Annotated in this window: 115 protein-coding genes (1 of these 115 only partly in view); 56 read left to right on the plus strand and 59 right to left on the minus strand. The window is 59.9% G+C overall.

What is annotated here, in order from left to right; translation table 11 throughout:
• The 3 genes from ACXHXG_RS01625 to ACXHXG_RS01635 form a co-directional block, all read right to left on the minus strand.
• On the minus strand, positions 1-598 hold the beginning of the coding sequence (locus ACXHXG_RS01625; RefSeq protein WP_457898313.1) for an MATE family efflux transporter. It extends 770 nt beyond the left edge of the window; the window shows 598 of its 1,368 coding nt (coding positions 1-598); it begins with the start codon at positions 596-598; its stop codon lies off the left edge, out of view.
• A 68-nt stretch (positions 599-666) separates the two neighbouring features.
• A complete protein-coding gene (locus ACXHXG_RS01630) occupies positions 667-1,104 on the minus strand; it encodes a glyoxalase superfamily protein (RefSeq protein ID WP_104822490.1) in 438 nt (145 codons plus the stop codon).
• Between the two features lie 241 nt (positions 1,105-1,345).
• On the minus strand, positions 1,346-1,792 hold the full coding sequence (locus ACXHXG_RS01635) for a baeRF12 domain-containing protein (protein ID WP_104822489.1): 447 nt from the start codon (positions 1,790-1,792) through the stop codon (positions 1,346-1,348).
• A 228-nt stretch (positions 1,793-2,020) separates the two neighbouring features.
• Between ACXHXG_RS01635 and ACXHXG_RS01640 the strand changes: the two genes are divergently transcribed.
• Together ACXHXG_RS01640 and ACXHXG_RS01645 are read left to right on the plus strand one after the other, a co-directional pair.
• Positions 2,021-2,419: a pilus assembly protein PilZ gene (locus tag ACXHXG_RS01640; protein ID WP_104822488.1), complete on the plus strand. Its 399-nt coding sequence runs from the start codon at positions 2,021-2,023 to the stop codon at positions 2,417-2,419.
• A 91-nt stretch (positions 2,420-2,510) separates the two neighbouring features.
• Complete coding sequence (locus ACXHXG_RS01645; RefSeq protein WP_457898314.1) at positions 2,511-3,623, plus strand: pyridoxal phosphate-dependent aminotransferase; 1,113 nt, start codon at positions 2,511-2,513, stop codon at positions 3,621-3,623.
• Between the two features lie 133 nt (positions 3,624-3,756).
• Here the strand turns inward: ACXHXG_RS01645 and ACXHXG_RS01650 are convergent, their stop codons facing one another.
• Positions 3,757-4,020, minus strand: a complete 264-nt coding sequence (locus ACXHXG_RS01650) for an SEL1-like repeat protein (RefSeq protein WP_104822486.1) — start codon at positions 4,018-4,020, stop codon at positions 3,757-3,759.
• A 459-nt stretch (positions 4,021-4,479) separates the two neighbouring features.
• On the opposite strand from ACXHXG_RS01650, the gene ACXHXG_RS01655 reads away from it, so the two are divergent.
• The 4 genes from ACXHXG_RS01655 (at position 4,480) to ACXHXG_RS01670 (ending at position 7,170) form a co-directional block, all read left to right on the plus strand.
• On the plus strand, positions 4,480-4,818 hold the full coding sequence (locus ACXHXG_RS01655) for a DUF2147 domain-containing protein (protein ID WP_285168117.1): 339 nt from the start codon (positions 4,480-4,482) through the stop codon (positions 4,816-4,818).
• A 182-nt stretch (positions 4,819-5,000) separates the two neighbouring features.
• The gene (locus tag ACXHXG_RS01660; RefSeq protein WP_181316024.1) at positions 5,001-5,177 is read left to right on the plus strand and encodes a hypothetical protein; all 177 of its coding nucleotides are present in this window, start codon (positions 5,001-5,003) and stop codon (positions 5,175-5,177) included.
• A 118-nt stretch (positions 5,178-5,295) separates the two neighbouring features.
• Positions 5,296-6,801, plus strand: coding sequence for an AMP nucleosidase (locus ACXHXG_RS01665; RefSeq protein ID WP_104822484.1), 1,506 nt, complete (start codon positions 5,296-5,298; stop codon positions 6,799-6,801).
• Between the two features lie 51 nt (positions 6,802-6,852).
• The gene (locus tag ACXHXG_RS01670; protein WP_457898806.1) at positions 6,853-7,170 is read left to right on the plus strand and encodes a hypothetical protein; all 318 of its coding nucleotides are present in this window, start codon (positions 6,853-6,855) and stop codon (positions 7,168-7,170) included.
• 14 nt (positions 7,171-7,184) lie between these two features.
• On the opposite strand, the gene ACXHXG_RS01675 is transcribed toward ACXHXG_RS01670, so the two are convergent.
• On the minus strand, positions 7,185-7,892 hold the full coding sequence (locus ACXHXG_RS01675; protein ID WP_457898315.1) for a helix-turn-helix transcriptional regulator: 708 nt from the start codon (positions 7,890-7,892) through the stop codon (positions 7,185-7,187).
• 74 nt (positions 7,893-7,966) lie between these two features.
• Here ACXHXG_RS01675 and ACXHXG_RS01680 point away from each other — a divergent pair, with 74 nt between their 5' ends.
• Positions 7,967-8,365 (plus strand): VOC family protein, encoded by a 399-nt coding sequence (locus ACXHXG_RS01680; protein ID WP_457898316.1) that lies wholly within the window; start codon positions 7,967-7,969, stop codon positions 8,363-8,365.
• A gap of 78 nt (positions 8,366-8,443) precedes the next feature.
• Here ACXHXG_RS01680 and ACXHXG_RS01685 read toward each other — a convergent pair whose 3' ends face one another.
• Positions 8,444-8,674, minus strand: a complete 231-nt coding sequence (locus ACXHXG_RS01685) for a hypothetical protein (protein ID WP_457898317.1) — start codon at positions 8,672-8,674, stop codon at positions 8,444-8,446.
• A 155-nt stretch (positions 8,675-8,829) separates the two neighbouring features.
• Between ACXHXG_RS01685 and ACXHXG_RS01690 the strand changes: the two genes are divergently transcribed.
• The 4 genes from ACXHXG_RS01690 to ACXHXG_RS01705 are packed head-to-tail and all read left to right on the plus strand — an operon-like array spanning position 8,830 to position 11,217.
• Positions 8,830-9,189 (plus strand): YciI family protein, encoded by a 360-nt coding sequence (locus tag ACXHXG_RS01690; RefSeq protein WP_457898318.1) that lies wholly within the window; start codon positions 8,830-8,832, stop codon positions 9,187-9,189.
• Between the two features lie 10 nt (positions 9,190-9,199).
• Positions 9,200-9,562 (plus strand): YciI family protein, encoded by a 363-nt coding sequence (locus tag ACXHXG_RS01695; protein ID WP_457898319.1) that lies wholly within the window; start codon positions 9,200-9,202, stop codon positions 9,560-9,562.
• A gap of 23 nt (positions 9,563-9,585) precedes the next feature.
• Positions 9,586-9,948 carry a YciI family protein gene (locus tag ACXHXG_RS01700; RefSeq protein WP_104825035.1) on the plus strand — a complete coding sequence of 121 codons (363 nt, stop codon included), beginning with the start codon at positions 9,586-9,588 and terminating at the stop codon, positions 9,946-9,948.
• Positions 9,949-9,975: 27 nt separating this feature from the next.
• Positions 9,976-11,217, plus strand: coding sequence for an RNA polymerase sigma factor (locus ACXHXG_RS01705; protein ID WP_457898807.1), 1,242 nt, complete (start codon positions 9,976-9,978; stop codon positions 11,215-11,217).
• A gap of 2 nt (positions 11,218-11,219) precedes the next feature.
• Here ACXHXG_RS01705 and ACXHXG_RS01710 read toward each other — a convergent pair whose 3' ends face one another.
• A complete protein-coding gene (locus ACXHXG_RS01710; protein ID WP_104822478.1) occupies positions 11,220-12,182 on the minus strand; it encodes a lysylphosphatidylglycerol synthase domain-containing protein in 963 nt (320 codons plus the stop codon).
• 94 nt (positions 12,183-12,276) lie between these two features.
• On the opposite strand from ACXHXG_RS01710, the gene ACXHXG_RS01715 reads away from it, so the two are divergent.
• The 3 genes from ACXHXG_RS01715 (at position 12,277) to ACXHXG_RS01725 (ending at position 15,469) form a co-directional block, all read left to right on the plus strand.
• Entirely contained in the window at positions 12,277-13,296 is a 1,020-nt protein-coding gene (locus ACXHXG_RS01715) for a glycosyltransferase family 2 protein (protein ID WP_104822477.1), read from the plus strand.
• The gene (locus tag ACXHXG_RS01720; protein ID WP_457898320.1) at positions 13,289-14,785 is read left to right on the plus strand and encodes a glycosyltransferase family 39 protein; all 1,497 of its coding nucleotides are present in this window, start codon (positions 13,289-13,291) and stop codon (positions 14,783-14,785) included. The genes ACXHXG_RS01715 and ACXHXG_RS01720 overlap by 8 nt, the downstream gene beginning before the upstream one ends.
• Positions 14,786-14,848: 63 nt before the next feature.
• A complete protein-coding gene (locus tag ACXHXG_RS01725) occupies positions 14,849-15,469 on the plus strand; it encodes an NUDIX hydrolase (protein ID WP_457898321.1) in 621 nt (206 codons plus the stop codon).
• Between the two features lie 101 nt (positions 15,470-15,570).
• On the opposite strand, the gene ACXHXG_RS01730 is transcribed toward ACXHXG_RS01725, so the two are convergent.
• Positions 15,571-16,938 (minus strand): aspartate aminotransferase family protein, encoded by a 1,368-nt coding sequence (locus tag ACXHXG_RS01730; RefSeq protein ID WP_457898322.1) that lies wholly within the window; start codon positions 16,936-16,938, stop codon positions 15,571-15,573.
• Positions 16,939-17,020: 82 nt separating this feature from the next.
• Between ACXHXG_RS01730 and ACXHXG_RS01735 the strand changes: the two genes are divergently transcribed.
• The gene (locus tag ACXHXG_RS01735; protein ID WP_457898323.1) at positions 17,021-18,361 is read left to right on the plus strand and encodes a glutamine synthetase family protein; all 1,341 of its coding nucleotides are present in this window, start codon (positions 17,021-17,023) and stop codon (positions 18,359-18,361) included.
• Positions 18,362-18,367: 6 nt separating this feature from the next.
• Here the strand turns inward: ACXHXG_RS01735 and ACXHXG_RS01740 are convergent, their stop codons facing one another.
• The gene (locus ACXHXG_RS01740; RefSeq protein ID WP_104822472.1) at positions 18,368-19,315 is read right to left on the minus strand and encodes a diacylglycerol/lipid kinase family protein; all 948 of its coding nucleotides are present in this window, start codon (positions 19,313-19,315) and stop codon (positions 18,368-18,370) included.
• Between the two features lie 355 nt (positions 19,316-19,670).
• On the opposite strand from ACXHXG_RS01740, the gene ACXHXG_RS01745 reads away from it, so the two are divergent.
• The 3 genes from ACXHXG_RS01745 to mgtE all read left to right on the plus strand — a co-directional run bounded on the left by ACXHXG_RS01745 (position 19,671) and on the right by mgtE (position 22,659).
• Positions 19,671-20,888, plus strand: coding sequence for an MFS transporter (locus ACXHXG_RS01745; RefSeq protein WP_457898324.1), 1,218 nt, complete (start codon positions 19,671-19,673; stop codon positions 20,886-20,888).
• Between the two features lie 10 nt (positions 20,889-20,898).
• Positions 20,899-21,087, plus strand: a complete 189-nt coding sequence (locus ACXHXG_RS01750; RefSeq protein ID WP_283049683.1) for a hypothetical protein — start codon at positions 20,899-20,901, stop codon at positions 21,085-21,087.
• A 198-nt stretch (positions 21,088-21,285) separates the two neighbouring features.
• Entirely contained in the window at positions 21,286-22,659 is a 1,374-nt protein-coding gene (gene mgtE / locus ACXHXG_RS01755) for a magnesium transporter (protein ID WP_104822470.1), read from the plus strand.
• A 50-nt stretch (positions 22,660-22,709) separates the two neighbouring features.
• On the opposite strand, the gene ACXHXG_RS01760 is transcribed toward mgtE, so the two are convergent.
• A complete protein-coding gene (locus ACXHXG_RS01760; RefSeq protein ID WP_104822469.1) occupies positions 22,710-23,183 on the minus strand; it encodes an Lrp/AsnC family transcriptional regulator in 474 nt (157 codons plus the stop codon).
• Positions 23,184-23,328: 145 nt separating this feature from the next.
• On the opposite strand from ACXHXG_RS01760, the gene ACXHXG_RS01765 reads away from it, so the two are divergent.
• The 3 genes from ACXHXG_RS01765 to ACXHXG_RS01775 all read left to right on the plus strand — a co-directional run bounded on the left by ACXHXG_RS01765 (position 23,329) and on the right by ACXHXG_RS01775 (position 24,893).
• Entirely contained in the window at positions 23,329-24,231 is a 903-nt protein-coding gene (locus tag ACXHXG_RS01765) for a DMT family transporter (RefSeq protein WP_104822468.1), read from the plus strand.
• Positions 24,232-24,333: 102 nt separating this feature from the next.
• Positions 24,334-24,531: a type II toxin-antitoxin system VapB family antitoxin gene (locus ACXHXG_RS01770; RefSeq protein ID WP_457898325.1), complete on the plus strand. Its 198-nt coding sequence runs from the start codon at positions 24,334-24,336 to the stop codon at positions 24,529-24,531.
• Complete coding sequence (locus ACXHXG_RS01775) at positions 24,528-24,893, plus strand: type II toxin-antitoxin system VapC family toxin (RefSeq protein ID WP_104822466.1); 366 nt, start codon at positions 24,528-24,530, stop codon at positions 24,891-24,893. Before ACXHXG_RS01770 ends, ACXHXG_RS01775 begins: the two co-directional genes overlap by 4 nt.
• 15 nt (positions 24,894-24,908) lie before the next feature.
• Here the strand turns inward: ACXHXG_RS01775 and ACXHXG_RS01780 are convergent, their stop codons facing one another.
• Together ACXHXG_RS01780 and ACXHXG_RS01785 are read right to left on the minus strand one after the other, a co-directional pair.
• Complete coding sequence (locus ACXHXG_RS01780; RefSeq protein ID WP_457898326.1) at positions 24,909-25,373, minus strand: GNAT family N-acetyltransferase; 465 nt, start codon at positions 25,371-25,373, stop codon at positions 24,909-24,911.
• Positions 25,374-25,441: 68 nt separating this feature from the next.
• Positions 25,442-27,106 carry an electron transfer flavoprotein-ubiquinone oxidoreductase gene (locus ACXHXG_RS01785; protein WP_457898327.1) on the minus strand — a complete coding sequence of 555 codons (1,665 nt, stop codon included), beginning with the start codon at positions 27,104-27,106 and terminating at the stop codon, positions 25,442-25,444.
• 285 nt (positions 27,107-27,391) lie between these two features.
• Here ACXHXG_RS01785 and ACXHXG_RS01790 point away from each other — a divergent pair, with 285 nt between their 5' ends.
• The 6 genes from ACXHXG_RS01790 (at position 27,392) to ACXHXG_RS01815 (ending at position 35,782) form a co-directional block, all read left to right on the plus strand.
• Positions 27,392-28,180 carry an SDR family oxidoreductase gene (locus ACXHXG_RS01790; RefSeq protein ID WP_283049675.1) on the plus strand — a complete coding sequence of 263 codons (789 nt, stop codon included), beginning with the start codon at positions 27,392-27,394 and terminating at the stop codon, positions 28,178-28,180.
• Positions 28,181-28,611: 431 nt separating this feature from the next.
• Positions 28,612-29,856: an efflux RND transporter periplasmic adaptor subunit gene (locus tag ACXHXG_RS01795; protein ID WP_457898328.1), complete on the plus strand. Its 1,245-nt coding sequence runs from the start codon at positions 28,612-28,614 to the stop codon at positions 29,854-29,856.
• Complete coding sequence (locus ACXHXG_RS01800) at positions 29,853-32,972, plus strand: efflux RND transporter permease subunit (RefSeq protein WP_457898329.1); 3,120 nt, start codon at positions 29,853-29,855, stop codon at positions 32,970-32,972. The genes ACXHXG_RS01795 and ACXHXG_RS01800 overlap by 4 nt, the downstream gene beginning before the upstream one ends.
• A 240-nt stretch (positions 32,973-33,212) precedes the next feature.
• Positions 33,213-34,502 (plus strand): Hsp70 family protein, encoded by a 1,290-nt coding sequence (locus ACXHXG_RS01805; RefSeq protein ID WP_283049671.1) that lies wholly within the window; start codon positions 33,213-33,215, stop codon positions 34,500-34,502.
• A 55-nt stretch (positions 34,503-34,557) separates the two neighbouring features.
• A complete protein-coding gene (locus tag ACXHXG_RS01810; RefSeq protein WP_457898330.1) occupies positions 34,558-35,448 on the plus strand; it encodes a uracil-DNA glycosylase in 891 nt (296 codons plus the stop codon).
• A gap of 142 nt (positions 35,449-35,590) precedes the next feature.
• Positions 35,591-35,782 carry a hypothetical protein gene (locus ACXHXG_RS01815; RefSeq protein ID WP_283049669.1) on the plus strand — a complete coding sequence of 64 codons (192 nt, stop codon included), beginning with the start codon at positions 35,591-35,593 and terminating at the stop codon, positions 35,780-35,782.
• A gap of 399 nt (positions 35,783-36,181) precedes the next feature.
• Here ACXHXG_RS01815 and ACXHXG_RS01820 read toward each other — a convergent pair whose 3' ends face one another.
• Positions 36,182-37,057 carry a hypothetical protein gene (locus tag ACXHXG_RS01820; RefSeq protein ID WP_457898331.1) on the minus strand — a complete coding sequence of 292 codons (876 nt, stop codon included), beginning with the start codon at positions 37,055-37,057 and terminating at the stop codon, positions 36,182-36,184.
• A 339-nt stretch (positions 37,058-37,396) separates the two neighbouring features.
• On the opposite strand from ACXHXG_RS01820, the gene ACXHXG_RS01825 reads away from it, so the two are divergent.
• The 4 genes from ACXHXG_RS01825 to ACXHXG_RS01840 all read left to right on the plus strand — a co-directional run bounded on the left by ACXHXG_RS01825 (position 37,397) and on the right by ACXHXG_RS01840 (position 45,304).
• A complete protein-coding gene (locus ACXHXG_RS01825) occupies positions 37,397-38,635 on the plus strand; it encodes an MFS transporter (protein WP_104825032.1) in 1,239 nt (412 codons plus the stop codon).
• Between the two features lie 192 nt (positions 38,636-38,827).
• On the plus strand, positions 38,828-39,937 hold the full coding sequence (locus ACXHXG_RS01830) for a methyl-accepting chemotaxis protein (protein ID WP_457898332.1): 1,110 nt from the start codon (positions 38,828-38,830) through the stop codon (positions 39,935-39,937).
• Between the two features lie 173 nt (positions 39,938-40,110).
• The gene (gene pepN, locus ACXHXG_RS01835; protein ID WP_457898333.1) at positions 40,111-42,759 is read left to right on the plus strand and encodes an aminopeptidase N; all 2,649 of its coding nucleotides are present in this window, start codon (positions 40,111-40,113) and stop codon (positions 42,757-42,759) included.
• 229 nt (positions 42,760-42,988) lie between these two features.
• Positions 42,989-45,304 (plus strand): PAS domain-containing sensor histidine kinase, encoded by a 2,316-nt coding sequence (locus tag ACXHXG_RS01840; RefSeq protein WP_457898334.1) that lies wholly within the window; start codon positions 42,989-42,991, stop codon positions 45,302-45,304.
• A 104-nt stretch (positions 45,305-45,408) separates the two neighbouring features.
• On the opposite strand, the gene ACXHXG_RS01845 is transcribed toward ACXHXG_RS01840, so the two are convergent.
• From ACXHXG_RS01845 to ACXHXG_RS01905, 13 genes are all read right to left on the minus strand, one after another.
• Positions 45,409-48,369 (minus strand): bifunctional [glutamine synthetase] adenylyltransferase/[glutamine synthetase]-adenylyl-L-tyrosine phosphorylase, encoded by a 2,961-nt coding sequence (locus ACXHXG_RS01845; protein WP_457898335.1) that lies wholly within the window; start codon positions 48,367-48,369, stop codon positions 45,409-45,411.
• Between the two features lie 138 nt (positions 48,370-48,507).
• A complete protein-coding gene (locus ACXHXG_RS01850; RefSeq protein WP_283049659.1) occupies positions 48,508-49,923 on the minus strand; it encodes a sensor histidine kinase in 1,416 nt (471 codons plus the stop codon).
• Positions 49,920-50,678, minus strand: coding sequence for a response regulator transcription factor (locus ACXHXG_RS01855; protein ID WP_104822454.1), 759 nt, complete (start codon positions 50,676-50,678; stop codon positions 49,920-49,922). Before ACXHXG_RS01855 ends, ACXHXG_RS01850 begins: the two co-directional genes overlap by 4 nt.
• Before the next feature lie 139 nt (positions 50,679-50,817).
• A complete protein-coding gene (locus ACXHXG_RS01860; RefSeq protein ID WP_104822453.1) occupies positions 50,818-52,371 on the minus strand; it encodes a Do family serine endopeptidase in 1,554 nt (517 codons plus the stop codon).
• Positions 52,372-52,545: 174 nt separating this feature from the next.
• Positions 52,546-52,992, minus strand: coding sequence for a cytochrome c-type biogenesis protein (locus ACXHXG_RS01865; RefSeq protein WP_457898336.1), 447 nt, complete (start codon positions 52,990-52,992; stop codon positions 52,546-52,548).
• Positions 52,993-53,045: 53 nt separating this feature from the next.
• Entirely contained in the window at positions 53,046-55,034 is a 1,989-nt protein-coding gene (locus ACXHXG_RS01870; protein WP_457898337.1) for a heme lyase CcmF/NrfE family subunit, read from the minus strand.
• Positions 55,031-55,480: a cytochrome c maturation protein CcmE gene (ccmE, locus tag ACXHXG_RS01875; RefSeq protein ID WP_457898338.1), complete on the minus strand. Its 450-nt coding sequence runs from the start codon at positions 55,478-55,480 to the stop codon at positions 55,031-55,033. The genes ACXHXG_RS01870 and ccmE overlap by 4 nt, the downstream gene beginning before the upstream one ends.
• Positions 55,477-56,628 (minus strand): c-type cytochrome biogenesis protein CcmI, encoded by a 1,152-nt coding sequence (ccmI, locus tag ACXHXG_RS01880; RefSeq protein WP_457898339.1) that lies wholly within the window; start codon positions 56,626-56,628, stop codon positions 55,477-55,479. Before ccmI ends, ccmE begins: the two co-directional genes overlap by 4 nt.
• 95 nt (positions 56,629-56,723) lie before the next feature.
• Positions 56,724-57,158: an RT0821/Lpp0805 family surface protein gene (locus ACXHXG_RS01885; protein ID WP_104822448.1), complete on the minus strand. Its 435-nt coding sequence runs from the start codon at positions 57,156-57,158 to the stop codon at positions 56,724-56,726.
• 91 nt (positions 57,159-57,249) lie between these two features.
• Entirely contained in the window at positions 57,250-58,647 is a 1,398-nt protein-coding gene (locus tag ACXHXG_RS01890) for a sensor histidine kinase (protein ID WP_104822447.1), read from the minus strand.
• Positions 58,637-59,308: a response regulator transcription factor gene (locus tag ACXHXG_RS01895; protein ID WP_104822446.1), complete on the minus strand. Its 672-nt coding sequence runs from the start codon at positions 59,306-59,308 to the stop codon at positions 58,637-58,639. Before ACXHXG_RS01895 ends, ACXHXG_RS01890 begins: the two co-directional genes overlap by 11 nt.
• Before the next feature lie 137 nt (positions 59,309-59,445).
• On the minus strand, positions 59,446-59,694 hold the full coding sequence (locus ACXHXG_RS01900; RefSeq protein ID WP_104822445.1) for a hypothetical protein: 249 nt from the start codon (positions 59,692-59,694) through the stop codon (positions 59,446-59,448).
• A 597-nt stretch (positions 59,695-60,291) separates the two neighbouring features.
• Positions 60,292-60,600, minus strand: a complete 309-nt coding sequence (locus ACXHXG_RS01905; protein ID WP_104822444.1) for a Dabb family protein — start codon at positions 60,598-60,600, stop codon at positions 60,292-60,294.
• Between the two features lie 159 nt (positions 60,601-60,759).
• On the opposite strand from ACXHXG_RS01905, the gene ACXHXG_RS01910 reads away from it, so the two are divergent.
• Positions 60,760-61,089, plus strand: coding sequence for an MmcQ/YjbR family DNA-binding protein (locus tag ACXHXG_RS01910; protein ID WP_285168069.1), 330 nt, complete (start codon positions 60,760-60,762; stop codon positions 61,087-61,089).
• Here ACXHXG_RS01910 and ACXHXG_RS01915 read toward each other — a convergent pair.
• Complete coding sequence (locus ACXHXG_RS01915; protein WP_104822443.1) at positions 61,067-61,552, minus strand: YcgN family cysteine cluster protein; 486 nt, start codon at positions 61,550-61,552, stop codon at positions 61,067-61,069. The two genes, ACXHXG_RS01910 and ACXHXG_RS01915, sit on opposite strands and share 23 nt — an antisense overlap.
• 164 nt (positions 61,553-61,716) lie before the next feature.
• On the opposite strand from ACXHXG_RS01915, the gene ACXHXG_RS01920 reads away from it, so the two are divergent.
• The 3 genes from ACXHXG_RS01920 (at position 61,717) to ACXHXG_RS01930 (ending at position 65,202) form a co-directional block, all read left to right on the plus strand.
• Positions 61,717-63,912, plus strand: coding sequence for a transglycosylase domain-containing protein (locus tag ACXHXG_RS01920; protein WP_283049644.1), 2,196 nt, complete (start codon positions 61,717-61,719; stop codon positions 63,910-63,912).
• A gap of 161 nt (positions 63,913-64,073) precedes the next feature.
• Positions 64,074-64,661 carry a DUF1214 domain-containing protein gene (locus ACXHXG_RS01925; RefSeq protein WP_457898340.1) on the plus strand — a complete coding sequence of 196 codons (588 nt, stop codon included), beginning with the start codon at positions 64,074-64,076 and terminating at the stop codon, positions 64,659-64,661.
• Positions 64,654-65,202 carry a DUF1254 domain-containing protein gene (locus tag ACXHXG_RS01930; RefSeq protein WP_283049641.1) on the plus strand — a complete coding sequence of 183 codons (549 nt, stop codon included), beginning with the start codon at positions 64,654-64,656 and terminating at the stop codon, positions 65,200-65,202. The genes ACXHXG_RS01925 and ACXHXG_RS01930 overlap by 8 nt, the downstream gene beginning before the upstream one ends.
• Positions 65,203-65,337: 135 nt before the next feature.
• Here the strand turns inward: ACXHXG_RS01930 and ACXHXG_RS01935 are convergent, their stop codons facing one another.
• A complete protein-coding gene (locus ACXHXG_RS01935; protein WP_166656783.1) occupies positions 65,338-65,505 on the minus strand; it encodes a hypothetical protein in 168 nt (55 codons plus the stop codon).
• Positions 65,506-66,042: 537 nt separating this feature from the next.
• Between ACXHXG_RS01935 and ACXHXG_RS01940 the strand changes: the two genes are divergently transcribed.
• From ACXHXG_RS01940 to ACXHXG_RS01950, 3 genes are all read left to right on the plus strand, one after another.
• Entirely contained in the window at positions 66,043-66,249 is a 207-nt protein-coding gene (locus ACXHXG_RS01940) for a hypothetical protein (protein WP_283049640.1), read from the plus strand.
• 422 nt (positions 66,250-66,671) lie between these two features.
• Positions 66,672-67,703: a DUF2336 domain-containing protein gene (locus ACXHXG_RS01945; RefSeq protein ID WP_199773528.1), complete on the plus strand. Its 1,032-nt coding sequence runs from the start codon at positions 66,672-66,674 to the stop codon at positions 67,701-67,703.
• A gap of 86 nt (positions 67,704-67,789) precedes the next feature.
• Positions 67,790-68,311 (plus strand): GFA family protein, encoded by a 522-nt coding sequence (locus tag ACXHXG_RS01950; protein WP_457898341.1) that lies wholly within the window; start codon positions 67,790-67,792, stop codon positions 68,309-68,311.
• 22 nt (positions 68,312-68,333) lie between these two features.
• Here the strand turns inward: ACXHXG_RS01950 and ACXHXG_RS01955 are convergent, their stop codons facing one another.
• The 3 genes from ACXHXG_RS01955 to ACXHXG_RS01965 are packed head-to-tail and all read right to left on the minus strand — an operon-like array spanning position 68,334 to position 71,301.
• Positions 68,334-68,690, minus strand: a complete 357-nt coding sequence (locus tag ACXHXG_RS01955; RefSeq protein WP_457898342.1) for a DUF1491 family protein — start codon at positions 68,688-68,690, stop codon at positions 68,334-68,336.
• 48 nt (positions 68,691-68,738) lie between these two features.
• Positions 68,739-69,776 carry a peptidoglycan-binding domain-containing protein gene (locus tag ACXHXG_RS01960; RefSeq protein WP_457898343.1) on the minus strand — a complete coding sequence of 346 codons (1,038 nt, stop codon included), beginning with the start codon at positions 69,774-69,776 and terminating at the stop codon, positions 68,739-68,741.
• Positions 69,748-71,301, minus strand: coding sequence for a sensor histidine kinase (locus ACXHXG_RS01965; RefSeq protein WP_457898344.1), 1,554 nt, complete (start codon positions 71,299-71,301; stop codon positions 69,748-69,750). Before ACXHXG_RS01965 ends, ACXHXG_RS01960 begins: the two co-directional genes overlap by 29 nt.
• 451 nt (positions 71,302-71,752) lie before the next feature.
• Here ACXHXG_RS01965 and ACXHXG_RS01970 point away from each other — a divergent pair, with 451 nt between their 5' ends.
• Positions 71,753-72,229, plus strand: a complete 477-nt coding sequence (locus tag ACXHXG_RS01970) for a DUF5330 domain-containing protein (RefSeq protein ID WP_457898345.1) — start codon at positions 71,753-71,755, stop codon at positions 72,227-72,229.
• A gap of 133 nt (positions 72,230-72,362) precedes the next feature.
• Positions 72,363-72,785 carry a SufE family protein gene (locus ACXHXG_RS01975; protein WP_457898808.1) on the plus strand — a complete coding sequence of 141 codons (423 nt, stop codon included), beginning with the start codon at positions 72,363-72,365 and terminating at the stop codon, positions 72,783-72,785.
• Positions 72,786-72,860: 75 nt separating this feature from the next.
• On the opposite strand, the gene ACXHXG_RS01980 is transcribed toward ACXHXG_RS01975, so the two are convergent.
• The 8 genes from ACXHXG_RS01980 to ACXHXG_RS02015 form a co-directional block, all read right to left on the minus strand.
• Positions 72,861-73,292, minus strand: a complete 432-nt coding sequence (locus ACXHXG_RS01980; RefSeq protein WP_104822432.1) for a Ros/MucR family transcriptional regulator — start codon at positions 73,290-73,292, stop codon at positions 72,861-72,863.
• 525 nt (positions 73,293-73,817) lie between these two features.
• Positions 73,818-74,180, minus strand: a complete 363-nt coding sequence (gene mnhG / locus ACXHXG_RS01985) for a monovalent cation/H(+) antiporter subunit G (RefSeq protein ID WP_457898346.1) — start codon at positions 74,178-74,180, stop codon at positions 73,818-73,820.
• A complete protein-coding gene (locus tag ACXHXG_RS01990; RefSeq protein ID WP_457898347.1) occupies positions 74,180-74,548 on the minus strand; it encodes a cation:proton antiporter in 369 nt (122 codons plus the stop codon). The genes mnhG and ACXHXG_RS01990 overlap by 1 nt, the downstream gene beginning before the upstream one ends.
• A complete protein-coding gene (locus ACXHXG_RS01995; RefSeq protein WP_104822429.1) occupies positions 74,545-75,018 on the minus strand; it encodes a Na+/H+ antiporter subunit E in 474 nt (157 codons plus the stop codon). The genes ACXHXG_RS01990 and ACXHXG_RS01995 overlap by 4 nt, the downstream gene beginning before the upstream one ends.
• Positions 75,015-76,580 (minus strand): Na+/H+ antiporter subunit D, encoded by a 1,566-nt coding sequence (locus tag ACXHXG_RS02000; protein ID WP_457898348.1) that lies wholly within the window; start codon positions 76,578-76,580, stop codon positions 75,015-75,017. Before ACXHXG_RS02000 ends, ACXHXG_RS01995 begins: the two co-directional genes overlap by 4 nt.
• A 4-nt stretch (positions 76,581-76,584) precedes the next feature.
• Positions 76,585-76,962, minus strand: coding sequence for a Na+/H+ antiporter subunit C (locus ACXHXG_RS02005; protein WP_285168047.1), 378 nt, complete (start codon positions 76,960-76,962; stop codon positions 76,585-76,587).
• Entirely contained in the window at positions 76,962-77,381 is a 420-nt protein-coding gene (locus tag ACXHXG_RS02010) for a Na(+)/H(+) antiporter subunit B (protein WP_285168045.1), read from the minus strand. Before ACXHXG_RS02010 ends, ACXHXG_RS02005 begins: the two co-directional genes overlap by 1 nt.
• Positions 77,378-79,753, minus strand: coding sequence for a putative monovalent cation/H+ antiporter subunit A (locus tag ACXHXG_RS02015; protein WP_457898349.1), 2,376 nt, complete (start codon positions 79,751-79,753; stop codon positions 77,378-77,380). The genes ACXHXG_RS02010 and ACXHXG_RS02015 overlap by 4 nt, the downstream gene beginning before the upstream one ends.
• A gap of 226 nt (positions 79,754-79,979) precedes the next feature.
• Between ACXHXG_RS02015 and msrB the strand changes: the two genes are divergently transcribed.
• A complete protein-coding gene (gene msrB, locus ACXHXG_RS02020) occupies positions 79,980-80,393 on the plus strand; it encodes a peptide-methionine (R)-S-oxide reductase MsrB (RefSeq protein ID WP_457898350.1) in 414 nt (137 codons plus the stop codon).
• Between the two features lie 8 nt (positions 80,394-80,401).
• Here the strand turns inward: msrB and ACXHXG_RS02025 are convergent, their stop codons facing one another.
• The 3 genes from ACXHXG_RS02025 to ACXHXG_RS02035 all read right to left on the minus strand — a co-directional run bounded on the left by ACXHXG_RS02025 (position 80,402) and on the right by ACXHXG_RS02035 (position 82,663).
• Positions 80,402-81,484 carry an NAD(P)/FAD-dependent oxidoreductase gene (locus ACXHXG_RS02025; RefSeq protein WP_457898351.1) on the minus strand — a complete coding sequence of 361 codons (1,083 nt, stop codon included), beginning with the start codon at positions 81,482-81,484 and terminating at the stop codon, positions 80,402-80,404.
• Between the two features lie 136 nt (positions 81,485-81,620).
• Positions 81,621-82,052 (minus strand): YybH family protein, encoded by a 432-nt coding sequence (locus tag ACXHXG_RS02030; protein ID WP_285168036.1) that lies wholly within the window; start codon positions 82,050-82,052, stop codon positions 81,621-81,623.
• A 104-nt stretch (positions 82,053-82,156) separates the two neighbouring features.
• Positions 82,157-82,663, minus strand: coding sequence for a GNAT family N-acetyltransferase (locus ACXHXG_RS02035; protein ID WP_104822421.1), 507 nt, complete (start codon positions 82,661-82,663; stop codon positions 82,157-82,159).
• Between the two features lie 205 nt (positions 82,664-82,868).
• Here ACXHXG_RS02035 and ACXHXG_RS02040 point away from each other — a divergent pair, with 205 nt between their 5' ends.
• Positions 82,869-83,375 (plus strand): hypothetical protein, encoded by a 507-nt coding sequence (locus tag ACXHXG_RS02040; RefSeq protein ID WP_457898352.1) that lies wholly within the window; start codon positions 82,869-82,871, stop codon positions 83,373-83,375.
• Here ACXHXG_RS02040 and trhA read toward each other — a convergent pair.
• Entirely contained in the window at positions 83,358-84,026 is a 669-nt protein-coding gene (gene trhA / locus ACXHXG_RS02045) for a PAQR family membrane homeostasis protein TrhA (RefSeq protein WP_104822420.1), read from the minus strand. The genes ACXHXG_RS02040 and trhA overlap by 18 nt on opposite strands.
• A gap of 326 nt (positions 84,027-84,352) precedes the next feature.
• On the opposite strand from trhA, the gene ACXHXG_RS02050 reads away from it, so the two are divergent.
• Both ACXHXG_RS02050 and ACXHXG_RS02055 read left to right on the plus strand, forming a co-directional pair.
• Positions 84,353-85,219, plus strand: a complete 867-nt coding sequence (locus tag ACXHXG_RS02050; protein WP_104822419.1) for a VOC family protein — start codon at positions 84,353-84,355, stop codon at positions 85,217-85,219.
• 103 nt (positions 85,220-85,322) lie between these two features.
• Positions 85,323-86,492, plus strand: coding sequence for an AI-2E family transporter (locus tag ACXHXG_RS02055; protein WP_104822418.1), 1,170 nt, complete (start codon positions 85,323-85,325; stop codon positions 86,490-86,492).
• 34 nt (positions 86,493-86,526) lie between these two features.
• On the opposite strand, the gene ACXHXG_RS02060 is transcribed toward ACXHXG_RS02055, so the two are convergent.
• Complete coding sequence (locus tag ACXHXG_RS02060; protein ID WP_457898809.1) at positions 86,527-87,318, minus strand: polysaccharide deacetylase family protein; 792 nt, start codon at positions 87,316-87,318, stop codon at positions 86,527-86,529.
• A 272-nt stretch (positions 87,319-87,590) separates the two neighbouring features.
• Here ACXHXG_RS02060 and ACXHXG_RS02065 point away from each other — a divergent pair, with 272 nt between their 5' ends.
• Both ACXHXG_RS02065 and ACXHXG_RS02070 read left to right on the plus strand, forming a co-directional pair.
• Positions 87,591-88,502: a DnaJ C-terminal domain-containing protein gene (locus tag ACXHXG_RS02065; protein ID WP_104822417.1), complete on the plus strand. Its 912-nt coding sequence runs from the start codon at positions 87,591-87,593 to the stop codon at positions 88,500-88,502.
• A 3-nt stretch (positions 88,503-88,505) separates the two neighbouring features.
• Positions 88,506-88,838: a chaperone modulator CbpM gene (locus tag ACXHXG_RS02070; RefSeq protein WP_104822416.1), complete on the plus strand. Its 333-nt coding sequence runs from the start codon at positions 88,506-88,508 to the stop codon at positions 88,836-88,838.
• 3 nt (positions 88,839-88,841) lie between these two features.
• Here ACXHXG_RS02070 and ACXHXG_RS02075 read toward each other — a convergent pair whose 3' ends face one another.
• Positions 88,842-89,231: a DUF930 domain-containing protein gene (locus ACXHXG_RS02075; RefSeq protein WP_457898353.1), complete on the minus strand. Its 390-nt coding sequence runs from the start codon at positions 89,229-89,231 to the stop codon at positions 88,842-88,844.
• A 282-nt stretch (positions 89,232-89,513) separates the two neighbouring features.
• On the opposite strand from ACXHXG_RS02075, the gene ACXHXG_RS02080 reads away from it, so the two are divergent.
• Positions 89,514-91,607: a S9 family peptidase gene (locus ACXHXG_RS02080; RefSeq protein WP_283049605.1), complete on the plus strand. Its 2,094-nt coding sequence runs from the start codon at positions 89,514-89,516 to the stop codon at positions 91,605-91,607.
• A gap of 19 nt (positions 91,608-91,626) precedes the next feature.
• The gene (locus ACXHXG_RS02085) at positions 91,627-92,145 is read left to right on the plus strand and encodes a DUF1697 domain-containing protein (RefSeq protein ID WP_283049603.1); all 519 of its coding nucleotides are present in this window, start codon (positions 91,627-91,629) and stop codon (positions 92,143-92,145) included.
• Here the strand turns inward: ACXHXG_RS02085 and ACXHXG_RS02090 are convergent.
• Positions 92,142-92,759 carry a TetR/AcrR family transcriptional regulator gene (locus ACXHXG_RS02090; RefSeq protein ID WP_104822413.1) on the minus strand — a complete coding sequence of 206 codons (618 nt, stop codon included), beginning with the start codon at positions 92,757-92,759 and terminating at the stop codon, positions 92,142-92,144. The genes ACXHXG_RS02085 and ACXHXG_RS02090 overlap by 4 nt on opposite strands.
• Positions 92,760-92,982: 223 nt before the next feature.
• Here ACXHXG_RS02090 and ACXHXG_RS02095 point away from each other — a divergent pair, with 223 nt between their 5' ends.
• The gene (locus ACXHXG_RS02095) at positions 92,983-93,939 is read left to right on the plus strand and encodes a homocysteine S-methyltransferase family protein (protein ID WP_283049601.1); all 957 of its coding nucleotides are present in this window, start codon (positions 92,983-92,985) and stop codon (positions 93,937-93,939) included.
• 47 nt (positions 93,940-93,986) lie between these two features.
• Here ACXHXG_RS02095 and ACXHXG_RS02100 read toward each other — a convergent pair whose 3' ends face one another.
• Together ACXHXG_RS02100 and ACXHXG_RS02105 are read right to left on the minus strand one after the other, a co-directional pair.
• Complete coding sequence (locus tag ACXHXG_RS02100) at positions 93,987-94,301, minus strand: type II toxin-antitoxin system RelE/ParE family toxin (RefSeq protein ID WP_285168018.1); 315 nt, start codon at positions 94,299-94,301, stop codon at positions 93,987-93,989.
• 3 nt (positions 94,302-94,304) lie between these two features.
• Positions 94,305-94,565: a ribbon-helix-helix domain-containing protein gene (locus tag ACXHXG_RS02105; protein ID WP_104822410.1), complete on the minus strand. Its 261-nt coding sequence runs from the start codon at positions 94,563-94,565 to the stop codon at positions 94,305-94,307.
• Between the two features lie 95 nt (positions 94,566-94,660).
• On the opposite strand from ACXHXG_RS02105, the gene ACXHXG_RS02110 reads away from it, so the two are divergent.
• Both ACXHXG_RS02110 and ACXHXG_RS02115 read left to right on the plus strand, forming a co-directional pair.
• Complete coding sequence (locus ACXHXG_RS02110) at positions 94,661-96,169, plus strand: protein adenylyltransferase SelO (protein ID WP_457898354.1); 1,509 nt, start codon at positions 94,661-94,663, stop codon at positions 96,167-96,169.
• A 73-nt stretch (positions 96,170-96,242) separates the two neighbouring features.
• The gene (locus ACXHXG_RS02115) at positions 96,243-96,770 is read left to right on the plus strand and encodes a hypothetical protein (protein ID WP_457898355.1); all 528 of its coding nucleotides are present in this window, start codon (positions 96,243-96,245) and stop codon (positions 96,768-96,770) included.
• A 90-nt stretch (positions 96,771-96,860) separates the two neighbouring features.
• Here the strand turns inward: ACXHXG_RS02115 and bla are convergent, their stop codons facing one another.
• The 3 genes from bla to dmeR form a co-directional block, all read right to left on the minus strand.
• A complete protein-coding gene (bla, locus tag ACXHXG_RS02120) occupies positions 96,861-97,886 on the minus strand; it encodes a class A beta-lactamase (RefSeq protein WP_457898356.1) in 1,026 nt (341 codons plus the stop codon).
• Between the two features lie 85 nt (positions 97,887-97,971).
• The gene (gene dmeF, locus ACXHXG_RS02125) at positions 97,972-98,943 is read right to left on the minus strand and encodes a CDF family Co(II)/Ni(II) efflux transporter DmeF (RefSeq protein WP_457898357.1); all 972 of its coding nucleotides are present in this window, start codon (positions 98,941-98,943) and stop codon (positions 97,972-97,974) included.
• Between the two features lie 37 nt (positions 98,944-98,980).
• Positions 98,981-99,253, minus strand: a complete 273-nt coding sequence (dmeR, locus tag ACXHXG_RS02130) for a Ni(II)/Co(II)-sensing transcriptional repressor DmeR (RefSeq protein WP_457898358.1) — start codon at positions 99,251-99,253, stop codon at positions 98,981-98,983.
• A gap of 374 nt (positions 99,254-99,627) precedes the next feature.
• Here dmeR and ACXHXG_RS02135 point away from each other — a divergent pair, with 374 nt between their 5' ends.
• Complete coding sequence (locus ACXHXG_RS02135) at positions 99,628-100,116, plus strand: GNAT family N-acetyltransferase (RefSeq protein WP_104822404.1); 489 nt, start codon at positions 99,628-99,630, stop codon at positions 100,114-100,116.
• Between the two features lie 37 nt (positions 100,117-100,153).
• On the opposite strand, the gene ACXHXG_RS02140 is transcribed toward ACXHXG_RS02135, so the two are convergent.
• Positions 100,154-100,771 (minus strand): cysteine peptidase family C39 domain-containing protein, encoded by a 618-nt coding sequence (locus tag ACXHXG_RS02140; protein ID WP_457898810.1) that lies wholly within the window; start codon positions 100,769-100,771, stop codon positions 100,154-100,156.
• 372 nt (positions 100,772-101,143) lie between these two features.
• Here ACXHXG_RS02140 and ACXHXG_RS02145 point away from each other — a divergent pair, with 372 nt between their 5' ends.
• Positions 101,144-102,607, plus strand: coding sequence for an AAA family ATPase (locus tag ACXHXG_RS02145; RefSeq protein WP_457898359.1), 1,464 nt, complete (start codon positions 101,144-101,146; stop codon positions 102,605-102,607).
• Between the two features lie 50 nt (positions 102,608-102,657).
• On the opposite strand, the gene ACXHXG_RS02150 is transcribed toward ACXHXG_RS02145, so the two are convergent.
• The 3 genes from ACXHXG_RS02150 to ACXHXG_RS02160 form a co-directional block, all read right to left on the minus strand.
• Positions 102,658-103,572 (minus strand): c-type cytochrome, encoded by a 915-nt coding sequence (locus tag ACXHXG_RS02150; RefSeq protein WP_457898360.1) that lies wholly within the window; start codon positions 103,570-103,572, stop codon positions 102,658-102,660.
• A gap of 108 nt (positions 103,573-103,680) precedes the next feature.
• The gene (locus ACXHXG_RS02155) at positions 103,681-104,124 is read right to left on the minus strand and encodes a c-type cytochrome (protein WP_104822401.1); all 444 of its coding nucleotides are present in this window, start codon (positions 104,122-104,124) and stop codon (positions 103,681-103,683) included.
• Between the two features lie 158 nt (positions 104,125-104,282).
• The gene (locus ACXHXG_RS02160) at positions 104,283-104,918 is read right to left on the minus strand and encodes a LysE family translocator (protein WP_104822400.1); all 636 of its coding nucleotides are present in this window, start codon (positions 104,916-104,918) and stop codon (positions 104,283-104,285) included.
• 128 nt (positions 104,919-105,046) lie between these two features.
• Between ACXHXG_RS02160 and ACXHXG_RS02165 the strand changes: the two genes are divergently transcribed.
• Positions 105,047-105,748, plus strand: a complete 702-nt coding sequence (locus ACXHXG_RS02165; RefSeq protein WP_104822399.1) for a helix-turn-helix transcriptional regulator — start codon at positions 105,047-105,049, stop codon at positions 105,746-105,748.
• Positions 105,749-105,885: 137 nt separating this feature from the next.
• Here the strand turns inward: ACXHXG_RS02165 and ACXHXG_RS02170 are convergent, their stop codons facing one another.
• The 3 genes from ACXHXG_RS02170 to ACXHXG_RS02180 form a co-directional block, all read right to left on the minus strand.
• Positions 105,886-106,392 (minus strand): anthrone oxygenase family protein, encoded by a 507-nt coding sequence (locus ACXHXG_RS02170; protein ID WP_457898361.1) that lies wholly within the window; start codon positions 106,390-106,392, stop codon positions 105,886-105,888.
• Between the two features lie 82 nt (positions 106,393-106,474).
• Positions 106,475-107,329 (minus strand): metallophosphoesterase, encoded by an 855-nt coding sequence (locus ACXHXG_RS02175; protein ID WP_457898362.1) that lies wholly within the window; start codon positions 107,327-107,329, stop codon positions 106,475-106,477.
• A 112-nt stretch (positions 107,330-107,441) separates the two neighbouring features.
• Positions 107,442-108,044 (minus strand): superoxide dismutase, encoded by a 603-nt coding sequence (locus tag ACXHXG_RS02180; protein ID WP_457898363.1) that lies wholly within the window; start codon positions 108,042-108,044, stop codon positions 107,442-107,444.
• Positions 108,045-108,300: 256 nt separating this feature from the next.
• Between ACXHXG_RS02180 and ACXHXG_RS02185 the strand changes: the two genes are divergently transcribed.
• A complete protein-coding gene (locus ACXHXG_RS02185) occupies positions 108,301-108,951 on the plus strand; it encodes an aspartate/glutamate racemase family protein (protein ID WP_457898364.1) in 651 nt (216 codons plus the stop codon).
• Positions 108,952-109,131: 180 nt separating this feature from the next.
• Complete coding sequence (locus ACXHXG_RS02190; protein ID WP_457898365.1) at positions 109,132-109,638, plus strand: hypothetical protein; 507 nt, start codon at positions 109,132-109,134, stop codon at positions 109,636-109,638.
• Between the two features lie 42 nt (positions 109,639-109,680).
• Here the strand turns inward: ACXHXG_RS02190 and ACXHXG_RS02195 are convergent, their stop codons facing one another.
• Positions 109,681-110,025: a nuclear transport factor 2 family protein gene (locus ACXHXG_RS02195; protein ID WP_457898366.1), complete on the minus strand. Its 345-nt coding sequence runs from the start codon at positions 110,023-110,025 to the stop codon at positions 109,681-109,683.
• Between the last annotated feature and the right edge of the window lie 185 nt (positions 110,026-110,210).

Raw genomic sequence — 110,210 nt, forward strand, 5'->3', positions numbered from 1 at the left:
CTGAGCCGATGACGCCCCAATGCAGTATCGCCATCAGCAGCCAGTTGGCGAGGATATTGAGCAGGGTCGAGGCAAACGTCACCAGCGTCATGAAGCCAATCTTGCCTTCACAACGCAGAGCGTCGAGATGCACCGACAATAGGAAGCTCACCGGAGCAAAGCCGACCATGATGCCCATGAAAGCGCCGGCATTGGCCGCGATAGTGGCATTATCAGCCGCAGCCGTCACGATGATCTGCCGCCCGACCGTCCAATAGAGTACGTTGACTAGGATCGCCACAGCCAAGGCCAGGCCATGGGCGGCGCTGAAAACCCGCCTCGCCCCTGCCCGATCTCCCGCCCCCAGGCGGCGCGCCAGGATGCTCGCCATGCCGTTGGAGACCAGCGATTGTAGCGCGATCAGCAGCATCAGTGCCGGAAAAATGAGGCTGACCGCCGAAAGGGCATCGGCACCCACATAGGCACCGAGGAAATAAGCATCGACGACGGCAAACAGGCCGTTGACGGTCGTGATCATGATGATCGGCGCAGCCGTGCGGGCAAAGACGCCCGGCAGCCAGCCGCTCAGGAACATGTTGCGTTCGGAATGATTCGTCATGGAAAAAATCCAGGCAGCATCGCGCGTCGACAAATGCCGGCCGCGATCGAATGATGAAGGGGTGAATACTAGATGTCCAAAACCAGATGCGGCACGCCGTCGGAGGTCTTGCGCGGCGAAATGCCGTTGACGTCGATCTGGGCGTTGATGCGCTGGCGGAAGGCCGAGAAGCTCTCGAAGGTCACGACATCCACCGGAGCGTCGAAATGGATGGTGATCCTGTAAAGCCCGCCGGACTGCTCCGAGAGCGTCAGGACCTTGCCGGTGAAGGGCTGGTTCAAGTAGCGGCCGCGAACTGCGGTCCCGACGGCAACCGGTGCGCTCGGCGGCGTATTCGGTTTTGCGGCAAGCGCCGAAAGCGTGTTCCAGTCACGCAGCCCGTATTGCTTGGCGACCAATTCAAGGGCCGCGCTATGGGCCACGTCGCCACCGCGCTCGGCCATGGCTTGGCGTAAACGTTTGGCCTGCGCTTTCAATTCATCGATGGACGGATAGATCGTCGTCACGGAGTCAGCCTCTTAAAAGGCATGCATTTACGACTGCAGATCGGAGCTCGCATTACCGCCAGTCAGCATGCGCCAGATGGCTGTGACCAAATTCGCGAGGCTTCACCATGGATTTTCATCCGCGAGCGGCCGGTGCCTCGAACCGGATTTTCCGTATGATCGAAGCTAATGCCGCTGTCAAGATGAGGCTATGCAGGCGCATTCACCGAAACAGGGCGATATTTCGCCCCTTTCCAACTTCTCAGGCGACAAGATGACGCTCGATCTGATCGACGGGAAAATTCGTCAGGTCCTTGCCGACTTCTGCCACGATAACCGCCTGCGAATGCGCCCCGAGATGGGGCCTCAGGACGCCGAGTGCGCGCGGGGGCGCCACGAGGATGAGGCGGTTGATACCTTTCTGCTGCACGAGCGCATCGACCTTTGCCGCGACATTTTTCAAAAATTCCGCCGCCGCCTGCTCGTGCCATTCCGTTTCTTCCACGGCGCTGCCTGCAAACCCGTCGGCCTGGTGCGTGCGTCCTGGTTTGTCCGCGCCGAGTTCCCGATCCGGTTCATGCGGCTGCTCCATGGTTTCGCAGGTTTTCAAATCTGGATGGGGGCCGCCATTCGAACTCTTCAGGATCAGCGCCTTGGCACCGTCGCAAACGACAACCCACGTTCCTCGGGAAATTTTGATATCGACCATCGTTCCTGTCCTTGCGGTTTGTGATACGGCCAAAAAACCGTCGATAAAAAAAGAACGTCTCGTAACGCGAAGGGTTCAAAAACTGCCTGTGGAGGATGCGATATCGCCCAACCGGCTGAAAAACCGCCGATTCGTTAAAATTCGATTGGCCCTGTTGACGCTTACGCAAAATCTCCGTGCAAGGTTCATGCTATAAACCGAGATGAATTCGGTAGCCTCCAACGGGGAATGACAATGCTTCGCGCAACGCATCTGGCGAAAGTCAAATCCGAAGTCTACGAGCACAGGTGGGAACGGTTCTTCGTTCAACGCCCGGCGCGTATCATTGCCGTGCGCCCATGCCTGACAGGCATTTCGGTGCGCAGCGCCGAGATCATCGACATCTCGCAGGGCGGCGCCAGTTTCATCGTCGGCACGACCGTAGGCCTGCCAAGACATTATTATCTGAACATCCTTGGCCTTGCCTATCGCATCGGTTGCGCCGAAATCAGCCGGATAGACAATCGGGTCAACGTTCGCTTCATCAACCTGATCGAACCGGAAACATTGAGACGCGTCGTGCGCGCCGATTTCATGATCGGCAACACGGAGGCACTCGCTGCCCGAGGCCAACGCCAGCGGCAATAGCCGTCGGCACCAGGCTTTTCCGCCCTTGCAACGGCTCGCCAAGCGCCTATTGTGCTGCGCCTTGCAACAGAATTCGGGAAGATAAGCCAGAATGTCCGCCTTTTCGCGCTTCACCCCGCTGATCAGCGCCCTCCCCTCCACCGTGCCCTTCGTTGGCCCGGAAGCATTGGAACGTCAGCGCGGCCTGACCGTCCAGGCGCGTATCGGCGCCAATGAAAACGGCTTCGGCCCTGCCCCTTCCGTCATCGAGACCATGCGCGAGCAGGCAGGCGATATCTGGAAATACAACGATCCGGAAAATTTCGCATTGAAGGCAGCGCTCGCCGCCCATCTCGGCGTTACGTCCGCGAATATTGCCGTCGGCGAAGGCATCGACAGCCTGCTCGGTCTCATCGTGCGCATGGTGGTCGAGCCGGGAGCACCCGTCGTCACGTCGCTCGGTGGCTATCCGACCTTCAATTTCCATGTCGCCGGTTTCGGCGGCCGGCTGGTAACGGTGCCCTATGTCAACGATCGCGAGGATCTCGATGGGCTGCTGGAGGCGGTGAAGCGCGAAAACGCGCCGCTCGTCTATTTCGCCAACCCCGACAATCCGATGGGAAGCTGGTGGGACGCCGACAAGATCGTCGACTTTGCTCGCGCCTTGCCGGAAAGCTGCCTGTTCATCCTCGACGAGGCCTATAGCGAAACCGGCCCCGCCGGCTCCTTGCCCGATATTTCCGCGCTGATCGATCTGCCGAATGTGCTGCGCACCCGCACCTTCTCTAAGGCTTATGGCCTTGCGGGCGCGCGTGTCGGCTATGCCATTGGCGTGCCGGAGACAGTGTTGGCTTTCGACAAGATCCGCAATCACTTCGGCATGAACCGGCTGGCGACCGCAGCCGCGCTCGCGGCGCTGAAGGATCAGGCCTATCTCGCCGAAGTCGTCGGCAAAATCCACGCCGCGCGGGAACATATCGGCGTGATCGCCCGCAACAACGGGCTTTCGCCGCTTTCCTCTGCCACCAATTTCGTTGCTGTCGATTGCGGCCGCGACGGTGCCTATGCGCGCGCCATCGTCGATGGGCTGATCCAGCATGGCGTCTTCATCCGCATGCCCGGCGTGGCGCCGCTCAATCGCTGCATTCGTATCAGCGTCGGCCCGAAGCACGATCTCGACCTTCTGGCCGAAGCACTGCCGAAGGTGTTGAAGGCGATCGGCTGACACCGAAAATATCAAAAAACCGCGCCGGCCTTGTTTCCTGCCGGTCGCGGTTTTCCTGATTGTGGCAGCGCGCCTCTCCGCCCGCTGCCGGTCCCCTCTTTCGAGGCTATTGTCGTATTCTTTGTGGCGCGCTTCAGTGCGTGGTCATCCACTCGCGGGCGGCGCGGAGCGCTGCGGCGAGCTGCATCTTGGTCAACGTGGCTGCGACGTCGGCGCGGAGCTCGGCGGCGCGGTCGCTGCCCTTGATGGCGGCGATGTTCAACCATTTATGGGCGGCAACGAGGTCTGCCTGGCAGCCCCTGCCGGTCGCATAGATTATGCCCAGCTCGCAAAGGGCCTCAGCGCTGTTGCCACCCATCATGGCCATTTCGGATGTCGGTATTTCGAAGCGTGCCATCGGTTCAATCCCTGTTTCAGTTTATTCGTTATCGACCCTGTTTTTCCTTCCGGACCTTGCCGTCTATCGCGGCTTGATGATCCTTCCGGTCGGCGGGTTTGCCCCGCTCGTTTGATGGCTTCACTATCGCAGACGGCTTTCAAAAAACGGCTAAAATGCATGCTTAATTCGATGCAAACAAAGTACAAATGCTTGGTAAACTTGGGATTTTGTTAAACATCGCTTCCCTTGCAAATTAAGGATTTTTGGGCGAGCTTTACACCTCGTTAAGATTTGGATCTAAACCCTTCGTTCACCACGAAAACAGCCGCTGAAACAAGGTGCGTTATTTTTTCGATGTGACAGGGCGGCTGATCTGCGGCGAAAATCGCGCCGGAAAGTGTATTTGCCTTTGCGTTCGTATTGGATAACGTCACCACGTCCGGGCTGGGGCCGAAGGACATTCGGGGAGGAAAGACTATGATCCGCGCCACCATTCTTACCGCAGCACTGCTCTTCAGCGCAGGCGTGGCCTTGGCCGACGAGCCGATCGTCGGCAACTGGAAGACCAAGGAGGGTGATACCGCCGCCATCACACCCTGCGCCGACAGCTACTGCGTAACGCTGAAGACCGGCAAATATGCCGGCCGCCAGATCGGCAAGATGCAGGGCAAGGACGGAACCTACACGGGCGAACTTACAGATCCCGAGGACAACAAAACCTATAGCGGCTCCGGCACTGTCAGCGGTAAAACCGTGAAGATGCAGGGCTGCGTGCTCAAGATCTTCTGCAAGTCGCAAACCTGGACGAGGCTTTAGAGAATACTTCGCCCGAGCGAAGGCGGGGCCGATCAATACGTGCTTCGCTCAGGAAAGACCTTTAGTTCAAGGTTATGCACCTGCTAATATTTCTGAACACTGGATGAACCAGTGTCTCAGCACCTGTTCAGCCTGACTATGGCAAAACAGTGTCCAGGATAGGGCACGGGTAGGCCAGGACAATGAACACGATCATCATGGCGCGGCGTTTCGGCATCATCATGCTGTTTGCCGCCATCTTTGCGATTACATTTTCGGTGGCGGTGGAGCATACCGGCCGCAGCGGTGCGCAATCGCATTTCGGCGCAAGCTTCACTTGCCTGCAGACAGGCAGCCCCTATTGCACGACGGTACAATAGAGCAAGTCACCGATTTCGAGAATCGGACGCCGAAGCGGCATTAAAAATAGCTGCGAAAATCGGAGATCGCGCGTTGCAACGTCGTTTGCTTGTTAAAAACGACTCTCTATAATAGCGCATGAGCAACCGAATCTCTCCTTTTTCACCCCTCGATATTTCTTCACCCAGCCCGTTTCAGCCACAGAGCTTCGACGATCCAGCCAAGGCCGTCGATGCTCTGACCGAGCTTTACGAGCGCAACACTGCGTTCCTGATCGACAGCTTCACCAAGCTGGCCAAGGGTGCGCCGATCACGGCGCGCTACCGCGCCTTCTATCCACAGGTCAGCATCGAGACGACAAGCTTCGGCCATGTCGACTCGCGTCTTTCCTATGGCCATGTCACCGCACCCGGCGTCTACACGACCACCATCACCCGTCCGCAGCTATTCCGCCACTATCTGAAAGAACAACTGGCCCTGTTGATGCGCAGCCATAATGTGCCGGTCGTGGTGTCGGAATCGACGACGCCGATCCCGCTGCATTTCGCCTTCGGCGAAGGCGCGCACGTCGAAGCCTCGGCCGCCGCTTTCGACGATATTCCGCTGCGCGATATCTTCGATACGCCGGACCTGAACACCACCGACGACGAGATCGCCAATGGCGAATATATTCCGCCACCCGGCGAACCCTCACCCCTTGCGCCGTTTACCGCGCAACGCATCGACTATTCGCTCGCCCGCCTCGCCCACTACACCGCGACCAGCGCGACCCATTTCCAGAACTTCGTGCTCTTTACGAACTATCAGTTCTATATCGACGAATTCTGCCACTGGGCGCGCGATCTGATGGCCAAGGGCGGCGGCGACGGCTACACCGCCTTCGTCGAGCCGGGCAATATCATCACGCTGGCTGGCGCCAGCCAACCGGAGGGCACCACGACCGCGCCACGGTTGCCGCAGATGCCGGCCTACCATCTGAAAAAGAAGGGCCATGCCGGCATCACCATGATCAATATCGGCGTCGGCCCGTCCAACGCCAAGACGATCACCGACCATGTCGCGGTGCTCCGTCCGCATGCTTGGCTGATGCTCGGCCACTGCGCCGGCCTGCGCAACAGCCAGCGGCTCGGCGACTATGTGTTGGCGCATGCCTATATGCGCGAGGATCACGTTCTCGACGACGACCTGCCGGTGTGGGTGCCGATCCCGGCGCTGGCCGAAGTGCAGGTGGCGCTGGAAGCAGCCGTTGCCGAAATCACCGGCTACGAAGGCTTCGAGCTGAAGCGCATCATGCGCACGGGCACGGTCGGCACGATCGACAACCGCAACTGGGAACTGCGCGATCAGGCAGGGCCGGTGAAACGCCTGTCGCAGGCCCGCGCCGTGGCGCTGGACATGGAATCGGCAACGATCGCCGCCAACGGTTTCCGTTTCCGCGTTCCCTACGGCACGCTGCTCTGCGTCTCCGACAAGCCGCTGCACGGTGAGCTGAAACTGCCAGGTATGGCGACCGCCTTCTACCGCACGCAGGTGAACCAGCATCTGCAGATCGGCATCCGCGCCATCCAGAAGCTGGCGGCGATGCCACCGGAAGCGCTGCATTCACGCAAGCTGCGCAGTTTCTTCGAAACGGCGTTTCAGTGACCTATCGATAACGCGGCAATCGCAGTTGACAGAGGAAATGCAGTGCCGTGGATGAGCTTTGACGGTGGTTCGACGGTCGGCCGTCAGGGTTCAGAAGGTGGCGTCATTGTTTTGGACGAAGAACATAGCGCCGGCGCGCGCATCACACTTGAGAGGTGTGATCGCGTGCCATTTGCCATTACCTGCGGCCTCTACGGCAATATGGTCCACACCGTTTTTATCGGCAGTGAGCAGGAGGGGCTGAACACCTTCCATGTGATCAAGACGAATCTTGAAGAACTAATCGCGATCTGGCCGGAAAACGATGCACCGGCCGATCAAGTGTCCAGATTTTATGTTGCGATCTCGGATTTTGTGCAGCGCTTTTAACGCAGCCCTATTTCCTAAGTGGGGGTCTGGAGTAGCTTGAATTGTTCCGCTCTCCATTGCTGCCACTTACGACGGAGTTCACCGGCGCGCAGGCCAATGGTTTCGTCGCACAGAATTGCCGTAGTGATCCTGTCGCAGCGGAAGTGTCTGAAATCCTGGCGTAATTCGCACCAGGCCACCAGCATACGATGGCTCTCCGCGTAGCCGAGGATAACCGGCCACACAATACGGTCTGTTATCTCGCCGTTCTCTGCCCGATAGCACAACGCCAATTTACGCCTCTGACGGATCGCTTCCCGGATGTCGGCAATGTCAATGATTTCCGTTGGTGGGCGCGAGCCTGGTTTCACACCCATGCTTGGCTCGGCGATAAACGGCCGCAAGTTTTCAGGAACGGCGGCCGCAATTTTGACGATGACATCACGGGCGGCGTTGGCGATGAGAGTGTCGGAATGGCCAGCGACCCATTGCGCGCCCAATATCACAGCCTCGATTTCATCGGGCGTAAGCATAAGCGGCGGCATGTCGTAGGCGGAATCGAGCAAATAGCCGAAGCCGGCTTCACCTGAAATCGGCACCCTCTGGCCAACGAGATCGCTAATGTCGCGGTAAACGGTGCGTTTCGAAACCTCAAGTTCTTCCGCAATGTTAGCGGCAGTCACCGGCCGAGTACTCCGACGCAGAATTTGAATGATCTGAAACAGGCGATCGGCTCGACGCATATGCTGACTCCTGCTGCCATAATGGTGGCAACAGGGCTGTGCGACAAGCTCCATCGTGTGAAAAGGAGCCCACAATGAAATTTGCATCGACACGCATCATCACCGCGGACATCAAGCAACTGGTCGCTTTCTACGAGATGATCGTAAACGTGAAAGCGCAGTGGCTAGCGCCGGTCTTTGCCGAAATAGTCTTGCCCGGCGCTGTGCTAGCGATTGGTTCATCGGAAACGGTTGCGCTCTGGAAGGAAGGCAGCGCTGAACCTTGCGCCAATCGCAGTCTCATCCTAGAGTTTCAGGTCGACGATATCGACGCCGAATATGCTCGTCTCAAAGACAAAGTGCCCCTCGTACATGAACTCAAGACAATGCCTTGGGGCAACACAACGTTTCAGTTTCGGGACCCTGATGGAAATGCCGTTTCGCTTTATATGCCGAGTACCGATGACGCAAAGAAGCGATTTGCCACCAGATAAAGTGACAGCCGCGATCGCAAAAAGTCGGAGTTTTGCGGCACATATCCCGCACTTCAGTTAGGGCGGGCATCTCGCCCTTTATTCTTTCGCCGCCGGCATCAGCCTTATTTGATCGACGGTCGCGACCTGCGGCCGGTCGATCGTCGGCGTTGCCATCCAATTGAGGCAGAGCAGCAGAACCGCAAAGGCTGCAAAGCCGGCCATGGTGCGGAGAACGACCTTGCCGAGATCGGGCGTCTCCATCAGATCCTTCTCCGACAACGTCTTTCTGGTCCAGTAATTCACCAACGCCGTTTCCAAGGTGTGCATGTCCGTCTCTCCTTTGGTGATGACGGAACTTGTCGAGTGGCCTCGGGCGTTTTCGACAGCGGAGAAATTTTTTGTCATGCTGCCGACCGGGATGTCGATTTGCTTGCGGACCACTCGTCTATGGCTGTCAGCAAATGGAAAGAGGAGACGCTGCAATGAAATATCTTTGCCAGGTCTGGTTCGACGGCACGAAGCTCGATGCCATGACGAAGGAGGAAAAGCACAGGCTCGATTCGGATTCGCTCGGCTATGACCGCGATCTGATGGCAAGCGGCCACATGATCCACGCCGAGGCCCTGCAATCACCAAGCTCAGCCGTGACCGTACGGGTCCGCAACGGCGAGACATCCGTCACGGATGGCCCCTTCATCGAAACCAAGGAATATCTCGGCGGCTTCATCCTGATCGATGCCAAGGACCTGAACGACGCGATCCGCGTCGCCGCAGGCATTCCGCTTGCAAAGCTCGGCAGCATCGAAGTGCGGCCGATCTATTCCTTCGGTCCTGAGGCTTGAGGAGGCGACGATGAAATTTCTCTGCCAGGTTTGGTTCGAAACTGCCGAGATCATGTCCCTCACCGAGGAAGAAGGCCGGCGGCTGACGCAGGAATCCATCGACAACGACAACAGGCTGCGCGACAGCGGCCATATCGTCGTGGCAAACGCATTGCGCGCGCCTGAGACCGCGAGAACGGTGCGGGTGCGTAAGGGCGAGAGCACCGTCACCGACGGCCCCTTTACCGAAATGAAGGAGTATCTTGGCGGCTTCGTATTGATCGAGGCGAAGGATATGGAGGAGGCAACCCGCATCGCCGCCACCTTCCCCGTCGCCAAGTATGGCATGATCGAGGTCCGCGCGGCCTATGACATCAGGTTTCCGAATGAATAGGCATAAGGTGGGAGGACATGGATATGCGGTTTCTATGCTTGATCTACACGTCCGCCGACGTGGACGGCACCTTGACCTACAGCGAGGTCGACAGCCTGATCGCCGAGCACTTTGCCTATGACGAGAGCCTGCGGAAGAAGGGCACGCTGATCCTCTCGGATGCTCTGGCTACGCCCGACAAGGCCATCGTCATCCGCCCACGCGGATCGGCACTTTCTACAACGGATGGCCCTTTCGTCGAGACGAAGGAGCATCTGGCCGGCTTCTATCTCGTCGAGGCTGCCAATATGGCCGACGCAACAGAGATTGCCCGACGCATCCCCTCCGGCCGCCACGGCGCCATCGAAATCCGCCCGATCCGGATACTCACCCTTCCCGGCACCTGACAGGAGAGCAAGAGACCGCCCGTGTCGCTGAACGAAACCATCGACGAGATCTACCGCAGCCAATCGCGCCGCGTGTTTGCGACGCTGATCCGTCTGCTCGGCGATTTCGACCGGGCGGAAGAGGCCCTTCACGATGCCTTTGCGGCAGCGGCACAACAATGGACGGAAGAGACGTTGCCGGCCAATCCCTATGCCTGGCTGGTTTCGACCGGCCGCTTTCGAGCGATCGACCACATCCGGCGGCGAGCGCGCTTCGATGCCTCACAGGCCGACATCGTCGACAGCCTGTATCCGGAGGGCGAAATGCTCGAGATAACCGAAAGCGAAGAGATCGAAGACGATATGCTCAGGCTGATTTTCACCTGTTGCCATCCGCTCATCCCGGCGGAAGCGCAGATGGCGATGGCGCTGCGCGAGGTCTGCGGTCTGACGACGGAAGAGATCGCCCATGCTTTCCTCATTTCCGCGCCGACGATTGCCCAGCGTATCGTTCGCGCCAAGAACCGCATTCGCACAGCCCGAATTCCCTATGAAGTTCCGGCAAAGACGGAGCTGCCGGAGCGGTTGGCGCAGGTGTTGCATGTCATCTATCTCGTCTTCAACGAAGGCTATTCCGCCTCGTCTGGCACAACAATCATCCGCGCCGACCTTGCCGCCGAAGCCATCCGTCTCGGTCGCCTGCTCCTAAAGCTCCTGCCAGATCCGGAGGTTGCCGGATTGCTGGCGATGATGCTCCTGCAGGATTCGCGGCGGCTCGCACGGGCGAGCGCTTCCGGCGATCTCATCCTGCTGGCGGATCAGGATCGCAGGCTCTGGGACCACAGGAGAATCCGAGAGGGACTGGCCTTTGCGGCCGAGGCGATGGCGGGCGAAAGCGTCGGCAGCTATGCGCTGCAGGCTGCAATTGCCGCCGAGCATGCACGCGCGGCAACCACGGAGCGGACGGACTGGCGGCGGATCGTGGCGCTTTACGATCTGCTGCTGGTGGCGCATCCGTCGCCCGTGATCGAACTCAATCGGGCAGTCGCGGTTTCAATGTGCGATGGGCCGGCGGCCGCGCTTGATATCGTCAATGGCCTGCTGAGCGAAGACCGGTTGGCCCGATATCATCTGGCCCATGCGGCGAAGGCCGATTTTCTGCGCCAACTCAACCGCAAAGACGAAGCGCGACGGTCCTACGAGATGGCGCTTTCGTTTTGCCATCAGGCGCCCGAACAGGCGTTCCTGCGCAAGCGGCTGGCGGAGCTTGGCGACAGAACCGAACGATAGGCCTATCCGTGGCGCTTCCTTGAGATCAGCAAGGCGAGCGCCGTCCCGGTCAGAGCCGAAACGACGATCAGGAGATGCGCGCTGATGCTTGCCTGGGCCAGATTGTCGAGCGCGGCCTTTTGTCCGGGAGCTCCGAAAGCGATCGCGCCGGCGGTGATACCGGCCGGATAGGTGCCGACACCGCCGGGCGCATGCACCGGCAGCACAGAGGAAAGCTCGCCCCCTACGGCACCACCGAAACTCGCCGACAGCGGTGTGACATTCATCAGGCGGAGCGCCCAGGCGAGCACCACGACCTTCACCAGCCAATTGACGACCGTTGTCAGCCAGGCGCGGGCAAAGGCAGTGCCATTAGCCGGCAGGCCGCGTTCCAGTTCATGCACCAGTCCCTGCGCCTTCTTCGGCAATGCCTTGCCGGCGAATTTGATCAGCGGGCGGCGCAGGACAAAAACGGCGACCGGTACAAGCAGGAAAGCAAGCCATAGAACCCAGGCGAGAGCATGATAGGGCGAAGCGAGCACCAGGCCGACACCTGCTGCGGCAAGCAACGCATGCAGGTCGAGCAGCCGCATGACGAGCAGCGCCGAGGTGCCGCGCGCCAGCGGAATGCCGAATTCGGAGCGCATCAGCACTGGAAAGCTGGTTTCGCCGGTGCGGAAGGGCATCATGATGTTGAGGAGATTATGGACCTGCGTCACACGGAAGAGTGCGGTAAAATGACCGCCGGTCTCCTTCGGGAAATAATCGTAGATGCGCCAGGTGCGAAGGAAGTAGGTGCTGGTCAGGAGCGCCATTGCCAGAAGAATGGGCAGGGCACCCACATTGCCCCATTGCGCCAGGATCGAACTCCAGCCCCAGAACCACTCGATAAAGGCGGCATAGGCGAGGACGACGGCCAATGTCAGCAGCGTCATGCGGTTGCGAATAAACCAGTTCTGTCGGCTGGCAACCATCGGAGTCTTCATGTAGTTAAGGCACCAAATGCGAGCGGAGGCTGACGCCGGACATGTCGCTCGTTCCGTCCGGCCGGTTCTGCCGGTCTTTTAGGAGAAAGAAGAGTTGCAGACAACGGCAGAGTCGATCCGCCCCCTGACCGACACGGTAAGTGCCATTGAGCTTTCGCTGGTCGTGCCCGTCTTTAACGAGGAAGAAAGCGTCGGACCGCTGATCGAGCGGATCTGTTCCGCCATGGCGGGCTTCACTAAGCCCTGGGAACTGATCCTGATCGACGACGGCAGCACCGATGCAACGCTTGCCAGTGCACGCCGCTCGATCGGACGCGAGGGACTGACGCTGCGCATCGTCGAGCTTCAGCGCAATTTCGGCCAGACTGCCGCAATGCAGGCCGGCATCGACACCGCCACCGGCCGGCTGATCGCCACCATGGACGGCGACCTGCAGAACGATCCGAAGGATATCCCCGCGATGGTCGAGGAATTGGAGCGGCGGCAGCTCGACCTGCTCGTCGGCTGGCGCAAGAACCGCCAGGACGGGCTTTTGCTGCGCAAGATTCCCTCCTGGTGCGCCAACTACCTCATTGGCCGCATCACCGGCGTTAAATTGCACGACTATGGCTGCAGCCTGAAAATCTACCGCGCCTCGATCATCAAGCAAGTGAAGCTGATGGGTGAGATGCACCGCTTCATCCCGGCCTGGGTCGCGGGTGTCGTGCCGAGCTCGCGTATCGGCGAAATGGTCGTTACTCATCATGCGCGCCAGCACGGCACATCGAAATACGGGATTTCGCGCACCTTCCGCGTCATCCTCGACCTGCTGTCGGTGATGTTCTTCATGCGCTACAAGGCGCGGCCGGGGCATTTCTTCGGCTCTCTCGGCCTTGGCCTCGGGGCACTCGCTGGCCTGATCCTGCTGTGGCTCTTCATCGCCAAGTTCATCTTCGGCGACGATATCGGCAACAGGCCGCTGTTGCTGGTCGGCGTCGTGCTCCTGCTGTCGTCGGTGCAGATGATCACCACGGGCATCCTGGCCGAGATGATCGCGCGCATCTATTATCGCGACGACCTGTCGCCGAACTATATCGTCCGCAAGATATTCGATCGGGATAGTCAGGATGCATAGGCTTCTGGTCCGCCGACCGGATACCATCATCCTTCTGCTTGCCGGTTACTTCGCTCTGGAATTTCTGGTGCGGCTCGCCATGCCGCATGGCATGCGCTACGACGAGTCTCAGCAGGCGCTGTTCTCACAATGGCTGACACTCGGCTACGATTCCCAGCCGCCGCTCTATAATTGGGTGCAGGCGCTGGTGGTGTCCGTCTTCGGACTGTCGCTGGCGGCGATTTCCATCGTCAAGAACATCGTGCTGTTTCTGGTCTTCTTCAGCTACTACAAGCTGGCGAAGCTGGTGTTGTCCGATAAGGTTTTCGCGGCGATCGCCACACTATCGTTGCTGACGATCCCGCAGCTCTTCTGGGAGGCGCAGCGCGACCTGACGCATACGGTCGCCCAGCTCCTGACCATCAATCTCTTCCTCTATGGTGCAATCCGCACGCTGAAGGCGCCGAGCCTGGGCTCCTATGTGTTCACCGGCGTCGCGCTCGGTCTCGGCATGCTGTCGAAATATAATTTCGCCCTGCTTGCCGCCGCCGCAGTCATTGCCGTCCTGATGCATCCGCAGGGGCGCGCGCGCCTCTTCGATAAGCGATTTCTGCTGACCCTGCTGATCTCCCTATTGATCTTCCTGCCGCACGGGCTCTGGCTGATCCACAATCTCGACCTTGCCTCGGGACGGACCCTGGGGATCATGGAGCAGGATGCGCCGGAAAGCGCCTTTGCCAAGCTGGTGAAGGGGCCGCTGGAATTCGTGAAATTGGTCGTCGTCATCTGCGCGCCGACGCTCGTCATCTATTCATTGGTCTTCGGCAAGAGCCTCTTCAAGAATCTGGGGCGGTCGAACGAATGGACCCTCTTTTTCGAGATCCTGTTTGCTGCCATCGCCGTGCTGGTGCTGATCCTGATCGTCGGCATCGGCATGACGGCGCTGCGGGACCGCTGGCTGCTGCCCTTCCTGTTCCTGCTGCCGATCTATCTGTGCCTGAAAATGGAAGTGGCTGGCATCAAGGCGTCGGATTTCGGCAAGCGCTTCTTCTATATACCGCTGGCGATGATGCTGATCATCCCGGCGCTGCTGTTGATCCGCGTGATTTTCCCGACGTGGTTCGGCTCCTATGACCACTACAACACGCCCTACCCCGCCTTTGTGAGCCAGGCCGTGGCGACGGAACGCAAAAAGCCGGGATTGGTGCTGACGGACAACTGGCTGCCCGCCGGCAATCTGCATTTGCAACTGCCTGATGTGCCGGCCATGTCGCTGTTCTTCGGAAATCTGAAGACGGACTATCAATGGAGCGCCGACAAGCCGATCCTCGTCGTTTGGCGGCCGGGAAAGAACGATGCCGGCGTGCCGGCACCCTTGGCAAACTGGCTGCACGATACGCTTGGCCCCCAATATGCGACGCCGGACATCAAACTCGCGGACGTACAGTACATTCACGGCAAACCCGGCGACCTGGCGTCTTTCGCTTATTCCTGGATCTATCCGAAATAAAGCCGATCACCCGATCTGCGGGGATCACCGCCCATCTTTTGATTTTCAACGCGGGAGCCGCTCATGGACCAGACCGACACGCGCACGAGCATCTTGCTCGATCCCTATGATCTGCCGCCATGGCAAGTCAAAAGCTCCATCCATCTGCTTCACGACCGATGGCTGAAAGTCAGAGCCGACGCCTGTGTCACCGCGGAGGGCGTGGAGATTGCGCCCTATTACGTGTTGGAATATCCCGATTGGGTCGAGGTGGTGGCGCTCGATGCGGAGGATAATATCTACCTGCTCCAACAGTATCGGCATGCTCTAGGCGTCGTATCATTGGAAGTGCCGGGAGGTGCAATGGATGCCAGCGATGCCAACCCGATCGAGGCGGCTGCGCGCGAATTGCGGGAAGAAACCGGCCTCTCTGCTTCCGAATGGGAGTATGTCGGCGCCCTTGCACCCAATCCGGCCACACACTCGAACCTTTCCCATATCGTGCTCGCCCGCAATGTCGAAATCGCCACGAAACCCGCGGACGATCCGACGGAACGCACGCGGCTTATCCGCATGCCTATCCGGCAAGCCATCGGACTGGCTCTGGAGGGCAAGATGATCCAGAGCATTCACGTCGCGGGGCTAACGCTAGCCTTGCACAAGGCGGGCAAATGGGATGCGCCATCCCTAGCGGATAAGAGCTGACTAGAGCGGTTCAGTATTTCACGGAATCGCTTTCCCGCTCTATCTCTTTGTTTTTACGCATTCCGGACGGAAAACCGCTGCGCACTTTTCCTGGAATTGCTCTACGGCTTCATTTCCGCCCACACCGCGTCGAGCGCCAGCCGCGTGATACGCACCATCGCATCCACTTCCTCATGGCTGATGATCAGCGGCGGCGAGGCCAGCATTCGGTCGGCTGTCGCGCGCAGCACAAGGCCGTTGGTCAAAGCATGATTGCGCACGGCAGAGCCGACCGCATCCGGCTTCTCGAAGCGACGGCGCGTGGATTTGTCGGCGGCAAGTTGCAGCGCGCCCATCAGCCCGATGCTGACAGCTTCGCCGACCATATCGTGATCCGCCAGACTGCCCCACGCCTTGGCGAAATAGGGCCCGATGTCGTCGCGAACGCGCTCGACCAACCCCTCGTCCTCGATGATCCTTAGATTTTCCAGCGCAGCGGCGGCGCAGACCGGATGGCCGGAATAGGTGAAGCCGTGGTTGAACTCGCCCACCTGGTTGATCAGGACATCGGCGATGGGATCGCTGACCAGCACGCCGCCGATCGGCAGGTAGCCGGAAGACAGGCCCTTGGCGATCGGCGCGAGATCGGGCTCGACGCCGAAATGCTGATAACCGAACCATGAACCGAGCCTTCCGAAGCCGCAGATCACCTCGTCGCAGACGAGCAGGATATTCCTCGCCTTGCAGATGCGGGCGATCTCCGGCCAATAGGTCGCGGGTGGAATGATGACGCCGCCTGCCCCTTGGACCGGCTCGGCGATGAAGGCGGCGACATTGTCCTCGCCCAGCTCATCGATCTTTTCTTCCAGCTCGCGAGCGGCCTTGAGGCCGAACACCTCTGGAGAGAGATCGCCGCCCTCGGCATACCAATAGGGCTGGCCGATATGGACGACGCCGGGGATCGGCAGGTCGCCCTGTTCATGCATGTATTTCATGCCGCCCATGCTGGCGCCGGCAACGGTGGAACCGTGATAGCCATTGCGGCGGGCGATAACGGTCTTCTTTGTCGGCTTGCCCATCGCGCTCCAATAGACGCGCGCCATGCGGAACCAGGTGTCATTGGCTTCGGAGCCGGAATTGGTGAAGAAGACATGATTGAAATGCGGCCCGGCATGGGCGCAGACCTTCTCGGACAGAAGCGTAGCCGGCGTGGTCGTGGTGCCGAAGAAGGTGTTGTAATAGGGCAGCTCGTTCATCTGGCGGATGGCGGCATCGGCGATTTCCGTTCGTCCATAGCCGATATTGACGCACCAGAGGCCGGCAAAGCCGTCGAGATATTTCTTGCCGTTGCTGTCGAAGATATAGACGCCCTCGCCGCGCTGGATGATCCGGGCGCCGTCGGCATTCAACTTCTTCATATCCGCGAAGGGATGGAGATGGTGAGCGGCATCGACGGCGGCGAGATTGGAACGGCTGGAAGTGTCGGACATCGTTTGCAGAATCCCTGTCGGATTGAAAGGCTGACCTCGATCGTTTACGACCATGCCGTGAGCATTGGGGATTTACAAGAGCATGGCGGCCGACAACGCAACCGAAGGTAACGCGCGCATCGAGGTGCTGATCTCGGACATGAACGGCCGGCTGCGCGGCAAGCAGATCCCGATGGCGGCAGAAAAGAAGGTCTGGTCCGGTGCGGTGCGCCTGCCAACCTCGACACAATCCCTGGACATCTGGGGCGACGACAATGACGACCTCACCGGGCTGTCGCTGACGATCGGCGATCCCGATGGCACCTGCGTCGCCGATCCGCGCACTCTTGTAGATATGCCCTGGGCGGCGCCGGGATCGAAGCAGGTGCTGGCCACGATGCATGAACTCGACGGCAGCCCGAGCTTTCAGGACCCGCGCGCCATTCTTACCGCCGTTGTTGACCGCTATAAGGCATTCGGCCTGACGCCGGTCGTTGCGACCGAACTGGAATTCTATCTTCTCGCCGACGACTGGCGCGAGCGCGGCGTTCCCTCGCCGCCGCCGGCGTTGATGTATCGTGGCGCGCCGAACGGCTATCAGCTCTACGACATGGATGCTGTCGATCTGCTCGGCGATTATCTCGAAACTCTGCGCGCCTATGCGAAAGCGCAGGGCCTGCCGGCAGACGCGACGACGGCGGAATTCGGCCCCGGCCAGTTCGAGGTCAATCTGCTGCATCGCCCCGACGCGCTCGCCGCCGCCGATGATTGCGTGGCCTTGAAGCGACTGGCCGAGCAGGCGGCGCGCAAGCACGGTCTCAAATCGACCTGCATGGCAAAACCCTATACCGATCACGCTGGCTCAGGGCTGCATGTGCACGCCAGCATCGTCGACGAAGACGGCCGCAATATTCTCGACGCAGCCGGCGGCGAGCCATTGCGGCTAAAATCGATCTGCGCCGGTCTGCTGCAGACCCTGCAGGATGCGCAACTGGTCTTTGCGCCCTATGCCAATTCCTATCGCCGCTTCCAGCCGGGCTCGTTCGCGCCCGTGGACCTCACCTGGGGCTACGGTCATCGGGGAACTGCGGTCCGCATCCCCGAAAAGGACGGCCCGGGTGCCCGCGTCGAGCACCGCGTCGCCGGCGCCGATGCCAATCCATATCTCATGCTGGCGGCAATCCTCGGGGGCATGTTGCATGGATTGCAGAACGAACTCGACCCCGGCGAAGAGACAACGCCAAGCCATGTGCCGGCAAATGCACCGCGCCTGACGCATGATTTTCTGACCGCCGTCGAGCGCTTTCGCGCATCCCCGTTCATCGCCGATATTTTCGGGGAGCGATACCAGAAGCTCTACGGCGATACAAAGCACAAGGAAGCGGTCCGCTACCTGCGCACCGTATCCGATTTCGACTACCGAACATATCTGTCGCGCCTTTGACGGATTTCAGACGACCGCACGGCTGATCGAGTCTTCGTCGGCAACCCGCGCGGCCGTGCCCTGCTTGACCATCACCTTCAGCTCGCCGGCATGAAGTTTGAGCGCGATGTCGCGTTCCAGCGGCCGCAGCTCGCCATCCAAGACGCAATTCGCCCGGTTTCGCAGCTTCGGGAAATGCAGGTGCACTTCGCGCGCATGCATGACCATGACGTCGGCGTTCTCGCGAAACCTGCCCCGCAGCATATCGATGGCGAGCCGTGCAACGCCGAGCGGCCGCAATGGCCGCGCCGTATAAAAGCCCAGTTCGCCGCCGCGCAGGTCGTCGGCATACAGCAGCGTGTTTGGGCCAAAAGGATTGTTGGACACGGAAATCGCCGACACGTGCCGGCGCTCGCGAACGCCCTCGGCTTCGAAATCGACATCGAATTCCGGCGGGTTGAAGACGACACCCAAGGCAGCGCGAATGCTGGCCGTCATCTTGCCGAAACGCGAACGATAGGTATAGGCGTTGCGATAACGCACCATGCGCGCATGCATTCCGGCGGAAAACTGGTGAATGAAGGGTCGGCTGTTGGCGCTGCCGATATCCACTTGATCGACCTCGCCTGTCGCCAGCACGTCCAATACCTGCCAGATATCGAGTGGCAGTCGGAGCGAGCGCGCAAAGAGGTTCATGGTACCGGCGGGAATGACGCCGAGAGCGACGCCGTTTTTCCAAGCGACGGCGGCGGCCGCGGAAATTGTGCCGTCGCCGCCGCCGGCGACGATGCCGTCGATATCGTCGCGACGCGCCGCGCGCTCCATGGCCGCAACAACTTCGCTGCCCGACACGACCAGGCCTTCGAAATCGTGGCCGGCATCCCGGAAAACCTGCTCCGCCTTCATTTCGTAGGCATCCATGTCCGTCGTCTTGAACGTACCGCCGTCGCGATTGAAAAAGCCGATCAGTTTCATCGAGGCTCCCGGTTTTCTCGTTGAATCTGTCTCAAGAAAAATCTGCTCCCTGCACCTGTTAGTCCAGAAATGGTTTCGGCCAAGGCGATTTCAAGCATTTTCAGGCCCGGCTACCGCAGTCAATGCGGATTACAGATCGCGCGATAACCGCATCAGAACTTATGCGCAGGGCGATATGCTGCGCTGCAAAAAATGCACGCGACAGCGGTATCGCGCTGATTCATAGTATTAATTGAGGCATGTTCGTGTCTTTCCCGTCTTTTCATTCCGCATCGTGTGTCCGAGGCCGAACCCCGGTTTTCCCTGCCCGTTGCCCGCTTCGCGGCACTTTCTGCATCGCCGCCAAGGAGTTTTCGTGAGCGATATCGCCGTCGACCTCATCGATTCCCCATCCAGCCTCGAAGCCCCGTCGCGCACGGCGATCGCCCTTGTGACGCTGGCGCTTGCGGTCGGAAGCTTCGGCATCGGCACGGGCGAATTCGTCATCATGGGCCTGCTGCCCGAGGTCGCCGATACATTCGGCGTCACGACTCCGGAAGCAGGCCACGTCATCAGCGCCTATGCGCTCGGCGTCGTTGTCGGCGCGCCGATCATCGCCGTCCTTGCCGCCAAGATGGCGCGGCGCACGCTGCTTCTGCTGATGATGGCGATCTTTGCTGCCGGCAACATTTCCAGCGCCCTGGCGCCGACCTTCGAAAGCTTCGCGGCTCTGCGTTTCATCACCGGCCTGCCGCATGGCGCCTATTTCGGCGTTGCGGCGCTTGTGGCCGCGTCGATGGTACCGGTTCATCGCCGCGTACGTGCCGTCGGTCAGGTCATGCTCGGGCTCACCATCGCCACCCTGATCGGCACGCCGATCGCCACTTTCCTCGGCCAGCTTCTGAACTGGCGGGCAGCCTTCATGATGGTCGGCGGCGTTGGCCTCGTGACCATGCTGCTCATTGCCCTGTTCCTGCCCAAGGACAAGGTCGAGGAGGGCGCGAGCATCGCCCGCGAGCTGGGCGCCCTTCGCCGCATCCAGGTGTGGCTGACGCTCGGCATTGCCGCGGTCGGTTTCGGCGGCATGTTCTCGATCTTCAGCTATGTCGCGACGACGACGACGCAGGTTGCCGGCTTGGGAACGGGCATGGTGCCGGTCGTGCTGGCGCTCTTCGGCATCGGCATGAATGTCGGCAATGTCGTAGGCTCGCGCCTCGGCGATCTGTCGCTCAAGGGCACGATCGGCGGCATGATGGTCTTCAACGTCGTCATCATGACGCTGTTTTCGCTGACGGCTGCAAATCCTGTGATGCTCTGCCTCTGCGTTTTCCTCATCGGCTGCGGTTTTGCCGCTTGCCCAGCGGTGCAGACACGTCTTATGGATGTCGCGGCCGATGCGCAGACGCTGGCCGCCGCCTCCAACCATTCGGCCTTCAACATCGCCAATGCGCTCGGCGCCTGGCTTGGCGGCCTGGTGATTTCCTGGGGCTTCACCGCAGCGTCGACAGGCTATGTCGGCGCGGTGCTTTCTGTCTTCGGTCTGATCGTTTTCGGAATATCAGTCGCTTTGGAGCGCAACGGCCGTAACGCCTAAGACAGGCGACATGGAAAGCAAGGGTCGTTCTGACCGGCTTCTGAACCCACTCATTCCCATCGATCGGCCGGGTGCACACCACCCGGCCGTCTACTTTTTTGACATTTTTGCAATAGCGATTGCTGCAACGCACAAGCCTTTAGCCGCCAAACGAAAAATTGCATGCGACATTATGGCATTAGCCGTCGGCGCCCCTTGACTTTTCGGCTCTTCGGAGCGACTTCTCCCGTGTGGGGAACCCGTGTTTTCCATACCGATTAACCGGAGCCATCTTACGATGCCTAGCGACAGTAGTAGTCGATTGCCTTTGCCGTCAGTGGCATTCGTGCTGTAACCGACTCCTGTCGGCTCGCCACGATCTGCCACGACGGCGGATCGACCGGAAAGGCGAGCTATAATGAATATCAACAGCTTCCCCATGCGGGCTGGCAATGCCGCTCGTGCATTTATTAATAATAATCGCGCCCTTACCATTGCAGAACGCGTTGAGTCGCTGAACGCGCTCGAGGCCAGCGAAGCCGCACGCATTCTGGTCAAGATGCCGGAGGAGCGGGCCGTTCGCATTCTCGATCGGCCGGAACTGCGTAACGCCGCTGCCATTCTCGAGGTCATGACCAATGCGGATGCCGCACGGCTGCTGCACGGCATGTCCAATGACCGCGTGGCCGACATTCTTCTCGAACTGGACGGCGACGCGCGCGCCCGGCTGTTTGCCACTCTTGACGAGCCGGTTCGTGTCGCAATCCAGGGCTTGATGGGTTATCCGCCGCGCACAGCCGGCGGCATCATGACGACGGAATTCGTTAGCGTGTTCGCCACCTGGACGGTTGCGCAGACGCTCGACCACGTGCGCCAAGTCGAGCGCTCCCGCGAAACGGTCTATGCGATCTATGTGCTCGACGACGACACCCACGTGCTGCTGCATGTCGTGACGCTGCGCCGTCTCATCACCGGCCAGCCCGATGCCTGCATTCTGACCGTGGCACAGAAGGGTACGCCGGTCACCGCGCCTGCGCTGATGAAGCAGGAGGATGTCGCCCGGCTGATCCGCCGACACGACCTGCTCGCTCTGCCGGTCGTCGACGAAAATGGCCTGATGCTCGGCATTGTGACGGTCGACGACGTCATCGATACGATGATCGCCGATACGACCGAAGCCGCGCAGAAATTCGGCGGTATGGAAGCCCTCGGTCAGCCCTATATGAAGATCAGCTTCGCGGGCATGATCCGCAAGCGTGCCGGCTGGCTCGCTGCCCTCTTCCTCGGCGAAATGCTGACGGCCAGCGCCATGCAGCATTTCGAAGGCGAGTTGGAGAAGGCTGTCGTGCTGACGCTGTTCATCCCGCTGATCATGAGCTCGGGCGGCAATTCCGGCTCGCAGGCGACCTCGCTGATCATCCGGGCATTGGCGCTCGGCGAACTCAAGCTGTCCGATTGGTGGCGTGTCGCCTTGCGCGAACTGCCGACCGGCATCGTGCTTGGCTCCATTCTGGGCCTCGTCGGCTTTGCCCGCATCGTGCTTTGGCAGACCATCGGTCTTTTCGACTATGGTCCGCATTGGCAGTTGGTCGGCGTTACCGTGTTCGCCGCCTTGATCGGCATCGTCATGTTCGGTTCGCTGGCCGGCTCCATGTTGCCCTTCGCGCTACAGAAGCTGCGCCTCGACCCGGCCAGTGCATCGGCGCCATTCGTCGCAACGCTGGTCGATGTGACCGGGCTGGTGATCTATTTCTCGGTCGCACTGCTGATCCTCAGCGGCACGATGCTTTGAGGACAATAAAATCTTGACTACGAAAGGGCCGGCGACGGCCCTTTTCATTTTCAATCCGGCTGCGGCAGCTTGAGGGCGCCGTTGGTCTTGATGCTGCGGATCGCGAAATTCGAGCGCAGGTCGGAGACGCCGGGGAGCGTCAGAAGCTTTTCCGACATCACCTTCTCATAGGCGGCCAGATCCGCGACGACAACTTCCGCCAGAAAATCCGCTGCTCCCGAAATCAAGTGGCAGGAGACGATTTCGGGAATAGCGAGCAGCGCTGCCTGCTGCGCCTCCGAATTTTCCTTGGAGTGATGCCCAACCTTGAGCTCGACGAAAACCGTCAGCCCGAGGCCAGCCTCCTTGCGGTCGATATCGGCGCGATAGCCACGCAGCAGACCCGATTTTTCCAGATTGCGAATGCGCCTCAAACAGGGTGATGGCGAGAGATTCACGCGCTCGGCAATCTCGACATTGGTGGCGCGCGCATCCTCCTGCAGGCAGTTGAGGATGGCAATATCAAATTTATCCAGTTTTGGCATTTTTGCGAAGCTTTATATTCCAGATTGGCAGATTATTGCTCATAGTATGTTCTATGAGCCATAACTAGCAAGGACATGCCTCGGCTTTCGGCGCTATCTTTTCTTCAACCGGATGATGATCCGGACGGTTCGAAAGGATACGTCGATGACTGCTTTGACACTCTCCTCCCGCAAAACGATGCCTGCCACAATCGGTTATGCAGGCGCCATCGTTACGGTCTTGATCTGGGCCAACTGGATTCTTGCCACCCGCCACACCGCGGAAACGCAGATGGGCACGATCGACCTCGGCCTGATCCGCTATGGTATTCCGGCATTGGTGCTTTCTCCCGTCTGGCTGCGGACCGGGCTGCTGCCCAAGGGCGTGTCGCTGAAGCTATTGGCACTGATGGTCTGCGGCGCCGGCGCGCTCTTCTTCCAGTTGACGACCTTCGCAATCCACTCCACGCCCGCCGCTTCGGCCGGTATTCTGCTTGGCGGCTCCATGCCGCTGGCGGCTGCGCTTATTGGCGTGTTGCTGTTTCGCGAGCGGCCCGACATCACCCGCTGGCTCGGCCTCGGCGGTATTGTCGCCGGCGTCGTCATCCTCCTGGCGCGCAGTCTTTCCGGCGTGGAGATGTCCTGGATCAGCTTCACACTTCTGCCGCTCGGCGCTTTGCTCTGGGCCGGCTACACCCACGCGTTCCGCCGCTCCGGCCTGAACGCCATCCAGGCAAGCGCCATCATCGCCATCTGGTCGTTCCTTATTCATGTCGGCCTGGCTCTGATCTTCGGCAGCTCGCTCGCCTCTATCCCGCTGCCGGAAATCGGCCTGCAGGTCGTCAGCCAGGGCCTGCTTTCCGGCCTCGCCGCCACGCTCGCCTACGGTCTCGCCGTCCAGGCTCTTGGCGGCACACAAGCTGCAGCCTTCACCGCCATCACGCCCGTTCTCGCCACCTTCGGCGGCGGCCTGCTGCTTGGCGAGCCGATCGGTGCTGCCGAAATTGCAGCTGCGGTTGTCACGGGCATGGGGGTCGCGCTTTCGACAGGAGTCTTGTCGAGGAAGTGAGTGCAGCGATCAGTACGATGAATTGAAGGCTGCCCTCGGGCAGCCTTCCGCGTTGATAGCGGCATCATCTGATGCTAATTTTGATGACAAAGGAGCATGTTAATGCGAACCACAGTAACCATTGATGACAAATTGCTCGCGGATGCACGCGAAGTCACCGAATTGGCCGAGACCTCAGCGATCGTGCGGGAGGCGTTGAAAGCGCTTATCGAGCGAGAAGCTGCCAGAACGCTTATACGCCTTGGCGGCACGGAACCAGATATTGCGGCCTCTCCTCGTCGTCGATTTGGTGTCGAATGATCTTGGTCGACACGTCGATCTGGATCGATCATTTTCATTCGCTAGACGCTAAACTTCAATCTTTATTGGAGCAGAAACAGGTTCTCATCCATCCCTTCGTGATCGGTGAGATCAGCCTCGGAAACCTGAGGCAATATGATCTTGTTATGAGAAGTCTGAGCCGGTTGTATCAGATTTCAAAGGCGCCAGATGATGACGTTCTTTATTTTATCCGGAGCAATAGATTACAAGGTATGGGCATTGGCTATGTCGATGCTCACCTGGCGGCGGCGGCAATATTGACACCTGGCACCTATCTCTGGACGCGCGACAAGCGGCTACAGCGCGTTGCCGAAAATCTCAGGATTGCCGCGTTGTTGTAGCCGGAAAAGCCCTGCTCAGAACCACAGCGCCATGGCGACCCGCCTTTCGGGATCGCCGCCATGGTCGATCTCGAATTTTAGAATCTCAAAAAGCCCCGCCGGCATTTCAGGCTCATCCAGCACTCGAAATCCAAGCGAGGTGTAAAACGGCGCGTTGAACGGCACATAACGATCTGTCGTCAGTGTGACACCTGATGCGCCCTGCATCCGCGCCGCCTCGATCATGCCCAGCATCAGGCGCCGCCCAACGCCCTTTCGCTGCCAACGCTGCATGACGTCGATCTCCATGACATAGACTGTGTCATAAAGCTCGGCCCCGGCGGCGAAGGCGAAGGGTTGGTCCAGATGGTCCACCGCCACGAACAGCAGCTTCGCATCGAGCGACGTCTCCAGCTTCTGGCGCGGCACGGTCCTGCCATCATCCTCCCTGCCGAGCGCCCGGCCGAGAGTTGCGAAGGCATCGATCTCGATTTCCGCCATACACTCCAGGTCAGCAGAGCGGGCAAGGCGGATTGCGTATGCGTCTCGCCCGATCTCTCCCATGCCCATCACATATTCGGATAGACTGGCCCCTCGCCGCCCTGCGGCGGCACCCAGTTGATGTTCTGGTTGGGGTCCTTGATGTCGCAGGTCTTGCAGTGCACGCAGTTCTGGGCGTTGATGACGAAGGTGTCCTTGCCGTCCTTTTCCACCCACTCATAGACGCCGGCCGGACAGTAGCGCGTCGACGGGCCGGCATAGATGTCGTGCTCGGAACGCTTCTGCAGGTCCATGTCCTTGACCTTGAGATGCACCGGCTGGTCTTCCTCATGATTGGTGTTCGACAGGAACACCGAGGAGAGACGATCGAAGGTCAGAACGCCGTCCGGCTTCGGATAGGCGATCGGCTTGTGCTGCGAGGCCGGCTCCAGTGACTGGGCATCGGTCTTGCCGTGTTTCAGCGTGCCGAAGAAGGAGAAGCCGAACAGCGTGTTCGTCCACATGTCGAGACCGCCAAGCGCCACGCCGATCGCCGTGCCGAACTTCGACCACAGCGGCTTGACGTTGCGGACCTTCTTCAGGTCGCGGCCGATGTCGGTGCTGCGCCATTCGTTCTCGATCTCGATCACTTCGTCATTGGCGCGGCCGGCAGCAATTGCTGCGGCGATCTTGTCGGCCGCCAGCATGCCCGACAGCACCGCATTATGGCTGCCCTTGATGCGCGGCACGTTGACGAAGCCGGCCGAACAGCCGATCAGCGCGCCCCCGGGGAAGGAAAGCTTCGGCACCGACTGGTAACCGCCTTCGGTGATGGCGCGCGCCCCATAGGAGAGGCGCTTGCCGCCCTCGAAGGTGGAGCGGATCGCCGGATGCGTCTTGAAGCGCTGGAACTCCTCGAAGGGATAGAGATAGGGGTTCTTGTAATTGAGGTGCACGACGAAGCCGACGGCGACGAGATTGTCTTCGAGGTGATAGAGGAACGAACCGCCGCCGGTCTTCATGCCCAAAGGCCAGCCGAAGGAGTGCTGCACCAGGCCCTGTTTGTGGTGCTCGGGCTTGACCTGCCAGAGTTCCTTGAGGCCGATGCCGAACTTCGGCACGTCACGTCCCTCATCGAGCTTGAACCGGGCAATCAGCTGCTTAGCGAGCGAACCGCGCACGCCTTCGCCGATCAGCACGTATTTGCCGAGCAGCGCCATGCCGCGGGTATAGTTCGGACCGGGCTCGCCGTTCTTGTCGATGCCCATGTCGCCGGTGGCAACACCGATGACGGCACCTTCGTCATTGTAAAGCACTTCGGTGGCGGCAAAGCCGGGATAGATCTCGACGCCGAGCGCTTCCGCCTTTTCGGCGAGCCAGCGACAGACGTTGCCGAGCGAGACGATATAATTGCCGTGATTGTTCATCAGCGGCGGCATCAGCGCATTCGGCAGGCGGACGGAGCCGGCAGGTCCGAGCACCAGGAAGTGATCGTCCGTCACCTTGGTCTTGAAAGGATGGCCGTCTTCTTCCCGCCAGCCGGGCAGCAGCCGGTCGATGCCGATGGGATCGACGACGGCACCCGACAGGATATGGGCGCCGACTTCCGCGCCCTTCTCGAGCACGACGACCGTCAGATCGGGATTGACCTGCTTCAGACGGATCGCCGCCGCAAGACCAGCCGGCCCTGCACCGACGATCACCACGTCGAATTCCATGCTTTCGCGTTCTGGCAGCTCGCTAGCGTCGGTCATTCACTCTGTCTCCCATTGGCCAGGCTCCGATTGGTGGCGCGCGGCCTTGTCCCTTTTTGGACGTCTTCCCGTTTCGGCTATCTCTTGTCAAAACGGGAGAGGATTGTCGAGCCGGGAAGCGACAGCCGATCCTCCAATTCGCACAACCGGCCCGGAAATTATATTCCTCTTACGTCAACGTCAATATCTAGCTGCTTTCGCCTGCTGTTTATCGGCTTTCAAAAAGCGCTCGCGGCATTCTATAAAACCCATGGAAATATCCGGGCAGCGTAAAGGATGAACAAGATGGATCTCGGCATCAAAGGAAAGCGGGCACTGGTTCTGGCTTCGTCCAAGGGACTTGGCCACGGCATTGCCGTGGCGCTGGCACGCGAGGGGGCGAATGTCCTGCTTTGCGGCCGCAGCGGCGAGAGGCTGGAGAGCAATTGCAAGGCCATCAACGCCGAAGGGAAAGGTCGGGCCGATTGGATCTGGGCCGATCTCAACGACGAGATGTTCGTCGAGACCGTCAGCAAGGCCGTGACCGACAAGCTCGGCGGCCTCGACATCCTCGTCAACAATACCGGCGGGCCAACCCCGGGAACGTCGGAAGATATGACCGCCGACCGGCTGGAAACCTATTTCCTATCGATGGTGGCGCGGGTCATCACACTGACCAATGCGCTGCTTCCCGGCATGAAGGCACAAGGTTGGGGACGCATCCTGACCGTTGCCTCCTCCGGCATCATCGAACCGATCCCTAATCTGGCACTTTCAAATACGCTGCGTCCCGCGCTTGCCGGTTGGAGCAAGACATTGGCCGCCGAGGTGGCGGCGCATGGCATTACCGTGAATATGCTGTTGCCGGGTAGCATCGCCACCGACCGGCTGGCCGACCTTGACAGCGCAGCGGCCAAACGTACCGGCAAAAACCTGGAGGACATCCAAGCCGAGCGGCAACAACGCATTCCCGCCGGCCGCTACGGCTCGATCGAAGAATTCGCGGCGACGGCCGCCTTTCTTTGCAGCGAACCTGCAAGCTATGTCACGGGTTCGATGATCCGCTGCGACGGCGGCGCGGCGCGCTCGCTCTGAGGACAAAAGCGGCGAACGAGGGACTTCGCCTTTGGAGGCGCGGTCCGCCCGAACACAATTACGTGAGAAACAGATAGGCTAATATTGGGCTTCAACCCTCCCGTTTCCGGGTGGGTAAGGGCAAAAGATCAGCATTGCCGCGCTTTTATTACAGAACGGCAATCAAAAAATAGTCATTTCGGCCATTTATTGCACTGCAAACGAAAGCATACCGGCAAAGCTTTCCAACTGTTAATTTTTCACCCTGTCGAACAGGTGGTAGGTTACTGCGAACTAGCGTTCATCAATACACGTTATAGGGACAGAATACCGAACGTTAGCGGTAACGGCGATGTGATGGGTGATGGCAGAACGCGTCTTTTGTGCGTTGCAACAAACCCACCTCGAGGTCACCGCATTTTCCTGCAACTCGCCTCGACCGGTTTTTAAATATGAAGAAATTTTGGCTCTCTCTCGGCCTTCTCGTTGTCGCAGCTCTTGCAGTCTGGAGCTACCGTGACCGTATCCCCTTTATGTCCGCTTTGGTCGACAAAGCATCCGCCAAGACCGAGGATAGCAGCAAGGCAGCGGATGCCGGCGGCCACGGCAAGCGTCAGATCGCGCCCCAGGTGGTCAAGACCGTAGCAGTCACGAAAACGACGCTCCCCAACGACGTAACCGCCACCGGCTGGGCTGATGCGCAAGACACGACGACGATTGCCGCGCAGGAATCCGGCATCATCACCTCGATTGAAGCTCAGGATGGCGCCATGATCAAGGCCGGTGACCTGATCGCAAAGCTCGATCCGCGCACGGCCCAGGCCTCCGTCGATAAGGACCAGGCAAACCTTATCAAGGACCAGGCGACGCTCACCGAAACCGAAGCGGCCCTGACGCGGGCCAAGACCCTTCTCAACGGAGCCGGCACGCAGCAGACGGTAGACCAGGCCGTCGCGGCACGTGACACGGCCGCCGCAACGGTCAATGGCGACAAGGCACAGCTCGCATCCGATCAGGTGCTGCTCGAGCACACCGAAATCCGCGCGCCCTATGATGGCCGTCTCGGCGATGTCACCCTCAGCGTCGGCGCTTATGTCAGCCCCGGCACGGCCATCGTATCGATCGCCCAGTACGATCCGATCTACGTGAAATTCCATATGCAGGAGAGCCATCTGCGCGAACTGGAGGAAGCGATGAAGGCCGGGACCGTTCCCGTCAGCACCGTGCCCCGGTCGGCTGAGGGCAAGTCGCGCCAAGGCGCCATGAGCTTCTATGACAACCAGGTCGATGCCGCATCCGGCACGATCCTCGCCAAGGCGAAGTTCAACAATGCCAACGGCGCCATCTGGCCCGGCCAGTCGGTCAACATCGTCGTACACTTCAACGACAACCAGCCTGTTCTCGTCACGCCGACGGTTGCGATCAGCCCCGGCCCCGATGGCTTCTTTGCCTTTGTCGTCAAGGACAACAAGGTGCACATGACGCCGGTCACCGTCGCGCGCCAGAACGGCGGGTACACTGCGATCGCCAAGGGCCTTTCGGAAGGCGACCATGTCGTGACCGAGGGACAGGTGCAGTTGAACGATGGCCAGAGCGTGAACGAGCAATTCAGCGATGCCACGCCGCAGAAAGTCGCCTCGGCTGACGATCAGTCGGGTCAGAAAACCGAAACGATCTCTGTCGGAGCGCAGCAATGATCCCCAGCTTCTGCATCAGCCGGCCGGTCGCGACGACGCTTCTGGCCTTGGGGGTGGTCATGGCAGGCTGGGCGGGCTATCGCCTCGTGCCCGTTGCCGCCTTGCCGCAGGTCGACTTTCCGACCATCAACGTCACTGCGCAGCTAACAGGCGCTTCGCCGCAGACCATGGCGACTTCGGTTTCGACGCCGCTGATCAAGCAGTTCGAGACCATCCCGGGCATCAGCGAAATCTCCTCGACGAACTCGCTCGGCAACACCAGCATCGTGCTGCAGTTCGACCTGAACCGCGATATCGACGCCGCTGCGGCTGACGTCCAGGCGGCAATCTCGCACGCGACTCGGCAATTGCCCGATAACCTGACGGTGCCGCCGAGCTATCGCAAGACTAACCCGGCCGATGCGCCGGTCATGCTGCTGGCCGTGCAGAGCGATACGATGCCGCGCAGCAAGCTTGATGAAATCGCCGAAGACATCATCTCGCCGTCTCTGTCCACTCTTCCCGGCGTGGCGGAAGTGACGGTGTTCGGCGCCCAGACCTATGCCGTGCGCGTCGAAGTCGATCCCGCCAAGCTGCAGGACCGCAGCATCGGCATCGATACTGTCAACAATGCGCTGGTCAACGCCAACAGCCAGGTTCCGGTGGGCACTCTGCAGAACAATACGCAGAGCATGACCATCAACTCCGATACGCAGCGCACCAATGCTGCGGAGTTCCGTTCGCTTGTCATCGCCAACCCGAACGGCGCGCCGATCCATCTCAGCGATGTCGCGGACGTTCAGGACAGCGTGGAAAATACCAATGCCGGCTCCTGGTATGACGGCAAGCGGGCGATCATTCTTGCCATCCAGCGCCAGCCGGATGCCAATACGGTCGATGTGGTCGACGCCATCAACGCCAAACTGCCGCAACTACACGCGGAAATCCCGGCCTCGGTGAAGACGACCGTTATGAACGATTCGGCTCAGCCGATCCGCGACGCGATTTCAGACGTCAAATTCACGCTGATGCTGACGATCGGCCTCGTCGTGCTGGTCATCTATCTCTTCACCGGTCACGTTACGGCAACGATCATACCCGGCCTCGCCGTGCCGCTGTCGCTGATCGCGACCTTCGGCATGATGTATATTCTCGGATACAGCATCGATAATATCTCGCTGCTCGGATTGACACTCGCGGTCGGTCTCGTGGTGGACGACGCCATCGTCATGCTCGAGAACATATTGCGACATGTCGAAGAGGGCATGCCGGTGCTGCAGGCGGCGCTCAAGGGCTCGGCGGAAGTCAGCTACACGATCATATCGATGTCGATTTCGCTAATCGCCGTGTTCATTCCGATCCTGCTGATGGGCGGCGTCGTCGGCCGTATCTTCAACGAGTTCGGCATGGTCGTCGCCATCGCCATCGTGTCTTCCGCGATCGTATCGCTCACCGTCACCCCCATGCTCAGCTCGCGCCTGTCGGCGGGCCACGGAGAGCCCCCCTATCCGGTGCGTCTCTTCAACGCCGGCTTCGACTGGACCCAGCGCGGCTACGACAAGGGCGTCGCCTGGTGTCTTCGCCACCGCGGCACGGTGCTCCTGAGCTTCCTCGGCTCGGTTGCCCTCTCGGCATACCTCTTCATGGTCCTGCCGGCGAGCTTCTTCCCGACGGAAGATATCGGCCGCCTGACGATCTCGACGCAGGCCCGCCAGGATATTTCCTATCCGGCGATGCAGGACCTGCAGAACCAGGCTGCAGCGCTCGTAAAACAGAATCCGGCCGTCGCCCATGTCATGTCCATCGTCGGCGGCAATGCGCGTCAGCCGCTTAATAACGGCACGATGTATGTGGAACTCAAGGCAAAGGATCAGCGGGAGCCGCTGGACAATACCCTGCGGGAGCTGCGCGCCAGCATCAGCAAGATTGCCGGCCTGAAGGCCTATATCACGCCCCAGCAAAGCCTCCGCTTCGGTGGCCGTCAGACCGCCAGCCAGTATCAGCTCGTCGTCCAGGCGCTCAGCGCCGACCAGACCAATCTCTGGGCCAATAAGATCGAGGATGCGATGCGCCGCGACCCGCGCTTCACGGACGTCGCCTCGGACGAGCAGAACAATGCATTGCAGGCCAATATCGTCGTCGATACCGAAAAGGCCGCACAATACGGGATCAACAACAATCAGTTGCGCACGTCGTTGGAAGAAGGCTTCGGCGGTTATACCGCGGCACAGATCCAGTCGACCGGCGACAGCTATGACGTGATTGTCGAGTTCGATACCAGCAAGCCCTGGGACGACCAGAAGCTACAGGAAATCCAGATTGCTTCCGCAAGCGGAGCCCTGGTGCCCCTATCGAACTTCGCCCATGTCCAGCGCACGACCGGCCCCGTCACCATCAACCAGACCGGCCAGCTCGTTTCGACCACCGTTTCCTTCAACCTGCCAGCCGGCGAAGCACTCGGCGACGCAACGGCGCAGATCGAGCAGATCAAGAAGGATCTCAACATGCCGGCGGACGTCTTCACGTCCTACGGCGGTACCGCCCAGATCTTCCAGCAGTCGCAGGGCAGCACGCCTTACCTGATCCTTGCCGCCGTGCTGACGATCTATGTGGTTCTCGGCGTTCTCTACGAGAGCTTCATCCATCCGCTGACCATTCTTTCCGGCCTGCCGGCCGCCGCTCTCGGCGCACTGCTTGCCCTGAAGGTCTTCGGCTTCGACCTGTCGATCATCGCGCTCATCGGTCTGCTGATGCTGATCGGCATCGTCAAGAAAAACGCGATCATGATGATCGACGTGGCGCTGGAGACGCTTCGATCGACCCCCGGCATATTGCCTGCGGAAGCGATCCATGAAGCCTGCGTTCGCCGTTTCCGTCCGATCATGATGACGACCTTCTGCGCCCTGCTCGGCGCGCTGCCGATCGCCGTCGGTGGCGGCGCCAGCTCGGAACTGCGCCAACCGCTCGGTATTGCCGTCGTCGGCGGTCTTGTCGTCTCGCAGATCCTGACGCTGTTCATCACGCCGGTCATCTTCCTTGAGATGAACCGTCTGAACGACTTCGTCGGACGTCTTGGCAAGCGCAAGGAAAAGCATCAGCACGAAGAAGAAACGCCGACCGCAATCGCGGCCGAATGATACCAGACGGGCGCCTCGCGGCGCCCGTTTTACTTTGGTGTGATCCAAAACCCGAGACCGCGCAGCGAAAACTGCAAAGCGATTTTCGGACAAGGTCATTGCGAAACAAATGCTCTCTTACGTCTTGCGCTTACAGTTCAGCCATGCCATGACGCGCCCTCTTTACGACAAGGGCGCGTCTCGCGTTCCATAAGGGGCATCGCCCCATTCCAAAAAATTTCAGCAGAAGGAAGTGCGGGCATGGCTCGGGCGCTTGGTTTCGACTTCGGCACAACGAACACGGTTTTGGCGCTCGCCGATGGCCCGGCGACACAATCGGTCGCCTTCACAAGCGTTGCCGGCACCGCCGACAGCATGCGCACGGCACTGTCCTTCATGAAGGATCCGGGACTGGGCGCGGCAGCGCTGAAGGTCGAGGCCGGGCATGCCGCCATCCGGCAGTTCATCGACAATCCCGGCGATTGCCGCTTTCTGCAATCGATCAAAACCTTTGCGGCCAGCGCGCTTTTCCAGGGCACGCTGGTTTTTGCCAAGCGCCACACCTTCGAGGATCTGATGGAGATCTTCGTGCGCCGGCTGCGCGCCTATGCCGGCGATGCTTGGCCGACGGATGTCGGCCGCATCGTCACAGGACGGCCGGTGCATTTTGCCGGCGCCAATCCGGATGCATCCCTCGCTACAGCCCGCTATAACGCGGCGCTGGCGCGCTTCGGCTTTCCGGAAATCCATTATGTCTACGAACCTGTGGCCGCGGCTTTCTATTTCGCCCAGCATCTGAAAACGGATGCGACCGTGCTGGTGGCCGATTTCGGTGGCGGCACCACCGACTATTCGCTGATCCGCTTCGAGACCCATGGCGGAAAGCTGACGGCGACCCCGATCGGCCATTCCGGCGTCGGCATTGCCGGCGATCATTTCGACTTCCGGATGATCGATAACATCGTTTCGCCGGCGATCGGCAAAGGCAGCCTGTTCAAAAGCTTCGACAAGCTGCTGGAAGTACCCACTTCCTACTACGCCAATTTCGGCCGCTGGAACCAGCTATCGATCTTCAAGACCTCGCGCGAATATGCCGATCTGAAGACGCTGGTGCGCAGCAGCCTAGAGCCGGAAAAGCTCGAAACCTTTATCGAGCTCGTCGAACACGATGAGGGCTATCCGCTCTATCAGGCCGTGTCGGCGACGAAGATGGCGCTTTCGGCGGAAGAGGAAGCGGAATTCAACTTCCCGCCGCTCGGTAAGGCCGGCCGCAGGACCGTGCGCCGCAGCGATTTCGAAAGCTGGATCGCCGACGATCTCGCCCGCATCGAAGGCGCGCTGGATGACGTGCTGGCGACCACCAACACGTTGCCGGGGAGCATCGACAAGGTGTTCCTCACCGGCGGCACCTCTTTCGTGCCCGCGGTGCGCCGCATCTTTACCGAACGCTTCGGTCAGGAACGGATCGAAACCGGCGGCGAGCTGCTGTCGATCGCCCACGGCCTTGCCTTGATCGGCGAGCGCGACGACATCAGCCAGTGGACGGCGTGAGGGTGAAGGACACCCTGCCCTTTCGTTCTTCCGCCGCTTTGGTTAGAGTTCGTCCATGATCTCCGCAAACGACCTCACTTCGGCTGAACTTGCCGCCCTTCTGCATTTTCATGCGGATGCCGGCGTCGAATGGCTGCTCGAAGAGGAGGCCGTTGATCGCTTTGCCGAATTCGCGGCGATGAAGGCCGCTCGCCAAGGCACCCGGCCAGCAGCCCAGCCGCGTGCCGAGACACCACCGCCTGCGACACGACCCGCGGCGCAGCCGGAACGTCGCCAGGCCGCGCAGCCTGTCGCTGCACCGATGTCGCCGCGAAGCGCACCCGCCATCCCCGACGAGCAGGCCGTCGAACAGGCCCGATTTGCCGCCGAAAGCGCCCGGTCATTGAACGAACTCAAGACCGCGCTGGAAGCGTTCAATAGCTGCAATCTGAAAAACAGCGCACGCTCGACCATCTTCGCCAGCGGCAGTGCCGAAGGCCGGGTCATGGTGATCGGCCCGATGCCCAGCGCCGACGACGACCGCGAAGGCCTGCCCTTTGCCGGACGAATCGGACAATTGCTTGACAAGATGCTGGGCGCCATCGGTCTGCAGCGCGACGGCATCCTGCTCACCAATGTCATTCCGTGGCGGCCGCCAGGCAACCGTGCGCCGTCGGCGCCGGAAGTCGAGATATGCCGGCCCTTCATCGAGCGGCAGATCGCGCTCGCGGAGCCGAAAGCCCTGCTGCTTCTCGGCAATTTCACCGCTCGTCACTTCTTCGAAAGCAACGAAACTATTCACGGCCTGCGCGGACAATGGCGGGAAGTGACGATAGCCGGCCGGACGATACCGGCAATCGCCAGCCTCCATCCCCAGGAACTGTTGACTGCGCCAATCAATAAGCGCTTGGCCTGGAACGATCTTTTGACCTTCAAAAGTCGGATCGACGCCGGAGATTCGGACTAATTTTTCACCAATATTAACGGAAGATGAAACTTGTTATGCATTCTTTGCATGGCAGTCTTCCGGTCGCGTGCATTGCGGAATCAATGCTGCACTGCAATATATCCGGTGTGTCTTGGGAGGAAATTTGAAAGGAACCAAGGCCATGACTGCTCGTTTCCGTCCTATCCATAGCGGGTTTGATACCCTGCGCCGCGTCATCGTACCCGTGCGCGCCACCAATGGTCATCGCAGCCTCGGCATTGCCGCCAATGAGCAGATGACTGCTCGCGGCACCGGCATCTCCGCTCGGGTTGCTCGTCCGACCGCTATATTCGCCGATTTCCGCGAGTGCTAACCAATGAAAAGCTGAGGCAAATCAAGGCTTCGCCTTGTAGGTTGCAGATGCTTGATATTCCGAAGCGAGTATGAAGTTCCGCGAAATTCGCGGCAGCATCGTGTATGATTTTGTTTCAGGGGTGACATCGTGTCTTTAGGTTTGCGTTCTTTTTTCACTCTTCTCGATTCCGTGGGACATATCGGCTCCGCGGTGCGCGCAGCAGAGGAATTCGAGCGCTCCCGCAGCCTGCGCAAGGCTGATCAGCGTGAGCTGAGCCCCGCACGTACAGTGGCGGCAAGCATCCCCTTATAGGTTTGGAAAGAGCGAGGTCGATGATCCCGCTCTTTTTTGTCTCGGATTTTCATAATAGATTTTCATGAAGAGCAACGCCGGGCCTAGCCCGGCGTTTTTTGCGGTTCATTGTTCCGAAACCGCCTGCGCCGCCATCGATTGCGCCCAAGCAAAAGCTTCATCCACGGCAGCCAGTTTGACGGCCTGCCAGCGGCAATATTCGTCAAGGAAGTCGCGAGACATCCAAAGGTGCGTCTTTTTCGGTTCGTCATACCAGCCCAGACTGCCGCCATCGGCAGCCTTGCGCAAAAGGCGCTGCAAATGGGTGCGCGACATCATGAACTGTGCAGCGATTGCCCGCGTATCGATGCGGCCGAGATTGACGCGCCCATCCACTTCCGTACCCAGGTCCACCCGAGAGACGAGATGGTCCATCACCAGCCCCCCTGCTTCCGTCCAGAGAAACAAGCCGACACGCTCCGGCGGCTCGCGCCAGGCGGTCGTCTCCAGACAGCGGCGCGCCATGCGCGGCTGCGCCACGTCGACCAGTACCGGATGGGCGGCAAGCGTCGCGGCGCGGTTCCCATTGTCCAGCAGGTCAAGCGCGGCGAGATTGGCGAGATACCAACTGATCATTGCGGTGTGGCTGACCTCGGCCGGTGCGTAACGGCGCGGACGCCGGACAACGCCAGGGGCGGGAACGAGGAAGCGATAGGTCAGCAGTTCCTCGATATAGCTCAGCACGGTGTTGCGGCTTGCGACGCGGTATTGCGTGATGACATCGCGAAGCTTGACGACGGTCAGACCAGAGCCGGGTATGGCCGGATCATATTCGAGATGAAGAGCATAGGCCGTCTGGGTCAAAAGCCAGCGCTGATGCGAGGCCAACAGGCGTGCGATCCGCGGGCCGCTGTCGTAGCGATCCCGCAAAGCCTGCGCCAGGAAACGCAGGGAGGGGACGAATTCGGGATGGCAAGCAAGTTGCTCGACGGAAAAGCTCAATCGGGCCTCCTTATGGCGCCCTTCTAAAATACAAAACGGAAGGAATAGTTCTCATATTTTTTGATTAAACCTGCCGTCACAGATCGAAGCCCCAGATATCCGATAGCATGCTATAGTTATCTGAAAACACTGATATCGCAAGAAGTTAAACAAATAATTTAAGTTTAAAACCATTCTTTCGCCATCATCTTTTTCAATGACCATTCAAGACGAGGGGCCACAGATCAACCACCCGCGTCATGTGCCGTCGCGATTGATCGCGCATCATTGCTGGGATAGAGCAAGATGCGTTTTTGCGATGCGCATCTGCTTCAACCAATCGACCGGAATCCCGCTCCAATGCTGGCCAGCCTCGTCTCGATCGCCAGTCTGATGTTGTCAACGCTGTTGATGATGTTCGGCTATGGCTTGATGAACTTCGTCGTGCCGATCCGCTCCGTGGCGGAAGGCTGGTCGACCTTCACCATTTCGGTGATCGCCACCGGCTACACTTTCGGCTTCACCATATCCTGCATCATCACACCGCGTTTCGTGCAGCGGGTCGGACATGTGCGCGTATTTGGCGCCCTGATCTCGCTGCTCAGCATCGGCATTCTGCTCTGCGCGTTGATGGTCGATTGGCGCGCCTGGCTGGCCTTCCGCTGCATCAGCGGCTTCGGCATCGCCGGCGCCTATCTCATCATCGAAAGCTGGCTGAACGAGCGGGTCACCAACGATAACCGCGCGACCATCTTCTCGGTCTATATGATCACCTGCCTGGTCGGCTCGATCGGTGGACAATATCTGGTACCGCTCGGCGATCCCAGCAATACCTCCCTCTTCATCCTGTGCGGCGTTATCTTCGCGCTGGCGATGCTGCCGACGGCGTTATCGACCGCGAAATCGCCGACGCCGATCCATCAGGCCAAGTTCGACCTGCCGAAACTTTACCGGCTGTCGCCGATCGCCTTCGTCGGCTCGCTGCTGTCGGGCGCCCTCTCCGGCACCTGGAGCAGCCTTGGCGGCGTCTATACCCAGAATGTCGGCATGAACACGGCCGAGGGCGCGACGTTGCTCGCCTGCGTGCTCGCCGGCGGTGCCGTGTCGCAAATGCCGATCGGCCGCATATCAGACCAGATGGACCGCCGCTACGTAATGATCGTCTGCGGTGTTATCGGCATCCTTGCCTGCGTCACCATGACGTTGTTCAACGCGCATGGGCAATTGACGCTCTATGTCGCCGGCTTCTTCATCGGCACCGTGCTCTATCCGATCTACGCACTCAATGTCGCTCATGCCAACGACCGCGCGGCGCCGGATGAATATGTCACCATTTCCAGCGGTATCATGCTGCTCTACGGACTGGGCACGGTCTCCGGACCGCTGGTCGGCGGCGCGATGATGCAACTCGCCGGCCCATCCGGCCTTCTCTGGTTCCTGGCCCTCGCCTTTGCGCTATATGCCGGCTATGCGGGGTGGCGCATCGCCATGCGCAAGCCGAACGAAGGACGCATCGAAAAGACGGACTTCCAGTCCATACCCCTGCCCGTCCGGGGCGGCGAACCGACGGGGCGCCGGATGCAGTCTACAGCCGACTGAGCGCGTTGAAGCTGCCCGTCGGGACCTTTTTTGGGCCAAAAACGGTATAGTTTCCGAACTGACGGCCGCATTAACCTTTTAAAAACCATAAGCACTTCAATTTAATTTCACCGCGGTCAATAATGCCTGCGGCGGCGGCATGTATTTTCAAACGCCTACTTCAGCCTTTACTATTTCCGAGGTTTTCATTCGATGACAGCAGCCCAATCGATGGAGCGGCGTCCTGAGCAGCGTGCGGTAACACCGCGCTCGATGCGGGTCGTCACCGAAGGCATCGGCAAGGATCTGGAGCGATTCAGCAGCGACAACACCAATGTCGTCAAGCAGATCAAGCTTCTCGCGATCAACGCGCTCATCGAGGCGGCCCGCGCCGGCGAAACCGGCAAGGGCTTCGCGGTGGTCGCCAACGAGGTTCAGCGCCTGGCGCAGATCGCAACCGACATCGCGAGTAAATTTGAAGATAACGTTCTCGGCCGTATCGGTGTCACCCGCGGCATGGCCGAAGCGCTGGTCGGGGAGATGGAAGGCGTTCGGTTGACCGATCCTGCCCAGACGCTGGTGCAGCTCATCGTCCGCAATCTCTTCGAGCGCACCGCCGACGTCCGCTGGTGGGCGACCGACACTGCGCTGTGGGAGGCGCTTCAGGACCCGCAGCCGCAACGCCTGGCCTTCGCCGCCGAACGTCTGGGTGTCATCAACCGCTTCTATACGGTCTATCTCGATCTGGTCGTGACCGACATGAAGGGACATGTCATCGCCTCGGCCAATCCCGCCTACCAGCGCAAGCTCGCGGGCGCCAATCTCGCCGCGGATCCCTGGTTCAGGGCAGCCGTCGCCTGCCAATCGGGTGACGACTATATCGTCGACGAAGTCAAACCCAGCGAGTTGCACGACCGGCGCAATGTGCTCGTCTACGCTACCGGCATTCGGGAAGGCGGACGAACAGATGGCCGACAGATCGGCACGCTGGGCGTCTATTTCGACTGGCAGAACCAGGGACAGGCGATTGTCGACAAGGAGGCCAGCCTACCGCCACAGGTCGCCGAAAAGACCGTGGTTATGCTGCTCGACGGCAAGAAACGCGTCATCGCCTGCAGCGATCCGAAATTGATGTTCTCGCATTTCGCGCTCGCCAATCCCGAGGGCATGGCGCGGGGCAGCTATTACGACAATAACGGCGCCATCGTCGCTTACGCAAAGACGCTCGGCTATGAAGACTATGATGGACTTGGATGGTATGGTGTCGTCGTGCAGCAAACGGAAGCCGACGATGCGATCAAGGCGGCCTTCAATCTGAAATGAGATGTGGCCTTCCTGATCAAATACTTCCCTCGCCATCACAAATCGTAGTGGCGCGGTGATATGACTTTAACTTTGGTTCAGATTTCGATGTAATGATGCGCGCGGATTTGCCTCCGAAGCGCTGCTTCGGATCAACGCCGCCCGCCGCAGTATGAGCCTGATCAGGATAGACCATGCGAACAGACACCGGCCAGATCGTCCATCTGGCAGATTACCGTCCCACCGACTTCGTTCTGGAACGCGTGGACCTCACCTTCGATCTGCACCCGACCGAAACCAAGGTCGAAGCGCGGCTGATCTTTCATCGCCGCGAAGGCACCGACACCAAGGCGCCGTTAGTGCTCGACGGCGACGAGCTCACCCTTTCGGGACTGCTGCTCGACCAGATCGAAGTTCCGGCCGGGCAATTCGAGGCGACGGCGGAAAGCCTGACCGTCCGCGACCTGCCGGAAAGCGTGCCTTTCGAGCTGACGATCACGACGGTCATCAACCCCGAAGCCAACACGCAGTTGATGGGACTTTACCGCACAGGCGGCATCTATTGCACCCAATGCGAGGCCGAGGGCTTCCGCCGCATCACCTATTTCCCGGATCGCCCCGACGTACTTGCTCCCTATACGGTCAACATCATCGCGGATAAAGCGGCCAATCCGCTGCTGTTGTCGAACGGCAATTTTCTCGGCGGGGCCGGTTATGGCGAAGGCAAGCACTTCGCCGCCTGGTTTGATCCGCATCCGAAGCCCAGCTATCTCTTCGCGCTTGTCGCCGGCGATCTCGGCGTAGTCGAGGATACGTTCGTCACGATGTCCGGCCGTGAAGTGGCGCTGAAGATCTATGTCGAGCATGGCAAAGAGCCCCGCGCAGCCTATGCCATGGATGCGCTGAAGCGCTCGATGAAATGGGATGAGGAGCGGTTCGGTCGCGAATACGATCTCGACATTTTCATGATCGTCGCCGTCTCCGATTTCAACATGGGGGCGATGGAGAACAAGGGCCTCAACGTCTTCAACGACAAATACGTGCTGGCCGATCCGGAAATCGCCACCGATGCCGACTATGCCAATATCGAGGCGATCATCGCGCATGAATATTTCCACAATTGGACCGGCAATCGCATCACCTGCCGCGACTGGTTCCAGCTCTGCCTCAAGGAAGGCCTGACGGTCTATCGCGATCACGAATATTCCGCCGATCAGCGCTCGCGGCCGGTCAAGCGCATCGCCGAAGTCCGTCATCTGAAATCGGAGCAGTTTCCGGAGGACAGCGGCCCGCTTGCCCATCCGGTCCGCCCGACCAAATATCGTGAGATCAACAACTTCTACACGACGACAGTGTACGAGAAGGGCAGCGAAGTCACCCGCATGATCGCCACCCTCCTCGGCCGCGATCTGTTCAAGAAGGGCATGGACCTCTATTTCGACCGTCACGACGGCCAGGCGGTGACGATCGAGGATTTCATCAAATGTTTCGAAGATGCGAGTGGCCGCGACCTGACGCAGTTCTCGCTCTGGTACCATCAGGCCGGCACGCCGCTGGTAACCGCCTCCGGCACCTACGACGCCGGCGCCAAGACCTTCGCGCTGTCGCTTGAACAGATGGTGCCGGCCACTCCCGGCCAGCCGAACAAGGAACCCATGCATATCCCGCTGCGCACGGCGCTTTTCGCCGCGGATGGGACGTTGTTGACGCCGACATCGGTGACCGGAGCGGAACTGACCGACGACGTCCTGCACCTGACTACGCGGGCGCAGACGGCAGTCTTCCACGGCATTCCCTCGCGGCCGGTGCTGTCGTTGAACCGCAGCTTCTCGACACCGATCAATCTGCAATTCAGCCAGAGCGCCAAGGACTTGGCGCTGATCGCTCATTATGAAACCGACCATTTCGCACGCTGGCAGGCGCTGATCGACCTTGGCCTGCCGAACCTGCTGCAGGCCGCCCGCGATACACGCCAAGGCATCCCTGTCACTTGCGACGCCGCATTCATCGATGCGCTTCTGGCGGCGGCAAGCGACAAGAGCCTGGAGCCAGCCTTCCGCGCTCAGGCGCTGGCTTTGCCGAGCGAAGCCGACATTGCCCGCGAACTTGGCGGCAATAACGATCCGGACGCAATCCATACCGGCCGTCAGGCGATCCTCGCGCTGGTCGCCGAAGCCGGAAAAGAAATCTTCGCTTCACTCTATGACAACATGCAGACACCGGGACCCTTCAGCCCGGATGCCGCAAGCGCCGGACGCAGAGCATTGCGGAATGCCGCGCTCACCTATCTGTCGCAGTCGGACAATGCGCCGGCTCGCGCCAAAGCGGCCTTTGATGCGGCGAACAACATGACCGATCTCAGTGCCGCCCTGACGATCCTCGCCCACCGGTTTCCGGAGACGGCGGAGGCCAAGGCGGCGCTCGAGACCTTCCATGATCGCTTCACCGGAAACGCGCTGGTCATCGACAAATGGTTCGCCATCCAGGCGGCTATTCCGGGCGCGGCGACCTTGGAGCGCATCCAGGGCCTGATGGAAACGCCGCTTTTCAAGCGCACCAATCCCAACCGCATGCGCGCTCTCGTCGGCACCTTCGCCTTTGCCAATCCGACCGGCTTCGGTCGTGCGGATGGAGCCGGTTATCGCTTCCTCGCAGAGCAAATCCTCGACATCGACCAGCGCAACCCGCAGTTGGCGGCACGCATTCTGACCTCCATGCGTTCCTGGCGCTTGCTGGAACCCGTTCGTGCCGATCACGCCCGCTCCGCTCTGATGCAAATCGAACGCGCCGCCAACCTTTCGACGGATGTTCGCGATATTGTGGATCGCATCCTCAAGGAGTGAATTTCACTTGCTTGTCCGAGATCAAAGCGGGTGATTTGAGCCCGCTTTTTTCAGCCGGAACGAGTCCCGCGCGCCGTCACCTTACCATTGCGAGTGCAAAAAGCCTCGAAATCGCATATGGTTAAGAAAGTTTTACCCTCCCCTCTGGACAAGGCGAATCACGAGTGATTCATTAAGGCAGATTCGGGCGAGCGGCGCAGCGAATCACACGAGGGACAAGGCTAGAGCGATGGTGGACGTGCGGCGGGCAACCGCGGCCGATGGGCGGCTGCGTGTTAATTTCGACGGTCTGAAATCCTGGCATAGCGGTGTTGCCGATCGAGCGGGCGTACGGGCGGAAACGGTTTCGCGCCGTTTTCCGAAGGCCGAACATATCCTGAAACGGGTAATTCCCGTCCTCATCGTCTCCTTTCTGATGGTGGTCGCCGCGTCGCATTTCTTCGGCATGATGATGGAGCATGGGCGGATGACCGCGGCTGCGCGCCGGGCGACGTCGCTTTCCATCGCCGCCGCTTCCGCGGCCTTTTCCAACGATGCCAGCCTGTTCCAGATCGGCGACCGAAGCGGCGCGGAAAAGAAACTTGCGACTTACCTTCCGCAGGACCGGCTCGACACCGGCGCCTTCGTCCTTCTCGTGCAGGCGAGCGGCCGTGTCTTCGGGTCGTCTGCCGCCGGCTCCGCCTATATAGGCTTGACCATCTCCGATTTCTTCCCCGAAGTGTCAGCCATCCGAAGTTTCGGCGACCATGCCGGCGTGATCGAGACGATGATCGACGGAGCGCCCTTCTACGCGGCGATTTCCTTGATCGGAGACAAGGGCGATTTCGTCCTGTCGGCCGCCTCGATGGAGCAGATCGACAAGCTCTGGCGCGATGAGCTGACGCTGAATGTCACGCTTTTTGCCGGCATTTCCTCGATCCTGCTCGTCATCCTCTATGCCTATTACACCCAGGTGAAACGGGCACGCGATGCCGACGAGATCTTCCTCGAGTCCAATCTGCGCGTCGAGACCGCGCTGTCACGCGGGCGCTGCGGTCTCTGGGATTTTGATTTCGCCAGCCGCGAATTCTTCTGGTCGCGATCGATGTACGACATGCTCGGCCTGCCGGCCGCCGACCGGCCGCTCTCCTTCACCGACGCGGCCCGGATGATGCACCCCGATGATAACAGCCTGCATGTGCTGGCCCGATCGGTCACCCGCGGCACTGCCGGCCAGGTGGACCAGATCCTGCGCATTCGTCATGCCAAAGGACATTATGTCTGGATGCGTGCCCGCGCCCAGGTCATCCGCACCAATTCCGGTCATGTCCACATGATCGGCATCGCCATGGACGTCACCGAACAACATCGGCTGGCTCAGCGCTATGCCGAGGCCGACCAACGTCTGGCCGATGCGATCGAATGCACTTCGGAAGCTTTCGTGCTTTGGGACAAGAATGACCGCCTGGTCATGTGCAACGCCCATTTCCAGCAAGCTTACGGCCTGCCGGACAATGTGCTGGTGCCGGGCACCGAACGCGCCGTGGTCAACGCCGCCGCGGCCCGCCCGGTCATCGAGCGGCGCATTGTCGATCCCGGCCGCTCCAGCCACTCGCAAACGACGGAAGTGCAGCTTGCCGACGAGCGCTGGCTGCAGATCAACGAACGCCGCACCCGCGACGGCGGCCTCGTTTCCGTCGGCACCGACATCACCCAGTTGAAGCGCAACCAGGAACGCCTGCGCGATTCCGAACGCCGGTTGATGGCGACGATCAACGATCTTTCCGCCTCGCGACAGATCCTCGAGCGGCAAAAGGCGGAGCTTTCGACCGCCAACACCAATTACCTCGCAGAAAAGGAACGCGCCGAAGCCGCCAATAAGGCCAAATCGGAATTCCTCGCGAACATGTCGCACGAACTGCGCACGCCGCTCAACGCCATTCTCGGCTTCTCCGAAATCCTGCAGGATCAGATGTTCGGTCCGCTGGGCTCGGCGAAATACAATGAATATGCCAAGGATATCCACGACAGCGGCAAGCATCTGCTGAATGTCATCAACGACATCCTCGACATGTCGAAGATCGAGGCGGGGCACCTCAAGCTCTCCTGCGAGCGGATCGATCTTGCGCCGTTGATCGAGGAGTGCCTGCGCTTCACCTCCATTCCGGCTGCCTACAAAAACATCCTTGTCGAACAGCGTATCTCCTCCGGCATCAAGCTGACGGCAGATCGCCGCGCCATGAAGCAAATCCTGCTCAATCTTCTTTCCAATGCCGTCAAGTTCACCAATGACGGCGGCCGTATCGCGGTGCGCACACGCAAGGTCGGGGACGCGGTGATGTTAACGATCGCCGACACCGGCATCGGCATCCCGAAGTCGGCGCTGAGCAAGATCGGTCAGCCGTTCGAGCAAGTGCAGAACCAATATGCCAAGAGCAAGGGAGGCTCGGGCCTTGGCCTCGCCATTTCCCGGTCGCTGACGACACTGCATCACGGCCGCATGCGCATCCGCTCACGCGAAGGCATCGGCACCTTGATTGCCATTCGCATTCCCGATCACGGCTGAGCTAAAGCGCATCGCGATCTCTGGGATTCACTCCTTGCGCTTTAAGCCTTGATTTTGCGCATGTCGTTAGCGCAAAACCGCTGCGCACTTTTGCGCGACATGCTTTAGGCTCTCACAACCGACTGGAAGACTTTCCGCACCGCTTTCGAAAGTCGCTTCAGTTCCGCTTCCAGCGTCTTGATGTCAGGGCAATCGCCGGCGCGGCAAACCAGCTCGATCAGGCCCGAAGGCGCCTTGTCCGGATCGAACGGGCCATCCACACAAAGCCGGATCAACTGCGACAATTCGGTATAAAGATGCAACGCCTCCAGGCAGAGGTCTAGATCGTTGCGGTCCATCAGGCTGCCGCCCAGCAGCTTTAGCGCCTCGCCGGTGCTGAGGCCATTGGCGTCGATCCCGACGCCCCGGGCGGGTGCGATCAGCCGAAGATATTGCGCGATGAATTCGATATCGATCAGGCCGCCGGGTATGAGCTTCAGATGCCAGATGCTCACGGGCGGCTTTTCCTGCTCGATCAGCCCCCGCATCTCGGCGACATCCTTGGCGATCTTGGGAACATCGCGCCTTGCCGAAAGCACCTCGCCGATGATCCGCTCCGCATTCAGCACGAGATCCGCGTCGCCGCAGATCAGGCGCGCACGGGAGAGCGCCATATGCTCCCAGGTCCAGGCCTCTCCGCGCTGATATTTCTCGAAGGAATTGATGCGCGTCGCGACCGGGCCCTTGTTGCCGGACGGACGCAGGCGCATGTCGACTTCATAGAGCACGCCCTCCGCCGTCGGCGCGGAGAGCGCAGCCATCAGCCGTTGGGTGATGCGAGTGAAATAGCGCGTCGCATCGAGCGGCTTCGGCCCTGTGGATTCGCCGGCTTCATCGTCATAGTCGTAAAGCAGGATGATATCGATGTCTGAACCCGCGGTGAGCTCGAAACTGCCGAGCTTGCCCATGCCGACGATGGCAACGCGACCGCCTGGATAATCGCCATGGGCCGCCTGGATTTCCTTCATCACCGCGTTCAATGCCGCTTCCACGATCAGATCGGCAAGATAGGTAAAGGCACGGGCGGCCATGGCGCCAGCGATAGCGCCTGTCAGGAGACGGATGCCGATCAGGAAGCGCTGTTCCGAGGCGAAGATGCGCAGCCGGTCCAGCACCTCCTCGTAGTGTACCGCAGGCGCCAGAAAGCTTTTGATCCGCTCGGCCAGATAGTCGCGCGTTGGCAGCTCCGCCATCAGGCCCGGGTCCAACATGCCATCGAAGACATGCGGCTTGGCGGCGATGATTTCGGCAAGCCGCGGCGCCGACGACATGATATTGACGATGAGCGAAAGCAGCGCCGGATTTGTGCTGAGTAGCGAGAAAAGCTGGATGCCTGCCGGCAGGCCGGAGATGAAACTGTCGAAACGCAGCAGCGCCTCATCTGCCCGCTTGCTCTCACCGAACACGCGCAGCAATTCCGGCGTCAATTCAGTCAATCGCTCGCGCGCCTCGACCGATTGCGTGGCGCGATAGCGGCCATAGTGCCATGTCCGGATGACATGGGAGATATCGGAGGGGCGCTCGAAGCCGAGGCGGCGCAACGTCTTCAGCGTATCGGGATCGTCGCCCTGACCGGTGAACACGAGGTTGCCGGTTTCGGTCGAAAGCTTGGTCTCCTGCTCGAATAGACGGGCATAGCGCCGCTCCACCGTCTTTAGCGTGGCAACCAGCGCCTCGGAAAAGCCGGACAGATCGGAAAAGCCCATCATGAAGGCGATACGCTTCAACTCGACATCCGTTTCGGGAAGCAGATGCGTCTGCTCGTCGCGCACCATCTGGATGCGATGCTCGACATCGCGCAGAAACCAATAGGCTTCCGTCAGTTCGTCGCGCGTTTCCGCGTCTATCCATTTCGCCTTGGTCAGTTCCCCCAATGTTTCCTCGGTGGCGCGGCAGCGCAGCGCAGGCATGCGGCCGCCGGCGATCAACTGCTGCGTCTGCACGAAGAACTCGATCTCGCGGATGCCGCCGCGGCCAAGCTTGACATTGTGACCCTTGACGGCAATCGCCCCATGACCCTTGTGCGCATGGATCTGCCGCTTGATGGAGTGGATGTCCGATATCGCCGCGTAATCGAGATATTTGCGGAAGACGAAGGGCACGAGGTCGCGGATGAAGGCCTGGCCGGCCGCAATATCGCCGCCGACGGCACGCGCCTTGATGAAGGCGGCGCGCTCCCAGTTCTGTCCCCTGCCCTCGTAGTAGATCATTGCTGCATCGACGGGGATGGCAAGCGGCGTAGACCCCGGATCGGGACGCAGGCGGAGATCGGTGCGAAAGACGTAGCCGTCGGCGGTGCGCTCCTGCAGGATGCGCACCAGGCGGCGCATCAGCCGCGGGAAGATGTCAATCGCATCGTCGGGATTGGCAACGATGCCCGCCATTTCGTCGAAGAAAACGACGAGGTCTATATCGGAGGAATAATTCAGCTCCTCGGCGCCGAGCTTGCCCATGCCGAGCACGATGAGGCCGGAGCCACGGCTCGGCGTGGAAGGATCGCGAACCGCGATCTTGCCGGCCTCATGCGACGATAAGAGCAGATGATCGATCGCTGCCGAAATCGAGGCTTCGGCAAGGGCGCTCAGCCAGCGCGTCGTCGCTCTTCCGTCGAAAATGCGGGCGAGATCGGCGAGCGCGATCAGGAATGAGGCACGGCGTTTGGCGATGCGCAGGCGGCTCATAACCTCAGATTCAGAAGGCGACGACGCTCCGTCATGCGCCGGCAGCCAGGCGCGGCGCGCCTCGGCTACCAGGGCCTCGATCTGCGGCGACAACGGCCTGCTGATGGCTGTGACGAGAAGCGCCGGGTCGAGATTGGCCATTTCGCGGAGATGGGGCGAGAGCGTCAACGCGGCGAAGATGAAGTCGCGCAACGGGCTGTCGCTCCCGAGAAGAGCGGCTATTCCCGGTTCCGATGCTGCGATATCCTTGAGGTCGGCGAGCGTCGCTTTCAGCTCCGTCTGATTGAGCGGGCGAAGCCGCCCGGGCGGAACATCCTGCAGAAAATCGCTTTCCGTCATCGTCATGCAGCTCTCCTCCTACTGCGCCGCGCGTCCGAGCGGACGTGCTAGGCACGCAGTAACATCTTGAATCCTGCGTGATCTCCAGGATCGGAAGCCGATATGGAGACCCTGTATGAAGCAATCCGGTAGGGCAGGATTAATCTATTGTTCCTGCGTGGGGAAGATCATGGTTACCGTCAGACCGCGCGCGTTTGTACTGGCCGGGTCGGTATCGGAAAGTTCGAGCCGTCCACCATGCAGCTCCATCACCGCTTCCACCAGAGCAAGACCAAGGCCGGTGCCAGGCTTGGAGCGGCTCTCGTCCAGACGGAAGAAGCGTTTGACCACATCCGCCCGCTGATGGGCAGGAATGCCCGGACCATGATCCGCGACGGCGAGGTTTACGGCACCCGGCGTACGCGAGAGTTTCAACACGACCGTCTGTTTGCCCGGACAGCCCGAGGCATATTTGACGGCGTTGTCGATCAGATTGAAAATCGCCTGGCCGATCAGCTCGCGATTGCCCTGCACCTCGACATCGGGCTCGATCTCGGTCGTCAGCGCCAGACCCGCTTCTTCGGCTACCGGCTCATAAAGCTCGGCCGTGTCCGCAACGATGGAGGAAAGGTCGATGCCGGTCATCTCGGCGGCCACGGAACCGGCCTCGACGCGAGAGATCATCAGCAGCGCATTGAAGGTGCGGATCAATTGGTCGGACTCGCCGATAATGCCCTCAAGCGCGACACGGCGCCCTTCGCTGTCGGCATTGTCGAGCGCGCCCGCGGCCTTGTTGCGCAGCCGTGTCAGCGGCGTCTTCAAATCATGGGCGATGTTGTCGGAGACCTGCCGCAAGCCTTCGTTCAGTTTCTCGATGCGCTCCAGCATGGCGTTCAGCGATGCCGACATGCGGTCGAATTCATCGCCGGAGCCGCCGACCGGCAGCCGCTGTGAGAGATCGCCGGCCATGATCTTGCGGCTGGCATCGGTCATGCGGTCGATGCGCTTCAGCGCGTTGCGGCCGATACCGAACCAGATGACCAGCGCGCCGAGGCCCATGATCGCCAGCGCCAGCATCAAGGCTTGCCGCACCAGCACCCGGAACCGCTCCGGTTCACCAAGGTCGCGACCGATCAGAATGCGCAGGCCGTTGTCGAGAAGGAAGATATTGGCGATCGCCAGGTGCCGTCGTTCAGGGTCGGTGCCGGTGTCGGTATAGCGCTCATAGATGAAGGGCAATTCCGTCCAGCCGGCTTCGCCGAGGACGCCTGGCTGCACCGAGGCGACATTGCCGGCCAGGATATCGCCGGAGGGGCTGGCGATGACATAGAGATTGGCGCCCGGCTGGCGCGCGCGACGCTCCATCGTGCGCAGCAACAGGTTCAGCCCGCCGACATCGTAGGCGCGCTTGACCTGATTGACCTCCTGCTGCACGGCATCGCGGATTTGCCCGGTCAGCAACCGCTCCGACATGGCCGTTACGTAGAAGACGAGCGTGGCGGCGCAGAGCGCAAAAAGAAGGATGTAAAGGGCGGACAGGCGGACTGCGGTAGACTTGAAGAGAACGCGAAAGCGGCTCATCCCTCGTCCTTGATCATGTAGCCGGCGCCGCGGATCGTCTTCAGCAGCGGCTGGCTGAAGTCCTTTTCGATCTTCGAACGCAGGCGCGAGACGTGTACGTCGATCACGTTCGTCTGGGGATCGAAATGGTAATCCCAGACGTTTTCGAGCAGCATGGTGCGCGTCACTACCTGGCCGGCATTCTTCATCAGATATTCGAGCAGGCGGAACTCGCGCGGCTGGAGAAGGATCTCCTTGCCGCCGCGGCGAACTTCATGCGACAGCCGGTCGAGCTCCAGATCGCCGACACGGTAGAGAACATCCTGTTCCGGCGTGCCCTTGCGGCGGCCGAGGACTTCGACGCGGGCGAGCAATTCGCTGAAGGCGTATGGCTTCGGCAGGTAGTCATCGCCGCCGGCACGAAGGCCGGTTACGCGGTCGTCGACCTGGCCGAGAGCGGAGAGAATGAGAACAGGCGTATGCACGCCTTTGCGACGCAGCTCGCTGATGACGGAAAGGCCATCGCGGCGCGGCAGCATGCGATCGATGATGGCGACATCGTAAGCGTTCTCCGTGCCCATGAACAGGCCGCTCTCACCGTCGCTCGCATGGTCGGCGACAATGCCGGCCTCGCGAAACGCCTTGGTGAGATAGGCGGCAGCCTCGAGATCGTCTTCGATAATCAAAATCTTCATGTGGGCAACATTACCCGCCGGCGATGCCTCAGCACAACCGGAATCGGAAAAGTTCACAGTATGTTGGCCAGCGGTTGTCATCTTCTACCTGCCCTGAAAGCCGTTCGTCGATAAGCCATGGTCCTGCACGATCGCGCATGTTGGAAACCATGCCCTGGAAACAAAGGAGCCGCGCAAGCCGTGGCCTGCGCGGCTCCCAATGCATTCAATTGGCCGAAAATCAGCCCGCAGTGATCGGCAGAGCGACGAAGCGGCTGCCGTCGTTGGACTGGATCTGGAACAACGCGCGGGTGCGGCCGTCCTTCTTCGCCTGATCGATGACCTTGGCAATGTCTCCGGCATTGGAGACCTGCTGGTTGTTGACCGAGGTGATCTTCTCGCCTTCCTTCACGCCCTTGTCGGCGGCATCGGAGTCCGGATCGACGCCGGTGATCGCGACACCCTTACCGTCATCGGACGGACCGACGGTGAGGCCGAGATCGGCAAGCGCCTTCTCCGAAGACGGCTGCTGCGGCTGGGGCTGCTGCGAATTGTCGTCGTTCGAAGCCTGGTTCTGGTCGGCCGGCAGCGTGCCGAGCTCGACGGTGACCGACTGAGCCTTGCCGTTACGCCATAGCGAAACATCGACCTTGGAGCCCGGCTGCATCGCGCCGATACGGCGGGCGAGATCGCGCGGGTCCTTGACCGGGTCGCCGTTAACGGCCGTCACGACGTCGCCGTTCTTGATGCCTGCCTTCTGGCCCGGAGAGCCATCCTGCGGGGATACGACGAGCGCGCCGTTCGGCTCGGACAGGCCGAGGGATTCGGCGATATCCTTGGTTACCGGCTGGATCTGCACGCCAAGCCAGCCACGCGATACGGTACCGCTCTTGATCAGATCGGTGACAACGTTCTTTGCGGTATCGGCGGGGATTGCGAAGGCGATGCCGACGCTGCCGCCTGACGGCGAGAAGATGGCGGTGTTGATACCGACGACCTGGCCGTTGAGGTTGAAGGTCGGGCCGCCCGAGTTGCCACGGTTCACGGCTGCGTCGACCTGGATGAAGTCATCATAGGGACCGGAGCCGATATCGCGGCCGCGGGCCGAGACGATGCCGGCTGTGACCGTGCCGCCAAGACCGAAGGGGTTGCCGACGGCAACGACCCAATCGCCGACGCGAACCTTGTTGTCATCGGCCCAGTTGACATAGGTAAACTTCTTGCCCTTGCCATCGACCTTCAGCACCGCGAGGTCGGTGCGCGGGTCCTTGCCGATCAGCTTGGCGTCAAGTTCGGTGCCGTCATTGAGGACGACGACGAAGGCCGCACCGTCGGAAACAACGTGGTTGTTGGTGACGAGATAGCCGTCTTCGGAAATGAAGAAGCCGGATCCCTGAGCAACCGGGCGCAGGCGGCCCTTGTTGTCCGGCTGACCTTTCTGCTGGCCCTGCTGCTGGTTATGGCCCTGCTGCTGTTCGAACTGCTTGAAGAACTTCTTCAGCGGATGATCATCCGGCAGTTCGTCGAAGCCACGGCCGAGGCCGAAGGAATCGTCTTCATCAGCGACCGGATTGACGCGGGATTCGACGCGAACGGAAACGACTGCCGGAGATACGGCGTCGACGACATTGGCGAAGCTCGGGACCTGCGGGGCCTGGACATTGACGGCATCGGCATAGGAGCGGCTGATTTCAGCGGGAACGCCAGTGGCGAGAGCAGCGACAGCGAGGCCGGCGACGACAGAAGCTTTCATAGCCGTGCTACGGGACAAAGCGTCCTTGATATTCCTGAACATATGCGAGTTACCTTTTCTTCTCTCGTCCGATTTCTCTTTGCCGATGGAACCGGCGGTGATGGGTCATGGGCAAGATATAGGCCTTCCGACCTTACAGCGAACTGTCCGACCAATGAAAAATTCGTAATGTAGCGAAATGTTTTCGATGCGGTAAAGACAACTTGTCGTGCAATGTCACTTGCCGAGAATGTCGTTCAGACGCGCTTCTTCTTCTGCCGTTAGCTGGGTGCCCGTCGGCTTACCCACGCGGCGCCGGGCATAGATGACAAGAGCGAGGCCACCGAGAACGAAGAGAGCAGCCGGCGCCCCCCAGAGCAACAACGTCTTTTCGCTGAGGCGCGGCTTCAGCAGCACGAACTCGCCATAGCGGGAAACGATATAGTCGAGCACCTGCTTGTCGCTGTCGCCAGCAACGAGGCGCTTGCGCACTAGGAGACGCAGGTCGCGGGCAAGATCGGCATTGGAATCGTCGATCGACTGGTTCTGGCAGACCATGCAGCGCAATTCGGCCGAAATCGTCCGCGCCCGGGCCTCAAGGGCCGGATCGGGAAGAACTTCGTCGGGATTGACTGCGAAGGCGGCGGTGGGAGCAAGAAGTAGAACAATAAGGAGCAGACGCATAAGCGCCTTTACCTTCTCCCCCACGGGGAGAAGCGGAATTGGCCACACGCGCCTCATTCCGCCGGCTCCATCGCTGGGCGGACCGGCTTTGCCTTGCGGCTTGGCGCGCCGACGCGCAGGCGGCGGTCGCTCAAGGAGACGAAGCCGCCGAGCGCCATGACGATGGCGCCGCCCCAGATGCAGATGATGAAGGGCTTCCACCAGATGCGCACGACCATGCCACCATCATTGGTGGGATCACCGAGCGAGACATAAAGCTGGCTGAGGCCAAGCGTCAGAATGCCGGCCTCGGTCGTGGCGGTGCGACCGGCGGTGAAAAGCCGCTTGGAGGACGAGACGTTGGCGATGGCGACGCCGCCGCGGCTGACCGTAAACCGGGCGCGATCCTCGGTGTAGTTCGGGCCGACGCCGGGCTGGATGCCTTCGAAGTGCAGCGTATAGCCGCCAAGCTCGGCCGCGCCGCCCGGCTTCATCTCGGTGATGTTTTCGGACTGGAATGTCGTCACCGCGACGATGCCAAGCACGGTGATGCCGAGCCCGGCATGGGCAAGCGCCGTTCCGAAGGCCGAACGCGGCAGACCGACCAGACGCCGCCACGCGATATTCCCCGCCATCTTGCCGATACCGGCGCGGTACCAGAGATCAGCCACTGCGCCGAAAACGAGAAAGAAACCGGCGGCCAGGCCGAAAACGGCAAGCACCGGTCCGCCATGGCGGACGTAGAACAGGGCGAGACCCGCGATCAGAGCAAGGCCTGCGGCGACATAGAGCCGCTGCAGCACGCCGAGCAGATCACCGCGTTTCCAGGCAAGCAGCGGCCCGAAAGGAACCGCGATCAGGATCGGCGTCATCAGCAGGCCGAAGGTCATGTTGAAGAAGGGCGGGCCGACGGAAATCTTGTCGCCGGTGAGTGTTTCCAGCGCCAGCGGATAAAGCGTACCCGTCAGCACCGTGCCGCAGGCAACCGTCAGAATGAGGTTGTTCAACACCAGCGATCCCTCACGCGAGATCGGGGCGAACAGGCCGCCGGCGGCAAGCTTCGGGGCGCGCAGGGCGAAAAGCGACAACGCCCCGCCGATGAAGATCAAGAGGATGCACAGAATGAAGATGCCACGCGTCGGATCGCTGGCGAAGGAATGCACCGAGGTCAGCACGCCGGACCGCACCAGGAAGGTGCCGAGCAGCGACAGCGAGAATGTCAGGATCGCCAGGAGTATCGTCCAGATCTTCAGCGCATCGCGCTTCTCCATGACGAGCGCTGAATGCAGGAGCGCGGTGCCGGCGAGCCAAGGCATGAAGGAGGCGTTCTCCACCGGGTCCCAGAACCACCAGCCGCCCCAGCCAAGCTCGTAATAGGCCCAATAGGAGCCCATGGCGATGCCGAGCGTCAGAAAGGTCCAGGCAGCCAGCGTCCAGGGGCGAACCCAGCGCGCCCAGGCGGCGTCGATGCGGCCTTCGAGCAGAGCGGCGACGGCGAAGGAGAAACAGACGGAGAAGCCGACATAACCAAGATAAAGCAGCGGCGGATGAACGGCCAGGCCGATATCCTGCAGCACCGGATTGAGGTCCTTGCCCTCAGCCGGGGCCGGATTGAGACGGAGAAACGGGTTGGAGGTCAAAAGGATGAAGATCAAAAAGGCGGCCGAGATCCAGGACTGTACTGCGAGCACATTGGCACGCAGCGTGTCCGGCAGGTTGCGCCCGAACAGCGCCACCAGGGCGCTGAACAGCGCCAGGATCAGCAACCAGAGCATCATCGATCCTTCGTGATTGCCCCAGACGCCGGAGATCTTGAAGATCAGCGGCATCAGCGAATGGGAATTTTCCCAGACGTTCAGCACCGAAAAATCGGAGGCGACATAGGCATAAGTCAAAACGCCGAAGGAAAAGGCGACCAGTGCGAACAAGACGACGGCGCCGACCGGCGCAATGTCCATCATCGACAAGTCGCCTCGCCGTGCGCCGATGACCGGGATGATCGAGAGGATGATCGCGGTCGCAAGCGCCAACACCAGCGCATAGTGTCCGAGCTCGATGATCATTGGCTGGCTTCCTCGCCCTTCCAGACGCCGTCCGCCTTCAGCTTGTCGGCGACTTCCTTCGGCATATAGCGCTCATCATGCTTGGCAAGCACGCTGTCGGCAACGAAGATGTCGCTGCCCGGCTCGAACCTGCCTTCCGTGACCACACCCTGCCCTTCGCGGAAGAGATCCGGCAGGATACCATTATATTTGACCTTGATCACATCCGTACCGTCAGTGACGGAAAACTGAACCTGCGTTCCGTCGCCGCGCACCACGCTGCCCTGGCCGACGAGACCGCCGAGGCGGATCAGCGTACCGGCGTTGACCGGATTCTTGGCGAGGTCGGCCGGCATATAGAAATAGGCGACCGACTGGCTGAAGGCGAAGAGAACGAGCAGCACTGCGGCGGCGATGAAGCCCATGCCGCCGGCAATGACAGCCAGACGTTTCTGCTTGCGGGTCATTGCTGCGTCACCTCCGTCGGCAGTCCGAGCTCCTTCGCCAATGCCAGAAGCTGCTTGCCTTCGCCGCCGTCGGCCGGGAAAGTCTTCAGGCTCCGCTTCAGCGCATCCACCGCGCGGTCCTTGTCCTTCAGCACGGCATAGGAGCGGATCAGCCGCATCCAGCCTTCGAAATTCCTGGGATCATCCTTGAGCTTGGCGTCGAGGCCCTCGACCATGCCGCGGATCATCTGCTGACGGTCGCCGCTGTTCATCGCATCTGCGGCGGCAACCTGCTCGCTGGTCGGATTTCCGGGCGCATTGGCATTTGCCGAATCTGCCGTGGCGGTATCGGCCGCGCCGCCGTTCTTGACGATATGATCGTTGACGGCAGCCATCCAGGGCGCATCGGGGGGCGATTGCTTCGCCAGCGCCTCGAAGGCCGTCTTTGCTTGCTCCGCCTTGCCATCCTGCTCCAGCGCCAAAGCGAGATAGAAGAGCGCTCGGGGATTGTCGGCATCAAGCGCAAGGGATTGCTGCAACGAGCTGCGCGCCTCCGCCGTCACGATGCCATCGGCCTTCATGATCAGAACTTCGCCCAGATTGCCAAGCCGCTCGGCATTGGGACCGAGCAGACGGATGACATTGCGATAGGCGAGTTCCGCGTCGCCGATGCGGCCGGTCTTGAGGTAGATCGGCGCGAGCACTTCCCAACCCTTGCCGTCATCCGGTTGCTGCGCCAGATGCTGCTCGACCTTGACGATCGAGATGGCGAGATCGTTGCCGGGATGTTCGAGGCGCGCTTGCAGCGGCTGCGACGGCAGGCCGGGATTGCCCTTCACAAGATAGAGACAGAGACAGACGATCGGCAGCAGGACGATGATGAAGGCCTGGGAAAGGTAATGGCCGCGGGCTGGCACCTTCGCGGCACTCGGTCCGGCGCCTGAAACGGCAAGTAGACGGCGGCCGATTTCAGCGCGGGCATAGCCGGCCTCTTCCTGCGAAATCAGGCCGCCCGCAAGATCGCGGTCCAGCTCGCGAAGTTGATCGCGATAGACGGCAGCCTCGCCGGCACGACCGTCATCAGCCACCTTTGCTCCACGCAAAAGGGGGGAGAGCAGGATGGCACCGACAACAGCCGTCAGAACGGCCACGAGAATCCAGAACAGCATAGACGCCCAATACTTTAACAGGCCGCTTATTCCAACCGTCAAAGCCGCATTGACGAAGATTTGAGGCGTTTAGCCGCGATTTTCAGGCGGGGGATCTAATTCAGCGGCGTCCACGTACCGTCGTCGTTGCGGCAGGCAGCTCCCCTCGCCTGGGTCGGCTTGTCGTCGACCGTGATCGTATGGGTGTATTGGCGGCAATTTTGCGAGCCGACCTGATAGGGAGCGGCGGCCACGACCTCGCCACGGACGTTCTTGCCCGTCCAGGCGACAGGCTGACCGAGCGGCGCGGTTTCCAGCGCCCGATATTCCGCTTCCAGCGCCCGTTGCTTGTCATTGTCGCTGAGCTTGATGCCCGTGCGGCCGACGATGCCGCCCTCCAAGGCCGAGATATAGCGCGCCGAGGAGGCTGGTTTAGCGGAGGAAGATAGAAAGCCCGTCACGCCGCCTTTGCCGCTCGTGGTCGAGCAGCCGGAAAGGGCGATAAGGGCAAGAAGGGACGGGGCAATCAGAAAAAAAGTGCGAAGCTTCATACAACCGAACCAGTATCAACGAGCAAAACTAGAGGTACTGCGATGCGGCATCACTATGGCGCACCGCGTCTTTCTGGCATCATGCCGCGCGTCACGCAACATCCTTTGTTACCCCCGGTAGAATTAGGCTGGCGCGAAGTCCGCCCCAGGAACCACGGGACAGCTCGAACCGCCCCTGATATTCGTTGGTGATCTCGCTGACGATCGACAGGCCGAGACCGGTGCCGGGCTTGCTTTCATCCAGCCGGCGGCCACGCTTCATCGCCTCGCGGATCTGATCCGGCTCCAGGCCCGGCCCATCGTCCTCGACCACCAGCTCTACCCAGTGCCGTCGCGCCGGATCGATGCCCTTTACCTCGGCTGGCGCTTCGTTGGCGGCGACGCGCACCTTGCGTTCGGCAAAACGCGCGGCATTTTCCAGGAGATTGCCGACCGTCTCCTCCAGATCCTGCTGCTCCATGGCAAGCGACAGGTGCGGCGAAACGGAAAGCTCGAATTCCTTATCGGCATTAAGCCGCCGCATGACGCGCACCAGCCGCTCCAGCGCCGGCTCCGCGTCGGTGCGGGCCAGCACGGATTCGCGCTGCGCGGCGATACGGGCGCGGTTGAGATAGGATTGCACCTGCCCCTGCATGACCTCGGCCTGGTTCTTGACGAGATCGCCGTGCGAGCGTTCCAGCACGCGGGACTCGTTCAGCAAAACGGCGATCGGCGTTTTCAGCGAATGGGCGAGGTTGCCGACCTGCATGCGCGCGCGCTCCACAATGCGGCGGTTGCTGTCGATGAGGGCATTGACCTCGTTGGCGAGCGGCAGGATTTCACGCGGGAAATCCCCATGCAATCGCTCGCTCTCGCCGGCGCGGATGCGCTCCAGCGCCCCGCGCGCCTTATCGAGCGGCATCAGGCCATAGAGAATCGCGAGAGCGTTGACGACGAGACTGCCGACGCCGAAGCCGACGAGTGCGAAATAGAGGCTATGGGAAAAATTGCGGACATCGTCCTCCACCACCGCGACATTGCCGGTGACGCGAAAGCGCGCGGCGCGTCCGTCGGTATCGAGCACGACTTCGGTCTCGGCAACCTGTACCTGGTTTCCAAAGGCGTCGGTGACGATGTAGTAGCGCTCGTAATTCTTATCGAAAGGCGCTTCCAGAACCGAGAGAACGGGCAAGCTCGACGCGCCGAGGGAGGGCGAAACCAATGGCGTCGCCGTATAGGTGCCGAGCGGTTCGACCATCCAGTACCAGCCTGTCTTCGGCTGAGCGAAACGCAGGTCGCCGAGCTGCGGGCTGCCCGACAACGCCCCTTGGTCACCGATCGTCACGGAGTTGATGACGTTATAGAGCTGTGCTCTCAGCAGGTCCTGAAAACCGCGTTCGGCGCTCTTGCGATAGATATTGGAAATGACGAGGCCGATCACCACCAGCGCCACGGCGGACCAGAGTGTGGTCAACAGCAGAACGCGGGCGGTGAGTGACTTAATTCGCATTGGTCGGCGCTTGGATACGATAGCCGAGACCCCGCACTGTTTCGATCAGGTCGACACCCATCTTCTTGCGCAGACGGCCGACGAAAACTTCGATCGTATTGGAATCGCGGTCGAAATCCTGGTCGTACATATGCTCGACCAGCTCCGTGCGCGAGACGACTTCGCCCTTGTGATGCATGAGATAGGCAAGCAGCCTGTACTCGTGCGAGGTGAGTTTCAGCGGCTTGCCGTCGACCGTGGCCTTCGAGCTCTTGGTGTCGAGACGCACCGGGCCGCAGATGATTTCCGATGACGAATGGCCGGCGGCGCGACGGATCAGCGCCCGGATTCGGGCCAGTACCTCTTCTACGTGAAAAGGCTTGGCGACATAATCGTCGGCGCCCGCATCGATGCCGGCGACCTTGTCGCTCCAGCGATCGCGAGCCGTCAGGATCAATACGGGCGTCCCCCGCCCCGCACCGCGCCACTTCTCCAGTACCGTGATCCCGTCCATTTCCGGCAGGCCGATATCGAGGATGATGGCGTCGTAGGGCTCGGTCTCACCCAGGAAATGCCCCTCCTCGCCGTCGAAGGCGGTATCGACCACATAGCCTGCCTCTTTCAAGGCTTCGGCAAGCTGCCGATTCAAATTGATATCGTCTTCGACTATAAGAATGCGCATCTTCCAACCCAATTTCCCTGGTTTGAGAAATAGTACTGCAAATGAGGCTCGCGTGGAATCACTCGGCCATTAAAGATTTTGCGTGAGATTCAAAGCGTTAGAGAGTCCTTTGCGCGGCGGCGTGAAAGTGTTTCCACCTACATCGGCACCTTCATGGTTACCTTGCGCGGCCGCTGGCCATTACCCTGGACGAGAACGGTGATGACACAGCTATCGCCTGACGGCTGTGCGGAAAGGAGCTGTCCCCCCGTCTTTGCAACCACCTCGGCGGCAGCCTCGCTGCAGTCGCTGTTCGCACGCGCCACCAGGGTCGGCGTCGGCGTCGGCAGAACAGCCGAGCCGGCCATGATGGCGGCCGCTGCTGCTATGCTCAGAAATGATGCCATGCTCCAGACTTCCCACGGGGACATTAACTTGAGCAAATATTTACCCAAACGCGTCTGAATGGCAAATGAATGGGGCGTAATTTTCCACGCGCAGAACGTGCGGTCGGACGTCCATCCCATCTAAGATCTTGCGCCAATTCGACCCGACAGTGGCGATATCAACGATGGGAAGGCGGCGGCCCACCAAACGCTCCAAATCTCAACCGCAGCCCCCTATCGATGATGCACACGGCAAATTGCGCGTGCAGCATATCGGCATCGCAATTGCTCACGGCACCGGTTTCCGCCGTAAACCGCAAAAGTCAGTCATTTTTAATCTATCTTGATTATCATCAACGCATAAGCACGCCCGTGATCGGGGGTGCCTAATCGGCCGATACGACCGGCCTTCAAGTGTTTTACCCACGTAAAACACTTGGGTTTCCTTGAGTCTTTTGAATCGCTTCGCGCCATGTTTTCGAGCATTGCTTCCAAGGCGTGAGAAGTTGAGTCAAAAGCTTCGCGCGATGCATGCGAATGCGGCGAACTTGATTCCGCGAGGCTATCCAGGCTTTTGAAAAGATTGGCGAATAGCTGTCCCTTCAGCGAAGGACCATACTAGACCGGCTTCCGCACCGCCGTCGTGCTCTCATAGTCCGCCGCGATCCGCATTTCGCGCAACGGGCGGACGCGTTCGATGGAAAGCTGATAGTTCGGATGCGCCTTGTAGGCTGCCAAAGCCGCTTCGTCGTCGAATTCGCCATAGACCACAAGATCGACATCGGTGCCGAGCTGGTCGGTCTTCACGTTCGTTCCGATCTCCAGCAGGCGCGCATGCGGAATAGCCGTCAGGATCGACAGGCCGGACCGTACGGCTTCAAGATTGGCGCGATCGGGAACGGTGAAGAAGACGATATGACGGATCACGCGGAGGCTCCCTATGCATTTGCGAAGGCACCGCGCGATATCATGCGTATTCGGTTATTTCAACGAGGAGCGGCCTCGGTGGGGCGGCCCTTTCGTCGCACGAGGCGGAGAAAAGCGGACGGCTGCGGTGCACTCGGCTTCCATGCTAATCTTCCGCTCATGACCGACGACGACCTCATTTCCTTTGCGCATGGCCTACCGGAAACGGTGGAGAGCTCGCATTTTGGGAATCGGGATTTTCGCGTTCGCGGGAAAATTTATCTGACGCTTCCGCACCCTGAATTCTGTGTTGTCAAGCTGACGCCGGACCAGCAGCAGATGGTGCTGGCAACCGTCTCGGAACATATCCTCGCCGTGCCGGGCGCCTGGGGGCTTAAGGGCTGGACGCGGCTTTTCCATCATGTCCTAGACGACGACACGATACACGCGCTCGTGCGGCAGGCATGGCGCAATGTGGCGCCGAAATCTATGGCCTTGCCGGAGGACTAGCCTCCATGTCGTCTTCCACCGTCAACGGCCAATCGACGATGTAGTCTTCGAAATCGTCGAGATCGACATCGCTTTCGCTGACCGTGCGACCGCGGGCGGAGACGCCGGCTATGTGAACCGTTTCCGGATCGCCCGATATCAGCGGATGCCACCAGTAGAGGTCACGCCCCTCGTTGACGAGGCGATAGGCGCAGGTGGGCGGCAACCATTCCAGCTCCGGAACTTTTTCCGGCGTCAGTTGCACGCAATCGGGCACGAAATCCCAGCGGTTCGGGTAGCTGGTGCAGCGACAGCTTTCGCCGTCCATCAACTTGCAGCGGATCGAGGTGAAATAGACGTCGCCCGTATCCCACTCCTCGATCTTGTTGAGACAACAGAGGCCGCAGCCGTCACACAGGCTTTCCCATTCGGGTGTGCTCATCTCCGTCAGCGTCTTGCTCTTCCAAAAAGGTATGTCGTCCATCGTCGTCTTCCTCGCCGCTCGCGAGGGAAATGCGGGCTGCGGCATGCATGTCTCTTGTTCTTTTCCCTAAATCAACCAATTATTCAATTCACCGGTCTATGAGAGGTAGGCTTTGCGTGCCCCAAGGGAATACGCACTGAGGCATAGTGGTCGGGAAGTAGAGCGTGGAAGACCCATCCAACCCAGAAAACGGGCCTGAGACCAAGCCCGATGCACAGCCGGAGGGCCAAGCGGAGCAGCGGCCACGCCGGAAGCGGCATTTTTTCCTGCGCATCGATTCCTGGATCGACTCTACCCTGTGGAATGCCGGATTCCGCCTCGCCGAACTCTGGGAAGATATTACCATTTTCTTCCGCCGTTTTCGCGCCCGCGGCTGGAAACGCATCCTGTTCGAACTGCTTGGCGAAGGGCTGACGCTCGGCACCGCCGGTTCCATCGTCATGCTGATGCTCGCCATGCCGGCCTTCGAAGCCACGCAAGGAGACTGGCGCAACCGCGGCAACTTCGCCGTCACCTTCCTCGATCGTTACGGCAGCGTCATCGGTCATCGCGGCATCATTCATGAGAATTCCGTGCCAGTGGACCAGTTGCCGGACTATTTCATCAAGGCGGTTCTGGCGACCGAAGACCGCCGCTTCTTCGACCATTTCGGCATCGATGTCTTCGGCCTGTTCCGGGCGCTGACCGTCAATGCGCAGGCTGGCGGCGTCGTCCAAGGCGGCTCGACGCTGACGCAACAGCTTGCCAAGAATATCTTCCTCAGTAACGAGCGCTCGATCGACCGTAAGATCAAGGAGGCCTTCCTGGCGATCTGGCTGGAGGCCAATCTTTCCAAGAAAGAGATCCTGAGCCTCTATCTCGACCGCACCTATATGGGCGGCGGAACCTTCGGTGCCGCTGCGGCCGCGCAATTCTATTTTGGCAAGAGCATCAGTGACGTCAACCTGGCCGAGGCGGCGATGCTGGCGGGTCTCTTCAAGGCGCCGGCGAAATATGCGCCGCATGTGAACTTGCCGGCAGCACGCGCCCGCGCCAATGATGTCCTCACCAACCTCGTGCAAAGCGGTCTGATGACCGAGGGGCAAGTCATTGCCGCCAGGCGCAATCCCGCCTCGGTCGTCGATCGCGCCCAGATCGAATCTCCGGATTTCTTTCTTGATTGGGCCTTCGACGAGGTGCAGCGGCTGGCCGTCCACTTCCCCGAGCGTTCGCTGATCGTCCGCACAACGATCGACATGGGCCTGCAGAAGGCAGCGGAGGATTCCATCGAGTCCAGCCTGATGGAATATGGCGAGCGCTATCACGCCTCGCAGGGTGCGAGCGTCATGATCGAAAACGGCGGGGCGGTACGCGCCATGGTGGGCGGCCGGGATTATGGCGAAAGCCAGTTCAACCGCGCCACCAAAGCCCTGCGCCAGCCAGGCTCGTCCTTTAAGATCTACACTTATTCCGTTGCCATGGAGAACGGCATGACGCCGACGTCGACCATCGTCGACGCGCCGATCAGTTGGGGCAATTGGAGCCCGCACAATTATGAAAACCGCTATGAAGGCAAGGTGACACTGACGCAGGCGATCGCGCAGTCCATCAACACCATTCCAGTTCGTCTCGCCAAAGAGAAATTCGGCATCCAGCCGATCCGCGACATGGCCAAGGCCTTGGGTGTGGAGACGCCGATCCGCAACGACAAGACCATTCCGATCGGCACGTCGGAAGTGACCGTACTCGACCAGGCGACGGCCTATTCGGTTTTCCCGGCGGACGGCATGCAGTCACGCCGGCACGGCATTGCGCAGATCATGGGCTATGACGGCAAGGTGCTCTACGATTTCGCGCGTGACGAACCGCCGGCCAAACGCGTGCTTTCCGAAAAAGCCAATTCCTACATGAACCAGATGCTGACCCAGATTCCAATCATCGGCACCGGGCGCAAGGCAGCGCTCGACCACGGCATCCTCGTCGGCGGCAAGACGGGTACGACGCAGGCCTATCGCGATGCCTGGTTCATCGGCTTCACCGGCAACTACACCTGCGCCGTCTGGTTCGGCAACGACGACTACACCTCGACCAACAACATGACGGGCGGCACGTTGCCGGCCATGACCTTCAAGAAGATCATGGACTATGCCCACCAGGGCATCGTGCTGAAGCCGATCCCCGGCATCGACAATCCCTTCCCGGTGCAAAAGCCGCAGACCGTGGCTGCCAAGAAAGCCCAGGCGCCCGATGACAACGCCCTGCCCCCGCTCGTTCGGCCGCGCTCGCTGTCGGTGGATTCCACGAAAATCCTGCGTGATATCGGCGAGAAGCTGAAGGCGGCAGCGCCACTCGCCGCGCAGAAGGTGGCCCAGGCGGAGTGAAATCGGGCTGCCCGCAATTTCATGCTTGCCAACCCCGAACCGACCTGTTGCCGCCGCTCCTTTTGGCGAGGCAAGATCGGCAAGCAACCGCCCGCACTTCCCCCACCCCTTCGAATCAGGGATAAATCAGGCCTCTAGTTGGTCACGAGGACGATCTTAGAGTGTTCCGGGTTCCCCTTCTTGTTGCGCTTTCGCTGATAATCGCCTTTGGCGGGGGGATTCTATTCACGCTTTTTGCGCTGGATGCGACCTCCGGTTTCGGCGCGATCAAGCTCGGCACCTGGCAGGCATTTCCGGAAATGCACACGGTCGACGCCGATCCTTACGCGAAATCGCATCGCGCCCGTGCGGGACGATTGCTCTATGGCACGGCAGAGGGGCTGACGTTCACCGCCTCCGATGACGATGCCGGCGCGCGGCTGACGGCGGGCTGCAGCTATCGCATCAGCGGCCAGACGCCGCCGGCGCGGCTATGGACGCTGTTCATCGCGGGCAATGACGGCGAGCCGCTTGGCGGATCTCCTGGCCGGCCCACCGCGCTCAATTCGTGGATCGTGCTGCGCAATCCGGATTCGAGCTTCGCCATTACCGTTTCGCCGGACGCACAGGCGGGCAATTGGCTGGCGCTGCCCGCTTCCGGCAACTTCCGCCTGGTGTGGACGCTGCTGGATTCGCCTGCGGCAGGCAATTCCGGCCTTATCGATCTGTCCATGCCGAAGCTCGAGAAAATCAGGTGCGGTCATGTTTAGGGTCGTCTTCGCCATTCTGACTGGCCTGCTTGGCGCCACGCTCCTGCATGTCATCATCATCCTCTCCCTGCCGCATTTTTCCGATCGCGACGCCTATACCCGTGTCGAGGATGAGGGCGATGAAAACCACTTCTATACGCTGGACGACAAGGATGACGATTCAGGGCTTTCCAATAGCGACCCCTACATTCGTACGGCCGTTTGTGCCTTCGACATCGGAACTCAGCCAATCCGGCTGACGGCCAAGGGAAAGGTGCCGTTCTGGTCGCTGTCCGTTTATGACGCCGCATCGAACGAGGTCTTCAGCATGAGCGACCGCACTTCGGTCGGCGGCGTGCTGGATTTGCTGCTTGCCTCGCCGATCCAGCTCACGGGGATCCGCAAGGCATTGCCGCCGTCGCTCGCACAATCGATCCTGGTCGAAGCGCCGCGCGCGCAGGGCTATGTCGTGCTGCGCACAATGGCGCCACAAGCAAGCTTTGACGACGCCGCCCGGAACTTCCTCTCGGAAGCCGGCTGCGACGTGTTTGATGGACGGTAAGATCTAGTCGCGAATCTGGATGCCGTTTCTGTTAGGAACCGGCGAGTGGATTGCATCCGTATCGTGGCTCACGGGCCACGATATCGAAGTCGCCCCGAAGGGTCGCGCCGGCGCATCCGCCGGCATAGTGCCGAACTACTTGCCCTTCGCCCGCTTTGGTCCCGTTCCGGGACGATGGGAGCTGACGTCGAGGCGCTCGTAGCGCACGCCGGTGAACAGAAGAATCTTCGCCTCCACCGGCTCCTTCTGAGCCCGCAGCGGCAACCGCGATCTTCGATCCAAAAGGGATATGATCTCTGCCATTCTCGTCTCCATTTACGGCCCGAGACGGATGAACTTGCGATTAATTTCATCCTGCCCGCTATTCCCCAGCGGGCTGGCGTTCCCCAAAATCTTCGCCGCCTCCTGCGACGCTGACAACAGGGCATTCACGCCATTCTCACGGCATTCCCCAGACACCGTGACATGGACGCCCAACTGTGGCGGCCATGCGAATAATCATGCGACTAAACTCTGCAAATCGCCGTTATCACCCGAATTGAGACATACTGTAGTTAACAGAATGCTAATCATTGCCGCGGCTTGCTTTGGCACTCCCTCGGCTTTCGCGGCGCCGTGATCTTCTAACGCTGGGAGGGCAGATTTGGTTTCATATACGATGTAAAAATCTCTAAAATCATTTGAGCAGTAAAATATTGTGAAATCATGCTCTTAGGCCAAAAATATCTTATATTCGCGGTAGCCGGTCGGATGCGAGCGTTGCAGAAAAGTGTCATGCAAATATTATTTGCGGCAACGAAAATTTGACGTATTGTAAAGGGGGCAACCTGAGGGCGGGCAATGTCAGCGACGACCAATTCGTTCTTCTCCCCGGAGGACATTATCGTGCTGCGCGGCGCGTTGGATAAATGGTGCCTGGAGAAGCGGATAGATATCAAAAGCACCGAGGCCCAGTTCGCGGCAACGGCGGCGCTCGGCCTGTTTCAATCCGGCTATAATACCTCCGAAAGACTACTGGCCGCCTTGCGGGAGCATAAGACGCTCTGAGCCCTTGATGCTGCGAGCTTCTCCCGGGCAACTTTCCCAAGCGGGCAGGTTAATCCCCGAAACCCTTATAAGTTGAACACGCTAGTCAGTGCGTCACGGCGAGATAGCTTTCGTAAAGGTTGAGCGCCCGCTGACGCAGCCGATCAGGCCAAAATTCGACTACCATCCCCACGCAAGCTTAACGCGCAATTTTTATTTGGATTTTAATAAAGTTTTCACGAACCGTTAACCCTGCGCCCCTTACTCTTCCGAAAAAGCCAGATCAGGACGACCGTGTCCACGCCCGTTTCGATAGCCATCGCCGATTGCGCCCGCAAAAACCAAAGCGCGATCCGGCTCGGCCAAAGAAAAGCGCAGCGGCGCACAGGTTTGCCGATCCGGTTCCCGTCTTTTTTGTTTTGCGTATCAGTATGGGTGTTGGCGTGCGTGACCGGTTTCGAGACCTCGAAGAGCCTGCGACAGTCCGCAAGAAAGATGTGGTCCTGATGGCAACGGTGACCAGTTTCGAAGGTTTGAATCATCCATCGAAATCGGAGCTTCGCCAGTTTGCCGAGCTCTTCACCCCTCTCTTCCAGGCCTCATCCGACGAAGCGAAACGCCAGGCCGTCGCCGCACTCTCGCAATGCCCAACCGTGCCGCCGGCCGTCTCCCTTTTCATCGGCTGTCAGCCGATCGCCATCGCCGCCCCTTTTCTGGCGAGTTCGCAGGCGATCGACGACGATACGCTGATCACCATCGCCCGCACGCAGGGCGCCGCGCATGCGAAAGCGATCGTCCGCCGACCCTCACTATCGCCGAAAGTCATCGACGCCCTTGTCAGCCTGCATCAGGCCGAGCCGGAACGCGGGATGACGATATCGGCGACCCCGCCGGCGGCTCCTGCTCCGGCCTTAGTGCCGGAACCGAGCGCTGCGGGCATCGAGGCCGAGCGCCTTGCCCGTGAGGAAGCCCTGCGGCAGAAGATCAAGCAGGTCGCCCGCCATCTCGGCCGTGACGATAGGGATCGTCTGGGCCTGCGCAGCCTTTCCGATGTGCAGGAAGCATTGCTGGTGCGTTTCGCCCGCGAGCGCGAGGCGCAGCAATTTGCCGCCACGCTTGCCGACGCACTTTCCTCGAGCCGTTGGCTTGCCGAGCGCATCATGATCGACACGTCCGGCCAGCAACTGGCAGTGACGCTGACGAGCCTCGGCATGGGCTTTGCCGATGCCGTCTATGCGCTGGAGCGCTTCTATCCGCATCTGGCCGAACAGCATGGCAGCGTCAGCCGCGCCTGGCTGGTGCTCGACAGCATCGATGCAGAGGAAAGTCAGGCCCGTGTAGAAGCTTGGCGCCGCGCCGACCGGTACACTTATCTGCCGCCCGAACAGAAGCCTGCGGTCCGCCCGGGCACGCCGCTTTTCGGCCCTAAGGCGAGTCCGATCCGCGAATTGCGTGTCGTCAGCCGCTCGCGTTGATTTAGCCCGTAAGTTCTTCGCGTGTCGCCTCCAGCTATTGCATGGTAGGATCGCGGGCCTGCCGACCTCCACACGCGGACAGCGACATGAACCATGATGCGACTGCCCATCCGTTGACCGGTGGCTGCCAATGCGGCGCCATTCGCTTTGCCTGCGACCTGCCTCCTCAAAACGTGCATGTGTGCCATTGCCGAATGTGCCAGAAAGCGGTCGGCGGGCCGTTTGCGGTCATCTGCCCTGTCATGAAGAGCGCGTTTCGAGTGACGCGGGGCGCGTTTTCCTGGTTTCAGAGTTCTGCCCTGGCGCGACGCGGTTTTTGCAAGGATTGCGGCACGCCGATGATTTTTGAATATCCGGAGTTCGAAGACATAGGCATTCTTGCGGGAACCTTCGACCAGCCCGATCAGGTGCCGCCGGTTGTTCAATACGGCAATGAAAGCAGGGTTTCCTGGTATGGCAGCCTGCATGAGCTCCCGGGAAATCATCCGACCTATGCGGTTGATCCGAACGGATACCTGCCCCGCATCATCGCGTCGAACCGGCAGCACCCCGACCATGACACCAGCGAGTGGCCGCTGGAAACAGGCTCAAAGGACCGCCTGCCCTAACAACGAGGGGACTAGCTCTTCGTCAGAGAGGATTGCTGCGTTGCTCGACCAGCGGCACGATATCGGCAATATCGTCGGTCTCCAGTTCGATGATCCAGAGATCGGGGTCGAATTTCAGCTCACGGTCAAGCGTCTGCCTGATATCTTCGGGTTCCCTGCGATCCAAACGGATTTCGAACAGGCGCGTCCCGCTTTCCTCCTCATCGAAGAAGCTTTGCGGAGCTGGAGCATAAAGCGTTTCCAGTCCATCGCGAAAACGCTGGCGGATGAAGATCGCTCCCGCCTCCTCCGCCCCCTTATGTTCCACAGCGGCAAAATCGCCGCGGGCAAAAAGACGGCGGGTCAGGGCGGATACGAAGATGTCGCTGCGCAATCTCATGGCTGAGCTATACCGGCCGGTTGGGCGCGAAGCAATCAAGGGGGAAGATTAAAGCGCGCCGATGTCCTGCAGTTTCTTCAAGACCGCCATGTCGGGCTCGCCGGTTTCCGGCAGCCGGTAGTGCTTCTGAAACCGGCGGATGGCGGCCTTGGTCTGTTCGCCGGCTACGCCGTCGACGCTGACATTGGTATAGGCGATGTTGCTCAGGCCCTTCTGGATCTGCATCACCATGTTGACGGTGTTGACGACGTCGCTTGGCCCGCTCCGGGGGGCGGCGCTCGTCTTGATATCCTTCTCCGCGCTCTGAATGGCGGCGGCGATGGGATCGATGGTGGAAGCATTGGCCGAGACATTGATGGGCCGCTCCGACGGGACGGCCGCAACGCTCGTCTTGGAGCTGGCGTGGGTGCCGGGATCATTGGCCTTCAGCGCGGCCAGCAGTTCCGGAGTTGCGACCCCAGTCTGCGCCAGGCCGGACGCTTCCTGGAAGAACAGGATAGCGGCTGTCGTGCGCGAGCCGATGACACCGTCTGCGGTGCCGTCATAGAGGCCGCGGCGGATCAGTTCGCTCTGCACGTCGGCAACCAGTTTCGATGGTGTCGTGGTCACCGCTGCCGGCGTTTGCGTCGCCGGCAGGCTGGCGGTCCGAACCTGTGGGGAAGGTGCTGCGGCATTCGCCGTTGTGTCCTGCCGTTCGATGCGGAACGTGGTGACGTTGCCGGTATCGGTCTGCTGCGCATGCAGGAAGGGCTTGCGGCCGGGGATCTGATAGGGAGAGTTTGGATCGCGCGTGCGCAGCAGTGGCGACGGGTGTGTGCCCGCCTGATACCAGAGCGCATTGGCCGTCACGAAACCAAAGACCGCGAAGAAGATTGCGACTCCGGCGGCGACCGCCGGATGCCGGCCGACAACGCCGCCGCACAAAGCGGCCAAGGCACCGACGCCACGCACACCGAGGCCGCCCAGCGCGCCGGCACCGCGTAGGCTGAGGCTGCCGACGGCAACCGCCCCCCGGGAAGCAAAGCCGGGCTGCTTTCGCCTGGCCCTGCCCTTTCCCTTAGGCGATTTTCGCTTTTGCGGGGCCATTCACCTCTTCCTCTTTTCGCTTCTCGTTCATCTCCAGACTATGTTTCAGACGTGGCGGAAAATCGACCGTGCGACCGACATCCACAGCCGGCTGCACCGCTACAGCGCCGGAACCGTCAAACGGGATAAGGATCGTGATGACCGTGCCCTCGCCTGGCGCACTGGCAATGGCGAAGCTGCCACCATGCAGCGCCACCAGGCCCTTGACCAGCGACAGGCCCAGCCCGGTGCCGGCATAGCGGCGGGTATAATCATTCTGGATCTGCACGAAAGGCTGGCCCAGCGAAGCGAGACGCTCGCTGGCGATGCCGATGCCGGTGTCGCTTACCGACAGCTTCAGCATTCCGTCGGTCATGGCCGCATCGATGGTGACGGCGCCGCCCGCATCGGTGAACTTGATGGCATTGCCGACGAGATTGATGAGTATCTGCTGGATGGCGCGCTGGTCGGCGACGATATCGCCAAGGCCCCGCTGCACCCGGCTCGTCAATGTCAGCCCCTTCTCCTTGGCCTGCAGAGCCAGCATGGCCTCGCAAGCACCGATGGAGGCTTCGATGGGGAAAGGCTCGAGCAGAAGTTCGTAGCGGCCCGCCTCGATCTTGCTCATGTCGAGCATGGTGTTGACGACGGAGAGCAGATGCGCGCCGGACTGGCGGATCAGGCCGACATATTCGCGCTGGCGGTTGTTCTCGAGCTTGCCGAAATATTCGCCGCTGAGGATATCGGAAAAGCCGAGGATGGCGTTGAGCGGCGTGCGCAGCTCGTGGCTGACCGCGGCGAGGAAGCGCGACTTGGCGTCATTGGCGGATTCCGCCTCCGCCGCCTTGCGTGCGGCCTGGTCGCGAAGCTGCTGATCGTAGGAAATATCACGCGACTGGCTGACGATCCCGGTCAACCGGCCCTCGCCGTCGCGTCGCGCAGTCATTTCCATGCGGATATAGACGAACTGGTCGTTGCCCTCGACAACGGCCGAACGTTCCAGGCGCAAATCGACGCCGAGGGCTTCACGGCCCTGGCGAAGCCTGTCGACCGCCTGCAGAAAGAGGATGCGGTCGGAGACATGCACCTGTTCGACAAAGCCGCGACCGGAGGGGTCGCGCATCCAGTTCAGGAATTCGGCGCGATCGCGGCCGCCGACAGCGGTAACGCTGCCCTGCGGATCGAACAGGAGAACAAGACCGCTAGCCGCTTCCAGCATCAGATCGCGATGCTCGACGACGACGGCTTCGACCGGCCCGGAGGCGGGACGCTGGCGCGACAGAGCAATACTGCCGATGGCGGAAAACAGAAAACCGGCGCAGACGGTGGCAACGCCGACCGGGAGCGCCACGGCGGGACTGGTGATGAAGGAGAGCCCTGTGGGAACGACGAAAAGAGCCGCAGAGGAGGCGAGCGCGAGCCGGCGAAGGATCGCCAGTTCCTGTTCACGGACCTCACCGTTCCCGCTTGTCCGGGAGAGCCAGCTTCCGCCTGCCCGGTCCACGAGGGCTCCAGCCCTGCCAGCAATGTTACTCAATACGCGCACACCAAAACCCGCACAAACGGTCAGTTATTCAACCGCACAATAGGCCTTCGCGACTTAAGGAAAGAATAAAGAACGGGCGCGTGGATCGGTCGAAAAAGCTCGAAAATCTCGTTTTGGCGCACATGGCGAGACCTTTGGTTTTTGTGGTTAACAGCGGGTAAGCAGCGGATTTTATTTAGATTTCCGTCACACGTTAACCTTTGCGTCGACGTCGACGCCCGTAAGCCCCGGGATATCAGGCAGATCGGCCGAGACATACTTAACAGCAATCGCTACAATTCGACACAAATGAGCTTGAAATGCCGATTGCTACAATTTGAATCAAATTTGCCGAAAATACATCCAGGTTTTGAAAAGGGGTGTTGTCCTCTGTCGAATAGGGTCTGAGCAATATTAGATAAACGACTTCGATCGGCGACAAGACCGAACGAAATAAAGGATGGGCAAGGCAATGTGGTTTCTCATTAGAGCGGGGTTCTGGTTTTCACTGGTTCTCATGTTCCTGCCGATCTTCGCCAAGCCCGACGGCGCTCCGCGGTCGGCTGACGAACCGAAGGTACAGGTTTCCGATGCGCTGTCGGCCGCGAGCGGCGTCATGCAATATGTCGGCGCCATGTGCGCGGAAAAACCCGATGTCTGCCAGAAAGGCGGCGAGACGCTGACCGCGCTCGGCTATCAGGCCCGTGACGGTGCCCGCGTCGCTTACGATCTTCTGGGTCAGCACTTCAAGGACGATAAGTCCGGCGAGCAGGCGGCCGCCAACCAGGCTGCGCCTGCCCCCGTCGTCAACCGTGAGCAGGTCGCCGCCGAGGCACAGCCAATGCCCGCCAAGCGCCCGATCAACGTCGAGACGGCCGACGCGGTCGTTACCGGCACTGTCAAGCTGCCCTCTTATATTCCGGTGCCGCTGCCGAAGCCGCGAACCTGATCTCCGTTTCCATCGATGCCTCCCCCTTATGCGCCGTGAGCTTGCCATCGCTCGCGGCGTTCTTTTTTGTCATGGGTTCAAATCATCGACCTTTTCACCTATATCCAAGCAAGTGGATAATTGGACCGGCATGATGGCGACGCTTGAACAGATCATAGAGGATTTCACCTTCCTGGACGAGTGGGAGGACCGTTATCGCTATGTGATCGAGCTCGGCAAAGCGCTGCCGGATTTGCCGGAAGAGAAGCGGACGCTGGAAAACAAGGTGCAGGGCTGCGCCAGCCAGGTCTGGCTGGTAACGCACACTGCGGGTGATCCGGAAAATCCGGTACTAACCTTCGAAGGTGATTCGGATGCGCATATCGTGCGCGGGCTGGTGGCGATCGTGCTCGCCACTTATTCCGGTAAACCGGCCTCCGAGATCGCCGCGCTCGATGCTCTCGACGTCTTCGGCAAGATCGGCCTGGTCGAACACCTTTCCTCGCAGCGCGCCAACGGATTGCGCTCGATGATCAAGCGTATCCGCGAAGAGGCGATAGTACGCGCCGCCGCATAGAATCTGCCACGCTGGTGAAACGACAAAACCCGGCTCGAAAGCCGGGTTTTTTGATGGTGTCGTCGATTTGGGAATTTAGCGGCTACCGCGCTTGCGGCGCTGGCCAAGGCCCATCTCCTTCGCGAGACGCGAACGAGCTTCGGCATAGGCGGGCGCAACCATCGGGTAGTCGGCCGCCAAATCCCACTTCTCACGATATTCTTCAGGCGAAAGACTGTGATGGGTCATCAGGTGGCGCTTCAACGACTTGAAGCTGCCGCCGCATTCCAGGCAGGTGATCTGATCGTCCTGTACCGATTTACGAACGGATACGGCCGGCTTCTGCTTTTCAACCACGGTAACGGCGGGGGCCGGAGCCGAGGTGTTGCTCAAGGCGGAATGTACGTCGGAAATCAGATTCGGAAGGTCGCTGACCGGGACTACATGATTGCTGACATACGCCGCCACGATGTCGGCGGTTAGCTCAACCAGCAAATCCTGGCCATTGCCAAGGGCCGTATCTGTCATTTTGTTCTCCTGTTCATCGGCTTGCCTACTGCGCTACGCCTCCAACGGAACACGTAAAACACAGCATTACTTTAGACGTTGCGCATAATCATTTCGATTTTCGAAATGTATGAGCTGGACATACCGCGAACGGCATTGCCCGTATTCGTAGCAGCAATCAGCAAAAAAACGGGGCATTTCATGCCAAATTGCCCGCAATACGAAATCCACCCCTAGACTTCGTGCAACGAAACCCGTTTTTATACCGCCTGACGATAGAATCAGTGATGACGGAGGTAGGTCCGTCAATCCTTAACCGGAAGAAAGTTTTGCCCGCCGTTGTTTGAAAGAAAGATCAAAGCATCGGGCACTTAAAGCCGGTTGAGACTAACTCAACATCAGAACTCTACTTGAATCTGGATTACCACTCTTTCTCCAAATGTCCAGTTTTTAATTCTATCATTTCTTTGCAAATTTCTCATCTATTAAAAATAGGTAACTAACGACGAGAATTTGTATTCACTTTTCTGGCAATCCAAGCGTTTGTTAGCTTTTCATTTTGTAAGAACGCCCCTCTACTCGGCCTTTCGAAAGATCATCGCGCACCGACGGTGGCATCAGCCGGTGACCCGCCTTATGAGCGGCACGGGCGAGAAGATGGGCAGAAATCGGCGCAGTCAAGATGAAGAACACGAAACCGGCCAGTGCCCGCGCCAATATCGGCAGATCCTGCGAGTGAAAACCGACTGCAAGTAGCAACAGGCCGGAACCAACCGTGCCAGCCTTCGAAGCGGCGTGCATACGGCTATAGAGATCCGGCAGGCGGACGATACCGATCGACGCGACCAGCGAAAACAATGCGCCAGCCAGCAGCAGGAAGGCGACAATGATGGCGGCGACCAGTTCCATTACCGCTTTCCCTTCTTGCGACGGCCATCCTTGCGAACCGGCTTCCTCCCGGCCGCAATCGGTGCCGATGGTTGCTGTTCGGCTTGCGTCGATGCACTGTGGGTCAGGATGAACCGGGCAAAGGCGACGGTAGCGAGGAAGCCGACAAGTCCGAGAGAGATGGCGATGTCGATATAGAGTGTGAAGCCCGTCTTGATGGCGATGACGGCAATGAAGCCGATGGCGACGGCCACCAGCATATCGAGCGCCAGCACCCGATCGGGCAAAGTCGGACCGATTACCACGCGAAAGACGGTGAACAGGAAGGCCAGGCTGAGAATAACAAGCGACACCATGGCGGCGGCGGACACGATGGAAGCTGCGATCATCGGAAAGCCTCCATGATTCGGCGCTCGAAGCCATCGGCTATGCCGCGCTTCAACATTTCGGGGTCGGAGCAGTCGAGCGCATGCACATAGAGAGTCTTGCGGTCGTCGGAAACGTCGACGGAGAGCGTACCGGGCGTCAACGTGATGAGATTAGCGAGCAGGGTGATCTCGAAATCGCGGTCGACAGTCAGCGGAAAAGCGAAGATGCCGGGCTTCACATCCATTTTGGGGCTCATGACGGTTACCGCAACGGCCCATGCGGATTTGGCGAGTTCACGCAGGAACAGCAGCAACAGCGCCAGAATCCGCCTGAGGCGCTCGAGATAGAGGACGCCGCCATGGGATTCCCGAATCATTGCCAGGGCGAGTGCCGAGAGGACAAAACCAAGGACAAGATTGAGGAAGGAGGCGCTGCCGGTGATGGCGACCCAGACAATGGCGAGCAGCAGGTTGAAGACGAGCAGGATCATTGTGCGCCTCCAGCCCCCGCAAAGACGGAGTGCAGATAGGCGGAAGGATCTTCGAGACCGCCGGCGGCAAGCTGCGTCAGATGCAGCAACCGCTCGGGAAACAGGCCAAACCCTATGACCAAGGCTGCGAGGGCGACCAGCGGCAAGCCGGCCTGCCAGGCGATCGGCTGCGGCACAGCAGCATCCTGCGCCGATCTTGGACGCCAATAGGCGAGGAGAAAGACGCGGCCGAAGACGATGGTGGTGAGAAAGCCCGTCAACAGGATCGCTGCCGCGATCCACCAGGCGCCCGCATCGAGCGCCGCCTTCACCAAGACGACCTTGGGCCAGAAGCCCGAAAATGGCGGCAGGCCGCAAGCGGCGAAAAACAGCGCCAGTGACAGACCTGCGAACCAGCCGCTTTGCCGGTAAAGCCCGCCGAGGGTAGCAAGCGAAAAGCTGCCGCCGAGCCGGGCCGCTTGGCCTGCCAGCAGATAGAGCGCCGTCATCAGCACCATCGAATGCAGTGCATAGAAGATCGCACCGCTGAGGCCGCTGGCGCTGCCAATCGCGACGCCGGCCAGCATCGTGCCGATGCCGGAAATGACGACATAGCCGAACAGGCGCCGGATATCGCTTTCGCCGAGCGCGCCGAGTACGCCGGTCAGCATCGTCGCAATGGCAACGACCGTGGTGACCGGGCCGAGCCCAGCGCGTTCGGCCGGCAGCAGCATGACCAGCACCCTTATCAGCGCATAGATGCCGACCTTGGTGAGCAGGCCGGCGAAAAGCGCCGAGACGGTGATGCGTGGCGTATGATAGGACGCGGGCAGCCAGAAATTGACCGGGAAGGCCGCGGCCTTCATGCCGAAAGCAAGAAGAAAGAGGCCGGCGAGCGTCATCAGCGGCGCCTCGTTGCCGGGCGCCCTCGCCTTCATCGCGATATCGGCCATGTTGAGCGTGCCGAAGATGGCATAGACATAGCCGACGGACACGAGAAACAGCGTGGTGGCGATAAGGTTCAGCACCGCATATTTCAAAGCGCCATCGATCTGCTCACGCTCCGAGCCGAGAATCAGCAGGCCGAAAGAGGAAATCAGCAGCACTTCGAACCAGACGTAGAGATTGAAGACGTCGCCGGTCAGAAATGCCCCACTCACGCCCGCAAGCAGCAGCATGAGGAACGGAAAGAAGCCGTAGCGGCGGCCGCTGACCGTAATCTCACCAAGCGCATAAAGGCTCGCTGCAAGCGCCACGACCGCCGCCGCCAGCGCCATCACCGCGCCGAGAAGATCGACGCTGAAGGCAATGCCGAAAGGCGGCAGCCAGCGGCCCATGACCATGGTCACTGGCCCTTCGTTAGCGACCCTATAAAGCAGAGCCGCGTCGATCAGCACCAGCAGTACCAGGCCGGGAATGGCGATCCAGCCGTGCATGGCAGTGCGGTCGCGCAACATCATCAAAATCGCGCCGAGGCCAATACACAGGGCCACCGGCAGGATCACCAGCCAATGACCGGCCTGCACTGGCACCGACACCAGCGCAGCGGAAAAATCGACAGCGGTGTTGGTCGGCGCCGCCATGCTGTTAATACCCCAGGGGCGGCAGCGGCCGCTTTTTCGGTTCTGACACACGCATCTCGCCGGTATTGTCGGTCTTCAGGTCCTGATAGGCCCGATAGGTCAGCACCAGCAGGAAGGCGAGGAAAGAGAACGATATGACGATTGCCGTCAGGATCAGGGCCTGCGGCAGCGGGTTGGCGGCATCCGCATTGAGCGTGTCAGCGCCCGACGGGATGATCGGCGGCACTTCGCGCGTCACCCGGCCAGCCGTGAAAAGCAGCAGGTTGACGGCGTTTCCGAGGATGGCGATGCCGAGCATGATGCGGATCGAAAACTTCGACAGCATCAGATAGATCGCAGCGGCGAAGAACAGGCCGACGAGCATTGCGAAGACCACCTCCATCACTCCGCCTCCCGCTCTTCGAGCGCCAGCGCGATCGAGGTGATGGCGCCGACGACGACCAGATAGACGCCGGCATCGAACAGCATGACGCTCGAGAGCGGCACCTCGACGCCAAAGAGATGCGGATAGATCCAGAGCCCGGTCATGAAGGGCACGCGAGAGAAGACCGATAGCAACCCGGCAACCGTCGAGGCCAGCAGGCCGAAACCGGCAATCGTCAACGGATGAAAGATAATGGCCCGGCGCACCGCCGTCACACCGCAGGCAATGCCATAAATCGCCAGCGCGGAGGCCGCGATCAATCCGCCGATGAAGCCTCCGCCGGGCTCATTGTGGCCGCGCAGCAGCACGAAGACGGAGAAGAGCAGCATCAAAGCGGTCAGGAAAGGCGCGGCGGTACGGAAGATGACGGTGTTCATGGACGCTCGGCCTCCATTACCTCTTCCACGTCGGGGTCGTTGGCCGCAAGCTTGCGCTCACCGCCGGCGCGGATGCGGATCAGCGCCAGGATGGCGAGGCCGGTGATGATGACGACGGCGATTTCGCCGAGCGTATCGGTGCCGCGGAAATCGACGATGATCACGTTGACGACATTGGCACCATGGGCGATCAGCTTGGAATAATGATTGAAGAATGCCGTCAGCGTCAGATCGAAGGGTGCTTGCGTGGCCTTCAAGAGCAGCAATCCGAAGCCGAGGCCACAGGCGATGGCGAGCGCCGCATGCAATAGCCTCTGCAACGGCGGACGGCGATCGGCGGGCGACAGGCGCAGTCGCGTCATTACCAGCGCCAGGATGACGACGGAAAGCGTCTCGACCATGAACTGCGTGAAGGACAGATCCGGCGCGCCGAAGAGCAGGAAGATGACGGCGACGGCAAAGCCCTGAATGCCGAGCGAAACAATTGCCGTCAGCCGGTCGCGCGCCGAGACGACGGCCGCAAGACCAATGACGGCGATGAGGAAAATCGCCGCCTCATGCCACTGCATGTCGGGCCATGAGGGGACGACCGGCAACTCGCCATGGAGCACCGGCGGCACCAGCAGCATTGCGGCAAGGCAAAGGAAGGTGACGGTGACGTAGATCTCCAGCCGGCCGGGCTGCAGAAAGCGGGAGACGGCATGCGACAGGCGCACCAGCCCCGAGATGAGGGCATCGAAGCCGCGATCGGGTCCCGGCCCGAGTTTGCGCAGCACCACCGCCATCAGGAAGCGGGCGCGATCGAGCTTCCAATAGATGAAGGCACCGATTAGCACGGTCAGAGCGGACAGGGCCAAGGGTGCACCAAAATGCGGAGCGAGCGAGACCGATATCTCCATTGCCTTGCCACCGACGGCACTTGCCATCGGCGAGGAGATGTAGACGTGCCAAAAGCCGGAGACCATGGCTGCGGCTAGTCCGAGAACGGCAAGGACAAACGGGCCAAGCAGGAGCAGCGGCGGCGCCTCGTGCGGATGTTTCGGCGTTTCGACCCGCGCGCCGATAAACGGCTTCAGCGCCACGGCGAAGGCGATAGAGAACATTAGCGCGTTACCGACAATCGCAACGACTGCCAGAAGGATCGGCCAGGGGAAAACTTGGGCCAACGCGGCATAGATCTCCTCCTTAGCTAGAAAGCCGAAGGCGGGCGGCAGGCCGCCCATGGAAAATGCAGCCGCCAGCGCCATAGCAAAGGTCAACGGCATGGCGTTGCGCAAACCGCCGAGATGGGTAATGTCGCGCGTGCCCGTCTCGTGATCGACGATGCCGGCGACCATGAAGAGCGCGCCTTTAAACAGCGAATGCGCCACCAGATAGAGCGCGGCGGCCTCGACGGCATAATCGGAACCGAAGCCGGTGAGCAATACCAGCAAGCCGAGAGAAGAGACCGTCGTGTAGGCGAGCTTCAGCTTCAAATCGGTCTGGCGGATGGCGAGCAGCGTTCCCACCAGCAGGGTCATGCCGCCGAAAACCGGCAGGATCGTCTCCCAGGCTGTTGTGTCACCCATTACGGGGTTGAGTCGCATCACGAGGTAGACACCGGCCTTCACCATCGTTGCAGAATGCAGATAGGCAGACACCGGCGTCGGCGCCTCCATGGCGTTCGGCAGCCAGAAATGGAAGGGGAATTGCGCGGATTTCGTAAAGGCGCCGCCGAGTACTAAGATCAGCGCCGCAAGATAAAGCGGGCTTTCGCGCAGCATCCCACCGGTCTTCAACAGGCCGGACATGTCCGCTGCACCGGTGATCTGCCAGATCAACAACAGGCCCGCGAGCAGCAGAAGCCCTCCCCCGCCGGTGACCACCAGCGCCTGCAAGGCAGCCCGCCGCGCAGCCTCGCGCTGATGATCGAAGCCGATCAGCAGGAAGGAGGTGATCGAGGTCAGCTCCCAGAAAACGAACAGCGTCAGGAAACTGTCCGACACGACGAGGCCGAGCATTGAACCCATGAACAGGAAGATAAAGGAGAAGAAGCGGCCTTGATCTTCGTGTCCTTTCAGGTAGCCGCCGGCATAAAGCACGATCAGAGTGCCGATGCCGGTGATCAGCAGCGCGAATGTCAGCGAAAGGCCGTCGAGCAGCCAGGAAAAGCGCAAGCCGAGGCTCGGCACCCACTCGAAACCGCCCTGGGCATTATGGGCGGCGGCAACATCGGGAAGAAAACCTGCGAAATGCAGAAAGGCGAGTGCGGGGAAAAGCGCCAGCGGCCAGGCCGCGTTGTGGCCGAGATAACGGACGGCAGCAGGCGCAATGATCGCACCGAGAAAGGGCAGACACAAAGCCAGGAATGTCAGGCCGGTGACACTGGCCATGTCTTCTCCCTGCTGAACGATCGCGGAGTCCGGCAAAGCCGAAAGTCTTCATTGGGATAGGCTAAAGGCTGGATTGCCTCAAGCCCCGCGCGAGAAAAACCGAGGGGTAAACCACTGGAATCGGCTTTGGCATCATGGCTGAATAGTTGAAGACGGGACGGGCTGCACCACATTGCGACAACGGGGCTCGCCTAATAGATTGGGTGATGGGAAAGGGATGACACTCATGTCTGCTACGATGACAGAGCCTAAAATCGAGAAGACCGATGCCGAATGGCGGGAACAACTGACGCCGGAGCAATATCGCATCACCCGGCAGCATGGCACCGAGCGCGCCTTTACCGGACCCTACTGGGACTCATTCGAAACCGGCCTCTACCGCTGCGTCTGCTGCAACGCACCACTTTTCCGCTCGGACACGAAATTCGATGCCGGCTGCGGCTGGCCGAGCTATTTCGAAACGGTTTCGCCGGAGGCGGTGAAGGAATATCGCGACGAGTCCTATGGCATGGTGCGCACGGAAATCCGCTGCGGCGCCTGCGAAGCCCATCTCGGGCACGTCTTCCCCGACGGCCCGCCGCCGACCGGGCTGCGCTATTGCATCAACGGTCACGCCATGGTGTTCGAGGCAGAGAAATAGGCGGCACGTTAGCTGCCGTGAAAAACGCCCGCGCTAAATCCCGGTACAAGCGTCGATCGCTGTCCCTCAACGATCTCTTCCATCGTCAACCGGCCGAGCAAGGGCGCCAGGATGACGCCGGGATGGGCGACAGCGACGTAGGCGCCATCAACGCCCGGCAAGAAGCCGAGCCTCGGAAACCCATCGGCGAAGACCGGGCGGTAGCCAACGGCTGCCTGCCGCAGTTCGACACCATCGGGCAGAGCGAGCTTTCGTCTCATCACGTCGAGCACCCGATGTCCGATCGCCAGCGGCGCCTCCTCTTCGGCGCCGCTCCTGCAGCTTGCGGCGGAGACCAGCGAATGGTCAGGCCGCTGACGAATTTCCAAACCCGGCCCGCGAAGAATACGATTGAGGAAGGGCCGGTCAGCGGAAAATTGCATCAGCACGGCGGGCGAGCTTTCGACGCCGATCGCCAGTCCCAAGGGCGAAATCAGCGCATCGACCGATGTGCCGGCAGCCAGCACGACGACATCCGCCGAAACGACCTGCCCTGCCGTCCGAACACCGGTGATCCGGCTGTCAGATGTTTCGAGCGCGACGATCTTCTGATCGAAATCCGCCTTAGCGCCGAAAGCGATCGCGGCGTCTACAAATGTCCGCGCGAGCTGTGCCGGATCCAGCGCGAGATCGTCGGGAGAAAAGGCGGCGCATTCCGGCACCTCGCGAAGCTCCGGCTCCCACCAGGCGATCGTCTTGGCATCCACCAGTTCAACCGTTGCACCCGCAGCCTTATGCTCCCGTACCAACGCCTCCGTCTCCGCCGCCGTCCGATGCCAAATCAGAGAACCCGTCCGCGCATGCTGCAGGGCCTTCGGAAGGGCGGCCTTCAAACGTTGATATTCAGTGATCGCCTCGCGCCAGATGCGATAATTCGCGTAATTTGCCGTCGGGTCGCCATTGATGAGGTTGACCCAGCCGAAGGCCTTGCCGGTGACGCCCGCGGCTGGTGCCGGGCCCTCGTCAAACAAATGCACTCGCGCCCCGCGGCGTGCCAGGTGATAGGCTATGGATGCCCCAACAATCCCTGCGCCGACGACGGCTATCTGCATTTTCGGAGGATGCAACGAAGGATACCCGCGATGAAAATCACGATTCAGATCTGCCGTTGCTTGGATAGCGTCAAGCTATGACGCGGGAATGACTGCGAGCTAGGCGTGGCCGTCCCAGCCGGGTCCGGCAACCCTTTTACTCTCTAACTAGGGACGCCGGCGGGCGGGCTGAGGTTATCGGATCGGCGTGACGAAGGACGATCCTCCACGCGCCTTCTTCCCGCCGGAATATGGTGGTGACCCGAAGCGCGATCGGTACCAGTTTGTCGCCACCACCGACCTTGGATCGGAACCGCTCGACCTCAATGATGTACCCCAAGTCCGCAGTCGCGTACTCGGAGATGCGCTCAAAGCCGGTGGCCTCGCCGTCCCGGTAATTGGTTGCAGCCCGTTCCATGGTCGCGGCGGCCCTTTCCCACCCCTTCGCCGGCGGCCCGAACGGATTAGCGATAATGACGTCATCCCGTCGCGAGTAGAGATCTTTCAAAGGTTCAGGATCGCCCTTCACGAAAGCATCTAAAGCCAGATGATCCTGCTCGATAAAATTCGTTAAGTCAGAGGCCAACATCTTAACGCCCTCAGATGATCGGAAAGAGAACTTTATCCGAAAAGTCGGCCCTCCGCTCGCGCTGTCTCACTTCCCGGTCTGCCAGCCGTTAATGAGTTCACGCCCTAGACCGTTATGCGCAGCTCCATGCAGGTCAGATCCAGCCAGCGGCCGAACTTGGTGCCGACTTCTGAAAACTGACCGACGATGCGGAAGCCGAGTTTTTCATGCAGGCGGATGGAGGTGGTGTTGCCTGTTTCGATGGCGGCGATCATGACGTGGATATTGCCTTCGGCGGCACGGGCGACGAGTTCGCGCAGCAAACCCTCGCCGATACCGAGGCCGCGATGATCCTTGTCGACATAAACGGAATTTTCGACCGTATGCCGGTAACCGTCGAAGGCACGCCAATCGCCGTAGGAGGCATAGCCGGCGACGTTCCCGTCCTTCTCGGCGACAATGACCGGAAAGCCCCTCGCCTTGCGCGCTTTGAGCCATTCAATACGGTTATCGACGTCGACCAACGTGTCGTTCCAGATCGCGGTCGTGTGCAGGACCGCGTGGTTGTAGATCTCGCAAATCGCGGGCAGATCAGCCTCGGTGGCGTCGCGAAGCAGCACGGCTTGGTCCATAGTCGAATTGTCCAATCGTTTAAGGCATCGATGGCGGCATACTCCGCGATATTGACGAAGTAAATCCGCCATTCCTGCATGGCTCGCAATGAAACCGTAACGAATTGAAGCTATTTTCTGATCATTCTTAGAATCACTATGGAATTTCTGCTGAAAAATGCGCTATTCATAGCTGGTTTGCAGATCCCGCCTCCCGGAAACCGCAATGCTCGCGCGCCTGACCGCCCTCCTTCTCCTTTCCGCTGTGCCGGCACTGGCTGCCGACTGGTGGTCCTATGACAATGCGCGGTTTGGCTATGAAATCGAACTACCCTCGGAATTCCGCCTTTCGACCCGTTCGGACAATGGCGACGGACTGACCTTGACGCCGACCGATCAGTCGGCACGGCTGCTTGTTTTCGGCACCAATATCCTCGATGGCGACTTTTCGGCGGAAGCGAATGTCCGCGTCGCAATCGCCAAGGACGAAGGCTGGCAGATTTCCTATTCGAAATCGACCTCGCGCGGCATCAGCTTCTCGGGTACGAGGCAGGGCCGCATCGTCTATGTGCGCGGCGTAGCACTCTGCAATGGCGGCGCCGCCTTCTTCCAGATGGATTATCCGAAGACGGACATGCAGCGCTTCGACGCCATCGTCATGCGCCTGGTGCGCAGCCTGCAGCCGACGAGGAAATGCACGCCGACGACGCAGATCTCAAGAGTTTTCCGGTGACAGGCTGAAACAGGTCAGCACCGCCGAATAATGCACTGCGGTGGCAGCGAGCACGAAGCCGTGCCAGATGGCGTTCTGAAAGCGCAACTTCTCCCAGACATGGAAAATTACGCCTAGCGAATAGATGACGCCGCCGATGACGATCAGCAGCATCGACGCGTACGGTATATGCATGGAAACGGACCTTGCCACCAGCACACCGCTCCAGCCCATGGCAAGATAAAGCAGGATCGCCAATCGGTCATACCGCCCCGGGAAAACGCATTTCAGCGCGATGCCGAAGCCGGCAAAAATCCAGATGGCAATCAGCATGGCAAACAACAGCGGATCCTCGGCGCCGCGCTCCAGGAACGGCGTATAGGTGGCGGCGATCAAGACGAAGATGGCCGAGTGATCGAAACGCCGCAGGACCCACTTCGTCTGCGACACCGGCCACAGATTGTAGGTAAAGGACATGGCCAACGTCAGAACGAGGCCGACGCCATAGATCCAAGCGGCGGCGATCTCGCGATAGGAGCTCCACACCGTCGCATAGAAGATCAACACGGTCGCGCCGATCAAAGCAAAGACGACGCCAATCCCGTTGACGATGCTGTCAACGATCACTTCATATCGGTCATAGGCCCAACGAATGCCTTTGATTTCGGGCATGCATGCGTGTTCCAATTGCTCGACGTCGCCTTTGATCGTTGCACCTCAAGGGGTTGGAGACAAGCGGGTGAAACGGACATATAAGTAAATCTTGGTAAATGGCGGGTGAGCTGATCGCGCGGCTGTCAACAACCAGCGAACGCTCAATCTGTAATTTAGGGCCTTCTGTGAACAATCGGAATCGGCCATATCTAGGTCAAGTACAGCGGGCTTGAATTCTGAAGAGGCACATCAACCGGCGAAAGCTTTCCAAGCCCCGCTATTGGCGACGTCTTCTCCGCCGCGCCGGTTGCTCTCTTGCAGAATATTGAGGTTGGAACACTCGCATGACCGAAACTGCCCTTTCCTATGCGCTTACGCGTCCCGCCTATGTCGGGCAGTCGCACCTGATCGTCACCGATCTGGCGGTGGTGTCGCGCTTCTACCAGCAGATGCTAGGCCTGAGGGTCATTGAAAAGACGGCCAGCGGCGAGGTGTTGGGCGTTGCCGGCCAGCCGCTTTTGGTTCTGACAACGGATCGTGCGGCCAAACGAGCGCCGCAAACCGCCGCGGGCTTGTTCCACACCGCCTTTCTGATGCCCGATCGCATCGAGCTTGCTCGCTGGCTACGGCACGCCGCACATAATGGCGTAGGTCTCGAAGGCGCGTCCGACCACATCGTCAGCGAGGCGATCTATCTTTCCGACCCCGAGGGCAACGGCATCGAGATATATGCGGACCGGCCGCACGAACAGTGGAAATTCCACAGCGATGGCACGGTCGAGATGGCGACGCTCAGGCTCGATTTGCAGAAGCTTTACGAAAGCGCGCCGCAGGATCGCTGGGATGGCATGGCCGAGGGTTCGGCGATCGGCCATATCCATTTGCAGGTCGGCGACGTTGCGGAGGCGAATGCCTTTTACCGCGATGTGCTGGGCATGAACGTCATGGCGGCGCGCTATCCCGGCGCGACCTTCCTCGCAACCGGCGGCTATCACCACCATCTCGGCGCCAACACCTGGAACAGCCGCGGCGCCGGCGTCCGCTCCAAGGATATGACCGGCCTTTCCGATTACACTCTGCGTTTCAACGACAAGGACGCGCTCGACAAGGCGGTCGCCGCACTCGATGCGCATGAGATCAAGACGGAAAAACGCGACGGCGGGATTTCGCTGCGCGATCCCTGGGGCATCGGGCTCAATCTAATCGCCTGATCGCGAATCCGCTGACCCATGATGTCAAAGGCCCGCCCCGGAACCAGGGCGGGCCTTTCGCGTTTGCATACCGAAGCAATGGGGTTTCGGGGACATGTCCGGAATGGATATCGCCAACGGCATACGTAAACAGGCGCGCAGATTGGGAGCGACGAGCGAAAGGCGTTCCAGCGCCTGGGTGGATGCGTTACGAGCGGACACCGAGCAGTTGGACAATGGCTCGTCAGCACCCGTCGAGAAGGACGCGCTGGATATTGCCTCCGCCTGGGCTCTCATCGGCATCTTCCTTGTGCTGGCGTTGGCGGGCGTCTACATGATGTCGATCATCCTCATCCCTGTAACCCTGGCCGTCGTCGTCGGCATGATCCTCGGGCTGGCTGCGGAAAAGCTCAGCAAACTCGGCGTACCGCGCGTCCTCAACGCTGTTCTGTTGTCATCGGCGGTGGCGCTGGTCATCTTCCTGATCATCAATTCACTCGCCGGGCCGATGGCGACGCTCGCCCAGGAAGGGCCTAACGTTTTCCAGCGTACCGTCGATCGGCTGATGCCCTATCTCGAACAGATCAAATGGTTGCACATCACACCGCAAACCTTTGAAAGCGGACCGATGTCCATCAATGTGCTGCTCGAAAATACCGGCAATGTGCTGCATCTTCTCGCCGCCAGCCTCACGCCTGCCATCGTCCAGGGCCTGCTCTTTTTTGCGGCGCTGCTGTTGTTCCTTGCCGGCCGCATCAGCCTGCGCAAGACGATCATCATGACCTTCTCCACCCGGGCATCACGGCTGACGGCAATCCGCATCATCAATGCGGTGGAGCAGGTGCTCGGCTTCTACTTTGCTACGGCGTCGCTGATCTATGTGGGTCTCGGCGTCGTGATGACGGTCATCGCCTATATCGGCGGCATGGGCACGCCGATCCTCTGGGGCATATTCGCCTTTCTTTCCAGCTTCGTCCCGTTCGTCGGCATCACGACGATAACGACCGCGCTGGCGATCGCCGGCATCATCACCCATGACGATATCATCTTCGGTCTCCTCCCCGCCGCCGCGTTCTTCTCCGTCCATCTCACCGTGGAAAATCTGGTTTTTCCGGCGGTGATGGGCCGACAATGGGAACTCAATCCCTTCATCGTCTTCCTTGCCATCATCTTCTGGACGTGGATGTGGGGCGCCGTCGGCGCAATGCTCGCCCTGCCGCTGTCGCTGATCGTCATGACAGTGGTCAACGAGTTGTTCTTCGAGGAAAAGGTGCAGCCGCAACTACCGCAGTGAAGGCGTCAGCTATCGGCGTCGACGCCGAACCGCCTCAGTTCGTCGTATCGTCATCCCCCTGCTCGGGGATATCCTGCAGGCGGACGAACTGCACGCCTTTGGCCTTCAGCGCCAGGATGCTCGCGGCAACGCCTTCGCCGGCGGTATGGGTCGGCTGGTTGATGTGCGAGATGATGACGTCGCCATCCTTGGCAGAGGCATATTGTTTTTCCACCATCTTGGCCGGCAGCAGCGAGCCGCTGTCGCCGTTGACGGAATAGCCTGCGATGCGATAGCCCATGCCGCGAATCTGAGCAATGGCCGAGAGGCTATATTTCGCCGTCGCGCCCCGGAACCAATGCGGCTGAGGAATGCCAGCGGCCATCATGGCATCAGCGCCGCCCTTGACCTCCTGCGCGACCGCCTGCGGCGAGCCGGCAGCGGGAATGCCATAGACCGTCGTTGGGATATCGACCGCGGGAATATGGTTCTGACCGTGATCCTCAAGCTCGAAAATATCGGGATGAGCGAGGAAGACGGCAAGCGCTTCGGGATTGCTGCGCAGCCATCGAGCAGTGACGAAGATCGTCGCCGGGATATGCTGATCGACTAGTGTGCTGAGGATGCGCGGATCGGTCTTGCCCATGCAGGCATCGAAGGTCAGGGCGATGCGCGGCGCGCCCTTGCCTGCGCGGTTGACGTGTAGATGGGGCTCGACCAACTTGACGTTCGACACCGCCGCCTTCGGCGGGAGCTGCGGCCAGACAACGGGCTTTTCCGAAGGCTCGGCGGCAAAGGCGGTCGAAGCGGCGAGCACGAATGCGGACGTCAGCACAAAACGGTTCATCAGGCAGCCACCGGTTGGATCGAATGAAATGAAGTCTGTCGGAAAAGGCGCATAATTGCCATAGACTCCTTTGCCGCTGCGCCCGCCATCGTCCGGCAAGGCGACGGAAATATGGCGGCTAGCCCGCAAAGCCGCCTGTTCCCCATCACAAATGCGCCAATGGTTCATTCTGCCGGGTCGCGGCTAGAGGCGCTATCATTTATGATACGATTGATACCACGCCTGCCGATCACTATCTGCGTCTTTTCCTATGCTCCCAAAGGGAAACATCCATGAGCCGTGATCCCTATGATATTCTGGGCGTAAAACGGGACGCCCCGCAAAAAGACATTCAAAGCGCCTATCGCAAGCTTGCGAAAAAGCTACATCCCGATCTGAACCCCGGCGATAAGCAAGCCGAGGATAAATTCAAGGAAGTCTCCGCGGCTTACGGCATCCTCGGCGACGAGGACAAGCGCGCGCGCTTCGACCGCGGCGAGATCGACAATACCGGCGCGGAGCAGCCGCCACGTAGCTATTATCGCGATTACGCGACGAGCGAGGGCCAGCGCGGCCCCTATCGCAACACGGGTGGTTTCGCCGATTTCGGCGATGCCGACGATATACTTTCCAGTTTCTTCTCACGTCGCAGCCGAGGCCAATCGGGAATGCAAGGTCAGGATCGCCACTACTCCATGGAGGTCGACTTTCTCGACGCCATCAACGGCGCGAAAAAGCAGATCAGCCTGCCGGACGGACCGGCGCTCGACGTGCAGATACCGCCGGGAACCCGCGACGGGCAGACACTGCGCCTGCGCGGCAAGGGCGATCCCGGTTTTGGCGGCGGCGCCTCCGGGGATGCGCTGATCGAGGTGCATGTACGCCCGCATCGTTTCTTCGTTCGCGACGGCAACGATATCAGACTTGAATTGCCGATTTCGCTTGCGGAGGCGGTGCTTGGCGGCAAAATCCGTGTGCCCACGCCTTCCGGGCCGGTCACGGTGACCCTTCAGCCGAACTCCAACACGGGCAAGGTTCTGCGGCTGAAAGGCAAAGGTGCGCCGGTGCCTGGCAAGGAAAACGGCGACGCCTATGTTTCGTTGAAGATCGTCCTGCCGGATGCGCCGGATGCGGACCTTGCGGCCTTTGTTTCCGAATGGCAGGCCGGCAAGACGCATGATCCCAGAAAGACCATGGGAGGCTGAGCCATGAACGAGAGCGAGTTTCGTTTGCGCCTCGAGATCGACAATGCGGTGCTGGACGTTTGGATCGAACAGGGCTGGCTCATTCCCGAAACGACCGGGGAAGGCCGGCATTTCCGCGAAGCCGACCTGGCGCGCGGGCAGTTGATCCTCGACCTCATCAACGCGATGGGCGTCAACGAGCCTGGAGTCGATCTGGTCATGGATCTGGTGGATCAGCTTCATGCGCTGAGAGGAACACTACGCGATCTGACGGACGCCGTTTGTCATCAGGATGCCGATGTGCAGGAGCATGTTCTTTCCGAGCTCTACCGGCTGGAGCGCCAAAGACGGCGCTAGGCATCAATCGTAGAGATAGTACTTTTGCCAGCTATCGCGCGGCACCTTCTCGCCGATTGCGTAGTTCAGATCCCGCACATGAATATGCTGTGGGCCGGTCGTGCACTGATAGGAGAGATGATACCAATCCCCCTTGCTGCGAAAGACCGCGCCGGGAGCATTCATCGAGTCCGGAGCCATATCAGGGTCGCTGAACGTGTAGGCGATGACCTTGTCGGGCTTGAAGCCGGTCTGCTCGGTGCCGATCCGTTTCATGGCTTCAGCATCGCAGGTCTGCTCCATCCGCTCGGAGGGATCGAGCTTCTCCAGTTCCTTCTTCATGGTCGCGTCCACGGCAAAAGCGGACGTCGCAATGGCGGCCAACGGCATGAGAATGGCGATGAATTTCAGCATGAAGACCGATCCCTTGCTTGACTGCGGGCTGGGAAGCGTCTCTTCGACCAGGCGGTTCAAGCCGCCTTATTATCGACGCAACATAAGCGGACTTCGTTAAAGAATGTGGTCACATCAAGGCAGCTCTGAACGAGTTCTTTTGCCGCCGTCAGCTAGATTTAAAGCCTGTTATCATCCCCTTACGTGAGGCTTAAGCAGGCAAATGCCGCTTGAACCTCACGCAAGCGCCCTCTATCTCTTCCTCACCTCATATCCGACATTGATCCCGGAGAAAGCCTGCCCGTGTCTTCATTCAAGAGCCTCCCCACCCCGCCCGCCGCTGCGAAAAAACCGGTCACGGACACGCGCCACGGCATCAGCCGCAGCGACGATTACGCCTGGCTGCGCGCCGACAATTGGCAGGCGATGTTCAAGGACACGTCTATCCTCGATCCGGAAATCCGCGCGCATCTGGAGGCTGAGAACGCCTATATGAACGCCGCCATGGCGGATACGAAAGAGCTGCAGAAGGCGTTGTTTGCCGAAATGAAGGGCCGTATCAAGGAGGATGACAGCTCCGTGCCGGTCAAGGACGGGCCTTATGCCTATGGCACGCTCTACGTCACCGGCGGCGAACAGCCGCACTATTTCCGCGAGGCGCGCAATGGCGGCGAGCGCAAGCTGCTCCTCAACGGTGACAAGGAAAACGAAGGAAAGTCCTATTTCCGCCTCTCCGGCATCGATCATTCCACCGATCACAGCCATGGCATCTGGGGCTATGACGACAAGGGCTCGGAATATTTCACGCTGAAGGTCCGCAATCTGGAAACCGGCGAAGACCTTGCCGACGTGATCGAAAACACCGGCGGCGGCGGTGTCTGGGCGCCTGACGGCAAGAGCTTCTTCTATACGCTGCAGGACGAGAACCATCGTCCCTCAAAGATCTTCCACCACATTGTCGGCACACCGCAATCGGACGACCGGCTGGTTTATGAAGAGGAGGATTCCGGCTTCTTCATGGGCGTCGGCGGCTCATTGCTGGATGACTACGTCTTCATCGACATCCACGATCACGAGACCAGCGAATACCGCATCATCCCGACCTCCGATCTGACGGCCGAACCGAGACTGGTGGCCGCGCGCGACACCGGCATCGAGTATGAAATGGCGGAAGGCGGCGATGTCTTCTACATCCTCACCAATGACGGCGATGCCAAGGATTTCAAGATCATGGAAACGCCGGTCGACAAACCGGCCAAGGAAAACTGGCGCGATGTCGTGGCTCATAAGCCGGGCACGCTGATCCTCAATCACATGGCCTATGCCCGCCATCTCATCTGGCTGGAGCGCAAGGACGGCCTGCCGCGGATCATCGTCCGTGACCGGCGCAGCGGCGAAGAACATGCCATTGCCTTCGACGAGGAGGCCTATTCGCTCGGCCTGCAGGGCGCCGCCGAATACGACACCGACGTCATCCGTTTCTCCTACTCCTCGATGACGACGCCGAGCCAGCTTTATGACTACAACATGGTGACGCGCGAGCGCACTTTGCTGAAGACACAGGAGGTTCCCTCAGGCCACAATCCGGACGACTACGTCACGCGTCGCGTCTTCGCCCCTGCCTGGGACGGCGAACGGGTGCCGGTGACCCTGCTCTATCGTAAGGATACGCCGCTCGACGGATCCGCGCCCTGCCTCCTTTACGGCTATGGCGCCTACGGCATCACCATCCCCGCCGGCTTCAACACCAATTGCCTGTCGCTTGCCGACCGTGGCTTCGTCTATGCCATCGCCCATATCCGTGGCGGCAAGGACAAGGGCTTCGCATGGTACGAAGACGGCAAGATGGACAAGAAGACCAATACCTTCAAGGACTTCATTGCTGCGGCCGACTATTTGAATGAGCAGAAGTTCACCTCCTACGCGAAGATCATCGCCGAGGGCGGCTCGGCCGGCGGCATGCTGATGGGCGCCATCGCCAACATGGCGCCGGAGAAATTCGCCGGCATCATCGCTGCCGTACCCTTCGTCGATGTGCTTAACACCATGCTGGACGACACGCTGCCGCTGACGCCGCCGGAATGGCCGGAATGGGGCAATCCGATCGACAGCAAGGAAGAGTACGAGCAGATCGCAGCCTACAGCCCCTATGACAATGTCGGTGAGAAGCCTTACCCGCCAATTCTGGCGCTCGGCGGCCTGACCGATCCGCGCGTCACCTATTGGGAACCTGCAAAATGGGTGGCCAAGCTGCGTGAAAAGACCACGGGCGAGGCGCCAATACTCCTGAAAACCAACATGGATGCCGGCCATGGCGGTGCCTCGGGCCGCTTCCAGCGCCTGGAGGAAATCGCGTTCGAATACGGCTTTGCCATCAAGGTCGCCGGGAAGATCTAGCAAATCTCGGGAGGAGCCCATGCCGGTCTATGTCGCCTTGCTGCGTGCCGTCAATGTCGGCGGCACCGGCGCTCTGCCGATGGCGGATTTGAAAGCGCTCTGCGAGGAGATCGGCTTTACCGACGTGAAGACCTATATCCAGAGCGGCAATGTGCTTTTCCACTCTGACAAGGCCGAGGCGACAGTCCAGAAGGATCTGGAAGAGGCGCTGGGGCTGAAAATGGGCAAATCGCCGGGCGTACTGCTGCGCAGCCGCCAGGAATTGGAGGCCGCAGCGGAAGGCTCACCCTTTCCGCACGCCAAACCGAACTACCTGCTCGTCAACTTCCTTCCGGAACCCGCACCTGACGATGCCCTGGACAAGCTGGTGGCACCCGACGGCGAAGAAGTGCATATCGCCGGCAGGGAAATCTATGTCCACTATCCCGATGGCTCCGGTCGCTCGAAACTGAAGTTGCCGGCGCTGAAGGCGGGCACGTCGCGGAACCTCAATACGGTGAGGAAACTGGCGGAGATGGCGCGGGAGATGGAGGGCTAGCTGAAACGCGGCCGGAACAGCATCTTGATGAAGCTGCGGAAGACCAGGATCTGATCCGCCAGGCTGTTCGGTTCTTTCAACGCCTTGGATAGCACGATGCCGCCTTCGAGCACGGTCGACACCATATCGGCGAGTTGATCGACATCCAGCGGCTCGCGGGGCTCGTAGACCACCATGATCTCCTCGAACATGCGGCGAAATCTCCGCCGCCATGTCAGGGCCGCCTCGCGGTTGATCTCCTGAACCTCGCGATCAAATAGCCGTTCGTAGTAGCAGAAGCCTGCCACCAGGCATCCTGGATGACCATTCGGCAGATCGGACAACAATTCCGACAGCAATTTCAGGCCAAGCAGGAAAGATTGCAGCGGATCGTCCATCAGCTCACGGGCACGCCCGAAAATCTCGTCGTAAATCCGGTTGTCGTTTTCGATGTAGCGCTGGATAAGGGCCTTGGCGAGTTCGTTCTTGTCGCGGAAGTGATAGAAGAAGCCGCTCTTGGTAATGCCGGTTTCGGCGATCAATTCATCGATGGAGGTACCGCCGAAACCCTTCGCCAGCACCGCGGCTTCGGCAACCTCCAGCAGCCGGCTGCGCGTTTCCTCACCCTTTCGCATGATCCCCTCCTGTACCCACGGTACAGTATTGTTGCACAAACGCCGCGCCGCGCCTCCGGATCAATGCGGGGCTGAGGCCGTAAGCCATTGAATAGAAAAGAAAATGCTTGCTCGCATCGATAGTATACCGCAAATCGCCTATTTTAGCAGACGGCGATAAAAGAAAATCGCCACCACTGCGATGCCAACGAACGGCTGGGGATATCAACGGGTGGAGATCACAATGGCCAAATATCGAAACGATTTGCCGCAACAGAAAGGCGGTATATTCCTGACAGATGGTGGCATGGAAACGGTGTTGATCTTTCATGAGGGCGTCGAGCTGCCGCATTTCGCTTCCTTTGTCCTTCTGGCAACACCGGAGGGACGGGAGAAAATCAAGGATTACTATCGACGCTATCTCGACATCGCCAGTCGTCGCGGCACCTGCTTCGTGCTTGAAACCGCCACATGGCGCGCCAACGCCGATTGGGGCGAGAAACTCGGCTATGATGCCCAAGCGTTGAAAGCGGTGAATGAGGATGCGGTGACGCTGCTTTGCGAGCTGCGTGCGGAGTATGAGCGTCCCGCGGCCCCAATCACTATTAGCGGAAACATCGGCCCTCGCGGCGACGGCTACAAGGCGGGCAGGATGAATGCGGCGGAAGCCGAGGATTATCACACGCCGCAGATCGCGAGCTTCGCCGGCACGGAGGCCGACATGGTGACCGCACTCACGATCAATACCATCAATGAGGCGATCGGTATTGCTCGCGCCGCGAAGGCGCAAGGCATGCCATGCGCTATCTCGTTCACGGTCGAGACTGACGGCAGGCTTGCGACCGGAAGAACGATACAGGAAGCGATCGAAAGTACCGATGCTGCAACCGGCTGCGCACCCGCCTACTACATGATCAATTGCGCCCATCCGAGCCATTTTGAAAACACGCTTGACGAGGCCAGCGCTTGGGTCAAACGCATCTGGGGGCTACGCGCCAACGCCTCGATGATGAGCCATGCCGAACTCGACGAGAGCGAGACGCTGGATGACGGCGACCCTGCCGATCTCGGCCGTCGCTATCGGCAGCTTACCCGCCGCATGCCGCAGTTGCGTGTGCTCGGCGGCTGCTGCGGTACCGACCATCGCCACGTTGCGGCAATCTGCGAAGCCTGCCTGCCGCGAACGGCAGCGAGCGCTTGAGGTGACGGAGAAAAGAAGCAGCGTGGCGAGACTGCAAAATCGCGAATCTACTGTTGTGATCGCAACAGAGTTTCGTAGTCCTGCCCACCGGCAATTATGTTCGTGATACGCACTCGATCGCCCTCGACGATATAGAGAATCACGACGCTTCGTTCAAAAACGGCCATGCGAATGCCAGGTCCCAGATCGTCTCGCGCGACCCCGCCGAAGGGAGCATCGCCAATCTTTTCGCAGCGCCTGTAGATGCGATTGAGGTATCCTTCGCTCGTTTTGATATTCTGGCTTTGCTCCAACACGTAAGCGGCGATGTCGAGAAGGTTTTCAACAGCTTCCGGACGGTATTCGACCGTAAATCGCTCCATAGGTTAGCGGCGTTTGTCAAAAAAGGCATCAAGACGCTGCTTGACTTCGTGTCCACTCAAATTCGATCTCGGATCATCCAAGGATGCCTCGACCCTGTGGCGGATCGCCGCGATCCGTTGCTGATATTCCTCCTCTTCCCGCAACCACACCCGAACAGCAGCACGCAGCACCTCGCTCGTTGAGGCGTAAACTCCGGCGTCGACACGGCTTTTTATGGCGGCAACCATCTCACTGGGAAGCGAGATGCTCAATTTCTCGTTCATAGCGAACTCCTCACGTTCAGTGGGATAAAGTAGGATAATCTCCTACTTTGGGCAAGCGCCTTGCACCGCACCCTCCCCAGCCCTACCTTAGGTGCATGAGCTCATCTCTTCACGACAATGCAGTGCTCGAAGCGCGGCCGATACCGTTCGACAATAGCTATGCGCGTCTCCCGCCGCAGTTTTTTGCGAACCAGGCGCCAACGCCGGTGGCGGCGCCGCGGCTGGTCAAGTTCAATAGGGCATTGGCCGGCGATCTCGGGTTGGACGCCGATGTACTGGAACGGGATGGGGCGGCGATCTTTTCCGGGAATAAGCTCCTGCCGGGGTCCGAGCCGATTGCGATGGCCTATGCCGGCCACCAGTTCGGCGGCTTCGTGCCGCAGCTCGGGGATGGCCGGGCAATCCTGCTTGGCGAAGTCATCGATCGTAGCGGCAGACGCCGCGATATCCAGCTCAAGGGCGCCGGACCGACGCTCTTTTCGCGGCGCGGTGACGGCCGGGCAGCGGTCGGGCCGGTCTTGCGCGAATATATCGTCAGCGAAGCCATGCATGCGCTTGGCATTCCGACGACACGGGCGCTGGCGGCGGTTACCACCGGCGAGCGCGTCTATCGTGAGAAAGTACTGCCCGGTGCGATTTTCACCCGGGTTGCGGCAAGCCATATCCGTGTCGGCACATTCCAGTTTTTCGCCGCCCGCGGCGATACGGACAGCCTGCGTATCCTCGCCGATTATGTCATCGACCGACATTATCCGGAGATCAAGGACAGAGAAAATCGCTATCTGGCGCTATTGGAGGCCGTTTCCGAACGACAGGCGGCCTTGATCGCGCGCTGGCTGCATGTCGGCTTCATCCATGGCGTGATGAATACCGACAATATGACCATCTCCGGCGAGACGATCGATTATGGTCCCTGCGCCTTCATGGACAGTTATAATTCGGCAATGGTCTTTTCTTCGATCGATCACCAGGGCCGTTATGCCTATGCCAATCAGCCCGCGATCGGCCAATGGAATATCGCTCGGCTCGGTGAAACCCTACTGTCGTTGATCGATCCATCGCTGGACGCAGCGGTCGACCTGGCAAATGCAGTGCTCAAAGCCTACGGCGAACGCTTCCAGGCGCCTTGGCTTGCCGGCATGCGCGCCAAGATCGGCCTTGCAGCCGAGGAAGACGGCGATCTCGATCTGATCCAGGCGCTGCTAACGCTGATGCAACAACAGGAAGCGGATTTCACGTTGACGTTCCGCCGACTTGGCGCGCTGGCCGATAGCGCGGACAACGAAACGGCCTTTGCCACCGGTTTCAAGGATCCGGAAGCTACCAAGCCGTGGCTGACACGCTGGCGCGAACGGCTGAACCGCGATCCGCAAGCACCGGCCGAGCGAGCACGGGCGATGCGAAGCGTGAACCCCGCATTCATTCTGCGCAACCATCGAATCGAACAGGCGATCGAAGCTGCGGTCGAGGATGAGGATTTTTCATTGTTCGAAGCGCTGCTGACGGTGCTTGCAAAGCCCTATGAGGACCAGCCGGCCTTCGCGCCCTATGCCGAACCGCCGCAGCCGGCGGAGCGAGTGCTACAGACCTTCTGCGGAACATAAGGGAGCCTTAGCACACAAGCCCCGGACATGTTTGTCGAGTCATCGTCGCGCCAACCCACAGGGAGACATGACGATGAAAGTTCATCATAGCACCCAGAGCATTTTCAGCAGCCCGATCAAGAGCCAGCAGGATACGGATTCTGACGACAGCACGCCATTCATGCTGCCCGACGACAGCGACCAGCAGCAGACGCAGGCGCCTTCGATCACGTCCAGCGGCGTCCCCTCTTCCATCTCCTCCGGCTTCTGGCTCGGCCAGACTGGACAGACGGCCCCATCGACATCAGATGCCGACGCCGATCAGAGCAACAGCGCGGCTCCCAGCATCAATGGTTCGGATTCGTCGAGCGATACGTCCAGCCAGGATATTCTGGACGAATTTACCAAGTGGGCGCACATGACCCCTGCGGAAAAAATCCGCGCCCAATATCTGGAAAAACACAATCTGACGGAAGATTCTCTCAAGCAACTGCCACCCGATGAGCAGAAGGCAATCAACGATCAGATCGCCGCTGAAATCAAAAAGCAGCTCGGCGGCGATAATCAGGCCGACGACAGCGACGAAACGGATAGCGCCGCCGCTGCCTTATCCGTCGCTTGAGCTTCCTCGAAACGACATCAAGGCGATACGATCCTGATTCACATCGAGATCGTATCGCCTTGATTTTATTGCCCACATTTCAAGACGCTACTATTTTAGCCCTACCATGCCCGCGATGATCTTTCCGACTTCGGCGAAGACGGCCTCGATGTCCTTTGCGGGGGCGGTTGCCTCGCCGACATAGGTGGTGACGAGGATGGGGCCGCGGTCGGTCGGCCAGATCACGGCGACGTCGGCGTAGGAGCCGTTCTGACCTGTACCGGTCTTGTCGCCCACCTTCCATTCCTTCGGCAAGCCGGCGCGCAGGCGGGCATTGCCGGTGGTGTTGTTGGCCAGCCAGTTTGTCAACTGGTCGCGCGAAGTTTCGGACAGCGTATTGCCGAGCGTCAGGAGGCCGATCGTATCCAGCATGGAATCTGGCGTCGTCGTGTCGCGCGGATCGTCCTTGATCGCCTGGTTGACGTCGGGCTCCTTGCGGTCGAGGCGGGTTTCGGTGTCGCCGGTGGTGCGCAGCCATGCGGTCAGCGCCGCCGGACCACCGAAGCTGTCCAGCAGCAGATTGCCGGCGGTGTTGTCGCTCAGCGTGATCGCCGCGCCGCAGAGTTCGGCGATCGTCATGCCATCGGTGCCGGCGTGCTTTTCTGTCTCCGGCGAATAGGTAACGACAACATCCTTGCCATAAGTGACACGACGATCGAGCTTCTCTACGCCCTGATCGACGCGCGCGAGCACGAAACCGACCGCAAGCGCCTTATAGGTGCTGCACAGTGCAAACCGCTCCGCTTCGCGATAGCCGAGCGAAATATTGGTTTCCGTATCCAGCACGGAAACACCGAGACGACCGCCCGTCTTCTTTTCCAGATCCGCCAACCGCTTGTCGGCATCATCCGTGAACTGAGAATTATCGGGACCCTGGTCGTCTTCCATGTCCTGACCGCTGTCGGGTGCCGCGGAATTCTCCTGAGTATCGGATGCATCGGGCGCGGGAGCTGTCGCGTCGGGGCTCTTGTTGGCGCTGGCATTCTGCGCAAAGAGGGTTTCGGGGCCAAATGTCAGGGCGGGGAAAAGCAGCGCCGAGCCTGCCAAAAGGCGGCGGCGGGTAAGCGGTGTGGACATGCGGAAGCCTCCAGCGGAATCAGCCGAATTCTGAGCTAAGCGAGGAATATGGCAACCCTCTGACAGGGCCAGTTTCCTTCAGAGCTTATGCTGCTTTTTTGACCACGACTTCAACGGTGACATGCGACAGTTCGTGAATATCGGCCAGCCGTGCCTTGTAGAAGGCAGGATCGCGCGGCTCCGGCGTTACAACAGCGACGATCGCCGCATGGTGGCCGGGTCCGACCTGCCAGACATGCAGATCGGTAATGCGGTCATCGCCCGTTTCAATGAGCACCCGGATCTCATCCGGCAGGTTCTCGCCCTGCGGAATGAAGTCGAGCAGAATTGAGCCCGAGGCACGCGCAAGGCTCAAGGACCACTGCAGGATCACCACGCCGCCAACAATGCCCATCAGGGGATCGAGAAAGGTCCAGCCGAAACGGCTGCCGAGCAGAAGGGCGATAATGGCCAGGACCGAGGTCATGGCGTCGGCAATGACGTGGACATAGGCCGAGCGCAGATTGTTGTCCTTGCCATGATTATGACCGTGATGATGGTCATGATCATGGTGGTGATGATGATCATGTCCATGCGCATGGGAGTGCCCATGATGGTGGTCGTGGTCGTCGCGCAGCAGCCAGGCGCTGACGAGATTGACGAGGAGGCCGACAACGGCAATGGCGATCGCCTCGCGAAAATTGATCGCCACTGGATTCTGCAGTCGCAGCAGGCTTTCCCAAGCCATCAACAGCGCGATCATCGCGAGGATGATGGCGCTGGCGAAGCCGGCGAGATCGCCGAGTTTTCCTGTGCCGAAGGTGAAGCGAGAATTATGGGCATGGCGACGGGCATAGAGATAGGCCAGTGCCGAAATCAGCATGGCGCTGGCATGCGTCGACATGTGCCAGCCATCGGCAACCAGCGCCATCGAGCCGTACAACGTCCCGGCAGCGATTTCGACCACCATCATCACTGTCGTCAGCGCAATGACCAGCCAGACGCGGCGCTCGTTGCGACGGTGAGCGGAGCCCAGAAACACATGGCTATGCGTCAACGCATCCGAAGAAGTACTCATGACATCAGTCTCCCGTTGGATATCCCAAAGACTCTGATCAGCGCAGATAGGTCTTCAGCACATCGGATATTTCATCGACCGCCTGACGGCGGGCCGGCTCGCTTTCGGCTTCGAGCACATGCTCCCGCAGATGATCTTCCAATATCTCGCCGGTCAGTCCTGTCAGGGCGCCGCGGATGGACGCGAGAAGCTGCAAGACCTCCCCGCAGGGCCGCTCACCCTCCAACGCCCGTTCCACTGCCTCCATCTGCCCCTTGAGGCGGCGGACGCGGGAAAGAAGCTTGGCTTGCTCACGGACGGTATGGGACATGTCGGCCTCATCTATAATATAGGGGGGTATACTATAATTCCCACTGGAAGAAAACCCACCCTTAGCGACGCGCGGGGTGCGATAGACTGACGCGTACGATCTTGATGCCAACGAGCCGAAGACCCGAAGCATTGCCGCCGCGCCTTGTCCGATCGTGGCCTGCGGGAAGGAGCTGACTCTCCCCATTGACAAATCCGCCATTCCAGATCATCTATGCGCCCATGATCACGCACGCGCTCCACAATCGCTCGTATTTTTGGCTGTACCTGTAAGGGGCGGCCGGGACAGATCATATTGTCAACAAGCCGCCGCCAGGCGGCTTTGTTGTATCGGCAGCGTCCTGACGGCATATTCGAAAAAGGACGCAAGACCTCATGCTGGACGATAGCGAAATTTCACTTCTCCGCCCGCCTGTCATCACCATCCGCAGCGCGCATCCGCGCGATTTGCCGGAGTTGAACGACATGATCCGGCTGCTCGCCGCTCATCATGGCGATCCCTCCGCCGCGACGCCGGAACAGCTCGAACGAGATCTCTTCGGCCCCGTGCCGTGGATTACCGCGCTGGTGGCGGAAGGTGAAACCGGGCTGATCGGCTACGCCATCCTCGTGCCGCTCTACCGGGCGCAGGAAGGTCAACGCGGCATGGACCTGCACCATCTCTTCGTGCGCGACGGCCATCGCGGCCATGGCATCGGCCAGCATCTTGTCGACCGTGCTCGCGAGATCGCCCGCAAGGCCGGCTGCGGCTACCTCTCCGTCAGTGCCTCGACCGGCAATGTCCAGGCACATCGCTTCTATGAACAAATGGATTTCAAGCCGCGCCCGGTCACCGGCATGCGCTATCTGCAGGCGCTTGCATGAGACAAACTATGCCGGGATCGCCAGAGATCTTCCGTCTTTAGAGATCGATGACGATCCCTCGTCCGGCGAAGAACCGGTCGAATATCGCCAGGGGCAATTCGACATTTTCACGCGTTGCGGACTCATGCCCGGAGGGATTGTGAAAGCGGATCGTGTCTGAGTTGACCGCCGTCACAAGGACAAGGTGTCCGCCCTTCGACGGCGGCTCGGTGTCCGGCCAGCGAATGGAGTGGTGGACGGAGGCGATGAAGAATTCGGATTGGGTCAGAATATCGCCGATATCTGCGACGGGAATTCCGGTGACGACCCTCGTGTTCAGGCCAAACCGATCTTTGACGAAGGGCACGAACGGCGCATAGATCAGCCCTTTGATCTTGCCATCCGGTTCTTCGACATAGCCGCCATAGTCCCGGCATCCCATGGCCAGATCCACGGTCGGCATGATTTCGCCCGTACGCGCGGCAAGAATCATTTTCAGGCAGGCCATGCCACACAGATTGCCGGCCCAGCGCGCATAATCCTCGACATCCCGCGCTCCCGAACCTGCCCAAAGCGGGTCCTTCAGCAGCGCGGCCTGCGCTCCCTCCGCCAGCACCGCCATGGTCATATCCGGCGTCTCCCATTGGCTGAAATAGGGAATTCTGCGCTCTGCCATTCCGTCCATGATCACCCCCCTGCCCTGCAACCGAAATTGGTTGCGCTGTAAACTTCAACCAAAATGTGCTAGAAAAAAGGCCTTCCCTCTGGATCTCAGCCGAGGATACGTCTTGGAACAACGGTTCACTTTTGACGGGGTGGGCTTCCCCTCGCGTTCCGTCGCGAGGCCCTCTGAGATCGTTGTGCGCATAACTGCGAAGGATAAGAAATTGAATCCCGACATCAGATAAAAATTGCAATATCAGGGGTAAGCTATTGACGCAGCACGTCCAATGCTCAAATTTACAACTACCACACTGCTATAAAAGTAATTTCAAACCTGTATTTGCACATCATCTCACATGGTCATCTGAACATCATGAACTCTGCAATGGATGCGTTAGCGGCTTGGAACGAACTTACCCGCACAATTAACCAGTTTAGGCTTGAGACACCGGCACTGGCGCAAGATACCAACTTGCAAGACTTCGATAAATCAATGCAGCTTTCTGCACTCGCATTTTTGCTATTAATTTGCTCTGCGGAAAAATACACTATAAGCGACGCCGAAACGGCAATAATTAATACAATTCTTGGCGAAACTTATTCAAGTACACACTACAACAACCTCTTATATAACGCGAAAAGCCGAGATTTTCTACATAACTCGGCCATTTCGATCTTCACCTGCATGATGCAGATCGCTGCAAATTGGCAGCTTAGCCAAACCGGCGATTATATTGCAGCCAACGATCTCGTCATTCCGACGGTGGAAAAGATGGCATACGCGCTTTTCCTTGCAGACAACGCGATAAAACAGCAAGAGCTCGATGAGCTTTCCAAGCTTACTGGGCCGCTTCGGAATGTCGCTCAAGACTTGGATGCCGAACTAAAAGCCAAGAGAGCCGCTTTAGAGGCAAAGCCCGACGTTAATACCCACGCGGCTTCAAATGTGTCCGCAAACGGCACCGCGAATAAATCGATTGGAACCAGCGCTGCGGACAATTTGGAAGGATGCCTGCAAGAGCTAAATGCCCTCGTAGGCCTCCAAAACGTCAAGCTCGAAATCGAAAGCCTCGTCAATCTGGCAAAGATAATATCGCTTCGCCGGGAGAAAAATCTGCCAGTGCCAAATGTCATGTTCCACTTGGTATTCACCGGCAATCCAGGAACCGGGAAAACAACCGTTGCACGCTTGATTTCGCAAATCTATCGGCATCTTGGGCTGGTATCCAAGGGTCATCTAGTCGAAGTTGACCGGTCCGGGCTCGTTGCCGGTTTTGTTGGCCAAACCGCAGCGAGAGCGCGCAACGTTGTCGATAACGCGACGGGTGGGATTCTGTTCATTGATGAAGCCTATGCCCTTAAGAGTCGCTCCGAAAATGATTATGGGCAGGAAGCTATCGAGACGATCTTAAAATTGATGGAGGACAGACGCGATGATCTTGTTGTGATTGTCGCGGGATACACCGACAAGATGGCCGAGTTTTTGGATGCAAATCCGGGTCTCAGATCACGGTTTCCAAGAGTTATCGAGTTTTCCGACTATACTGCCGAGGAAATGCTCGAAATATTTCTGCGCGCGGCCCGAAAAGATCACTACGAAATCAGCGCCGATGCTAAAGCGCTGATACTTGAGGCATTTCAGGCTCGCAGCAATTCAAAGCCTGCTTCATTCGCAAACGGTCGCGAAGCTAGAAATCTGTTCGAGCGGGTGATCATGATGCAGGCCAACAGGATTGCCACTTCAATACAGATCACGGAAATAGAACTTATCACGGTTGACCGCCGTGACGTCGAACTGGCACTTACCTCACCAGCAAAGGAATTGAACGCGTTTGCAGATTCGGGCTGATTGGCAGCGTCTACACTACTCTCCCGTCTCTTCAGTTCGGACGGCAAGTCTCACCGCGCCGGCACCGCCTTCAGATAGGCGGCGATCGCCTCGCGGTCCGAGGCCGGCAGGCGGGCGATGTTTTGCTGGACTTCGGCCATCGAGCCGCCGACACTATCGAAATCGGGGGTGAAGCCGGTCTCCAGGTAGTTGGCGATATCGCCGGCGCTCCAGCCGCCCATGGATTTCGAACCGGGGGTGATGTCGGGGATGCGGCCCTTGCCTTCCGGGTTCGGGGCGCCGGCGAGCCACTGGTCCCTCAGAAAGCCGCCAAGCCCATCGCGCGGTGTGTGGCACTCGCCACAATGGCCGGAGCCTTCTACCAGATACTGGCCGCGCTTGATCTTGTCGTCGGCATTGGCGATGACAACGCGGGGCTGATCGTTGAAATAGAGGAACTTCCAGCCACCAAGCGCCAGCCTGATGTTGAAGGCGAACGGCAGTTCATGCGGCGGCGCGACGTTGTTGCTCTTCGGTAGTGTCTTCAAGAAACCCCAGAGGTCGTTGATGTCCTTGTCGCTCATACGCGTATAGGAGCCGTAGGGGAAAGCCGGATAGAGATGTTCGCCGTTTTTCCCGACGCCGCGCTTCATGGCGTTGCCGAACTCCGCAAGCGTCCAACTGCCAAGGCCGGCATTTTCATCCGGTGAGATATTGGGGACATGAAAGATGCCGAAGGGACTCTTCAGCGCCAGCCCACCCGACAGAACCAGTTTGGCATCGCCCTGCGCACCCGGCGCGGCATGGCAGCTCGTACAGCCGCCTGCCCAGAACACCTGTTCGCCATTCTTGATATCGGGATCGCCCAAATTCGCCCAATGGCTGGCCGGCAAAGGCGACGGCGCGGTGATGACATAGAAAGCGCCGAAGCCGAAGATGACGACGCCGATCAGACAGAGCAGCCACCGGACAAATCGCGCAACCATGCCTCGCACTCCCCGCATTCAGCGTGCATCGAGAAATACTAAAATCCGCATCGGCAGCAAAGCCGATGCGGATGCTTGAATTGATTTCGGGCTATGCCGACCTACCGCTCAGTCCTTCTTGATGCGGTAGGCCTGATGACAGGCGCCGCAATCGCCGCCCAAGGTCTTCAGCGTGGCACCGACGCCAGCCTGATCGGCCGGGAGCTGGGCAAGTGCGGTCTCGGCGTTGCTGGAGAGCTTGTTAGCCTTGGCCTTGAAGTCACTGAAGTTATCCCAGATCTTCGGATTGACCTCGGCATCGGTCTTGTCGCTGTTCGGGCCAAAATGGTCAGGGAAAGCCTTGGCGTTCTCGGCGATCGTCATCAGCGCGGCCTTGACGACCTCGGCGTCGTAGGGCTTGTCGCCCTTGGCGATGGCGCCGAGAGCGCCGGCAGCACCGCCGACCTTCTTCATCACGGCTATACGGGAATCATGCGTGCCATCGGCCGCAACGACGGAACCAAAGGCGACGCCGGCTAAAACCGTCGCAGCCACAATTGCTTTCCATTTCATACATCTCTCCTACGTGATCAGGACCGCAAATGCGGCCGGCGCGTTGTCACGGCCCACATGTTTGCCGGTTTCCGCGCCGGCAATGAAGTCACAAAGTGGTGAGAGCTGAGCAAAATCAGCGTCATATTTCAGACATATACCAGATTTCGCGCCGGAAATCACGTCGCCCTCCATCCCTCCCAGACGGTGAAGACGGAAACTGCGAAAAGGAGCAGGCCGGCGACGCGGCCGGCAAAGGCGGTCGCCTGGGGATTGGCGACCAGCAGATCACGGCTGCGTCCGGCGGTGACCGCGAGCCCGCCATAGACGGCAAACTGCGTGACAATGGTCATCAGCCCCATGATAGTCGCTTGTACCCAGATCGGGCCGTAATCCGGTTTCAGAAACTGCGGATAGACGGCGAACACGAAGAGGTAGGCCTTGGGATTCATCATGCAGGTCACCGCTCCCTGACGAAAGGCCCGCCAGGTGGAGCGGCTGCCGGCTGGTCCGTCGTGGCCGACCGTGATCGAGCTGCGCATCAACGTGATGCCGATAAAGGCCATGTAGGCGGCGCCGGCAACGAGCAGCGGATTGAAGAGGATCGGTACGAAATGCATCAGTAGGCCGACGCCAAGCGCGCCGTTCAGCGAATGCACTACGCCGCCGAGCATGATGCCGCCGGTGGCGGCCAATCCTCTGTTGCGTCCGCCGGTCAGCGCATTGGCGAGTACGAAGAGCATATCCATGCCCGGCACGATGATGATGCCGAAGAGGAGGAGAAAGAAGAGCCAGAGATTTTCGCTGTAGTCCATGTCAGTTGCCCATTGTTTCCTGCGAGTGCGCCGCAGAGGAACCTGTTGATTTTCAAGCTAATAGGAAGTTTTATAGATCAACCCAACTGACAGGGTGTTGTCAGGAGCCTTCAAATCGCGAGGGTGAAATGCGCAAGGCGTCGCGCCTGTTCGAGATCATCCAGATCCTGCGGCTGGCGAAAAAGCCGGTGACGGCGGCTGTCATTGCCGAGCGGCTGGAGGTGACGGTGCGCTCCGTCTATCGCGATATCGTGGCGCTGCAGGCTATGCGCGTTCCAATCGAGGGCGGGCGCGGCATCGGCTATATCTTGCGCCCCGGCTTCGACCTGCCGCCGCTGATGTTTTCGATCGAGGAGATGGAGGCGATCGTGCTGTCGCTGGCGCTCTTGGAGCGCACCGGAGACAATGAGCTCAAGCTCGCGGCCAAGCGCGTCAGCGCCAAGATCGCAGGCGCGGTGCCGCCGCCGCTGCGTCAGACACTCGATGCCAATGCGTTGCATGCCTGGGGCTTTGCTGCCCCCTCGGCCGCTGCCATCGACCTCGCGCTGGTGCGCCGCGCCATTCGCGACGAGGAGAAACTCGATCTCTCCTACCGCGACGAATTGGGCCGCGCCACCGAGCGCACCATCCGTCCCATCGCCCTCATCTATTATTCCGAAACCGCCAATATCGTCGCCTGGTGCGAGCTGCGCCAGGCCATCCGCAATTTCCGCAGCGACCGGATCGAAGGCTGCGAGGCGACCGGACTGTGGTTTAAGGGCGAAGGCGATGGATTGCGACAGACCTGGGTGAATGGGTGGCAGATCAACACCTCAGCCGCAGCCGGCTGAGGTGTTCAGAGATGCTGAGGTGCGGTCGGGTCTTAGACGACCATGCCGCCAGAAACTTCGATGCGCTGGCGACGGCGCCCTTCATTATCGCATATGCTACGGCGGAGATGCGGATGGCAGCGGAATAGGGACAGGCGCTAGAGGGAAACCGCGGTCACCAACAGAATAAAAGCGAGCAATCCCAAGGCAGCGCGCGCGGCATGCGACCATTCCCAGCGGTCGCGCAGCATGGTCCAGTCCGGTTTGGTGGTCGTTTCGAGCCGATGGCCGCCAAATGGATCGTGGGAGAAGAAACCGGCCCCCAGCCCTTTCAGCTCGGCATCCTTGAGCCAGAAATTGTTGACCGGCTGCGTCAGCAACCAAAAGACGGCGTGCATGACGACCATCGCGGCAAAGGCGGCGGCGAACAGCCAGAAGGCCAACGTGTTGGCTGGCGTCAGGAACAGGAGAAGCAGAAGCAAAAGAGCACCGATCGGCTCGGTAACACCGCCGATCGTAAAGCCCGGATAATAAATGCGCTGAACCGTCAGATAGTCTTCCTTGGACAGCCGCATCTTGCCCGGCAATTCCAGCAAATGCGCCAATGCCAGCGCCATGGCGACTGCGACGACTAAGATTGTCAGAATTTGCAATGTCGGAAACATCGTCCGCCTCAAAGCAGCTTCGGTTCCTAAACTTCTATCGGTGCGGATCGTTCCCTACAGGTTCAAAGGTGCCGAAGGTCATTTAGGCGCCCTGTAGTGCCAACACCCTGTTCTCCTCACGTCCGAATCCTTCAATTTCCAGCCGGTCCTCGTAAACCGAGACGATCGCATAGGCATTACTGTCCTCGGTATCGACCATGCCTTTGAAATTGATGAAATAGGTGCCGTCGACAAAGCCGAAATTGCCTTCATGATTATGGCCGCTGAGGTAGGCGACGACATGATCATGTTCGGCGAGCAGCGCCAGCATACGGTCGCTGTCGAGCGCGTTATGCGAATTTTCCGGAAAAATCGGGTAGTGGTTCATGATGACCACCTTCTCGCCTGCGGCTTTCGCCTTGAGTAGTTTGGCGGCGAGCCAGGCATGTTGTGTATCGCTGATGGCGGCATTCCAGCGCTGCGAATTGGGCGCGCCAGCCTCATGCAAAGCCTTCATCAGGACCTTAGCCTCCGCCCGGCGTGGATCGCCCTCCGGCGAGGCGAAAAGGCTGATTTCATTGCCATCAAGCACGATGAAACGATAACCGCCATGAGCGAAGTCATAATAGGCAGACGGCATGCCGACACGGGCTGCGACTTCCGTCAAATGCTCCGGCGCGACGGCAAAGTCATGATTGCCGAGCAGAAAATGCCGCGCGTTCCGCAAGGTCTGGTAGACGGGCAAAACCGCGTCGAAACTCTCCCAGCGGCCGTCGATGATATCACCGAGAGTGACAACGAAGGCGAGATCGTGCCGGTTGAATTCCGCAATCGCCTCTTTCAGTTTGGCGAGGCTCTTCGCCGGGTAGCGATCAAGTGCAAGGTTGGGCTCCAAGGCGGCGTATTGCGGATCGGCGACGACACCGAAACGAAAGAGCGGAGCGGTGGGAGACGGCATGCGGCCTCGCTGAGAAAGTAGCCGACAGCAATGAGACGCTCGTCAGCGGCAGATACGAAAACACCCGACGCTATGCAGCGCCGGGTGTGAAAGCAAGCCGAGACGGCAAAGCTTATTTCGTGGCGGCTTCGTAGCGTTCCAGGACGTAGTCCCAATTGATCAGGCTATCGATGAAGGCCTCGAGGTATTTCGGACGCAGATTGCGGTAGTCGATGTAGTAGGAGTGTTCCCATACGTCGACGCCGAGGATCGGCGTGGCGCCATGAACGAGCGGGTTTTCGCCGTTCGGGGTCTTGGAGATTTCGAGCTTGCCGTTCTTGACGGAAACCCAGGCCCAGCCGGAGCCGAACTGGGTGGCGCCGGCAGCGGCGAAATCGGCCTTGAACTTGTCGTAGCCACCGAGATCGGAAGCGAAGGCTGCTTCGAGCTTGCCCGGAAGCTTGTTGCCGCCGCCGCCCTTCTTCATCCACTTCCAGAAATGGATGTGGTTGTAGTGCTGGGCAGCATTGTTGAAGAGACCGGCATTGGTGCCGAAGGACTTCTTCACGATCTCTTCGAGAGAGAGATCGGCAAGGCCCGCTTCAGCCGCCAGCTTGTTGCCATTGTCGACATAGGCCTTGTGGTGTTTGTCGTGGTGAAACTCGAGGGTTTCACGCGACATGAAGGGGGAAAGCGCTTCGTAATCATAGGGAAGTTCAGGCAATTCGAAAGCCATGGTCTTATCTCCTCTTGGCAAAAAATTGCGTCGGCAGGTGATCGGGAACATAGGAGGGGACGGTGTGAAGGGCAACCGGCGACATGCCAAAAAATCATGAGGTCGAGGAAAATTTACCCTTGTTTGCGCTGCTATTTTTGCCGCTCCTGGCATGGCGACGCCGATGGCGAAAAAAGCGATCAAATCAAGCCATGGTGAAGCGCAAGCGGAGCCGTTAGGATTTCCCGTCATATCACTCGATTTTCAAAGATTGCCCATGCTCATCGCCTGCCTGCACACCGCCGAAAGCAACATCGCCATCTACGACGAGGCGGCAAAGGAACTTGGCCTACCGGCCGGCGCTCTTCGACACCATGTCCGCGCCGATCTTCTCTTTGCCGCCGAACGGGCGGGCGGACTGACGCCTGAGATCGAGGCGGAAACGGCTGCGGTCCTGCAGCAGCTTGCACAGGACGCTGATGCCGTCGTGCTCAATTGCTCTACCCTCGGCCCTGCGGCACTGCTAGCGGCAAACACGTCGACCGCGCCCATTGTCAGAGCCGATGGCGCGCTCGCGGAAAATGCGGTGAAATCCGGCGGCAAAGTCGCGGTCCTCTGCACCACCGAGACGACCATCGCTCCGACTACCCGCCTCTTCGAAGAGGCAGCGAGAACGACAGGCGCTGAGATTGATCTCCGCCTGATCAAGGGCGCATGGGCACTATTCCGGGCCGGTGAACAGGACGCTTATCTGGCAGGGATCGCCGAGGCAACGGCCGCGGCCTATCGCGAAGGGGCGAAGACGGTGGTCTTCGCGCAGGCATCGATGACCGGTGCGGCGGCACTGTTGGGTGACGAATATGCGCGACCTATGACCGGTCCGACGGTAGCATTGGAGGCAGCTACGACCGCTATAGCCGTAAGCTGAATCAAGATAGAGCGCGGACTTGCGGTTTCAATATGGAGTGAAGCCCGGCAGTCAGTCATTGACAGCCTACCGACTAGTAGGTTAAGCGTTCGCTCATCTGAGGGCGAGGAGGATCTTAAAGCATCCGTAGCTTGCCTCTAAAAACTACCTACTAGTCGATATATAAAAAGGAAATCCACCATGCCCACTCCTCTTTCCTTGCTCGGCGAACTTCATACCGTCATCAGCTTCGTACCAATCGTTGCAGGGCTCTACAGCTTTGCCAGGCATGGCGGCATCAAGCCTGAGATGCGGTCGGGACATATCTATCTCGGTGGATTGGCGCTGTCGGTGGTGACCTCCTTCGGACTCTCATCCACAGGCGGGTTCAATCCGGGGCACGCGCTCGGCATCGTGGCTCTGCTGGTGGCATCAGTGGCAATTTTGGTGGGAAGAGTGAGCTTTCTCGGCCGGCTGCGGACTTATCTGAAGGCGTTCGGCCTGTCCTTCACCTATTTCCTGCTCTGGGTTCCCGGCATCAACGAAACACTCTCGCGGCTGCCGCCGTCGCATCCGATCGGCAACGGTCCGGATTCGCCGCCAGTGCAGATGGCTTTGCTCATCTGGCTGATCCTGTTTGCCGCCGGCAGCCTCCTGCAAGCCTGGACGATCCATCGCGGTCACGCCCTATCTCGGGCGAGAGCGTAAGCTGAGTGAAGGGCCGGCTTTTTTGGGCTGGCCCGCTATTTCCTAGACATCGCGTCCAAAGTAGACGTTCACCTCTGCGATCCTGTCGCCGGTAAAGCGGATCATCTCCACATTGCAAAAGCTGCCTCCGTCCATCTTTTCGGCGCGGTAACCGACGATCACCTCGTCGCGGTCCGGCACGAGATGTTCGATATGAATGGCGCGGAAGACCTTCTCCTTCGGCCAGCAATGTTTAAAATATTGGTCGCGGTCGATGTGATCGTCGCGCGGGCTGGAAAAGGTAAAATCGCTCGTCAGCATCGGGCGGACGACATCGGGATGTTGGGCGACATAGGCGGCATAGAGCCGCCGCACCGTGTCGCAACGGGCATTATCAAGAGTGCTCATGGCGCATCTCCTCTCTCTCTGGCGGCCGTTTCGGATATCGAGTTGGTCGCCAGCAATCCGATTGCAAAATGCAATCAGTTTTATATCATGAGATGACAGAACCGACAAGGCGCTTTGCGGACTTGGCATAGCCAGCGGCGTGGTCCAGACTATCGTCATAATCGACATCAACAGGAAGCCGTCGC

Source organism: Rhizobium sp. LEGMi-198b, assembly GCF_054114205.1.

Excerpts from the sequence above, each read along its gene's own strand:
- ACXHXG_RS01650 (WP_104822486.1), bottom strand. The coding sequence starts at position 4,020 with ATGGCACGCTTCGAAATACCGACATCCGAAATGGCCATGATGGGTGGC.
- ACXHXG_RS02180 (WP_457898363.1), bottom strand. The coding sequence starts at position 108,044 with ATGGCTTTCGAATTGCCTGAACTTCCCTATGATTACGAAGCGCTTTCC.
- ACXHXG_RS02140 (WP_457898810.1), bottom strand. The coding sequence starts at position 100,771 with ATGGCAGAGCGCAGAATTCCCTATTTCAGCCAATGGGAGACGCCGGAT.
- ACXHXG_RS01810 (WP_457898330.1), top strand. The coding sequence starts at position 34,558 with ATGATCTCCGCAAACGACCTCACTTCGGCTGAACTTGCCGCCCTTCTG.
- ACXHXG_RS02000 (WP_457898348.1), bottom strand. The coding sequence starts at position 76,580 with ATGGCGGCGCCGACCAACACCGCTGTCGATTTTTCCGCTGCGCTGGTG.
- ACXHXG_RS01680 (WP_457898316.1), top strand. The coding sequence starts at position 7,967 with ATGAAATTTGCATCGACACGCATCATCACCGCGGACATCAAGCAACTG.
- ACXHXG_RS01990 (WP_457898347.1), bottom strand. The coding sequence starts at position 74,548 with ATGATCGCAGCTTCCATCGTGTCCGCCGCCGCCATGGTGTCGCTTGTT.
- ACXHXG_RS01750 (WP_283049683.1), top strand. The coding sequence starts at position 20,899 with ATGGAAAGCAAGGGTCGTTCTGACCGGCTTCTGAACCCACTCATTCCC.
- ACXHXG_RS02010 (WP_285168045.1), bottom strand. The coding sequence starts at position 77,381 with ATGAACACCGTCATCTTCCGTACCGCCGCGCCTTTCCTGACCGCTTTG.
- ACXHXG_RS02040 (WP_457898352.1), top strand. The coding sequence starts at position 82,869 with ATGCTCGCGCGCCTGACCGCCCTCCTTCTCCTTTCCGCTGTGCCGGCA.
- ccmE (WP_457898338.1), bottom strand. The coding sequence starts at position 55,480 with ATGACCCGCAAGCAGAAACGTCTGGCTGTCATTGCCGGCGGCATGGGC.
- ACXHXG_RS01760 (WP_104822469.1), bottom strand. The coding sequence starts at position 23,183 with ATGCCAAAACTGGATAAATTTGATATTGCCATCCTCAACTGCCTGCAG.
- ACXHXG_RS02090 (WP_104822413.1), bottom strand. The coding sequence starts at position 92,759 with ATGCGAAAGGGTGAGGAAACGCGCAGCCGGCTGCTGGAGGTTGCCGAA.
- mgtE (WP_104822470.1), top strand. The coding sequence starts at position 21,286 with ATGAATATCAACAGCTTCCCCATGCGGGCTGGCAATGCCGCTCGTGCA.
- trhA (WP_104822420.1), bottom strand. The coding sequence starts at position 84,026 with ATGCCCGAAATCAAAGGCATTCGTTGGGCCTATGACCGATATGAAGTG.
- ACXHXG_RS02100 (WP_285168018.1), bottom strand. The coding sequence starts at position 94,301 with ATGGAGCGATTTACGGTCGAATACCGTCCGGAAGCTGTTGAAAACCTT.
- ACXHXG_RS01825 (WP_104825032.1), top strand. The coding sequence starts at position 37,397 with ATGCTGGCCAGCCTCGTCTCGATCGCCAGTCTGATGTTGTCAACGCTG.
- ACXHXG_RS01955 (WP_457898342.1), bottom strand. The coding sequence starts at position 68,690 with ATGAGATTGCGCAGCGACATCTTCGTATCCGCCCTGACCCGCCGTCTT.
- ACXHXG_RS01800 (WP_457898329.1), top strand. The coding sequence starts at position 29,853 with ATGATCCCCAGCTTCTGCATCAGCCGGCCGGTCGCGACGACGCTTCTG.
- ACXHXG_RS01915 (WP_104822443.1), bottom strand. The coding sequence starts at position 61,552 with ATGGACGACATACCTTTTTGGAAGAGCAAGACGCTGACGGAGATGAGC.
- ACXHXG_RS02060 (WP_457898809.1), bottom strand. The coding sequence starts at position 87,318 with ATGAACCGTTTTGTGCTGACGTCCGCATTCGTGCTCGCCGCTTCGACC.
- mnhG (WP_457898346.1), bottom strand. The coding sequence starts at position 74,180 with ATGGAACTGGTCGCCGCCATCATTGTCGCCTTCCTGCTGCTGGCTGGC.
- ACXHXG_RS01970 (WP_457898345.1), top strand. The coding sequence starts at position 71,753 with ATGTGGTTTCTCATTAGAGCGGGGTTCTGGTTTTCACTGGTTCTCATG.
- ACXHXG_RS01850 (WP_283049659.1), bottom strand. The coding sequence starts at position 49,923 with ATGAGCCGCTTTCGCGTTCTCTTCAAGTCTACCGCAGTCCGCCTGTCC.
- ACXHXG_RS01670 (WP_457898806.1), top strand. The coding sequence starts at position 6,853 with ATGAGCTTTGACGGTGGTTCGACGGTCGGCCGTCAGGGTTCAGAAGGT.
- dmeR (WP_457898358.1), bottom strand. The coding sequence starts at position 99,253 with ATGTCCCATACCGTCCGTGAGCAAGCCAAGCTTCTTTCCCGCGTCCGC.
- ACXHXG_RS01900 (WP_104822445.1), bottom strand. The coding sequence starts at position 59,694 with ATGGCATCATTTCTGAGCATAGCAGCAGCGGCCGCCATCATGGCCGGC.
- ACXHXG_RS01655 (WP_285168117.1), top strand. The coding sequence starts at position 4,480 with ATGATCCGCGCCACCATTCTTACCGCAGCACTGCTCTTCAGCGCAGGC.
- ACXHXG_RS01775 (WP_104822466.1), top strand. The coding sequence starts at position 24,528 with ATGATCTTGGTCGACACGTCGATCTGGATCGATCATTTTCATTCGCTA.
- ACXHXG_RS01710 (WP_104822478.1), bottom strand. The coding sequence starts at position 12,182 with ATGAAGACTCCGATGGTTGCCAGCCGACAGAACTGGTTTATTCGCAAC.
- ACXHXG_RS02190 (WP_457898365.1), top strand. The coding sequence starts at position 109,132 with ATGCCCACTCCTCTTTCCTTGCTCGGCGAACTTCATACCGTCATCAGC.
- ACXHXG_RS01685 (WP_457898317.1), bottom strand. The coding sequence starts at position 8,674 with ATGCACACCTTGGAAACGGCGTTGGTGAATTACTGGACCAGAAAGACG.
- ACXHXG_RS01890 (WP_104822447.1), bottom strand. The coding sequence starts at position 58,647 with ATGCGAATTAAGTCACTCACCGCCCGCGTTCTGCTGTTGACCACACTC.
- ACXHXG_RS02110 (WP_457898354.1), top strand. The coding sequence starts at position 94,661 with ATGAGCTCATCTCTTCACGACAATGCAGTGCTCGAAGCGCGGCCGATA.
- ACXHXG_RS01910 (WP_285168069.1), top strand. The coding sequence starts at position 60,760 with ATGACCGACGACGACCTCATTTCCTTTGCGCATGGCCTACCGGAAACG.
- ACXHXG_RS01950 (WP_457898341.1), top strand. The coding sequence starts at position 67,790 with ATGAACCATGATGCGACTGCCCATCCGTTGACCGGTGGCTGCCAATGC.
- ACXHXG_RS01895 (WP_104822446.1), bottom strand. The coding sequence starts at position 59,308 with ATGCGCATTCTTATAGTCGAAGACGATATCAATTTGAATCGGCAGCTT.
- ACXHXG_RS01770 (WP_457898325.1), top strand. The coding sequence starts at position 24,334 with ATGCGAACCACAGTAACCATTGATGACAAATTGCTCGCGGATGCACGC.
- ACXHXG_RS02030 (WP_285168036.1), bottom strand. The coding sequence starts at position 82,052 with ATGTTGGCCTCTGACTTAACGAATTTTATCGAGCAGGATCATCTGGCT.
- ACXHXG_RS01790 (WP_283049675.1), top strand. The coding sequence starts at position 27,392 with ATGGATCTCGGCATCAAAGGAAAGCGGGCACTGGTTCTGGCTTCGTCC.
- ACXHXG_RS01675 (WP_457898315.1), bottom strand. The coding sequence starts at position 7,892 with ATGCGTCGAGCCGATCGCCTGTTTCAGATCATTCAAATTCTGCGTCGG.
- pepN (WP_457898333.1), top strand. The coding sequence starts at position 40,111 with ATGCGAACAGACACCGGCCAGATCGTCCATCTGGCAGATTACCGTCCC.
- ACXHXG_RS01690 (WP_457898318.1), top strand. The coding sequence starts at position 8,830 with ATGAAATATCTTTGCCAGGTCTGGTTCGACGGCACGAAGCTCGATGCC.
- ACXHXG_RS01665 (WP_104822484.1), top strand. The coding sequence starts at position 5,296 with ATGAGCAACCGAATCTCTCCTTTTTCACCCCTCGATATTTCTTCACCC.
- ccmI (WP_457898339.1), bottom strand. The coding sequence starts at position 56,628 with ATGCTGTTCTGGATTCTCGTGGCCGTTCTGACGGCTGTTGTCGGTGCC.
- ACXHXG_RS02170 (WP_457898361.1), bottom strand. The coding sequence starts at position 106,392 with ATGTTTCCGACATTGCAAATTCTGACAATCTTAGTCGTCGCAGTCGCC.
- ACXHXG_RS01845 (WP_457898335.1), bottom strand. The coding sequence starts at position 48,369 with ATGACGATGACGGAAAGCGATTTTCTGCAGGATGTTCCGCCCGGGCGG.
- ACXHXG_RS02065 (WP_104822417.1), top strand. The coding sequence starts at position 87,591 with ATGAGCCGTGATCCCTATGATATTCTGGGCGTAAAACGGGACGCCCCG.
- ACXHXG_RS01855 (WP_104822454.1), bottom strand. The coding sequence starts at position 50,678 with ATGACAACCGCTGGCCAACATACTGTGAACTTTTCCGATTCCGGTTGT.
- ACXHXG_RS02055 (WP_104822418.1), top strand. The coding sequence starts at position 85,323 with ATGGATATCGCCAACGGCATACGTAAACAGGCGCGCAGATTGGGAGCG.
- ACXHXG_RS01960 (WP_457898343.1), bottom strand. The coding sequence starts at position 69,776 with ATGGCCCCGCAAAAGCGAAAATCGCCTAAGGGAAAGGGCAGGGCCAGG.
- ACXHXG_RS02005 (WP_285168047.1), bottom strand. The coding sequence starts at position 76,962 with ATGGAGGTGGTCTTCGCAATGCTCGTCGGCCTGTTCTTCGCCGCTGCG.
- ACXHXG_RS02095 (WP_283049601.1), top strand. The coding sequence starts at position 92,983 with ATGGCCAAATATCGAAACGATTTGCCGCAACAGAAAGGCGGTATATTC.
- ACXHXG_RS02115 (WP_457898355.1), top strand. The coding sequence starts at position 96,243 with ATGAAAGTTCATCATAGCACCCAGAGCATTTTCAGCAGCCCGATCAAG.
- ACXHXG_RS01995 (WP_104822429.1), bottom strand. The coding sequence starts at position 75,018 with ATGATCCTGCTCGTCTTCAACCTGCTGCTCGCCATTGTCTGGGTCGCC.
- ACXHXG_RS01980 (WP_104822432.1), bottom strand. The coding sequence starts at position 73,292 with ATGACAGATACGGCCCTTGGCAATGGCCAGGATTTGCTGGTTGAGCTA.
- ACXHXG_RS01780 (WP_457898326.1), bottom strand. The coding sequence starts at position 25,373 with ATGGCGGAAATCGAGATCGATGCCTTCGCAACTCTCGGCCGGGCGCTC.
- ACXHXG_RS02195 (WP_457898366.1), bottom strand. The coding sequence starts at position 110,025 with ATGAGCACTCTTGATAATGCCCGTTGCGACACGGTGCGGCGGCTCTAT.
- ACXHXG_RS01785 (WP_457898327.1), bottom strand. The coding sequence starts at position 27,106 with ATGACCGACGCTAGCGAGCTGCCAGAACGCGAAAGCATGGAATTCGAC.
- ACXHXG_RS01935 (WP_166656783.1), bottom strand. The coding sequence starts at position 65,505 with ATGGCAGAGATCATATCCCTTTTGGATCGAAGATCGCGGTTGCCGCTG.
- dmeF (WP_457898357.1), bottom strand. The coding sequence starts at position 98,943 with ATGAGTACTTCTTCGGATGCGTTGACGCATAGCCATGTGTTTCTGGGC.
- ACXHXG_RS01635 (WP_104822489.1), bottom strand. The coding sequence starts at position 1,792 with ATGGTCGATATCAAAATTTCCCGAGGAACGTGGGTTGTCGTTTGCGAC.
- ACXHXG_RS01975 (WP_457898808.1), top strand. The coding sequence starts at position 72,363 with ATGGCGACGCTTGAACAGATCATAGAGGATTTCACCTTCCTGGACGAG.
- ACXHXG_RS02155 (WP_104822401.1), bottom strand. The coding sequence starts at position 104,124 with ATGAAATGGAAAGCAATTGTGGCTGCGACGGTTTTAGCCGGCGTCGCC.
- ACXHXG_RS02160 (WP_104822400.1), bottom strand. The coding sequence starts at position 104,918 with ATGGACTACAGCGAAAATCTCTGGCTCTTCTTTCTCCTCCTCTTCGGC.
- ACXHXG_RS01725 (WP_457898321.1), top strand. The coding sequence starts at position 14,849 with ATGGACCAGACCGACACGCGCACGAGCATCTTGCTCGATCCCTATGAT.
- bla (WP_457898356.1), bottom strand. The coding sequence starts at position 97,886 with ATGTCCACACCGCTTACCCGCCGCCGCCTTTTGGCAGGCTCGGCGCTG.
- ACXHXG_RS01830 (WP_457898332.1), top strand. The coding sequence starts at position 38,828 with ATGACAGCAGCCCAATCGATGGAGCGGCGTCCTGAGCAGCGTGCGGTA.
- ACXHXG_RS01645 (WP_457898314.1), top strand. The coding sequence starts at position 2,511 with ATGTCCGCCTTTTCGCGCTTCACCCCGCTGATCAGCGCCCTCCCCTCC.
- ACXHXG_RS02075 (WP_457898353.1), bottom strand. The coding sequence starts at position 89,231 with ATGCTGAAATTCATCGCCATTCTCATGCCGTTGGCCGCCATTGCGACG.
- ACXHXG_RS02150 (WP_457898360.1), bottom strand. The coding sequence starts at position 103,572 with ATGGTTGCGCGATTTGTCCGGTGGCTGCTCTGTCTGATCGGCGTCGTC.
- ACXHXG_RS01695 (WP_457898319.1), top strand. The coding sequence starts at position 9,200 with ATGAAATTTCTCTGCCAGGTTTGGTTCGAAACTGCCGAGATCATGTCC.
- ACXHXG_RS02085 (WP_283049603.1), top strand. The coding sequence starts at position 91,627 with ATGCCGGTCTATGTCGCCTTGCTGCGTGCCGTCAATGTCGGCGGCACC.
- ACXHXG_RS01870 (WP_457898337.1), bottom strand. The coding sequence starts at position 55,034 with ATGATCATCGAGCTCGGACACTATGCGCTGGTGTTGGCGCTTGCGACC.
- ACXHXG_RS01865 (WP_457898336.1), bottom strand. The coding sequence starts at position 52,992 with ATGCGTCTGCTCCTTATTGTTCTACTTCTTGCTCCCACCGCCGCCTTC.
- ACXHXG_RS01700 (WP_104825035.1), top strand. The coding sequence starts at position 9,586 with ATGCGGTTTCTATGCTTGATCTACACGTCCGCCGACGTGGACGGCACC.
- msrB (WP_457898350.1), top strand. The coding sequence starts at position 79,980 with ATGTCTGCTACGATGACAGAGCCTAAAATCGAGAAGACCGATGCCGAA.
- ACXHXG_RS02175 (WP_457898362.1), bottom strand. The coding sequence starts at position 107,329 with ATGCCGTCTCCCACCGCTCCGCTCTTTCGTTTCGGTGTCGTCGCCGAT.
- ACXHXG_RS02165 (WP_104822399.1), top strand. The coding sequence starts at position 105,047 with ATGCGCAAGGCGTCGCGCCTGTTCGAGATCATCCAGATCCTGCGGCTG.
- ACXHXG_RS02145 (WP_457898359.1), top strand. The coding sequence starts at position 101,144 with ATGGATGCGTTAGCGGCTTGGAACGAACTTACCCGCACAATTAACCAG.
- ACXHXG_RS02050 (WP_104822419.1), top strand. The coding sequence starts at position 84,353 with ATGACCGAAACTGCCCTTTCCTATGCGCTTACGCGTCCCGCCTATGTC.
- ACXHXG_RS01740 (WP_104822472.1), bottom strand. The coding sequence starts at position 19,315 with ATGAAACTGATCGGCTTTTTCAATCGCGACGGCGGTACGTTCAAGACG.
- ACXHXG_RS01660 (WP_181316024.1), top strand. The coding sequence starts at position 5,001 with ATGAACACGATCATCATGGCGCGGCGTTTCGGCATCATCATGCTGTTT.
- ACXHXG_RS01885 (WP_104822448.1), bottom strand. The coding sequence starts at position 57,158 with ATGAAGCTTCGCACTTTTTTTCTGATTGCCCCGTCCCTTCTTGCCCTT.
- ACXHXG_RS01735 (WP_457898323.1), top strand. The coding sequence starts at position 17,021 with ATGGCGGCCGACAACGCAACCGAAGGTAACGCGCGCATCGAGGTGCTG.
- ACXHXG_RS02185 (WP_457898364.1), top strand. The coding sequence starts at position 108,301 with ATGCTCATCGCCTGCCTGCACACCGCCGAAAGCAACATCGCCATCTAC.
- ACXHXG_RS01840 (WP_457898334.1), top strand. The coding sequence starts at position 42,989 with ATGGTGGACGTGCGGCGGGCAACCGCGGCCGATGGGCGGCTGCGTGTT.
- ACXHXG_RS01930 (WP_283049641.1), top strand. The coding sequence starts at position 64,654 with ATGTTTAGGGTCGTCTTCGCCATTCTGACTGGCCTGCTTGGCGCCACG.
- ACXHXG_RS01765 (WP_104822468.1), top strand. The coding sequence starts at position 23,329 with ATGACTGCTTTGACACTCTCCTCCCGCAAAACGATGCCTGCCACAATC.
- ACXHXG_RS02070 (WP_104822416.1), top strand. The coding sequence starts at position 88,506 with ATGAACGAGAGCGAGTTTCGTTTGCGCCTCGAGATCGACAATGCGGTG.
- ACXHXG_RS01805 (WP_283049671.1), top strand. The coding sequence starts at position 33,213 with ATGGCTCGGGCGCTTGGTTTCGACTTCGGCACAACGAACACGGTTTTG.
- ACXHXG_RS02015 (WP_457898349.1), bottom strand. The coding sequence starts at position 79,753 with ATGGCCAGTGTCACCGGCCTGACATTCCTGGCTTTGTGTCTGCCCTTT.
- ACXHXG_RS01815 (WP_283049669.1), top strand. The coding sequence starts at position 35,591 with ATGACTGCTCGTTTCCGTCCTATCCATAGCGGGTTTGATACCCTGCGC.
- ACXHXG_RS01940 (WP_283049640.1), top strand. The coding sequence starts at position 66,043 with ATGTCAGCGACGACCAATTCGTTCTTCTCCCCGGAGGACATTATCGTG.
- ACXHXG_RS02035 (WP_104822421.1), bottom strand. The coding sequence starts at position 82,663 with ATGGACCAAGCCGTGCTGCTTCGCGACGCCACCGAGGCTGATCTGCCC.
- ACXHXG_RS01640 (WP_104822488.1), top strand. The coding sequence starts at position 2,021 with ATGACAATGCTTCGCGCAACGCATCTGGCGAAAGTCAAATCCGAAGTC.
- ACXHXG_RS01730 (WP_457898322.1), bottom strand. The coding sequence starts at position 16,938 with ATGTCCGACACTTCCAGCCGTTCCAATCTCGCCGCCGTCGATGCCGCT.
- ACXHXG_RS01795 (WP_457898328.1), top strand. The coding sequence starts at position 28,612 with ATGAAGAAATTTTGGCTCTCTCTCGGCCTTCTCGTTGTCGCAGCTCTT.
- ACXHXG_RS01860 (WP_104822453.1), bottom strand. The coding sequence starts at position 52,371 with ATGTTCAGGAATATCAAGGACGCTTTGTCCCGTAGCACGGCTATGAAA.
- ACXHXG_RS02025 (WP_457898351.1), bottom strand. The coding sequence starts at position 81,484 with ATGCAGATAGCCGTCGTCGGCGCAGGGATTGTTGGGGCATCCATAGCC.
- ACXHXG_RS01720 (WP_457898320.1), top strand. The coding sequence starts at position 13,289 with ATGCATAGGCTTCTGGTCCGCCGACCGGATACCATCATCCTTCTGCTT.
- ACXHXG_RS02135 (WP_104822404.1), top strand. The coding sequence starts at position 99,628 with ATGCTGGACGATAGCGAAATTTCACTTCTCCGCCCGCCTGTCATCACC.
- ACXHXG_RS02105 (WP_104822410.1), bottom strand. The coding sequence starts at position 94,565 with ATGAACGAGAAATTGAGCATCTCGCTTCCCAGTGAGATGGTTGCCGCC.